This window comes from Gallaecimonas xiamenensis 3-C-1 (assembly GCF_000299915.1).
Taxonomy (GTDB): Bacteria; Pseudomonadota; Gammaproteobacteria; order Enterobacterales; family Gallaecimonadaceae; genus Gallaecimonas; species Gallaecimonas xiamenensis.
In genome coordinates this window covers 53,262-141,628 of sequence record NZ_AMRI01000011.1, presented here as the reverse complement: position 1 = coordinate 141,628, position 88,367 = coordinate 53,262, and the positions used below count along the sequence as shown (strand labels likewise).

Sequence of the window (88,367 nt, the reverse complement as noted above, 5' to 3'; positions counted from 1 at the left end):
GCCGCGGGCGCCTGCCAATGGCGGCTAAAGGAAGCCACGTAGGCCACCATCAGCCCCACCAGCACCCCCCCGGCCGCCCCGGTATCCACAGGGCCGCCGGCAAAGGCGTCCAGTCCCGCGTTGGTGATGAGATAGGCCAGCACCGCCGCCAAGGCGGCGCTGCCGTCGTTGCGGCTAAGGCCGGTGGCCACCCCCACCGCAAACAGCAAGCCCAGGTGGGCAAAGACGGCGTCGCCGGTCTGGTAAAGCCAGGCCGACAAGGCCGGCGACCACCAGTGGGGGCTGGCTGCCCCCAACCCCAGCACCAACCCTGCCGCCGGCAGTATGGCTACCGGCAGCATCAGGGCTTGGCCCAAGCGTTGGGCCCTGGCGAAGAGGACCTTGCTCACTTAAAGGGCGGCGCTCCAGTTGTCGAGCCAGGGCAAGGCGTCCCCTTCCGGGTCCAGGGTTTCGCAGGCATCCACTTTCAGCGGCGCGCTAACGGCATGGCCGCCCAGCTCGTCCAGCAGGGTGTCGAACTGCTCACCGGCGCCGCAGTAGGTGTCGCCGTAGCTCGAATCGCCCAGGGTAACGACCCCGTAAGGCAGGCCATTGAGCATGGGGAAGGCGTCTTTCAGGGCCACGAAAAAGGGCACCAGGTTGTCGGGGATGTCCCCCTGGCCGGTGGTGGAGGTCACCACCAGCAGGGCGTCGGGCCTGTCCTGGATAACCCCGGCCAGATCCGGATTGTCAAACAGCACCGCCTGGTGCCCCTTGCCGGTCAGGGTTTGGGTGAGGGTCTGGGCCAGCTGCTCGGCGGCGCCGTACACAGAGCCGAATACCACATGTATCCGTGCCATCAATACTCCTTGTCATGCCAGCTGTCGGCGTCGGCCATCAGGGCCTGGCCATTCCAGCCAAATTGGGTGAACAGTGCTTGCCAGCTATCAGGCAGCGGCGCCCGGATATCCAGAGCCTGGCCGGTGACTGGGTGGGTAAAACTCAGGCGCCAGGCCCGCAAACCCAGTTCGTTAAAGGCCATCTGTTCGCGAAAAAACTTATTATGCTTACCGTCCCCATGGGTGGTGTCGTTGATGATGGGGTGGCGCAGGTGATCAAAATGGCGCCGCAGCTGGTGGCGCCGTCCCGTTTTGGGAGAGCAGGCCATCAGGCTATAGCGGGCCGTATTATAGCGCCCCACCGCAAAAGGCAGCTCCCCATGGGCCAGGGGGGCATAGGCGGTTACCGCGTCCTGAGCACTTTTTTCCAGGCGCGGCTGGCCCATGACGGCGTCATGTTCTTCCACCAGGGGATAATCCAGCAGCCCCCCTTCCTTGACCCAGCCACGGACCAGGCTCAGGTAGCTTTTCTTTACGGCCCTGTCGGTAAACAGAGTGGTCAGCTGCCGGGCCACGTCGCTCGACAGGGCAAACAGCAGCAGCCCCGAGGTGGGCCTGTCCAGGCGGTGCGCCGGGAACACGTGCTGGCCCAGTTGGTCACGGAGCATCTGCATGGCAAAGCGGCGCTCGCCGGAGGCAATTTTGGAGCGGTGCACCAAGAGCCCGGCGGGCTTGTCGATCACCACCAGGTGCTCGTCCTGGTAACAGATGGGTAGCATCATTCGCGCACGCGCTTGCCGCTCAGCAGCTCATCAAGATCGGCGACCAAGTCCAGCAGCGGATTGAGACGCTCACCATGGTGGCGCCAAGACTCTTCTGCCATGGGGCAGACGCAGACATTGCTGGGGGCCTGGCCCAGGGTCAGCATCACCTTCAACTTGGGCAGGTAGATAAACTGCACCCACTGCTCAAAGCTCAGGGTATCGACGGCAAAGGGCTCGACGCTGGCCAGGGCCTGGTCGCTGGGCGCCGTGTCGGCCCAAAGCCGGTGCAGGCGCATTTCCATCTCAATTTGCCCCATCAGCGCCAGGGCACGCTGATTGATATCTGCCATGAAATCTTCCTCGGTCAAACAGGGTGTCTAGGATAGCAAAGCCAGGCTCCCTATAATGACCCTTTTTCCAGACGAGCCCCCTTTCATGGAACTGACCAACCTGGCCGATTTCCTCGACGCCAGCGGCGCCCGTTACCAGATCTTCGACCTGGGCCGCCGCGTCTGTCCTCTGCCCCAGGACAGCTTTACTGCCTGTGCCAGGGGCGAGCGCCCCTACCCTTATCCCCTGCAGCGCCAAGCCTGGCTGGGCATCCTGTTCTGGCAGGAGCAGCCCTACGTGTGGTTTGTGCGCCTGGGGCTGGACGAGCAAGGGCTGATTAACCAGGGCCAGGCTGCCCAGTTCATGGCCCAGGTGCTGGCTGCCATGCAAGAAGGCAAGGATGCCCTGCCGGACAATCCCTACACCTTTGTACCCAGCGAGGAAAAGCGAGCGGCCTTCCACAGCCTGGCCCGACTCTATCTGGGTGAAGGGGCGTCCATCTATTACGAAGAAGCGGCCGCCTATGCCAGAGGCCAGTTGGACGGCTGGCAGCGCCTGGGCCTGCAAGGCCTGGCCGACCTGGTGGCCAGGGACAGGCAAGCCGACTGGTTTGCCCCCTTCCTGGCCAAGGCCCCCTTGGAGGTGCTGGCCCCACTGGCAGTGCAGCTGGAAAGCCATGCCGTTGAGGGCGCCGTTGCCGACAGCCTCTGGCAACGCTTTGACCAGGCTCCCCTGCCCCTGGCCCGGGCCTTGGGACAAAGCCCCTATCGGGACCAGGCAGCCGATAGGCTGCTGGCAACGGGGGATGTTCAGGGGCTGCTGGTGGTGGCCGGCCGACTTTGGGAAAGCCTGGAACAGGAGGCACGCCTGGGCGCCTTTTTGGAAGCAGCCGCTGCTTGCGATCAGGGCCGCCATTTTGGCGCCCTCTTTGCCGACTTGGTGATGCTGCCGACCCTGCGGCAAAAGGTGCTGGCCAAGCTGCGAGACCCCAACCGCTCCGAGGCCCTGGCCACCGCCTTGGGTAAGCTGTTTTGAGCAGTACCTTGCTTATCCTGCTGACCGCCTTGGTCCTTTGGGGCTTTTGGCGGCTGCGCCAGCAGGAGGAATGGGCACGGGTCTGCGCAGCCCGGCTATGCCGCCAGCAGCAAGTGCAACTCTTGGAAGTGGCGCTACAAACCCGGCGTCTGACCCGCCAAGGTTTGTTGCATGTCTATGTGATGGATTTTAGCCTGGCACCCCAGGACAGGTATCAGGCGCAATTTGTGATGCGCGGTCGCCAGTTGCTCAATGTCACCTGGCCGGTGATGCGGGAGCAGGCCCCCTAAAAAGCGGCGCGCCGGTCAAGTCTCCCTGGCCGGCGCGTAACACAATGGTCTGTCCTTGTACCCGGCATCCTGCCCCTTCATCCCGAAGGCTGCGCAGCTTCCTGCCGCCGCTGTCCTTGTCCAACTCGTCCTGAGTGTCGTCCTTTTGGCCCGGGCCTCTTGCCCTGTCCCTGGCGCCGCCTGTCCTTGGCTTGCATCCTTGCGGTGGCCTGGCGTCCTGCCATTATCCCTTTGGCCATCTCCTGGGGCTTCGTTCCTCGAAACCCGCCAACCTTGGCCCTGTCCCTGTGATCGTCCTGACCACGTGATAAAGCTTACCTCAGCCAAGGCCTCACTCAAGGGTGCCACGGGCCCTTTGGCCAGGCTCTGCCTGAACAGAAAAATAAAAAAGCCTTTAAATACAATACGTATCAAATGACATGGCCAGGAAATTGGCGTTGTTCACCTACAGCCTTGTAAGCCATATCGCACACAGCCACTGGCGGGGGGCCCAAAGGGGCTAAGCCCAGGGAAAAGCCGGATAGCCGTAGGCGCTTTAGCGGGCCCCAAAAACAAGAAGCCGGGAAGGGTTTCCCCTTCCCGGCGAGAGCGGCTTGGATGTCGATTCCTTGCGCTATGTGCTCCTTGCATCAATCCTTGATGCTCCCTGTCCTTGGGATTTCCTTGATGCGGCTCCGTGCCGTTGTCCTGTTCGGTGTCCTTACCAGGCCAAGCTTCCTGCTTCGCCACCTCATCCTGAGGGTTACCGCTTCCTGCGGTGTCGTCCTTGCTTTCATCCTTGAGCCAGCGTCCTGCCGACAGGTAAAAGATTAGCCTTTGGGGGCCCATTCTCAATGGCCTTTTGCCGCCCCTTGGGCTGGCCTGTCCTCAGAAATGAACGGCAGTTAAAGGCTAATGTATTGTTTTCATTGATACTGCCTGAATCGGCTACGCCTTGACCACCAGTACAAAGGGGCAAATGCCCAAGGCTATGTAAGAGATCTCGCACAAAGAGGGAGTGCAATCACCTCCCTGGCCAGCTGAGGAAGAAAAACTGGGGGCCCAAAAAAAGAAGAGCCGGGAGGGGTTTCCCCATCCCGGCGAGAGCGGCTCGGTGTCGATTCCTTGCGCTGCATGCTCCTTGCATCGGTCCTTGATGCGCCCCTATCCTTGGGGTGTCCTTTATACGGCGTCCTGCCGTTGTCCTGTTCGGTATCCTTACCTGGCCAAGCGTCCTGCTTCGCCACCTCGTCCTGAGGGTTACCGCATCCTGCGGTGTCGTCCTTGCCTTCATCCTTGTGCCAGCGTCCTGCCGACGTGAATAAGATTACCTCAACGGCAGGCTCGAACAAGGCCATGCAGCCGGTGTCAGCCTTTGCAAGAACACCTAAGGTGAACCAAAAATAAAGCCTAATTCATTGATTTAAATAATATTGATGTGAGTAGCGCAGACTAAGGCCGACGCCAGGAAGCGGCAAAGGCCCACCCCTTTGTGAGAGATCTCTTACACGGCTTTTCCAAATGGGCGACCTCTTATTCTGTCTCAACGTCATCGGGCTTACGCCCTTGAGCCCAATAGCGGCGGCCCGTGGCCATATTGGCTACGCTTTCAGCAGTCCGGGTCAGAGATCTTTTCGCCACAGGGCGACTTCCAACTCGCCCAAGGTCAGGGGGCTCTGGGGGACAAAACCCTGATTCAGGAAAAAGCCCCCCTCCTGCGGCCGGCTCAGCAACAAGGCCAGGCACCCTTGCCCGGCCTGCCGGGCCGCCTTGCTGGCCCCTTCAATCAGCATCTGGCCCAGCCCCTGCTGGCGATAAGCAGGGGAGACGGCCACAAAAGCCAACCAATCAAAACGCGCCAGGCCGATTTCATCCACCAAGCGCTTTTCCAGTGTCAGCCATTGCTGGGTGGTGCCAAGGCCGGCCGTGAGCAGCATCGACAGCCGCCAGCTCCAAAGTTTATGGGTGCCCTGGGGTTCACTGACCAGGCAGGCCAGCCCCAATAGACTGCTCCCTTCAAAGCAGCCCAACAGCCGATGCTGGCCCTGCCATAGGTGTTGCAGCTCGTCGCGGATGGACGAGCGTAGCCGTTTTTCATAATCGGGGTGTTTGGCGTCGAACAGCGCCATAAAGAGGGGATCGTCCCGGTAGCATTGGAACAAAATGCTGCCGGCTTGGCGCAAATCTTCGGCAGTCAGCCAGGTCAGTTGATACGCTTGGTTCAGGGCTTGGGTCACGGCGACGTCTCCAGGGTCGGCACGCTATGACGCTAGCGCCATATCAACGATTTCGCAACAAAGAGGGCCCTCATCATGGAACAACCCGTTCATTCATTGCACGATCTCTTTGCCCAATTGGGGTTACCCAGTACCCACAATGAAATAGAAGGCTTTATCGCCAGCCACCAGGGCCTTAATGCCCGTACCCAATTGGCCGACGCTCCCTTTTGGAGCCGCTCCCAGGCCGCCTTCTTGCGGGAGGGGTTGCGGGATGACTCGGACTGGGCCGAGTGCATTGACGAGTTGAACGTGCGTTTGCGCTGATTTTGTGGATCATAGGGCTCCCCTGCCGAGGAGCCCCCATGTCCAACGAACTGACCGACGTCATCAACGCCCTCAAACAGGAGGGGCGAAAGCCGACCCTGGCCCTGGTCAAGGCCAGGTTGCGCTCCCCCGTTCCCTTGCCGCTTATTATCAAGGCCCTGCAGGGTGAGCAGGTGGACAGCCTGCCCGAGGCCCAGCCCCTGGCCCCCTTCAGCCCGGCACAATTGGCCTGGATACAAGACTATGTGGCCAAGCAGTTGGCTCCTTACCAGGCCGCCCTCAAACGCCACGGCATCGATTTAGAGGAAAACTGATGTACCTCTTGGACGTGACCTTCGATCTCTTTGAAGACAGCCAGGTGCACCTGGTGGAAGGGGCTGTGATGCGCCTTTTTGACGCCTGGCGCCACCAGGGGCAGGTATTGGGCCGGGAACTGCCTACCTGGATCCGCGACGGCAGCCTGAACCTGCGGGTAGTCTGCCCCGAGCAAGACAGCCTCCACCCCCGCTACCTGTCGCCGGCCGGCAAGCATGCCCTGGCCCGGCTGGCCGAAGCCGGCCTGACCCAGCCGCGCATCAAGCTGCTGGGGCGCGACCTGTTCTCCGACACCACAGCCGAAGATCAGGCGCCGTCCTGGCAACTGCTCTACGCCACCTTCGTCCACAATTGCAGCCCGCTACGCAGCGGCGACACCCTGGCTCCCATTCCCCTCTACCGGGTACCGGCCATCGCCAACGGCGACCATAAGCTGCTGCTGCGCTGGCAGGACGACTGGATGGCCTGCGATCAATTGCAGATGAACGGGGTCAGCGCCGAGCAGGCCGCCTTGCAGGAACTGGGGGATCCCAAGAGCCCCCTGGGCCGGCGCGGCTGCGACTTTGCCAAGCGCATCCAGTACCTGACCCAGATCCCCACCTACTACTACCTGTACCGGGTGGGGGGTGAAAGCCTGGAGGCAGAGCAGCACAGGCCCTGCCCCGGCTGCGGCCAACCCTGGCGGCTGGCCGAGACCCTGCACGGCATCATCGATTTCAAATGCGACGACTGCCGGCTGGTGTCCAACCTCAGCTGGGACTTTCAGTAAGGCTGTCGAGAAAGGCGGCCAGTGAGGGGGCCAACACGTCCTGGGCCGGTTGGCCGACCGGCTCCAGCACCACCTCACCGCTCTGGTTGTCGACGCTGAGCATAAAGTTGTCGTCGTCGGTGCAGGCAATAAAGAGGGTGACCGGCTGGTTGAGACGGCGCTTCATCAGCACATGGCCAATCAGGTTTTGCTGCAGCCGCTCAAAATCCTGCTCGTTCCAGGCCCCCAGCAGCTCCACCTCTCCCCTGGCATGGCTGACCTTGAGGTATTCCATAAAATAGTGGCCGAAATAGGCCTTGATGCTGGGATGCAGGGTCAGGCCAAGGGCCGCCTCCAGGCCGGTGAAATCGGCCGGGGTGTCCCGCTTGACCGGGTGCCAGCGGCCATCCCCCTCGCAAGGAGAGGGCCAGTCGGAGTCGGGCTGGTAGCGCCAACAGGGATTGTCCTGACTCAGGCGGGCAAAAAGGCGTTCCAGGGCATTGAGGCTGTCCATAGGGGCGGGCTCTTGGGATACAATGGCAGGCCAGTTTAGCCAAGGCCCAAGCCAATGCCAAAGAACTCCCTTTACCACGGTGCCAAGGAATTGGCCGATCTGCCCCTGGGCAAGACCACGGCCTACCAAGACCAGTACGACCCCGGCCAGCTGCACGCCGTGCCCCGCAGCCTCAACAGGGACAGCCTGGATCTGGGGGACAGCCTGCCCTTCGTCGGTGAGGATATCTGGAACGGCTACGAGCTGTCCTGGCTCAATGCCAAGGGCAAACCCGTGGTGGCCCTGGCCCAGTTCCGTTTTCCCGCCAGCAGCCCCAACCTGGTGGAGTCCAAGTCCTTCAAGCTCTACCTCAACAGCTTCAACCAAAGCCGTTTTGACAGCCTCGAGGCGGTCAAGGCCGCCCTGGAAAAGGACTTGAGCGCCACCGCCGGCGGCCAGGCCCTGGTCAGCCTCTACGGCCCAGGCGATGTTGGCGCCATGCCCCTGGCGGCTCTTGAGGGCCATTGCATTGACGACTTGGATATCGAGGTCAGCGACTATCAGTTCGACCCGGCCCTGCTAGACGGCCTGGGCGGCCAGGAGCAGGTGGAAGAAAAGCTGGTCAGCCACCTGCTTAAATCCAACTGCCTTATCACTTCCCAGCCGGACTGGGGTTCGCTGCAGATCCACTACCGGGGCCCGAAAATCGACCGGGAAAAGCTGCTGCGCTACCTCATCAGTTTTCGCCAGCACAACGAATTCCACGAGCAATGCGTGGAGCGCATCTACTGGGATCTGTGGCAGCGCCTCAAACCCGACTTTTTGATGGTCTATGCCCGCTACACCCGCCGGGGGGGCCTGGATATCAACCCCTGGCGTGCCAGCAGTGACATGGCAGTGGCCAACCCCAGGCTGCCCCGCCAATAAGGCACAAAAAAGCCCGCTGCTGCGGGCTTTTTGCTTACTGTGCCTTGGGCAGGTCAATTCCCAACCAGGCTTTGAAGGCCGCCTTCTGGGCCCGGCTCGGCTTTTTCACCACCTCTACCTGGTAGTCAGCGGGGCGCTCGGCCAGCACCAGCGGCAGCTGTTGCAGCTGGTCGCGGCGGAAGAAGGTCAGCGCCAGGCTTTGGCCGGTCTTGAAGTCCTTGAGGCGGGCCTCGAAGCTGCCGGGTTGCAGCCGAAGGCCGTCCACCGCCACCAGCAGGTCGCCGTCGCTCAAGCCGGCCTGCCAGGCCGGGCTGCCCTTATCCACGCCCAGCACCTTGCCGGTGGGGTCCAGGGTTAGGCCGGTGTAGGGGCTGGGGTCGCCGGCCTTGAGGGCCAGGCCGAACTGGTCCAGCAGGGCGTCGAAGTCCAGGTCCCCCAGGGGCGCCTTGACCCGCTTGGCCCAAAAATCGCCATAGTCTTTGCCGGACAGGTCCTTGAGCTCGGTCAGCAGGGTGTTGTCGTCAAAGGTGGCGGGGATGGCGTGCTTGGCAAAAAGACGCTGGTGCAGGTCACGGTAGCTGACCTTGTTGGCGCTTTGCTTGAGCAGGTCGGCGTCCAGCAGCCAGGACACCAAGGCCCCTTCGGAGTAGATGTTGACGCTGAAGTTGTGGCCGTAGTCGCCGCCTTTTTCAATCCAGCTGTCAAAGGAGGCCTGGGATACCGACTGGCTGAAACGGCCGGGGTTGGCTTTAAAGGCGGTGATGGACTTACCCAGTACCTTGAAGTACTCCTGGGGGGTCATCAGGCCGGAGCGCAGCAGCAGCTGGTTCTGGAAGTAGCTGGTAGAGCCTTCCGCCAGCCACAGCAGGCTGGCGTAGTTTTCCTGCTGGTAGTCATAGGGCACCAGGCCGTCGCCCCGGTAGGCCTTGACGTTCCAAGTGTGCACGAACTCGTGGGCGGCGGTAGCCAAAAAGCGCAGGTAGGATTCGCGGGGGGCGAAGTTGTAACGGCTGGTCTGGATAATGGTGGAGTTGAGGTGCTCGGTGGCGCCCCGCTCACCATTGGTGGCATGCACCATGAATACATAGCGGTCAAAGGGGTAGCCCTGCCAGATGGCCTGGCTGGCGGTCACCATTTTTTCAAGGTCGTCAGCCATCTGCTGGCCGTCGTAGTTACCCTCGCCCCAGATCACCAGTTGGTAGTCCTTGCCGCCGGCCTGGAACTCATAGCTCTTGTGCAGCCCGGTTTCGATGGGGGAGTCGATAAGCACGTCATAATTGGGAGCCTTGAAGCCGTGGCTGCCGATTTTTTCCATGCCCGACACCGAGTTCCAGCCCTGGGGTACGGAAAGGTTGACGGTCAAAGGCTGCTGGCGCTGGTCGGCGCTGTAAAGGAAGGCGCCGCTGGCGTCGATAAAGGCGTGGCTGTCATCGATATGATGCAGGCGGTCACCCAGGCGATTGGCGTAAAGCTGGTAGCTGACCTTGAGGGTACCGGCCTTGGCCGAGTCCACCCGCCAGGTGCTCTTGTCGACCTTCTGCACCGGTACTTCAACGCCGTCGATACTGGCCTTGAGCGCGCGGATGCTGTTGGCCTGGTCGAGTATTTCGTAGCGGCCGGTGCGCCAAACGGGCAACATCAGATCCAGGCTGCCCTGCCCCTTGGTTTGGGTCATCTCGACCTCGGCCAGATGGTGGGCCGGGTCGCTCATGGTCATCTGGTACTGGACCTCGGCCTGCACCGACAGGCTCAAGGCACTGAACAAAAATGGCAAAAGGGGTTTCATGGGGCGTCTCATGGTCATTATGCTTGTTGTATGAGCCGGCTATGGTAGCAATTGTGCCCCGCCATACAACGGCGCCTCGACCGCCAGTACAAGGACAACGATAAAACGGACATGAAAAGAGGCTTGCTTACCCTGCTGCTGTTGGCACTCCCGGTCCAGGCTTTGGACCAGGAATCCCTGTTCAACGCCCGTCTGGATGTGTTTGAACACCCGAATAATGCCCTGCGCCTGGCCGACCAGGTACTGGCCGACGACAGCGCTGGCACGCTGGCCTTCCAGGCCGCGCTGCTAAAAGGCTGGGCCATATTGGCCAACAACAGCGATAAGGGAGTGATGGACGCTGTCCTGGTTGAACTCAAGCGCCTGAGCAGCGACAGCACCGACCCCCTGCAAAAGGCCGACTACGCCTTCTTGCGGGCCAACGTCGCCATGGGCCGTGACCGCTTCAATCAGGCGCTGCCGCTGCTGGAAGAGGCCATGAGTTACTGCCGCCCCTTCAACCAGCTGCACGCCTACCAATATTGCAGCGAGATCACCGCCAACGCCGCCAACGCCTATGCCTTCAACGGCGATCTGGAACGGGCCCGCTCCCTGATCAACGACAGTTACCGCTTTGCCAAGCTGGGCGCCCGCAACAACATCTACCTGGACCTCAAGCTGCTGGAAGCAGCCCTGGCCCGGCGCCAGAATGAACCGGCCAAAGCCCTGACCCTGCTCAAGGAAGCCGAACTGGAAGCCCAGCAACTGGGGGAAAAACGCCACCAGGCCAGGGCCATGAGCCGCCAGGGGGTGATCTACATGAGCCTGGGCCAATACCAGCAAAGCGAACAGCTGCTGATGGACGCCCTGGGCATTTTCGAAAGCATCCAGGCCGACGGCGATATCACCGCCTGTTTTCGCTACCTGGGGGAGTTGATGGTGGCCAGCGGCCGCCCAGAATTGGCCATAGTCCAATTCTATAACGCCCTGGACATCGCCAAGCGCAATAAGGACAAGGTCACCACAGGACGGATGATGCTCGACCTGGGCCAGACCTACCGCATCATCGGCAAGCTCGACAAGAGCGAAACCCTGCTCAAACAGGCCCAAACCTTGTTGGAAGAAGCCCAGGCCGGGCTCTACCTGCCCAAGGTCCATTACCAACTGGCCCAGCTTTACCTGGCCAAAAAGCAACAGGACAAAGCCATCACGGCCTTGCAGCAGGCCCTGGCCGGCATTCACGCCAACCCGACGGTGGAGCGGGATCTGCAGCACCAGACCATCAGCGCCCTTATCGATATCTATGAGCAAAAACAGCAATACCACCAGGCTCTTAGCCTGGCTAAAGAACTGGCAGGGCTAAACCAGCTCCCCCAGTTTCCCGAGCAGGTAACAGTGCAGGTCGTGGCGCCTCCCACTGCCCCGCCCCCCAAGACACAGGGATTGTCCCCTTACTGGCTGGCGTTGGCCGGGGCCTTGGGACTGGGATTGGGCTTGCTGGGCCCGCTCTGGGCCATCAAGCGCCAGCGGCGCAACAAGGGTAAGGGCCGCAACCAGCGCCACCAGCACCCGGCCACCGGTTTTCTCAACATCAACGCTTTTTTCAAAGAAGGGGACAACCTGCTGGCCGAACTGCGCCTGGCCATGGACCTGGGTAACCTCAGCGCCAACCAGGCCCACCAACAGCCCCTGGCGGCGGTGATGTGTTACCTGCCGGGTATGGCCCTGGCCTACGAGACCCTGGGCTTCCAGGCCAGCCGCCAGGCCCTTGGCGACTTTGCCGACAAGTTGACCCAGGCCCTGCCGGAGGCCCGCCTGCTGGTGCAGCCGTCACGGGACTATCTGCTGTTCGTGCTGCCGGGCCCGGGACCGGGCCGGGAAGAAGGCCTGACCCAGCGGCTGCGCCAGGTGATAGCCCAAGCCGCCGAGGGCACCGCCCTTGAGATGGACGACGTCACCTTTGCCGGCACCCTGTTGCCGCTGCTGCCCTACCATCCCCGGGTCGGCACCAGTATGACGGTGCTGGAAACCCTGCTCTTTGCCCTGAGCCTGGCCTGCGTGGAAGGCCCCCATACGGACTTGTGGCTGATCGGCCAAAGCTGCACCCTGCCCTCGGCCCTGGCCGAGCCCATCAGGGCCAGCCTGTCCGAAGCCATCCATAACGGCACCATCAAGGTGGTCGGCCTGTCCTACGGGGAATTAATGCAAAGAATGCAGCGACTTACTGCCCGGCAAGAGGCTTTCGGGGTAAGATTGCCCGAATCTACAGAGGTCCTACCCGTGTCATGAGTGAACCGATCGACATCGACGGCAAACTGCGAGAACGCCTGTCGATGAGCCTGCGCCAGCAGGAGCAGCTGAAAAAAGAAGTACAAAGCCAGCTGACGGTGGTCAGCCAGCTATTGCAGAAAGTCAGCATGCTGGCCTTTGGCCTGGACCCGGAGTTGGACGTGAGCCTGCAGCGCCTATCCAGCCTGACCCTGGCGCCGGACCAGATGAGCCGCAGCCTGACCCAGCTGCAGGTGATCAACGACCAGCTCGGCCTACAGCTGGAACGCCAGGAAAAGCGTCTGGCCGGTTGGCAAACCAGCCTCAGCGACACCCTCAAGCAACTGCACCACATCATCGGCCTGCCAGGGGATCTTCGCCGCCAGCTGAAAAACCTGCTGAGCGACCTGCACCTGCCCCGCCAGGCCCTGTACCGTCTGCTTCCTGTTACCCAGGACGCCCTGGGCCTGCTGCTCAAGGTGGTCAGCCTGCAAAGGCGCAGCCCCGATAACTTCGTACTGCATCCCAAGAGCAGCGACGGCGAGATCCTCGACCAACTGATGACCCTGGTGTCCAGCCTGGACCTGTCCGGCGCCGAGCACGAGCTGCACCAGATCCGCCGCCAGTTGCTGTCCCCCATGCCCCAGGAAGCCCTGCTGGATCTGTGCCTGGACTTTCTAAAGGTGCTGGTCAAAACCCTGGACCTGGAAAGGCGCCTGGCCAAGCAGTTCCTGAGCACCGCCAGCGCCAGCCTGCTGGCCCTGCACAAAAAGACCAGCCTGGCCCTGGAAGAGCACAGGCACCAGACCCAGGAGCAGATGGCCGTCAACGAACAGGTCGGCATAGAACTGGCTAGGCTGCAGCAGGCCCTGGACGTCGAAGATCTGACCGCCATGCAGCTGGGCCTGGCCAGGCTCACCGCCCTGTGGCCGCAAAAGCAGGAACTGGACCAGCAGATCAACGACCAGCACCGTTTGCATCTCGAGGAGATGCAGCAGCGCCTGTCGGAACTGGAAACCCAGGCCCAGCAATACCGGGACCGCCTGGCCCAGCAGCGGGTGGACAGCCTCCACGACAGCCTGACCCAGCTGCCCAACCGCGCCGCCTTTGATGAGCGCCTTTCGGTGGAACACAAGCGCCTGCAGCGCTTCGGCCACCCCCTGTGGCTGGCCATACTGGACGTGGACCACTTCAAGGAAATCAACGACAAGTACGGCCATAGTGCCGGCGACAAGACCTTGCGTTTTATCGCCCACACCTTGCGCCGCAGCCTGAGGGAGACCGACTTTATCGCCCGCTTCGGCGGTGAGGAGTTCGTGATCCTGTTTCCCGAGCTGAGCGGTACCGACATCGAGCGGCCGCTGAACAAACTTCGCGAAGCGGTGCGCACCATCCCCTTTAAATTCAAGGATGAGGACGTGCGCATCAGCATCTCCATCGGCGCCACCGAAGTGTCGCCCCTGGAGCAACCCATGACCGCCTTCGACCGGGCCGACCAGGCCCTGTACCAGGCCAAACACAACGGCCGGGACCAGGTGGTGATCCTGACGCAGGAGCAAGGATGATCATACAACTGAGCCCCATCGGCAGCATGAGTTTGCTGTCGCAATTGGAAGTGGACAGCCTCAAGGCCAGCTCCCGTTCCAACCTCTACCAGCTGTTCCGTAATTGTTGCCTGGCGGTGCTCAACTCCGGCAGCCAGACCGACTCAAGCAAAGAGATCCTGGAAAAATACAAGACCTTCGAGGTCAACGTGCTGCGCCGGGAACGGGGGGTCAAGCTGGAGCTGGTCAACCCGCCGGACGAAGCCTTCGTGGACGGCAAGTTGATTCGCGGTATCCACGAGAACCTGTTCTCGGTACTGCGGGACATCCTCTATGTTTCGTCCCACCTGGAAATGCTGCACGACTTCAACCTGACCCAGGCCAGCCACATCACCAATCTGGTGTTCGCCATACTGCGTAACGCCGGCGCCCTCAAACCCAGCCCGGACCCGAACATGATCGTCTGCTGGGGCGGCCACTCCATCAGCGACGTCGAGTACAACTACTGCCATGAAGTGGGTTACCAGCTGGGGCTGAGGGAGCTCAATATCGTTACCGGCTGTGGCCCCGGCGCCATGGAAGGGCCCATGAAGGGCGCCACCATAGGCCACGCCAAGCAGCGGGTCTGCGGCGCCCGCTATATGGGGCTGACCGAGCCGTCCATCATCGCCGCCGAGCCCCCCAACCCCATCGTCAACGAGCTGATCATCCTGCCGGACATCGAGAAGCGCCTGGAGGCCTTTGTCCGCATGGCCCACGGCATCATCGTCTTCCCCGGCGGCGTTGGCACCGCCGAAGAGATCCTCTACCTGCTGGGGATCCTGATGCACCCGGAAAACCGCAAGCAGACCCTGCCGGTGATCTTCACCGGTCCCAAGGAAAGCGCCAGCTACTTTGCCAAGCTCGACGAGTTTATCCGCGCCACCCTGGGCCCGGAGGCGGCCAACCATTACCAGATCATCATCGACGATGCCGACCTGGTGGCACGCCACCTCAAGGGGGCCATGCCGGAAGTGCTGGCCTACCGCCGCGCCGAAGGAGACGCCTTCTACTTCAACTGGTCCCTCAAGATCGAGCCGGAACTGCAGCTGCCCTTTGAGCCCAGCCACGAGAACATCAGCGAGCTACACCTGCACGGCAACCAGAGCAAGGTGGCCCTGGCCGCCAACCTGCGCCGGGTCTTCTCCGGCATAGTGGCAGGTAACGTCAAGGAACAAGGGATCCGCGCCGTGGAAAAACACGGGCCCTTTATCATCGACGGTGACGCCCAGATCATGGCCGACATGGACAGGCTGCTCAAAGACTTCGTGGCCCAGGGCCGTATGAAACTGCCCGGTGCGGCCTACCATCCCTGCTACAAGATTGCCCGCAGCTGATGGCCCGTCTGGTCCTTATCGACGCCTTGAACCTGATCCGCCGCCTCCATGCCGCCAACCCGGCCCAGGTGGTCAAGGCCTGCGACAGCGCTTGGCAGCGGATCGCTGCCGAGCTGTCTCCCACCCATGCCCTGGCGGTGTTCGACGGCGCCGCCCCGTCCTGGCGTTACCAGGTCTTCCCCCAGTACAAGGCCGGGCGCAGTCCCATGCCGGCCGACTTGGCCCCCAGGCTTGGGGATATCGCCAATGCCTGGCAGAACCTTGGCTTGAAGAGCTGGTTTCCCGAGGCCGAGGAAGCGGACGATCTGATCGCTTCCATCGCCCTGGCGGCACGCAGTCACCAGGTGGCAGTGGCAGTGGTGTCCACCGACAAGGGCTATGCCCAGCTGCTGGACGCCGGGGTGGTGCAATACGACGCCTTTGCCCGCCAGTTTTTGGGCGGCGAGCACTGGCAGCAAAAATTCGGCATCAGGCCGTCGCAGCTTTGTGATTTCCTGGCCATGACCGGTGACAGCACCAACGGCGTACCCGGGGTGCCCGGGGTCGGCGCCAAGACTGCCGGCAGCCTGCTTCAGCAACATCGTCATCTTGCTGACATACTGGCAGCTGAGGCTGATGAAAAAGCCGTGCAGAAGGTACAGGCAAACCGGGAGGCGGCCCTGCTGGCCAAGCGCCTGGTCAGCCTCAAGGGCGATCTGAGCCTGCCTTTTGCCTTGTCGGACTTGCGAAGGGGAGACGCACAACCATGAATATCCTGATAACAGGTGCCGGTCGTGGCATAGGTCTGGAACTGGCCGCCTTTTACGCCAAACGCCATCAGGTGATAGCCACCGTCAGAAATCCACGCCACGGCGAAGCCCTCGGTGCCTTGAGAGTCCAGGTACAGCATCTGGAGCTGACCCAACACCAGTCGATACTGGATCTGGCCAAGACACTGGGGGACACCCCCCTTGACCTGATTATCCACAACGCCGGCGTGCTCCATGCCGAGAGCGACTTGGACGAGGTCGATGCTTTCAACTTCGCCCACAGCATCCAGGTCAACAGTCTGGGGCCGCTGCTGCTGACCCAGGCCCTGCTGCCCAACCTGCTGGCCACCCCCACCCGCAAACTGGTGTTTATCAGCTCCATGATGGGCTCCATGGGGGATAACGGCTCAGGAGGCTATTACAGCTACCGGGCCAGCAAGGCCGCCCTCAATGCCGTGGCCAAGAGCCTGGCGGTGGACTTGGCCGGTGACGGGATCAAAGTTGGCCTCTACCATCCCGGCTGGGTACAGACCGACATGGGCGGACCCCGAGCCCTTATCGACACCCAAAGTTGTGTGGCCGGCTTGACCGCCCGTATCCAGGAGCTGGATGCCGCCCATTCCGGGCGCTTTTTGAATTACGACGGCAAGCCCCTGCCCTGGTAACAAAAAAGCGCCCCGAGGGGCGCTTTTTGCTTAGCGGGCCAGAATGTCTTTGGCCCTAGGCTGGCCGGTCATGGGTTTGGCCTTTAATGGCGCCACCGGCTGCTCCTTGAGGACTTTGGCCAGGTAGTCCAGGGCCGCTTTGAGCTGGGCGTCCTCGCCTTTAAAGGTGGCGTGGGGCAGGTTGCTTACCTCCATGTCCGGCTCCACCCCGTACCCTTCCACCACCCAGTGGCCATCCAGGGCGAACTGGGGATATTCGGCGACCCGGGCCATGCCGCCGTCGGCCAGGGCATTGCGGCCGCTGAGCCAGACCCCGGCCCCGGCGGTGCGCTTACCGATCAGAGGGGCTATGCCCAGGGCCTTGATACCGGCGCTGAAGGTTTCCCCGTCCGAGTAGGTAAGCTGGTCGGTCAACACCGCCAGGTGGCCCCTGAAACTTTGCTGCATGTTGCTGTTGGCGTCGCCATGGGTGGGCTGCCAGAACATCCAGGCACGGCGCAGCAGCTTCTCGATGACCCAGGAGTCGATATTGCCCCCCCTGTTGCGGCGCACATCGATGATGAGGCCGTCCTTGCGGTAGTTGGCATAGAACTCCCGGGCAAAGCTCTCGATATCGCCGGTGCCCATGGCATAGAGGTGCAAATAACCGATGTTACCGCCCGAGGCCTTGGTTACCGCCTGGCGGTTTTGCTCCACCCAGTCGAGGTAGCGCAGTTTGGCCTGGGCGGCCAGGTCCACCGGGTAGACGATTTGCTCAAGGGCGGCGTTGCCCCGTTTCAGCCCCAGCAACACCTGCTTGCCCGCCTGGTTACGAAGGGCCAGGGTGGCCTCGGCCAGGGTGCTCACCGAACGGCCGTTGATGGCCACCAGTAAGTCCCCCTGGCGCACGTCGACCCCGGGTTTGGCCAAGGGGCCGGCCTGGTCGGGCAGTTCCGGATCGGTTTCGAAAATATGGCCGATACGCACCCCGTCCTTGCTCTGGGTCAGGCGCGCCCCCAGGGCGGCGGCCTTGGCCGCTTCCGGGTTGGCCGGCAGGTCACCGCCCCTGACCTGGGAGTGCAGGGCGTCCAGCTCGCCAATCATCTGCCCCAGCAGGTCGGACAGCTCGTAGCGGTCCCCTACCCTGGCTACCAGGGGCTGGTATTTAGCCTTGACCGCTTGCCAGTCCAGGCCGTGCATGGCCGGGTCATAGAAAGAATCTCGGTGCATCAGCCAGGCGTCTTCAAACATCTGCTGCCATTCGTCCGCCGGCGCCAGGGCCAACTGCCATTGGCCTGCCTGCACCTTGGCCTGGCTGAGATCCTTGGGCAGGCTGGCTGCCGCCGGTACCACCAGCATCTCTTCGGGCTTGCTTTGCTTGCGCACCAACAGCTGTTTTTGGTCAGCCGACAAGCCGTAGTCGGCTATGTCGTCGGTCACCTTATCCAGCTTGGGGGCGCGCCGGTCGATGCCGAGGCTGATCAGGGCCTGCTTGCCCCTGGCGTCGCTGTCGAGCATATAGAGCCGCTCCGGGGTGACGCTGAGCTTGTTGTAATTACCGGCAGCGACCGGTACCTGCCAGAGGCGGCCGGCAATGCCGCCCCATTCCAGTTGGGCCTTGCCCTTGGCCGGCGGCTCCTGGGTCAGCTCGCTGGGGGCCTGGAAGGGGAAGGCGGCCTTGGGGTCCAGGGCCAGGGCGAACACCAGGGTACGCTTGTCGAACATGGGGCCCATGTTGCGGTCCCCCCAGGGGGAGCCTGGGGTGGCGTTAAAGGCGCGGTTGGACAGGAAATACAGCCACTTTCGGTCGGGGCTGAAGGCCGGGGAGAAGGACTCGTACTTGTCGCTGGTCAACAGTTGTTGCTGGTCCTTTTCCAGGTCCAGCAGCATGACCCGGCTGCGCTCGTTGCCAAGGAAAGTGCCTGCCACCGCCAGGTAGCGGCTGTCGCCGGACCAGCTGATATCGCCAATGGGGCCAAGGCCAGCCCCTTGGCTGAGCAGCTTGCGGTTACTGCCCTTGGCAAGGTCCAGCAGCCAGAGGTTGCCGTCGTTGTCGTCATGGGCCAACAGGCGGCCGTTGGGGGACAACACCAGGCTGTGGCGCAGGGTCTGGCCGTCCTTGGTCAGCTGTTCGGCCTTGGCGCTGCCATCGGCGGCATAGCGCCAGATCTCCTGCTCGCCACTGGCGTCACTGATACCGTACACCCACTTGCCGTCGGCGTCGGCCACGGCACTGCGCAGCCGGCTATGGGGGGCCTGGGCCAGCTCCACCAGGCGGCTGCCGTCGATGCCGGCCAGGGCCACATGGCTGCGGGCGGTGATCACCACCTTGTCGCCCTTGGGGGCCAGCTTGGCAGATGTGGCGTACTTGAGGGGATCTTTGAGCCAGCGGGGCTGGCGATAGGGCTGGTCGCCTACCAGGTTGATGGCCAAAGCCTGGTCTTGGCCACTGGCCAGGTCATAGAGGTGCAGATCGGCACCCAGTTGGTAGACGATGCGCTGCCCGTCCAGGTAGGGGTCTTTGACCTGCCAGTCCTTGTGGTGAGTCAGTTGGCGGTTGTCGGAGCCGTCCAAGGCCATGGACCAGAGGTTGGGGTTGCCGTCGGCGTCGGACAGGTAATAGAGGCGGTCGCCCTTGACCATGGGGTTGCGGTCGGAGCCGGCATCTTGGGCACTGAGTTGCACCGCTTCCTGGTCGCTGCCGAGCTTGTAGCGCCACAACACGCCCTTGGCACCGCCCTTGTAAACCTTGGCGTTATCGCCGGTGACCTGCAGGCCAAAACGGGTGAAGTAGAGATACTGGCCCTTGGCATCCAGGCTGCCTTCCACGGCGTCGGCCAGGGGCAGATCGGTGGTTTCCAAGCTGCTTGGGTCCACCAGGCGCAGCACCCAGCTATTGGCCGGGCCAAAGCTGTTGTCGGTGGCGTACAGTAGCTTGCCGTCCGCCGTCCAGCCCTGGAGCCGCACCCGGCTTTGCTCGAAGGTGACCCGCTTGGGCAGGCCACCGGTAAGGGGCATCAGGTACAGCTCGTCGGCGCCCTCGTAGTTGGCCACGTAGGCCAGGGTCTTGCCGTCTTTGGACAGGGCCGCGTCTTTTTCCTCGGCGGCCTGGGTGGTGAGACGCTGAGCCTTTTCAGCGCCCAGGGATTGGGTCCAAAGATCGCCCTCGGCGGTGAAGACCAGGGTGTCACCACTCAGGGCGGGAGCACGGTAGTAACCGGGGGCCGCCTGGGCGCTGAGGCCAAGGGCCAACAGGCAACAGCCGACGCTGTACTTGAGCTTCATGGGAGTCTCTCTTGTTATGGTCGTTTCCTTTGCCGACTACGCTACCCCTAAGGGCCGGCACAGGGAATCCCCAGGGGGGCGAGCCGCCGAAAAAGCCAGCCCTGCGTCAAAGGCAGCAACAGGGGTTAACAAAATGTTGACGAAAGGCATATCAGGCATCAGTGTAGAAATAAGATGAGCAACGCCTACCAGGTCAGTAATGCCTTACCCTCAACAAGCCAAACTGAGCCGTCGCTTGATGCTGTCGACCTTGGGATTAAGCTTCGCCATGATGCTGCTGCTGATCCCCATTCAATACCTGATGGACAAGAGCGTCGCCTCCGAACAGGTATCACAGGCTGCCCAACAGGTAGAACAGGGCTATCTGCCCGCCCTTAATGCCGCTATCTGGAACTTTGACGAGGAGAGGGCCCGTCTCAACCTGGAAAACCTCATCCAGCAACCGTTCGCCGCTTATGCCGCTATCCAGGGGGATCTCAGCCTGGCGGTGGGCACGCCGCCCAAATCGCCTTTGGCTTACCGCTACGATCTGGTAGGCCAGGACAACAGGCGTCTTGGCCAGTTGGACGTGGCCTTCGACCAGGATGCCGTCAGCCAATACGCCTGGGACAGGGTCAGGGACGCCTTCTGGACCCTTAGCCTCTACACCCTGATCCTCTCAGGCCTGATGCTGTGGTTGGTGCAATATACGGTGACCCGGCGCCTGCTGCGGCTGTCACGCTTTGCCCAGGGGCTGCGCCTGGACAACCTGGAAGAGGCCCCTACCCTCTATTTCAAACAGAGCCAGGACGAACTGGACCACCTGACCAAGCACCTGCTGGACATGCGCGCGCAACTGGTCACCGATCGCAACGAACTCAAACGCTTCGAAAATGAACTGGCCCGCCGCGCCAACGAAGACCAGCTGACCGGCCTGCCCAACCGTTTCAGCTTCCTCGAAACCCTCTACCGCCACCTGGATCTGAAGCGCGAATTTGCGGTGATGTTTTTGGATCTGGACGGCTTCAAGCGGGTCAATGACGGCCTGGGCCACAGTGTCGGGGATGAACTACTGAAAGAGACCGCCCAGCGCCTCAAGGAGCTGGTGGGGGACTGTGCCCTGCTGGCCCGCTACGGCGGCGACGAATTCGTGCTGCTGGTGGATCAGAGCTGCACCGACCATAACACCCACATCGCCGACCGCCTGACCCGGGGCTTTGCCCGGCCCTTCCATGTGGCCGGCAATGTACTTTACCTGTCGGTGAGCGTCGGTATTGCCCGTTATCCCCAGGACGCAGGCAACGGCGAAGAGCTCATCCAGCGTGCCGACGTGGCCATGTACCAGGCCAAGAACCTTGGCCGTTCCCGCTATCTGTTCTTTGACCAATGCCTCTATGAAAACATGCTGGGTAAGCTGGAGCTGGAAGAAAAGCTGCGTCACAGCCTGGAGCACGGGGAATTCAGCCTGGTCTACCAGCCCATTTACCAAGCCAATGGCCAGCGTATGGTGTCGGCCGAGGCCCTGCTGCGCTGGCCCCACGCCACCCCGGATGTGTTTATCCCTCTGGCCGAAGAGACCGGCCTTATCCTGCCCCTTGGCCTTTGGGTGCTGGAACAGGCCCTGGCTCAGGCCAAGGCCTGGCGCGACCAGGGCCATGACATAGTGGTATCGGTAAACGTGTCCCACAGCCAGCTGCACCAGCAGCAGTTTGCCGACAAGGTCAGGGAGCTGATCCAGGCCTCAGAGCTGCCCTCCTCTTCCTTGCAGCTGGAGATAACCGAAACGGCGCTGCTGGAGGATTGGCAAGGCAGTATCGCCAATATCCAGTTGCTGCGAGACATGGGGGTGCGTATCGCCCTTGACGATTTCGGTACCGGCTATTCGTCCCTGTCGCACCTGCAACAGATGCCCCTGGACTGCCTGAAGATAGACAAGAGTTTTATGGCCAGGGTCCATGAATCAGAACGTGACAAAGCCCTGGTGGAGGCCCTGGTCAGTCTGGCACGGGCATTGTCATTGAAGGTGGTAGCAGAAGGAGTGGAAGTGGAAGAGCAGGTAAGGATCGCCAAGGCCCTTGGGATCCATTACCTGCAGGGGTTCTATCTGGCCAGGCCCAAGAAGGCCGAAGAACTCAGCTTCAACCCGCCTTCTGAGCCAGGTCCCGGCGCATCCGCATCAGCTCCAGACGTGCGTAGCGGTACTCAATAAAGTCCTGCACATTGGTGGTCAGGGCCAGCTTGAAGAAGTTGATGGCCTCGCCGGTATCCCCTTGGGCCTGGTGCAACTTACCCAGGTAGAAGTAGGCCTCACAAAGGCGCTCAGCCAGAGTGCGATTGGAGTCCACCCCTTCTTTGAGGGAATCGATGAAGGCCCCTTCGCTCAGCTTGCCCTGATACAGCGCCACCAGTTGGTTGGCCCAAACGTCACCGTGCAGCTTGGTGGCGTTGTAGCCGAGCCTGGCCTTGGCTTCGACCGGAGTCTTTTCCTTTTCCACCAGGTACAGCCAGAGGATCCGGTAGGGGTCGCTCGGTTGCAGGGCCAGGAAGGTCTCCAGATCCCGCACCGCCAACTCCGGCCTGTCACCGTAGTAAAGGGCTATGCCCCTGTTGAGGTAGGCGTACTCGTGCTTGGGGTCCAGCTCAATGGCCGCATCCAGGGCCTCGTAGGCCTGCTCGTATTCTTCGGCGGAAATGGCCTGGATCCCCAGGAAGTTGTAGGCGTCGGCCATGTCCGGCTTGAGTTGGACGGCGCGGTTGAAATCCCGGCGCGCCAGGGCCTTGAGGCCCACAGAATCGAACACCACCCCACGGCGGTAGAGGATCTGAGCCCGCTGTTCGTCATTGAGATCGGCCCGGTTCAAAATCTCTTCCAGGCGGGCCAGTTCCACTTCGGCCTGAAAGGGGATGGGCAGGGGTTCGGCCAGCAGCAGGCGGCTGCTTGAGGCCCCTTGGGAAGGAAGCGTGGAGGCGCAGCCTGCCAACAACATCAGTGGGATCAGGATGGCCAGTGTCTTTCGCATAATCCATTTCTCTTCGCGTGCATGGGATACATCCTGCCAGAAGCCTAAACAAAAGGGGAGCCGAAGCTCCCCTTTTTAGGTCTCAAAGCCTTATTCGGCCTTGGACTCTTCGCTGTTGCCTTCGCTGCTTTCTACAGCGTCAACAACGGCGGCTTCTTCGGCAGGGGCCGGCTCGGCAGCCACTTCCGCCTTAGGCATGGCTTCCTTGATGGACAGGCGTACGCGGCCTTGACGGTCCACTTCCAGGCACTTGACCTTCACTTCCTGGCCTACCTGCAGGTAGTCGGCGACGTTTTCGATGCGCTGTTCGGCGATCTGGCTGATGTGCACCAGGCCTTCTTTACCAGGCAGGATGGCAACGAAAGCACCGAAATCAACGATCTTGGTCACTTTACCGTCGTAGATGCGACCCACTTCCACTTCGGCGGTCAGATCTTCGATGCGGCGGATAGCGGCCTGAGCCTGCTCACCGCTGACGGCGGCGATTTTCACGGTGCCGTCGTCTTCGATCTCGATGGTGGTGCCGGTTTCTTCGGTCAGGGCGCGAATGACGCTGCCGCCTTTACCGATCACATCACGGATCTTCTCGGGGTTGATCTTCATGGTGTGGATACGGGGCGCGTAGGCAGAGATGTCTTCACGGGGGCCGTTGATGGCCTGGTCCATTACACCCAGGATGTGGATACGGGCATCGTGGGCCTGTTTCAGGGCCACTTGCATGATTTCCTTGGTGATGCCTTCGATTTTGATGTCCATCTGCAGGGCGGTAACGCCCTCGCGGGAACCGGCCACCTTGAAGTCCATGTCGCCCAGGTGATCTTCGTCACCCAGGATGTCGGACAGTACCACGAAGTTCTCTTCTTCTTTGACCAGGCCCATGGCGATACCGGCCACGGAGGACTTGATCGGTACACCGGCGTCCATAAGGGCGAGAGAGGAACCACAGACGGAGGCCATGGAGGAGGAACCGTTGGACTCGGTGATCTCGGACACCACACGTACGGTGTAGGGGAACTGCTCGGCAGAAGGCATCACCGCCAGTACACCGCGCTTGGCCAGGCGGCCGTGGCCGATTTCACGGCGCTTGGGGCTACCCATCATGCCGGTCTCACCTACGCAGTAAGGAGGGAAGTTGTAGTGGAACAGGAAGTTGTCGGTGCGCTCACCGGTCAACTCGTCGAGGATCTGGGCGTCGCGGGTAGTACCCAGGGTAGCAACCACCAGGGCCTGGGTTTCGCCACGGGTAAAGATGGCGGAGCCGTGGGTACGGGGCAGTACGCCGGTGGCCACATCCAGGGCACGGATCATCTGCGGGTCACGACCGTCGATACGGGGTTCACCGGCCAGTACCCGGCCACGGACCAGGGTCTTCTCGACTTTGGAGAAGAGATCGCCGGCTTCCTTGGTGTTCAGTTCGGCGTCGTCGGCCAGCAGGCTTTCCATCAGCTCAGACTTGATGGCACCGATGGCAGCGTAACGCTCCATTTTGTCCTGGATGCGGTAGGCGTCGCCCAACTTGTCCCAGACAATGGCTTTGATCTTGTCTTTAAGCTCGGTGTTTTCGGCAGGGGCAGTCCAGTCCCATTTGGGGGTGTTGACTTCAGCAGCCAGCTCATTGATGGCCGCGATCACGGTCTGCATCTGCTGGTGGCCGAACATCACGGCGTCCAGCATCACTTCTTCGGCCAGCAGTTCGGCTTCGGATTCCACCATCAGCACGGCGCCTTCGGTACCGGCAACCACCAGGTCCAGCTTGGAGGACTTGAGCTCTTCGGTGGTGGGGTTCAGTACCAGGTTGTCGTTGATGTAACCAACGCGGGCGGCACCGATGGGGCCGGCAAAGGGGATGCCGGAGATGGCCAGGGCGGCGGAGGTGCCGATCATGGCGACGATATCAGGGCTGACCTGGGGGTTTACGGACACCACTGTGGCCACGACTTGCACTTCGTTCTTGAAGCCGTTGGGGAACAGGGGGCGGATAGGACGGTCGATGAGGCGGGCAGTCAGGGTTTCGCCTTCGCTGGGACGGCCTTCACGCTTGAAGAAACCACCGGGGATCTTACCGGCAGCGTAGGTACGCTCCTGGTAGTTCACGGTCAGGGGGAAGAAATCTTTGGATTGGTCGGCTTCTTTCTTGCCGACTACGCTCACCAGAACCACGGTGTCGTCCACGCTGGCGATCACGGCGGCGGTGGCTTGACGCGCGACGGCGCCAGTTTCCAGGGTGACGGTATGCTGACCGTACTGGAAGGTCTTGATAATTGGTTTCACAGATTGTCCTTAGGGATCAGCCGATCCTTGATTTTTTTGGTCGCTCACTTTGCGCGCCAAGTATATAGCAGCTCATCGGCAAGAGGTAGCCACCCCGGCTTTGAACGCAAAAAAGGGAGCCGAAGCCCCCTTTTCTTTGCAAGGTCAAAGTCGAATTAACGACGCAGACCCAGCTTGCCGATCAGATCGGCATAGCGCTGAACGTCTTTCTTCTTCAGGTAGTCCAGCAGTTTGCGGCGCTGGGAAACCATGCGCAGCAGACCACGACGGCTGTGGTGGTCTTTCTTGTGCTGGGAGAAGTGACCTTGCAGATGGTTGATCTGGGCAGTCAGCAGGGCAACTTGAACTTCCGGGGAACCGGTGTCGTTCTGGCCACGGCCGTGTTCAGCAACGATTTGAGCTTTCGCTTCAACGCTTAGTGACATGATGTACTCCTAGTTGATAAACGCATGGCCGATCACTAATTCAGCCATGCAAGAGGCGCGCATTCTACCCTATGGGGCCTGGGCTGCCAAGGGTCAGTGGCTGACCACCATGCGTTTGGGGGCTAGCTTGCCTTCGCCGTCCAATTCGCCGACACCGATAAAGGTGCCCTCTTCCACGATCCGCACCAGGCCGGTGCTGGACGCCAGCCCCACCTGCACGGCCTGGCCCTGCTTGAGGTAAAAGGCGGTGGCGGCCTGTACGTCCACGGCGGGCAGGTCCTGCACGGCGCTGTCCATGGGCAACAGGAAGCCGTCCAGGTACTGGCCTGGAGGCACCTCGTCGGTGCGGGCCTGCTCCAGCAGCGCTTCGAGGCGCTCCAGGGTCACCATCCGCTCTACCGGGTAGCCCGACACCTTGGTGCGGCGCAACAAGGTAACGTGGGCACCGCAGCCCAGCACTTCACCCAGGTCGTCCACTATGGTGCGGATATAGGTGCCCTTTGAGCACTCCACGTCCATTTCCACCTCGTCCCCTTCAAAACGCACCAGGGTTAGCTTGTAGACGGTGATGGGCCGGGCCTCCCGGGGTACCTCTATGCCTTCGCGGGCATACTTGTACAGAGGCTTGCCCTGGTACTTGAGGGCCGAGTACATGCTGGGCACCTGCATGATGGGGCCACGAAACTGGTCCAGGGCTTCGAGCAGATCACCCGGGGTCACCGTCACCGGGCGGGTGGCGACCACTTCACCGTCGGCGTCGGAGGTGTCGGTACGCACCCCCAGCTTGGCGATCACCCGATACCCCTTGTCCGAGTCCAGCAGGTACTGGGAAAACTTGGTGGCTTCCCCAAAACAGATAGGCAGCATGCCGGTGGCCAGCGGGTCCAGGGCGCCGGTGTGGCCGGCCTTCTGGGCAAAGAAGATACGCTTGACCTTTTGCAGGGCGTCGTTGGACGACAGGCCCTGGGGCTTATCCAACAGCAGGATACCGTCCAGAGGACGGCCCTTGGACCGGCGCTTGCTCATTCCTTGTCCTCGTCCTCACGGCCGCTGGCGGCCTTCTTGGCCTCGTCGGCGGCGACCGCCTGGCTGACGGCATTGGAGATGCGCATACCTTCAATCAGGGAGGTGTCGTGGACGAATTTAAGCTCCGGCACGATGCGCAGGCGCAGGCGGCCACCCACCAGGCTGCGGATATAGGGCTTGGCTTCTTGCAGGCCCTTGAGGGTTTCCTTGACCTTGGCTTCATCCTGGTCGAACAGGGTGATGAAGACCTTGGCGTGGGACAGGTCGCGGCTCACTTCGACGCCGGACACTGTGACCATGCCGATGCGCGGGTCTTTGACCTCACGCTGCAATATCATCGCGATTTCCCGTTGCAGCTCCTGGCCGACACGGCGGGTACGACTGACTTCTTTTGCCATAATTTATGCCTTTATAAAGACAAGGACGGGGGCGCTTGGCCCCCGTCCTTAAAGTGTTGTTTCCTTAGAGGGTCCGAGCAACCTCAATGACCTCGAAGACCTCGATCTGGTCACCGGCGCGAACATCATTGTAGTTCTTAACGCCGATACCACACTCGTAGCCATTCTTGACTTCGGCAACGTCGTCTTTGAAGCGGCGCAGGGATTCCAGCTCGCCTTCGTAGATAACCACGTTTTCACGCAGCACACGGATAGGCGCAGAGCGCTTGACCACACCCTCGGTAACCATACAGCCGGCAACAGCACCGAACTTGGGCGACTTGAACACGTCGCGCACTTCGGCCAGGCCGATGATCTGCTGCTTGAATTCCGGTGCCAGCATGCCGGTCATGGCTTGCTTCACTTCTTCGAGCAGTTCGTAGATCACGCTGTAGTAGCGCAGGTCCAGGTTCTCGTTTTCCACCACTTTACGGGCAGAAGCGTCGGCACGGACGTTAAAGCCGATGAGGATGGCGTTGGAGGCGGCAGCCAGTACGGCGTCGGTCTCGGTGATACCACCAACACCGGAGCCCACCACTTTGACCTTCACTTCGTCGGTGCTGAGTTTCAGCAGGGAGTCGGTGATGGCTTCCACAGAACCCTGTACGTCGGCTTTGAGTACCAGGTTGAGCTCGGCCACTTCGCCTTCGGCCATGTTGGCAAACATGTTTTCCAGCTTGGCTTTCTGCTGGCGGGCCAGTTTGACGTCACGGAACTTGCCTTGACGATAGAGCGCCACTTCACGGGCTTTCTTCTCGTCACGGACAACGGTGGCTTCGTCACCGGCAGCCGGTACGCCGCTAAGACCGAGGATCTCGACCGGAATGGAAGGACCGGCTTCCTTGATCTCGCCGCCGCGCTCGTCACGCATGGCACGGACACGGCCGTATTCCAGGCCGCACAGCACGATATCGCCCTGCTTGAGGGTACCGGACTGCACCAGCACGGTGGCCACGGGGCCGCGGCCTTTGTCGAGGCGGGATTCCACCACCACGCCGGAGGCCATACCGTCTTTGACGGCGGTCAGTTCCAGTACTTCGGACTGCAGCAAGATGGCGTCCAGCAGGTCATCAACACCGGTACCGGCTTTGGCGGACACGGGTACGAACTGCACTTCACCGCCCCAGTCTTCGGTCAGAACGTCGTTCTGAGCCAGTTCGCTCTTAACGCGATCCGGGTCGGCTTCGGGTTTGTCCATCTTGTTGACGGCAACGATCAAGGGAACACCGGCCGCCTTGGCGTGCTGGATGGCTTCCTTGGTCTGGGGCATAACACCGTCGTCGGCAGCCACCACCAGTACCACGATGTCGGTGGCCTTGGCACCACGGGCACGCATGGCGGTAAAGGCGGCGTGGCCAGGGGTGTCGAGGAAGGTGATCATGCCTTTCTCGTGCTCGACGTGGTAAGCACCGATGTGCTGGGTAATACCACCGGCCTCGCCTGCAGCGATCTTGGCCTTGCGGATGTAGTCCAGCAGTGAGGTTTTACCGTGGTCGACGTGACCCATGATGGTCACCACAGGAGCGCGGGGCAGAACCTGGGCTTCGGTGTCACGGTCCAGCAGTACCGCTTCTTCCAGCTCGTTCTCTTTGCGCAGCACCACCTTGTGACCCATTTCCTCGGCCACCAGCTGGGCGGTTTCCTGATCGATCACCTGGTTGATGGTGGCCATGGCGCCCATCTTCATCATCGCTTTGATGACTTCGGTGGCCTTGACCGCCATCTTGTTGGCCAGTTCGCCAACGGTGATGGTTTCACCGATCTGTACGTCACGGGTTACCGGTTGGGCAGGCTTGTTAAAGCCATGCTGCATGGAAGCCGGGGTACGGCCCTTACCCTTCTTGGGCAGGCGGGAGCTGCGGCGGTCAGCATCACGCTCACGCTTGTCGCTGTTGCGTTTGCTTTGGGGCTTGGCGCTCTTGCCACCACGGCGGCGGCCTTCGGACTCGCGCTCGGCTTCCACTTCCGCTTCCTTGACGTAGGTAGACTTGTCGTCTTCATCTTCGGCAGGCTTGTTCTTGGCTTCCTCAGCCAGGCGCTTTTCGCTTTCCTCGGCCAGGCGGCGGGCTTCTTCTTCCAGGCGCACGGCTTCGGCTTCGGCCTTTTTCAGGGCCTCTTCTTCCTGCTTACGCTTCAGAGCCTCGGCTTCGGCCTTCAGGCGCTGGGCCTCGGCGTCGTCCTTCTTGGCCGGGGCGGCGGTAGAAGACTGGGCAGCGGCTTCGCGCTTGGCAGCGGCCTTCTCGGCAGCAGCCTTTTCTTCGGCTTCGCGCTTGGCCTTGGCTTCAGCGGCGGCCTTCTCTTCGGCTTCACGCTTGGCCTTGGCTTCCGCTTCCAGGCGGGCCTGTTCTGCCGCTTCGGCTTCCAGGCGGGCCTGTTCTTCAGCCGGGTCGCGCTTGACGAAGGTGCGCTTCTTACGCACTTCTACCTGCACTTCCTTGGTACGGCCACCGGTACCACCCACAGAGAGGGTGCTTTTGGTTTTGCGAGTCAGGGTCAGTTTGTTGGGTGCACCAGCGCTACCACCATGTTGTTCTTTCAGGTGGCTAAGCAGAGCCTGCTTTTCATCTTCGCTGACCGCGTCGGAGGCGGACTTATTCAGTCCAACCTCGGCAAACTGTTGGATCAGGCGATCAACCGGCGTACCTACATCACTGGCAAGTTTTTCAACTGTAACTTCTGCCATTTAAATCTTTCCTCCGTTGATCCCGTTTAGGCCTCGGCGTTGTCACCAAACCAGCAGATGTTGCGGGCAGCCATGATCAGCTCGCCTGCCTTGGTTTCATCTAGCTCGTCGATGTCAGCCAAATCGTCAACGCCTTGTTCGGCCAGGTCTTCAAGGGTACGGACGCCTTTGGCAGCCAGCCTAAAGGCCAGGTGGCGCTCCATCCCTTCCAGATTCAGCAAGTCTTCGGCGGGCTCGGCGCCCTCGAGACTTTCTTCAGTGGCCAGGGCAGCGGTCGTCAGGGCTGCCTTGGCGCGGTTACGCAGTTCATCCACCAGATCTTCGTCCAGGCCATCGATCTCCAGGAATTCGGAGGTCGGCACATAGGCGATTTCTTCGAGGGTGGAAAAGCCTTCCTCAACCAGCAGGGAGGCAAAATCTTCGTCGATTTCCAGCTTGGCCATAAAGGTGTTGAGCACCTTGTCGCTCTCAGCCTGATGCTTGGCCTTGAGGTCAGCGACGGTCATCACGTTCAGTTCCCAACCGGTCAGCTGACTGGCCAGACGCACGTTCTGGCCGCCACGGCCGATGGCCTGAGCCAGGTTGCTCTCTTCGACGGCGATATCCATGGCGTGGGTGTCTTCGTCCACTATGATGGAGGCCACGTCGGCAGGGGCCATGGCGTTGATCACGAACTGGGCCGGGTTGTCGTCCCACAGCACGATGTCGACACGCTCGCCGTCCAGCTCACCAGAAACGGCCTGCACACGGGCACCACGCATACCGACACAGGCGCCGATGGGGTCGATGCGACGGTCGTTGGTCTTAACGGCGATCTTGGCACGGCTGCCGGGGTCACGGGCGGCGCCCTTGACTTCGATCAGCTCTTCGCCAATTTCCGGCACTTCGATGCGGAACAGTTCGATGAGCATCTGCGGCTTGGCGCGGCTCAAAAACAGCTGGGCACCACGAGCCTCGGGCCTGACCGCAAACAGCAGGGCGCGAGCCCGGTCGCCGGGGCGGAAGGTTTCGCGGGGCAGCATTTCGTCGCGGTACAGTACGGCTTCGGCATTGTTGCCCAGATCCAGGATAACCATGTCCCGGGTGGCCTTTTTGACAGTACCTGTCACCAGCTCACCGACGTTGTCGGCAAACTGTTCCACTACCTGGGCACGCTCGGCCTCACGGACCTTTTGCAGGATAACCTGCTTGGCGGTTTGGGTAGTGATACGGTCAAAGGTGATGGAGTCGATCTGTTCTTCAACAAAGTCGCCCACCTGCAAAGACTCGTCTTCTTCCATGGCGCGGGCAGCGGCCAGGGACACTTCCTTGAGCGGGTGCTCCAGGACGTCGTTGCTGTCTTCAACGATCAGCCAACGGCGGTAAGTGTCGAAGTCGCCGGTTTTGCGGTCAATGGCGACACGGACTTCGATTTCCTTGTCGTGCTTTTTCTTGGTGGCGGTCGCCAGGGCTGCTTCCAGCGCTTGGAAAATCTTCTCGCGCGGTACGGCCTTTTCGTTAGAGACAGCGTCGACAACCAGCAGGATCTCTTTATTCATCAGGATGCCTCGTTACACCTTTGCCGTTATTCAAAACTGAGGAACCAGGTTGGCTTTATCAATATTGCTGAAAGCGAAGCGGTCTTCCTTGCCTTCATATGCCAACAGGATCATGTCGCCTTCAATGGCAACCAGCTTGCCTTTGAAGCGGCGTCGACCCGCTACCGGCACAACCAGTTTGATTTCGATGTCGGACCCCACCACTTTTTCGAAATGGGCGGGTACGAACAGGGGCCGATCAAGGCCGGGAGAGGACACTTCCAGCAAGTATTCGCTCTGGATGGGATCCTCGACGTCCAGCACAGCACTGACCTGGTGACTCACTTCGGCGCAGTTATCCACCGTCACCCCGTTGGGACTGTCGATGTAAATACGCACCGTCGCAGAACGGCCAGCGCGGGCCATTTCCACGCCCAGCAGTTCAAAGCCCAGCGCCTGTACCGCCGGGGTCAACATATCAGTTAATTGCTGTTCCAGTCTTGCCAAGGGCAACCCCCTCTCCACAAACAAAAAAAGGGCGAAGCGCCCAGTATCACAGCCCGACTACGCGCAAAAGCATAGTCGATACCCTTACAAAAGCGCGGTGCGCCTTCGTAGACGACAGATAGCAAAAAGCCCCGAACATGCGGGGCTTTGCTCAACCTTACGTTGATTTGACCCCGCATGGGGCCCGCCGTAAACCGACATCATCTGTCGACCTACGAGCTGTTTGGTTGCGGGGGCCGGATTTGAACCGACGACCTTCGGGTTATGAGCCCGACGAGCTACCAGGCTGCTCCACCCCGCGTCAAACAGGTCGGCATCTTACTGGACTTGAAGGTTTTTATCAAGCCAAAGAGCCATATCTTGGTGCCGAGAGCGGGACTTGAACCCGCACGCCAATTAAGGCACTACCCCCTCAAGATAGCGTGTCTACCAATTCCACCATCTCGGCAAATTCTTCTTTTACATCAGTTGGTCGGAACGTCCGATTTCTCTGATGAAGGTTGCTGAACTTCTTCAGCTACCGGCTTTTCCAGGTTTTGCCATTGATCATCTGGCTTGGCCTGTTTGGCTGTCATGTTACCCAGCACCAGGCTAAGGGCAAAGAACAGCGTTCCCGCTATCGCGGTTGCACGGGTCAGGAAATTACCTGAGCCACCAGCACCGAAAACGGTATTCGAGGCACCTGCTCCGAAAGACGCACCCATATCGGCACCTTTACCTTGCTGGATCATTACCAGACCGATAAGGGCCAGCGCCACGAGCAGGTACACTACTAACAGAACTTCGTACATATCAGCAGCTTCCTGTCTCTGGCAGGGAGTGGTCCCCGCCGCGCCGTGATTGTCGCAGATTGACAATCACTGTCAAGCGGCTCCGAGCTTCTTGGCCTTTTGGGCCTTCACCTCGAAAGCGGGGCAGATAGTAGCGAAGCCTTCCGCCCCCCGCAAGATGATTTTTAAAAATCCCAATCAAGTGCCGAATTATTGGGCAGCAGTGGTTACAACCTCGGCGATCTCTTTGGCCAAGCTATCTACCAGGCCTCTGTCGGCCCCCTCAACCATTACCCGCACTACCGGCTCGGTACCGGATTTTCTCAGCAATACCCGGCCCTTGCCGGCCAGTTTGGCCTCGGCATCATTGACGGCGGCAGTGACCTGGGGAGCACTGACCGGGTCCTGGCCTTTTTGGTAACGGACATTGATAAGCTTCATGGGGTACTTGGGCATTTCCCCGGCCAACTCACCCAGGCTGCGGCCACTGGCGATCAGCACCTGCAATACTTGCAACGCTGCGACCACACCGTCCCCTGTGGTGGTGTGCTTGAGGCTGATGATGTGGCCAGAAGACTCGCCCCCCAACATCCAGCCGTTGGCCCGCAGGCTTTCCAGCACGTAGCGGTCACCTACCTTGGCCCGCTCAAAGGGGATCCCCAATTCCTTAAGGGCCACTTCCATGCCGAAGTTGGACATCAGGGTGCCCACCACGCCACCGTCCAGCTGGCCTTGCTGGTGCCAGTATTTGGCGATGATGAAGATCAGCTGGTCGCCGTCCACCAATTGGCCCTTGCCGTCCACCATCATCAGGCGGTCACCGTCACCGTCGAAGGCGATACCGAAGTCGGCCCGCATTTCCACTACCTTGGCTGACAGAGCCTTGGTGTCGGTGGCGCCGAAGCCGGCATTGATGTTGAAGCCGTCGGGGTTGCAACCGATGGTGATCACCTCGGCCCCCAGTTCACGGAACACCGCCGGGGCTATGTGATAAGTGGCGCCGTGGGCGCAGTCCACCACCATGCGCAAGCCCTTGAGGGACTGGTTGCTGGGGAAGTTGGACTTACAAAACTCGATGTAGCGGCCGGCGGCGTCGTCCAGGCGACGAGCCTTGCCCAGGTGCTCTGAGCTGATGCCGGTCATGGGCTTGTCCAGCTCGGCTTCGATGGCCAGTTCCACGGCGTCGGGCAGCTTGCTGCCGTCGGTGGAGAAGAACTTGATGCCGTTATCGTGGTAGGGATTGTGGGAAGCGGAGATAACGATACCGGCTTCGGCCCTGAAGGTACGAGTCAGGTAAGCCACCGCCGGGGTGGGCATGGGGCCCATCAGTTCGATATTGATGCCGGCGGCAGACAGGCCGGCTTCCAAAGCCGATTCGAGCATATAGCCGGAAATGCGGGTGTCTTTGCCGATCAAAATCTTGTTGGTGCCCTGGCGGGACAGGACCTTGCCAGCGGCATAGCCCAATTTCAGGGCAAATTCAGGGGTGATAGGGTCTTCACCCACCAGGCCCCGAACCCCGTCGGTGCCAAAATATTTACGTTCGCTCACGCCTTACACTCCGTGACAGTGGCATGCCAAACCCGAATAGCATCCCGGGTTTGCTGGACATCATGGACGCGGATAATACCAGCCCCTTGCTGAACCGCAATCAAGGCGCAGGCCAGAGAGCCGGCCAGGCGCTCTTGCACCTCCCGTCCCAGCAGTTGACCCACCATGGATTTGCGGGACATGCCCACCAGCAGCGGCAGGCCCAGTTGCTTGAATTCCTTGAGCCGGTTCAGCATGACGTAGTTATCCTCGAGGGACTTACCAAAGCCAAAACCAGGGTCAAGCCAGATACGGCCCCGGCTGATGCCGACCGCTTCACAAGCCTTAACCCTTTCAACCAAGAACTGGCTCACTTCCCCCATCAAATCCTGATAGCGCGGAGCCGCCTGCATGGTGCGGGGCTGGCCCTGCATGTGCATCAGGCATACCTGGGCTTTGGACGCGGCCAGCGCCGCCAGGGCGCCCGGCTCCAGCAAGGCGCGAATGTCGTTGATCATGTCGGCGCCCAAGCGCAGGCTCTCGGTCATCACCTTGGCTTTGGAGGTGTCGATGGACACCTTGATGTCAAAGCGACCCTTGATGGCCTCTACTACAGGGGCCACCCTGTCCACTTCGTCCTGCTCGCTGACCTCGGCGGCACCGGGGCGGGTGGACTCGCCACCGATATCTATCCAAGCGGCGCCCTCCCCGATCAGACGCTCGGCGTGGCGTAGGGCGTCGTCTAGGCGGTTGTGCTGGCCACCGTCGGAGAAGGAGTCCGGGGTGACGTTGAGGATGCCCATGACGTCTGGCATTTTCATCGCTGTCTTTTCCTCAAAAGAAAACCCCGAGCAAGCTCGGGGTTTTTGGCTTAGTTGGCGGGGGCCTCACCACCGGTGGGATGCATCGGCTTGTCAGCCTGTCCCGATGCCGGGGTGTTGTCATCGGACTTGGGCGGCTGCCAATCGGCAGGGGCCCTGACTTCGCGCCGGTTCATCAGATCGTCGATCTGTTTGGCGTCGATGGTCTCGTACTTCATCAGCGCGTCCTTCATGGTGTGAAGGATGTCCATGTTCTCTTCCAAGATCTTCTTGGAACGCTGGTAGTTACGGTCGATGACGTGCTTGATTTCCTCGTCGATGGCACGGGCGGTGTCATCGGACATGTGCTTGCTCTTGGCGGCGCTGCGGCCCAGGAAGACTTCACCTTCATCCTCGGCGTACAGCAGCGGCCCCATCTTCTCGCTAAGGCCCCACTGGGTGACCATCTTGCGGGCGATGTCGGTGGCACGCTCGATGTCGTTCGAAGCGCCAGTGGTCACCATTTCGGGACCGTAGATCACTTCCTCGGCCAGGCGGCCACCGAACAGGCTGGAGATCATGCTCTCAAGCTGCTGTTTGGAGTGGCTGACCCGGTCACGCTCGGGCAGGTACATGGTCACGCCCAGGGCACGGCCACGGGGAATGATGGACACCTTGTAGACAGGGTCGTGCTCCGGCACCAGGCGACCGACGATGGCATGGCCCGCCTCGTGATAGGCAGTCATTTCCTTCTCTTTCTCGGTCATCACCATGGAGCGGCGCTCGGCGCCCATCATGATCTTGTCTTTGGCTTTTTCGAACTCTTCCATGCCCACCAGGCGCTTGCTGGTGCGGGCGGCGAAAAGCGCAGCTTCGTTGACCAGGTTGGCCAGATCCGCACCGCTAAAGCCGGGGGTGCCACGGGCAATCACCGCAGGCTCGACGTCGTCGGCCACCGGTACTTTGCGCATATGGACCTTGAGGATCTGCTCGCGGCCACGGACATCGGGCAGGCCTACCACTACCTGGCGGTCAAAACGGCCGGGACGCAGCAGGGCCGGGTCCAGCACGTCGGGGCGGTTGGTGGCGGCGATGACGATGATGCCTTCGTTGCCTTCGAAACCGTCCATCTCAACCAGCATCTGGTTGAGGGTCTGCTCGCGTTCGTCATGGCCACCGCCAAGGCCAGCGCCACGTTGGCGGCCCACGGCATCAATTTCATCGATAAAGATGATGCAGGGCGCGGCCTTCTTGGCTTGGTCGAACATGTCACGGACACGGGACGCACCCACACCCACGAACATTTCCACGAAGTCGGAGCCTGAGATGGTAAAGAAGGGTACCTTGGCTTCCCCGGCAATGGCCTTGGCCAGCAGGGTTTTACCGGTACCGGGAGGACCTACCATCAGCACCCCTTTGGGGATCTTGCCGCCCAGCTTTTGGAACTTGGACGGGTCTTTGAGGTAGTCCACCAGTTCGGAGACTTCTTCCTTGGCTTCGTCCACACCGGCCACGTCGGCAAAGGTGGTCTTGACCTGGTCTTCAGAAAGCAGCCTGGCCTTGGATTTACCGAAGGACATGGCGCCTTTACCGCCGCCGCCCTGCATCTGGCGCATGAAGAAGATCCACACACCGATAAGCAGCAGCATGGGGAACCAGGAAATAAGAATGCTGGTCAGCAGGCCCTGGGATTCGGGCTTGACGCCGTAAGCTTCCACCTTGTGGTTGCGGGCGTCGTTGATCAGATCTTTGTCGTAACCGCCGGGGATCACGGTTTCAAACCGCTGGCCGTCGGTCAGCAGGCCAGTCACGACCCCGGTCTTGTTGTCGACTTGGATCTGCTTGACCTTACCAGCCTCGGTCCATTCGATGTACTGGGTGTAGCTCACACCGGAACGGTTGGCATCCGTTCCGTTGAAGCTCTGGAATACGGCCATCAGCACTACGGCGATAACCAACCAAAGGATGAGATTTTTAGCCATGTCGCTCAACTTAAGCACCTCTTTAAGGCTGTGGGGCGCGCTTTGGGGCAGGGTACTATAACTTATACCCCGTCGCCACAATGTATACTTCCGATGACCTTGATCGGGATGAGTCAGGTTTGCGGCTCTTGACGGTGGTGAAAGCCGCCCTCACCGCTTTGATGTAGTCTTCGAAGCCTTCGCCCATAAAGACTTTGACCGCAAAACTGCCGCCTGGTGCCAGCACCTGATGGCACATGTCCAGGGCCAACTCCACCAGATACATGGCGCGGGGTTGGTCAACACCCTTGGTACCGCTCATGTTGGGGGCCATGTCTGACAGCACCACGTCTACCTGGCGACCACCGATCCGCTCTAAAAGCGCATTAAGTACCGCCTCTTCACGAAAATCTCCTTGCAAGAAGGCCACCCCGGGCAGTGGGTCCATGGGCAGAATGTCACAGGCGATCACCTCGCCTTGCTCCCCCACCAATTCACTGGCCAGTTGCGACCAGCCACCCGGCGCCGCTCCCAGGTCCACCACCGTCATGCCGGCGCGGATGAGTTTGTCCTTCTGCTGGATTTCTTCGAGCTTGAACACGGCCCGGGAACGCAGGCCGCGCTTCTGGGCCTCCAGTACATAAGGGTCGTCAAAGTGCTCTTTTAGCCACCGCGAGGAACTGGCGGAACGCTTCTTCTTAGGCATGAATGTCTCTTGACGTTTATCTTCAACTATAAATGGCGATAAAATTGCGGTTTTCAACCCACAAGGGTCTTCTACATGGAACTCACGCCGAAACAACGGCAACACCTCAAAGCTCTGGCCCACCCGCTCAAGCCGGTCGTCCTGCTGGGCGCCAACGGCCTGACCGAGGGCGTCCTGGCCGAAATCGAACTGGCCCTGGAGCATCACGAACTGATCAAGGTGAAAGCCCCGACCAAGGACCGTGAACTTAAAGACGCCATCTTCGAGACCATAGCGCAGCAAACCAATGCCACCAAGGTTCAGAAGATAGGCCATATGCTGGTGCTATACCGCCCGGCCAAAGAGCCGGTGATCCGCCTGCCGCGATAAGGTGGGAAAGAGGATAAACAAGGCCGCCGATGCGGCCTTGTTTGTTTTCAGCGGTACTGAACGTCGGTTATTTCGTATTCCTTGACGCCGGACGGAGTCTGCACCGCTACCACGTCATCCAATTGCTTGCCCACCAGGGCACGGGCAATGGGGGAACTGACCGAAATCAGGTTCTGTTTGATGTCGGCCTCGTCGTCACCGACGATGCGGTAGGTCACCTCATCTTCGGTATCCAGGTTCAGTAGGGTCACTGTGGCCCCGAAGATCACCTTGCCGTTGTTGGTCATCTTGGTGACGTCGATGATCTGGGCATTGCCCAGCTTGCCTTCAATTTCCTGAATACGGCCTTCACAGAAGCTCTGTTGCTCCCTGGCCGCGTGGTACTCGGCATTCTCCTTGAGATCGCCCAGTTCCCTGGCAGTGGCGATGGCATCGATGATCTGGGGCCGACGCACTGTTTTAAGGTACTTGAGTTCTTCTCGCAGCTTGTCAGCACCTGCTTGGGTCATCGGGAACAGGTTCATGGTGTCTCCGTCTCAAAAATTGCCGAAATCAGACAATAGCAAGCCGGCAAAACCCGCAGGTTATGCCGGATGCGTCATACTTTTCCCGCATTCTAACGAAAATTCGTCCCTGAGTACCAGACTGGCCGAAACTGCCGTCTACACTCTTTAGGTCACGCTAATGGAGCCCACACCATGACACCGACCTCATCCGAGCGCCGCTACCAGGTGCGGGATCTTCGGCAAAACTTCGAGGTACTGGACGAACTACAGCTCGATGCCGTCTACGCCCTGATGAAAGTGGGGGCCAGGCTGCTCTTTGTCAGGGACGTACAGTATATGCCCCTGGCGATCTTGGAGCATGGTGGGCACTACATCACGGTGGACTTGGACGGCCGCATCGATCTGCACCCGGCCCTTAGCATTCGCAGTCACTGAATTAAGCCTGAACCGCCGCTCTGTCGCCTGTTCTGTCAGGAAACCCCTTTGGTAAGATTCTGAAAAAACTCGGAGACTTCCGCATGTTCCAGAACAAGCATCTCGGTATTATCGCCCTGGCCGGCACCCTGGCCCTGACCGGTTGTACGACAGTAGACTCTCAAACCGGCGAGCAACGCACCAACAAGACCGCCACAGGTGCCACCATTGGCGCCATTGCCGGCGCCGTGTTGGGCAAGGCTACCGGCAGCCACCACCGTGACCGCGCCATCGTCGGCGCTGCCGTGGGTGCCATTGCTGGCGCCGCCGTCGGCAACTACATGGACAAGCAGGAAGAAGAACTGCGCCAGCAGACCGCCGGCACCGGCATCGACGTGCAGCGTAACGGTGACAACCTGCTGCTGACCCTGCCTAACGGCGTCACCTTTGACGTCAACCGCGCCGACGTGAAGCCCGAGTTCCAGTCGGTGCTGAGCGATCTGGCCACCACCTTGAACCGCTACCCCAAGACCCTGGTGGAGATCTCCGGCCACACCGACAGCACCGGCGCCGCTTCCTACAACCAGACCCTGTCTGAGAACCGCGCCAGCTCCGTTAAGAGCTTCCTGGTACGTCGTGGCGTGATGCCAGAGCGCCTCACCACAGTCGGTTACGGCCAGACCAAGCCGGTGGCCAGCAATGCCACCGTCGAAGGCCGTGCCAAAAACCGCCGGGTAGAGATTGAACTGATCCCCATCGTCGAGGGGTAATAAGAAAAAACGCCCGAAAGGGCGTTTTTCATATCCGGACCTTCACATAACGGCCGGGGGCGGGTTCCAAACCGGGTTCCGGCTCCCTGGCCGGCACCAAGGCCGGGTCCTGGGCGTCAAGCCAGCGGTACCAGTCGGGCCACCAGGACCCTTGCTGGCTCCCCTCTTCCCCTTCCACCTTGAAGCCGTACTTTTGCTTGATGGGCGGGTTGACCACACCAGCCACGTGGCCAGCACCGGCTGTCACCAGGCGCTTCTTGTTGCCCCCCAACAGCTGGGCTGAGGCAAAAGCACTCTGGGGCGGCACTATGTGGTCCTTCTCGGCGGCCAGCACATAAGTGGGTACCTTGACCCGGCGCAGATCCATCTTGTAACCGTCCAGCTTCCAACTGCCCGGATTAGCCAACTTATTGTCCAGGTAGGTGTTTTGCAGGTACTCCCGATAGAAACGGGCCGGCAGATGGGTTACGTCGGAGTTCCACACCAGGATGTCAAAGCTCGGCGGCTTCTGCCCCATCAGGTAGCGGTTGATAAAGGCCGGCCAGTACAGATCCTGCTCGCGCAGCAGGGAAAAGCCGGTGGCCATCAAACGTCCATCCATATAGCCCTGCTGGTCGGTGATGTTCATCAGGCTTTCCAGCAAGGACGGCACCAGCAGCAGGCCGGGTTCCCCCGGTTCACTGAAATCCAGCAGGGTGGTCATCAAGGTCAGGCTGGCAATGCGTTTGGCACCTCGGGCGGCCAGCCAGGCCGATGCCAGGGCCAGCAGGGTGCCGCCAACACAGTAACCTACCCCATGGACCTGCGGCTCTTCGGTAATGTCCTTCACCCAGTTGCTGGCCTGCACCACCGCCTGCATGTACTCGGCCATACCCTGGTCCCTATCCTGCGCCGTGGGGTTGACCCAGGACAGCAGGAAGACGGTATGGCCCTGGTCCACCAGGTGGCGGATAAAGGAGTTTTCAGGCTTGAGGTCCAGCACGTAGTACTTGTTGATGCAGGGGGGCACGATCAGCACCGGGGTCTTGTGAACCTCAGTGGTGGTCGGGGCATACTGGATAAGCTGGCCCAAAGGCCCTTCGCGCACCACGGCGCCGGCACTGGTGGCCAGGTCTCGGCCCAGTTCGTAAAGCTTGGTGTTACCCAGAGGGATATTGAGGCCAAAGGGGCTGTTGTCCATGTCCTCGATAAGGGACTCAAGACCCCTTACCAGGTTGTCCCCTCCTTCAGCCAGGGTTTTGGCCAACACCTTGGGATTGGTCAACAGATAATGAGCAGGATCGTTGAGCTGCATGGACTGGCGGGTCCAGAACGCCAGCTGTTTGCGCTCCTTTTCCGACAGGGATTCGAGATTGCCGATGCTTTCCTGCCAGTAGTCATTCAGCAGCTTGTGGCTCTGCTGGAAATACTGCCAGCACTCATCGGTTTTCCCCCCTTCGATGATCCGCTCGACACTTTTTTGCCACAGGTCGGTCTGCGACTGCCACCAGTTGGCCCCGGCGGCCCAAAAGGCCTGGGGTTGACTGGCAGCGGCCGACGCCAGTTGGTCTCCCATGGCCAACATGGGAGGCCAGCAGGCCTCCCAGGGATTGTCATGGGGCATATCAGGCCTTGACCTCTTCCTTTTCCTTGGCGATGTCGGCAAAGACCTGGTTGAAATCCTTGCGGAAGGCTTCAGACAGCTCCAGCAGGGTCTTGCAGTCCTGCATGAAGCGCTTGTTCAAGTCAGCCATTTGGCTCATCTGCACCTGGCCAGCGAGGGCACTGTCCCCTTTGGCATTGGCGTCATTGAGCTTCTTGGCGTACTCAATCTGGCTTTGGGTATAGGTACCCACGGTTTCCAGCTGGTACTGGCTGAGCTTGGCCATGTTGTCCAGCAGCACGGAATTGATTTGCGCCAGGGGCTTGAGCAGGTCCTGTTGCTGGGAATTGGCTTGGCGGATCCAGTCTTGAAACATAGCAATCTCCTTGTCAGTGCATGTGTTGTCCGCCATTGGCGGAAAGGTTGGAACCTGTAATGAATCCGGCGTCGGGGGAAGCCAGGAAGGTGACGATGCGGGCTATCTCGCTGGGCTCACCCAAGCGGCCCACCGGGATCTGGTTGATGATCGACTGGCGGATCTCCTCCGGCACCGCCATCACCATGTCGGTGGCGATATAGCCGGGGGAAATGGTGTTGACGGTAATGCCCTTGCTGGCCACTTCCTGGGCCAGAGACATGGTCAAACCATGCAAGCCGGCTTTGGCAGCCGCATAGTTGGTCTGGCCCATCTGGCCTTTCTCGCCGTTGATGGAACTGATGTTGACAATGCGGCCATACTGGCGTTCCAACATCAAAGGCACCACGGCGCGGCACAGGTGATAGGCGCCGGTCAGGTTGGTCTGGATAACTTCCAGCCAATCATCTTCCTGCATGCGCTTGAGGGTTTTGTCGCGGGTGATACCGGCATTGTTGACCACCAGATTGATGGCCCCCAATTCGGCTTCCACAACGGATACGGCACTGAAAATGCCGTCCTGGTCCTTGATGTCGGCAATCACCAGGTGGGGGTTGTACCCCTGTGCCTTTTCCTGTTCCAACCAGGGCTCGGCACGACTGGGACAGCGGCAAAGTGCCGCCACTTGATAGCCTTCCTTCGCCAGGGCACGACAGATGGCCGTTCCGATACCACCGTTGGCCCCTGTTACCAATGCAACATTCCCTTTTCCCATTAAAAAGCTCTTTATTGGATTGACGCTTTTTTAACCGTAGAACAGGTCTAGAGCCCTAGCTCTAAATTTTTATGAAGTTTTTTTGCAAGTTTGGTTAATGCTTGATCAGGATCAAACTCACAGGCCTTTCCCCAGCAAAATGTAAGTGACCACTAACAAAAAGTGCTTTGCCATCACTGGCGTGCTCCAAAACGACCATAAAAAAAGCCCGCCGGAAGGCGGGCTTTTCAATCACTGCAGACTTAGCACTGTTGGTGCATCTCCTGCACCGAAATCACCGACTCACGGTCAGACACGGTCTGGCCCATGCAGGTGGCGAAACCGGCATTCAGGGTGGTGGTGTAGCTCACCTTGTTCATCAGGGCGCCACGGCGCATCACCTTGGAATCCTCGATGGCCTGGCGGCCTTCGGTGGTGTTGATGATGTAGCTGTACTCACCGTTTTTGATGCGGTCGAGGATATGCGGGCGGCCTTCGTGCACCTTGTTGACCAGGCGCGGGTTGATACCGGCTTCACCCAGCACCACGGCGGTGCCGTGGGTGGCGTCCAGCTCAAAGCCCAGTTCCAACAGGCGGTGGGCAAGATCCACGGCGCGGGCCTTGTCGGTATCCCGCACCGACAGCAGCGCCCTGCCCCCTTTGGGGGTCACGCTGTTGGCGCCCAGCTGGGACTTGGCGTAAGCCTCGGCGAAGGTCTTGCCGACCCCCATCACCTCACCGGTGGAGCGCATTTCTGGGCCCAGTATGGGGTCCACACCCGGGAACTTGGCGAAAGGCAGCACCGCTTCTTTCACGCAGTAGTAGGGGGGGATGACTTCGCTGGTCACACCCTGCTCGGCCAGGGACTGGCCGGCCATGACCCGGGCGGCAATCTTGGCCAGGGACAGGCCGGTGGCCTTGGACACGAAGGGCACGGTACGGGACGCACGGGGGTTGACCTCGATGAGGTAAATCTCGTTGTCCTTGACCGCGAACTGGATGTTCATCAGGCCGATGACGTTCAGTTCGAAGGCCAGCTTACGCACCTGTTCGCGCATCCGGTCCTGGACGTCCTTGGACAGGGTGTAGGGGGGCAGGGAACAGCCGGAGTCGCCGGAGTGTACGCCGGCCTGCTCGATGTGCTCCATGATGCCGCCAATCAGCACGTCCTTGCCGTCGCAGATGGCGTCGATGTCCACTTCCACGGCGTCGTCCAGGAAGCGGTCCAGCAGCACAGGGCTGTCGTTGGACACCTTGACCGCGTCGTTCATGTAACGGCGCAGGTCCACTTCGTCGTAGACGATTTCCATGGCGCGGCCGCCCAACACGTAGGAGGGGCGCACCACCAGCGGGTAGCCGATGTCCCGGGCCAGCACTATGGCTTGCTCCAGGTTGGTGACGGTGGCGTTCTCGGGCTGCTTGAGGCCCAGGCGCTCAACCGCTTGCTGGAAGCGCTCGCGGTCCTCGGAACGGTCGATGGCGTCCGGGCTGGTGCCGATGATGGGCACGCCGGCCGCTTCCAGGGCGCGGGCCAGTTTCAGCGGGGTTTGGCCGCCGTACTGGACGATAACGCCCTTGGGTTTTTCCAGGCGCACGATTTCCAGCACGTCCTCGAAGGTCACCGGCTCGAAGTAGAGGCGGTCAGAGGTGTCGTAGTCGGTGGACACCGTCTCGGGGTTACAGTTGACCATGATGGTCTCGTAACCGTCTTCGCGCATGGCAAGGGCGGCGTGAACGCAGCAGTAGTCGAACTCGATGCCCTGGCCGATACGGTTGGGGCCGCCACCCAGTACCATGATCTTGTCGCGGTCGCTGGGGTTGGCTTCGCACTCTTCGTCGTAACTGGAGTACATGTAGGCGGTGGAGGTGGCGAATTCGGCCGCGCAGGTATCCACCCGTTTGTAGACGGGGAAGATGCCGTTGTTGTGGCGGATTTTGCGCACTTCACTCTCGGCTACGCCGAGGATGGCCGCCAGGCGGGCATCGCCGAAGCCTTTGCGTTTGAGCTGGCGCAGGTAACCGGCGTCAAGGCCGGCCAGGCCTTTCTCGGCCACCTTCTGCTCTTCCTTGACCAGATCTTCAATCTGCACCAGGAACCAGGGGTCGATATTGGTAAGCTTGAAGACGCCGTCGACACTCATGCCGGCCCGGAAGGCGTCGGCGATGTACCAGATACGGTCGCTGCCCGCTTCCTTGAGCTCGCGGCGCAAAATGGCCAGGGCCTCAGGGTCGTCGAGATCCAGGATGGGGTCGAAACCACTCACGCCCACTTCCAGGCCGCGCAGGGCCTTTTGCAGGGATTCCTGCTGGTTACGGCCAATGGCCATCACCTCACCCACAGACTTCATCTGGGTGGTCAGGCGGTCGTTGGCACCGGCAAACTTCTCGAAGTTAAAGCGCGGTATCTTGGTAACCACATAGTCGATAGACGGCTCGAAGGACGCCGGAGTCTTGCCACCGGTGATGTCGTTCATCAGTTCGTCCAGGGTGTAACCTACCGCCAGCTTGGCCGCCACCTTGGCGATGGGGAAGCCGGTCGCCTTGGAGGCCAGGGCGGAGGAGCGGGACACCCGGGGGTTCATCTCGATAACCACCATGCGGCCGTCTTTGGGGTTCACCCCGAACTGCACGTTGGAACCGCCAGTTTCCACACCGATTTCACGCAGTACCGCCAAGGAGGCGTTACGCATGATCTGGTATTCCTTGTCGGTCAGGGTCTGGGCCGGGGCCACGGTGATGGAGTCGCCGGTGTGGATCCCCATGGGGTCGAAGTTTTCGATGGAGCAGACGATGATGGCGTTGTCGTTGCGGTCACGGACCACTTCCATCTCGTACTCTTTCCAGCCGATCAGGCTCTCGTCGATCAAGAGCTCGTTGGTGGGGCTCAAATCGAGGCCGCGGCGGCAGATCTCTTCGTACTCTTCCTTGTTGTAAGCGATACCGCCGCCGGTGCCGCCCATGGTAAAGCTGGGGCGGATAATGCAGGGCAGGCCGATGTCATCGATGATGTCTTCGCAGTCTTCCCAGCTGTGGGCGATACGGGCGCGGGGCACATCCAGGTTGATGTTGGCCATGGCCTCCACGAAGCGCTCGCGGTCTTCGGCCTTGTCGATGGCGTCGGCGGTGGCGCCAATCATCTGCACACCGAATTTTTCCAGCACGCCGTGCTTGTCCAGATCCAGGGCGCAGTTGAGCGCGGTCTGGCCACCCATGGTGGGCAGAACGGCGTCGGGGCGCTCTTTTTCGATGATCTTGGCCACCACTTCCCAGTGCACAGGCTCGATGTAGGTGGCATCGGCCATGCCCGGGTCGGTCATGATGGTGGCGGGGTTGGAGTTCACCAGAATGACCCGGTAACCCTCTTCTTTCAGGGCCTTACAAGCCTGGGTACCGGAGTAGTCGAACTCACAGGCCTGGCCGATAACGATGGGGCCGGCGCCGAGGATCAGGATGCTTTGGATGTCTGTACGTTTTGGCATGTCTTACCCCCTGGCCGCCATCAGCTCGATAAAGTGGTCGAAAAGCGGTGCCGCATCGTGCGGACCCGGGCTCGCTTCAGGGTGACCCTGGAAGGAAAACGCCGCCTTATCGGTACGGTGAATGCCCTGCAGGGTGCCGTCGAACAAGGACTTGTGGGTGGCGCGCAGGTTGGCCGGCAGGCTGGCCTCGTCTACCGCAAAGCCGTGGTTCTGGGCGGTGATCATCACCACATCACGGTCCAGGTCTTTGACCGGGTGGTTACCGCCGTGATGGCCGTGGCCCATCTTGACGGTCTTGGCGCCACTGGCCAGGGCCAGCAGCTGGTGGCCAAGGCAGATACCGAACACAGGAGTGTCGGTTTCCAGGAAGGCCTTGATGGCGTCGATGGCGTAGGTGCAAGGCTCCGGGTCGCCGGGGCCGTTGGAGAGGAAGATGCCATCGGGGTTCAGGGCCAGCACCTCTGCGGCAGAAGTCTGGGCCGGAACGACGGTCAGCTTGCAGCCCCTGTCAGCCAGCATGCGCAGGATGTTCTGCTTGACGCCGAAGTCGTAGGCCACCACATGGTATTTGAAGTGGTCGTCACCAAACTGTTTGAAGCCCTCGCCCAGGGTCCAGCTGCCCTCGGTCCAGCCATAGCTTTCCTTGGTACAGACCACCTTGGCGAGATCCATGCCCTTAAGGCCAGGGAAGGCTTTGGCGGCGGCCAGTGCCTCGGCTTCGTCGACCAAACCCGCGATAATGCAGCCATTCTGTGCGCCTTTTTCGCGCAGGATACGGGTCAGCTTACGGGTGTCGATATCGGCGATGGCAACGATGTTGCGGGCCTTGAGGTAATCGGAGAGGGAAGCTTGATTACGGAAGTTGGAAGCGACCAGGGGAAGATCGCGGATCACCAGGCCAGTAGCCCAAATGGTGGAGGATTCTTCGTCTTCGGCATTAGTGCCGGTATTACCGATATGGGGGTAGGTCAGAGTGACAATTTGTTGGGAATAAGAAGGATCAGTAAGAATTTCCTGGTAACCCGTCATTGAAGTATTAAAAACTACTTCGCCGACCGCTTTTCCAGTGGCCCCAATGGCCGTGCCCCGGAAGACGGTCCCGTCTTCAAGGACCAAGAGCGCTGGCTGACTCAAGACAACCTCCATAGAGTTAGTAACTGAGGAAAATCAGTAACTTACCATCGGAGCTGAGCATCAAAACGATGCGTTTTACCGAGCTTTTGGCAAATTGGCGGTATGATATAGATGTCTGACCTCTCTGTCCACAAACTTTTTAGCAAACGTTTTTGTGGTGAGTTTTGCACCAAAGCATCATTTTTGCACTTTTCGCTCTGTCATAACCGCCCGGGACTGACCGCATAAAGCGCGCGGATTTTCACATAAAAATTCATTTAATGGCAATAAAAAACCGGCATAAAAGCCGGTTTCAATAGCTTAGTCTGGCAACGGCGGGTGTTATTGCACTTTCAGCTCATAGGCGGCAGCGCCGAAGGGCGCCAGCTGATAGTGCCACTGCCCTGCCCCCTGGCTTACTACCAGGGTGCCCTTGTTGCTGCCCAGCAGATCCCCAAGGGGATACTGGCCGTCTGTCAATTTCCACTTTTCAATCAGCGCCTTGGGCACCGCAACCTGGCCTTCTTTGGGGCCGGCGGCAAAGTTGGCCGCCACCAGCACAGGCTGGCTACCCTGCCAGCGGGCAAAGGTGAAGACCTTCTCATCTCCCTGTACCAAAGCCTGGCCGGCACCGCCGAAGGCGGCCTGGCTGCGGCTCAGGGTCAGCAGTTTCTGGTAGGCGCCACGCAGGGTCTTCTCGTCGGCAGACAGCTGGCCGCCGTCAAAGGCGCCGCCGTTCATCCAGCGCTGGACGCTGGGCACGGCCCAGTAGTCGAAGATGGTGGTGCGGCTGGCTTTGCCAAAACCGGCGTCGCTGGCTCCCGCCTCCCCCAGCACCTGGCCGAAATAGATCATGGTGGCGCCATCGTCCATCAGCGCCGACACCGCCATGGCCGGCAGGGCCTTGAGCGGATCGCCGGCAAATTCAGGGCTGGCAATGCGCTGCTCGTCGTGGTTTTCCAAAAAGTGCAGCTGGTGGGCGGCAATGTCCTGGTTACGGGCCATGATATCGGCCAGCACCGTCGCCGTTTGCTTGCCTTGGATAATGGCCTTGAGGCTGTCGTAGGTTTCTACTTTGTCGTAGAGGTAGTCCATCTTGCCCAGGCGGATATAGTCCCGGTACAGGGCCGGGTTATAGACTTCGGCCATCAGCAGGGTGTCGGCCTTGTGCATCTTGATGGCGCTGTTGAGGTAGCTCCAAAAGGCCACCGGCACCATCTCCGCCACGTCATAACGAAAGCCGTCCACCCCCTTGTCCAGCCAATAAAGGGCGATGTCCTTCATCTTCTGCCAGCTGTCCGGCACCGATTTGTCTGCCCAGAAGGCGGCGTGGGCCCGGTAGTCCTTATCGTCAAAACCGGCTGGCAGATCTGGGAAGTCGTGACTGCCGTCCGGGCGCACCCCGTAGTTCAGCTTGACCGTTTCATACCAGTCGTCCTGGGACGGCTGGGGGCTGCGGGCGCCGTTGCCGGTCCACTTGGCGGGGTTCTCGGCAAACTGGCCATCGGCCAGGGGGTGAGACAGGCCACCCAGGGGCTTGTCACCTTCTGGCACCGCAAAGGCCTGGCCCGGCACGTAATAGAAGTTATTGTCGCGCTGGTAGACAGCGCTGGTGTCGTCCTTGAGGCCAAAATCCCGCTCCGGATAGACGCTGGAGTGGTAACGGCGGGCCACATGGTTGGGCACTATATCGATGATGACCTTCATGCCATGGCTGTGAGTGCGGGCAACCAGGGCTTCGAACTCTGCCATGCGCTTGGCCGGATCGGTGGCCAAGTCCGGGTCCACGTCGTAGTAATCCTTCACCGCATAGGGGGAACCGGCCCGGCCCTTGACCACGTCCGGGTCGTTGGCGGCGATACCATAGGCGCTGTAGTCGGTGGCTTGGGCATGTTCAGGAATACCGGTAAACCACAGGTAGTTGACCCCCAGGCCCTTGATGGAGGCCAGGGCGGCGTCGTTGATGTCGGCAAATTTGCCGACGCCGTTTTGCTCTATGGTGCCCCAAGGCACCTGGCTGTCCACCTTGTTGCCAAAGAGGCGGGTAAACATCTGGTAGATAACCGGCTTGCCGGACCCCTGGGGGGCCGCCTGGGCCGCTACTGCGGCCTGGCTGTCATTGGCCGCGCCATGGCCGGCCGGGGCATCGGAGCAGGCGGCGAGCATCACGCATAGGGCCAGGGAAGAGAGCTTGTTCATGATGTCATCCTTACTGCAGGTCGAGGGTGCGCGGCGCGCCGTCCCAGTCAAAGGTCAGGGTCAGGGTGTCGGCGTCCCGCGCAAAATGCTGAGGCTTGCCGTCCAGCAAGGCCGCCTTGACCGCCCCCGGGTGGTGAATCACCAGGGTCAGGCGGCGGCTTTGGGGCATGCCGGGGTAGCGGCCTTGGCTGGCCAACTGGATGCTAAGGCCAGCTTGTTGCTGGGCGCTGAACAGCAGCTTTTGGTATTGGCCCTTGGCGTAGGCGTCCGGGGTATGGCCGTCATCTTCGTACATCTGGCCCTGGGCCTGGGTCACCGACGGGTCGGCCCAGTAATGGAGGGTCAGTTCCTTGCTGGAGTAGCTGTCGGTGCTTTGGGACGGGGCCACCCTGGGCACAAAGCTGCCGGCTTTGACCAGCACCGGCAGGGTGTCGACGCTGGTGGCGCGGCTGTAGCTGCGGCCCCCCTCGATGCGCTCGCCTGTCCAAAAATCAAACCAGGTGCCCTCGGGCAATTGGGTGGTAACGGTTTTGGCCCCCGGCTCGGTGACCGGGGTCACCAGGAAGGCGTCGCCCCAGAAGTAGCTGTGGTGGTTGTCAAAATCCTTCACATCATCGCTTTGCATCAGCATGGAGCGCATCAGCGGCTTGCCGGTAAGGCTGTTCTCGAAGGCCAGGCTGTAGTTGTAAGGCAACAGGCTGTAGCGCAGCTTGATGTAGTCCCCTACCTGCTTTTGGATGGCGGCGTCGTGGTAGACCGGCTCCGGGGCTATGTCTTCCTGGGCATGGGGGCGGAACACCGGCTGGAACACGCCGTATTGCAGCCAGCGCAGGTAGAGCTCGGGGTCGAACTTATCGCCACCGGCAAAGCCGCCCAGATCCGAGTGGATGTAACCCAGGCCCTGGGCTCCCATCTGCAGGGCCAGTTCCACTTGCGGCTTAAGGCCGCCCCAGCTGCGGGACACATCACCGGTCCAGGGCATCATGCCAAAACGCTGGGAGCCGGCATAACCGCTTCGCATCAGGATAAAGGGCCGCATATCCGGGCGATGCTGGCCGATGCCGTCATAGACCAGTTGCGCCCAGCGGTGGCCGTAGGCGTTGTGCAGCTCGTCGCTGCTGCCCTCGCCATGGACCAGGTTTGAAGGGTGCACCTCGGGCTCGCCCAAATCGCCCCAGAAACCGGCCACCCCTTGGTCCAGCAGCCCTTGGTACTTGTCCCAGAACCAGTCGCGGCCCTTGGGGGAAAACACATCCACCAGGCCGGTGTTACCAAAGAAAAAGTCATAGGTGGCCGGTTCGCCGCTGGCGTCCAGGGCGATGGCGCCGGCCTTGACCGCCTCATCCCAGCGGCTGGAGGTGGTCAGAATAAAGGGCTCGGTAATAAGCACCGTCTTGACCCCGTCCTTTTTAAAATCGCTGATCATCTGCTCGGGATTGGGGAAGGCGGCCTTGTCCCAGGCCAGGTTACCCATATGGCCTTTGACGTCTTTGCCGAACCAGTACAGGTCCAGCACTATGGCGTCCAGGGGAATGCCGGCGTCCTTGAAGCGTTTGACCACGTCCCTGGCCTCGGCCTCGGAATGGTAACCAAAGCGAGAGGCAAAGTTGCCCAGGGCCCAGCGCGGCGGCAGGGGCTGGTGGCCGGTCAATTGGGTGTATTCCTCGGTCAGGCCGGCGAAGTGATCACTTGCCACCACCACATAGGCCCGGCGCCCACCGACGGCGCTGAAGGTCATCTGGTCGCCCTGGCTGGCCCCCAGATCCATCTCGCCGCTGGCGGTGTTGTCAAACAGCAGCAGGTACTTCTGGCTGGAAATCACCAGGGGCAGGCTGTAGTACATCTGGGCCGCTTCGGTGGTGTAGCCGTAGCTGGCCTTGTTGTACAACGGCAGCTTGTGGCCGCGCCTGTCCATGCCCAGCACCCGCTCGCCGCCCCCCATCAGCTTTTCCCCCTGTTGCAGGGTAAAGCCGAGGTTGACCCCCTCCTGGCCCAAAAAGCCGCTGCTTTCGGCCAGCAGCAGCTGCTCGCCCCTGTAGTAACTGACCGCCAGGCTGGTTTTGTCTATCTCGGCGCGCATCCCCGGCAGGCTGTAGACAAGGGTGTTGCCGCGCTCGGTCAGCTCTGCCTTGACCGCCTGCTGGGGGACCAGGGCCCGGGACGCCGGCTGCACGGCGCCGGCTTTCAAGAATTCGGCCTGGATGGCGTCCTCGTCCAGGGGGGTGAGCACCAGTTGGCCGCCGTTTTTATCTAGCACCAGGCGGTTGCCGTCCAGGTGGTAAGCCGGGCCGCTGGCGCAACTGGCCAGCAGCACGGACAGGGAAAGGGACAGGTAGCGCAGTTTCATCATTTCAGCTCCAACACCCAAGCGGTCTTGGCAGGCACGTTAAGGGTGCCCGCCAGGGAAAACTCCTGGCCGCTCAGGACTTCAGTGGCCTTGCCGTGACCTTGCAGTTCGGCAAAGCGGTGCAGACTCAGGGGCATGGCCCTGTCGTTTTTATTCATCACCACCATCACCTGCTGGGCGGGGCTCAGCCGGAAATAGCAATAGAGGCCGTCTTCTGGCACATAGTGCACCAGGCTCCCCTGGCCGACGGCCGGGGACGACTTGCGCCAGTTAATAAGCTTTTGCATAAAGCCCAGGGCCTGGCGCTGGTCGCCGTCCAGCCCCTGGCCGGTAAAGGCGTTGCCCTTGTCCCCCGGCCAGCCGCCGGGAAAATCGGCCCGCAGCACCCCGTGGTCGCTGCTTTTCGGGTCCATGGCCAGTTCGGTGCCGTAAAAAAGCTGGGGAATGCCACGGGTGGTCAGCACATAGGTCATGGCCATCCGCCAAAGGGCCTTATCGCCATGCAGCTGGGTCATCACCCTGGCCATATCGTGGTTGTCGGCAAAGACCACCAGGTCGCTGGGGTTGGGGTAGAGAAAGTCATTGGCCAAGGCCTGGTAGAGCACGCCGATGCCGCTGTTCCAGCTCTCAGGGTCGGTGAGCCCCTTGATCAGGGCCTCTTGTAGGGGAAAGTCCATCAAGGACGGCAAGTTGCTGACGTAGCCGTCCTTGGGCTGGCCGCCCCGCTGCCAGTAGCCAACGATGGCCGGGTTGGTGCTCCACTCTTCCCCCACCATGTTGAAATTGGGGTACTCATGCATCAGGGCCGCGCTCCAGCGGGCCAGGAAATCCCGGTCCGAATAGGACCAGGTATCGATGCGCAGGCCGCTCAGGCCGGCGTACTCGGTCCACCAGATGCTGTTTTGGATAAGGTAGGTGGCAAGGAAGGGGTTGCGCTGGTTCAGATCCGGCATGGTCGGTACAAACCAGCCGTCGTTGAACTTGGCCTGGTCGGCCTTGGCCAGGTGCGGGTCGTGCAGGGTTTCCCGGCGGTGGTTGGTGGCATGGAAGCTGGCGCCGTTGACCCAGTCGGGAAATGGCAGGTCCTGCATCCAGGGGTGGTTGCTGCCGATGTGGTTCAGCACCACATCCATGATAAGGCCCATGCCCTTGGCCTTGGCCTGGTGGGCCAGGGCCTGGTATTGGCTGTTGCTGCCAAAGCGCGGGTCAATGCGGTAAAAATCGGTGGCCGAATAGCCGTGGTAGCTGTAGCTGGCCATGGCGTTTTCCACCACGGGGTTCAGCCACAGCTGGGTCACCCCCAGTTTTTGCAGGTAGTCGAGGTGGTCCATCACCCCCTTGATGTCGCCGCCGTGGCGGCCGCCGGGCTGGCTGCGGTTTGCCTTGTCGCCATAGCCCGCCACATCGTCATTGCCGCTGTCGCCATTGGCAAAGCGGTCCGGAGTAATAAGGTAAATCACGTCCTTTTGGGAAAAGCCCTGGCGCCCGGCAGAGCCCGGCGCCCTTGGCAGTAAGCTGTAGGCTTGGACCCATTGCTCGCTCTTGTCAGCAAAACGCAAGCTAAGAGACCCGGCCTTGGCCTTGGGGTCCAACTCCAGGGTGATAAAGAGGTAATTGGCGCTGGCGGCCGGGTCGGTGCGCACCAGGCGCACCCCGGGGTATGGGTCCAGGCTGACCTTGGCCTTGGCAATGTCCTTGCCATAAACCATCAGCTGCAGGCTGGGGTTGGCCATGCCCACCCACCAGTTGGCCGGCTCTATCTTGTCGAGGGTGGCGGCGCTGGCAGGAGCCAGGGCTAACCAGAAGGCGATGGCGAGGGCGCGCATCCGAAAACTCCTTGCTGCGACAGCCTGTTGGCTGCTCTTGATGTTCTGGCTGCCAAGGCGGACAGCTTTACGCTTACGCTAACGGCCAGGGCAGATGGCAACAAGGCATTGCAAACGTATTCAATGCCTTGTCTACAGGCATCAGACCAGTCCCCGTTCCTTGGCCAGGGCCTGCACCCGGGCCAAAAAATCCCCGTGGCTGGGTAGCTTCTGGCAGGTTTGGCTGATGGTGGTGCGAGTGTCGGCCAGCAGCTTTTGCAGCTGGCCCTGCTCCAGGCCGTCGGCCATGGGGCCGTAGTCCGCCGGCGCCAGGTTCTGGCCCAGCATCACCTGGTACCAGGCAGGCTCGGTAAAGAGTTCGTGCTGCTCCCAAAACACCCGCCCGGTCGCGGCGAATAGCGCCATACGCCGGGCCAGGCTGGCCGGCACCGGCATCTGGCGCCGGGCCTGCCAGAAGGGTTCGGGGCGCTGGTTCAGGTGGTAGTGCAGGATGATGAAGTCGCGAATGGCCTCAAATTCCTGGGCCGACTGGCGGTTGTACTCGTCCACCAGGGCCGGGTTTATCTGCAGCCGGGGAAACAGCTTGATAAGGCGGGTTATGCCACTTTGCACCAAATGCAAACTGGTGGACTCCAGGGGTTCGAGAAAGCCGCTGGCAAGGCCCAGGCTGACGCAGTTTTTTCGCCATTGCGCCTTGCGCCGGCCGGTTTGAAAACGAATAAGGCGCGGCTCTGCCAGGGGCTCCCCTTCGAGGTTGGCCAGCAGCTTGGCCGCCGCCTCGTCGTCGCTAAGGTACTCGCTGGCATAGACATGGCCATTGCCGGTGCGGTGGCGCAAGGGGATCTGCCATTGCCAGCCCGCCTCATGGGCTATGGCGCGGGTATAGGGCCTGGGCTGGCCGGAGTTGCTGCTGGGCACTGCCAGGGCCCGGTCGCAGGGCAGCCAATGGCGCCAGTCCTCAAAGCCGGTCTTGAGCGCCCCTTCTATCAGCAGGGCGCGAAAGCCGGAGCAGTCGATGTAGAGATCGGCCTCCAGGCGCCGGCCAGAGGCCAGCTGCACGGCGGCAATGGCGCCGCTGTCATCCAGGGGCACGGCGGTGATCTCCCCTTCGATGCGTGTTACCCCGGCCCCTTCGGCGTGCTGGCGCAGCAGCTTGGCATAGAGGCCGGCGTCAAAATGGTAGGCATGAACCAGCCCCTTGAGGGGGCTGCCTGGAATGCGCTCCAGGGGGATAAAACGCCCGGCCTTGGCGGCCTGGTAGTTCAGGGAATAGTCCCACAGCCCCTGGCCGTGGCCCTCTGCTTTGGCCCTTAGCCACAGGTGCACAAAGGGGGTGAGCCCCAGATCCCGGCCCAGATCCCCAAAGGCGTGCATGTAACGCTGGCCCTGCTTCCCCCAGTTTTCAAACTCGATACCCAGCTTGATGGTGCCCTGGGTCTTGGCCAGGAATTCGGCTTCGTCCAGGCCCAGCACCTTATTGAACAGCTGGATGGGAGGTATGGTGGCCTCCCCTACCCCGACGGTGGCGATGGCGTCGGACTCCACTAGGCTGATGGCCACCTGTTTGTCCAGCAGCCTGGCCAGCATGGCCGCCGCCATCCAGCCGGCACTGCCGCCGCCGACGATAAGGACCTTGCGTACCCCTTGGTTCATGGCAATTCCTTAAAAAAATGCCCCTGCAGACCAGAGTCTGTCAGGGGCAATGTCATCGCAAAAACACTTAGAACTTATAGCTCAGGCCCAACAGATAGTTACGGCCATACAGCTGGTAGTCACGGACCTGGCGGTCGTCACCGGGCTCGGTGGTGGTAAAGGGCTCGTCGGTCAGGTTCTGGCCTTGGAGCATGATGGTCAGGCCGTCCAGGTAGTCGATGCCGGACTCGGAGAAGTCGTAGCTGATCTGGGCGTCCCAGATCTCTTCACCCTTGACGTTGACCGGGGTACGGCTGAAGGACAGGCCGGATACTTCACCATTGAAGTCACTGCGCTTACGCATGCTGGTGCGGATCTGGAAGCCGTTCTTCTCATAGAAGAAGGTGGCGTTGTAGATCTGGCGGGACAGGCCCGGCACCTGGATATTGGTGCTGTCGTAAGTGACATTGTCGTTGGCGTCGATGCCGGATGGATAGGCAAAAGACACGGCGCTGGTGTTGTAGGTGGCGCTCAAGATGGCACCGAAGCCTTCCAGGTAGTCGCTCAGCAGTTCACCGGGCAGGGACAGGGTGAACTCGGCGCCTTTGATGTAACCGCCTTCGGTGTTCTCCCAACGGGTCACCACACCTTTGTACTGGTAGACATCGCCCGTGGTCAGGGGCGGTACATCGGAGAAGTCTTCGATGCTGGACACGTTGAACTGCCAGTTCTTCAGATCCTTATAGAAGATGGCGGCGCTGAAGTAACCCTGGCCGGCGAAGTAGTTTTCGTAGCTCAGATCATACTGGTTGGCGATATAGGGCTTGAGCTCCGGGTTGCCGCCACCGCCGCTCCAGGGGGAGTTGCTGATGGGGGCGTTAGCCACGTTCAGGGCCGGGTTGAAGCTGTAGCCGTAGCTGGCGTTCATGCGGTCCATGCGTGAGCGAGTCAGGGTACGGGCGGCACCGAAACGCACGAACTGCTGGTCGGCCACTTCAAAGCTCAGGTTCAGGCTGGGCAGGAACTCGTTGTAGCTGGTGCCGCGATCGATCTTGTCGATCTGGGTGGCGCCATCCACCACCGTCACCTGGTTGCCCAGGGAACGCTGGTTGGTGTGCACGTACTGGGCACCGACGTTACCTTTGACCGGCAGGCCCAGCAGGGTGCTGTCGATATTGGCCATCACAAAACCGGTGGTGACCTTCTCTTCCACTTCCCAGGAGTTACGGGCACGATCGGGCTCAGTAGCCCCCTGATCGAAGCCGTTATAGAAGCCGTCGTCATAGAGGCGCTTGGAGTCATAGCTCAGCATGTTGCCCATGCCGATAAAGTCCAGGCTGGTGGGTGCCAGCAGGTACTCGGCCGGCACCGGCAGCATGGCCGGGTAGGCTTTGAGGGTCAGGTAGGTGCCGTGATCTTCGCGGGTCTTGGTGCGTTCGGAATAATGGACGCCGAATTTGACGCTGCTGACGATGTCGTTGTCGGTAAAGCGCACGGCACTGAACTTGGCAGCCTTGATCTCGTCGTCTATTTCGGGGCGGTTGATAAAACCGTCTTGGCCGTCGCTGGGTACGGCGATACCGTTACCCCAGCTCAGGGGGCCGCCCAGCATGATAAGGCTGGGATCGCTGTAATCCAGGGTGGGGTCAAAGTGGGCACCCTCGGCGCCGCCGTTGAGGGTAAAGCCGATGTCGTCGGCCACACCGTTGTCGTTGCCACGGCCGGTACCGGAGTAGGACTCGAGGCTGAAGATGTCACGCTCTACCTTGGAATAGCTCAGGTCGCCGGCCAGTTGCCAGTTGTCACCCAGGTTGTATTCCAGGTTCAGGCCCAGGGAGTCCAGGTCGGCGTTGCGCTCGTCGTAGTCGTTGCGGATAACTACCCGCTGATCGTGGATGATGCCCTGGGTAACGAAGCCGTCTACCACTTGCAGGTTTTCGATGGTGCCCTGGCCATAGAAGGCAGGGATCTCGATGCCACGCAGCCGCTTCTCGTCTTTGAAGTCGATGTGCATGGCATCCAAAGTGGCGTGGAAGCGGTCGTTGGGGGCAAATTCCAGCACGCCCATGACGGTGTCACGCTTGAGTTCGCTGGAACGGACGTAGGGTTTGGCGCCCCCCAGTACCAGATTGCCGTCGTCGTCGTTGGCAAAGCCCCAGGAGTTCCAGCGGCGCTCGTTGTTGGGGGAGTCCATATGGGCGTAGGCCAGGGCCACACCTATGGTGTCGTCGGCAAACTGGTCGATGTAGGACACACTGGAGCGCCAGCCCTTGTCCTTGCCGTCCGGGTTGAGCTTGCCGATGTCGTTCTTTTCGCCGGTCAGGTTGGCAGAGAAACTGCGCTTGTCCTGCTTGAGGGGGCGAACGCTTTGCAGGTCGATGGTGCCGGCAATGCCCTGGCTGGTGAGGCTGGCATCGGGGGTCTTGTAGACCACCACCGCATTCATGATCTCGGACGGATAGAGATCCATCTCCACACCACGGCCGTCACCTATGGACACCTGCTCGCGGCCGTTAAAGGTCACGGTGCTGAAATCTTCGCTCAGGCCGCGTACCGAGATACCGCTGGCACGGCCATCAAGGCGCTGGGCGGCAAGGCCGGGGAGACGGGCAATGGACTCGGCGATACTGGAGTCGGGCAGCTTGCCGATGTCTTCGGCGGAGATCGCCTCGACGATAGAGGTATTGGTCTGCTTGATCGCCTGGGAACGCTGCAGACTGGCGCGAAAGCCTGTGACTTCAATCACTTCGACATCGTCGTTTTTGGCTTTGTCTGCGTCGGTCTGGTCGGCCGCCTTGGCCGCTTCCTGCGCCGCCAACACCTGCATCGGCAGGGCGGACATGGTCAGCCCTGCGGCCGCCAGCGCTACAGCTAGTACGTTCGGCTTGAATGTCGCCATCGTTTCCCCCATTGCCCCTCGGGCTTATCGTTAGTGTCTGCGCGGCCTTGATTTTTCGATTTACCTTAACGTCAACAGGCAGCCGCTACCCGAGCTGAATGCTACGCAATAGGTTGATCGCAGGACAACGCATTGCATACGTATTCAAAAGCCTTTGGTAATAATCTTTTAACCGGCGCACAGGCCAAAAATGACCTCAAAAGGAAGGTAACTGCCGGTTAAGCGCCTGATTTAATTAACGAGAAAGCAACAAAGTTGCCGCGCACGGCAAGCAAGGCCCCAAAGACGAAAAAACCGCCCCTTGGGGCGGTTTGGACAGTGACCTTAAGCTGCTCAGGCCTTGAGACCCAGCACGTCTTGCATGTCGTACAGGCCTGGGGCCCGGCCGTTCAGCCAGAGGGCGGCGCGCACGGCGCCGGTGGCGAAAGTCTCGCGGTTGTGGGCCTTGTGGGTCAGCTCGATACGCTCGCCGTCACCGGCAAAGAGCACTGTATGTTCGCCGATGATGTCGCCGGCCCGCACTGTGGCAAAGCCGATGGTCTGGCGGTCGCGCTCACCTGTGATGCCTTCGCGGCCGTACACGGCGCATTGGGCCAGATCCCGGCCCAGGGCTTGGGCGGCCGCTTCCCCCAGGGCCAGTGCGGTGCCGGAAGGAGCATCTTTCTTGTGGCGGTGATGGGCTTCGAGCACTTCGATATCGACGCTGTCTCCCAGCACCTTGCTGGCCAGGGACACCAGCCCCAGCAGCAGGTTGACCCCCACGCTCATATTGGGGGCAAAGACCACCGGCACCGACTTGGCCGCCTCGGCCAGGGCCGCCTTGTGCTGGGCGTCCAGGCCAGTGGTGCCCACCACTAGCGCCTGGCCGCGCTCGGCGCAGGCCTTGGCCACCAGGGCGGTGTTGTCCGGGGCGGTAAAGTCGATAACCACCTGGGTGTCGGGGTCCAGCTCTGGGCCCAGGGCCAGGCCCAGGGGGTCTATACCGGCCAGGGTGCCGGCGTCGATGCCGACAAAAGCGTTACCGGGACGGACCTGGGCCGTCACCAGCCGGGCCTTGTCTTGCTGGGCCACGGCGCGGATCAGGGCCTTGCCCATGCGGCCATTGGCGCCCAGTATGGCGATGCGTGTCATGCTTGGTCCTCGTCCAGTTCAGAGGGCAACACTCTAACCGCTTTTCCTTCCCGTTTCAGCGCTTCGTTAAGCTCCCGGGTGACATGCTCGGGAGACAGGGTGCGCCTTGCCAGCCAGGCGTACATCACCGGGGTGACCAGCAGGGTAAAGAAGGTGGCTACCACTATGCCAAAGAGCACCACCACCCCTATCACATAGCGAGTTTCGGCGCCGGCGCCATTGGCCAGCACCAGGGGCACGGCGCCGGCGGCGGTGGTGATACCTGTCATCAAGATCGGCCGCAAGCGCTGGGCCGAGGCGTTGAGCAGGGCCTCGATAAATTCCTGTCCCTCGTCCCTCAGCTGGTTGGCGAACTCGACGATAAGGATGCCATTCTTGGCCGCAAGGCCAATGAGCATGATGATGCCGATTTGGCTGTAGATATTGAGGGTCTGACCGGTGAGGTAGAGCCCCACCAGGGCCCCCACCATGGCCAGGGGCACCGCCAGCATGATCACGAAGGGGTGCACGTAGCTTTCAAACTGGGCCGCCAGCACCAGGAATACCACCCCCAGGGCCAGGGCGAAGATGAAGTACACCGAGCTGCCGGAGTTCTTGTAGTCCAGCGACGGGCCCTTGTAGCTGACGGTGGCCTCGGCCGGCAACAGCCGCGCCGCCAGGTCATCCAGGTAGTTGAGGGCTTCACCCAGGCTGTAGCCGTCGGCCAGGTTCGCCTCCAGGGTGATGGCCCTCATCCTGTTGTAGCGGTTGAGGCCGGAGGCGTCCGCCACCTCCTGTACCTTGAGCACCGACGACAAAGGCACCAGATCGCCGCTCTTGTCAGAGCGCACATAGATGCCGCCAATGGCCTGGGGCGAGCGCTGCTTGTCCCTTTCCCCTTCGAGGATAACGTCGTACTCCTCACCGGCCTTGACGTAAGTGGTCACCACCTTGGAACCCAGCATGGTTTCAAGGGTGCGGCCTATGGCGCTCATGGTGATACCAAGGTCGTTGGCCCGGCCGGTGTCGACGGTGATCTTCAACTGCGGCTTGGTTTCCTTGTAGTCGTCGTCGACGCCGGTCAGCCCCGGGTTCTTGGCCACTTCGGCCTTGAGGATGTCACGCCATTCTCGCAGGCTGTCGTAGTCGGGGCCCCCCAGCACGAACTGCACCGGCTTGGATGTACCCCGGCCGAAGGCACTGCGCACTATGGTAAAGGCCCGCACCCCGGCCAAATCGCCGATACGGCCGCGCACGTCGTCCATGATCTCGAAGATGGAGCGGCGCTGTGACCAGTCCTTGAGGGAGAGGATCATCATGCCGCTGTTGTAGGCACGGACCCCGCCCCAGCCACGGGGGGCCAGGGTGATCATGCGGTTGATCTCACCCCCATCCCCGGTCATGGGCATCAGGCGTTTTTCTATCTCGTCCATGTACTTTTCCATGTAGGAGTAGGACGCCCCTTCTGGGCCGTTGATCATGATGAAAAACGAGCCCCTGTCCTCGGTGGGGGTAAATTCCCCCGGCACCTTTTCAAAGAGCCAACCGGCCCCGAACAGGCTGGCCACCACCAGCGCCACCACCCACACCGGGTGCTTGATAAGGCGGGCCAGCAAACGCCGGTAGCTGGCCGCCAGCCGCCCCAGCAGCCTATCCACCAGGGCCGACAAGCCCGTATGGCCTTCATGGTGCTTGAGCAGCTTGGAGCACATCATGGGGGACAGGGTCAGGGCCACCAGGGCCGAGAACACCACAGCCGAGGCCATGGCCACCGAGAACTCGGTAAAAAGCTTGCCAAGGTCGCCGTCCAGGAAGGTGATGGGCAGGAACACCGCCACCAGCACCGCCGTGGTGGCGATGACCGCAAAGGACACCTGGCGGGCGCCAAGGAAAGAGGCCACCAGGGGCGACTCGCCCTCTTCGATACGCCTGTGGACGTTCTCCAGCATGACGATGGCGTCATCCACCACCATGCCGATAGCCAGGATAAGTGCCAGCAGGGTCAACAGGTTGATGGTGTAACCCAGGGCATAGAGCACTATGGTGGCCCCCATCAGGGACACAGGCAGCGCCAGGGCCGGAATCAGCATGGCCCGCACCGACCCCAGGAACAGGTAGATCACCACCACCACCAGCACCATGGCGATAAAGAGGGTCTCGTACACTTCCTGGACCGAGCGTTCGATGAAAATGGACGAGTCATAGCCCACCAGCAGGTCCATGCCGGCCGGCAGAGTATGAGCCAACTCCGCCACCAGCTGGTGGGAGGCCCTGGCCACTTCCAGGGTATTGGCGGTGGAGGTCTTGGCGATGCCCAGGCCCACCATGTTCTCGCCGTTGCCCCGGAACATCTTGCGGGTCTCGTCGGTGCTTTCTTCCACCCGGGCCACGTCCGCCAGCTTGACCAGGTAGCCGTCGCCGCCCCGGCCTATGACCAGGTTGGCAAAGTCTTCCTGCTTTTCGTATTGCCGTTGCAGCCGCACCGTGAACTGGCGGTCCAGGGCTTCCAGATCGCCGGCCGGCAGCTCGACGTTTTGGGAGCGCAGGGCGTCTTCCACGTCGGTGACGGTCAGGCCACGGGCGGCCAGGGCCTGGCGGTCCAGCCAGATGCGCATGGCGGTGCGCTGTTCGCCGCCTATGCGGACCCTGGCCACCCCGTTCAGTACCGAGAACTTGTCCACCAGGTAGCGGTCAGCGTAGTCGGACAGCTCCCGTACCGTCATGCGGTCCGACACCAGGTTCAGCCACATGATGGTTTCGTCGTCGGAGCCGGCCTTGGACACCTCCGGCGGATCGGCCTCTTCCGGCAGGTTGTTGAGGGCGCCGGAGATCTTGTCGCGCACGTCGTTGGTGGCGGCATCGATGTTGCGGCTGATGTCGAATTCTATGGTGATGCTGGAGCTGCCGTCCTGGCTGCTGGAGGTGATGTTGCGAATACCCTCGATGCCCGACACCCGGTCTTCGAGGATCTGGGTGATACGGGACTCCACCACCGCCGCCGAGGCGCCCCGGTAGCTGGTTTGAATGTTGACCAAGGGCGGATCGATGCTGGGGTATTCGCGCAGCGGCAGTTTGCCGAAGGCCACCAGGCCGAAGATGATGATAAGGAGCGACAGCACCGACGCCACCACCGGGCGCCGCACCGACATGTCGGTGAGGATCATGCCTTGCCCCCCGGAATGTCTTCTTCCTTGACCTCGACTGTGGCGCCGTCACGGACCTTGAGCAAGCCACGGGTAATGACCTGCTCCCCGGCCGCCAGCCCATCCACCACTTCCACTATGCCCGGCAGCCGCAGCCCCAGGGTAATGGGACGCTGCTCCACCTTGAGATCGCTGCCCACCACAAACACATAGTGCTGGCTTTTAACCTGGAACACCGAGGCAGCGGCGACTGCCAGGGCCTCGCGAGCTTCTTTGACCAGCCGCACCCTCAGCAGCATTCCGGGGCGCAGCAGCCCTTCCTTATTTTCCAGCTCGGCCCGCACCGTGGCGCTGCGGGACACCGGGTCGATGCGGGTGTCGATACTGGCTACATTGCCCTGGAAACGCTTGGACGGCACCGCCTCCGAGGTGGCGTAGATGTCCTTGCCCGGCACCAGTATCGGCAGGAACCGCTCCGGTACCGTGAAGTCGAGCTTGATGGGGCTGACATCATCGAGGGTGGTGATGGGGGTGCCCGGGCTTACCAAAGCGCCGGTACTGACCTGGCGAAAACCCAGCACACCGTCGAAGGGTGCGCGGATAAAACGGTCGTTGAGCTGGGCCTGAGCCTTGGCCACATTGGCCTTGGCGATATCGATGGCGCTTTGCAGCCGGTCCAGCTCTGAGGCGGCTATGGTCTTGGATTTGACCAAGTCGGCAATACGGCGGTATTCCCGCTCCTGCTCTTTGAGATCCACCCCGGCAGCGTCCAAGGCGGCCTGCTCTTCCTGGTGCTGCAAGGTCACCAGCAGCTCCCCTGCCCTGACCTGCTGGTTATCACGAAAATGCACCCGGGCTATGGTGTCGCTGACGCTGGCGGTCACGATCACCGACTCGAAGGCTTCAGTAGTGCCCAAAGCTTCGATTTCATCGGAGATCCGCTGCATTTTGGCTGGACTGGTGGTAACCCGCACCACAGTCGCCTGTGCCTGGCTCTGGACGCGCCCCTGGCTTTGCTGCCACCAATAGGTGCCAGCCGCTCCAATGGCCACCAGGGCCGCCAATATGGCCAGTTTTTTCATGGTTTCATTTCCTGATATCGCTATAAGGCTAATAATCGCATCAACTGTGAACGCCTTGTTACGGGATCGGACATGCCGATAAAGAGCTGCGATAAGTCGAAGGCCGCTGCCGGGCCCCGGCTTTTATCCATGCCCACGTCTGGACGTCTAGACGTTGACAGCGCCCTGAAGCTGGCGTAAATTTGCGCGCCCTTGGCCCTCCGGGCCCCTCGGTGTCGATACAACAGGTGCTTGCATGACCAAACCCCATCCCTCTCCCTGGCCGCTGTTGCCGCTGCTCACTTTCCTGGCACTGTTCCTGGGAGTAGGCACCTACCTGAGCCTGACCGGCGTCGACTACGCCTTCTATAAGCTCAAGGCCCCGGTGGCAGTGCTGCCGGCACTGATCGTCGCCGTGCTGATCGCCAAAGACAGCCTCAACAGAACGGTAGAACAGTTCCTACAAGGCTGTGGCCATTCCAATATCATGGCCATGTGCATCATCTACCTGCTGGCTGGCGCCTTCGGGGTGGTAGCCAAAGCCACCGGCGGCGTTGATGCCACCGTCGCCCTCGGCCTGGACCTGGTGCCCAGTTCCCTGCTGCTGCCGGGCCTGTTCGTCATCGCTGCCTTTATCGCCACCGCCATGGGCACCTCCATGGGCACCATAGCGGCCCTGGGGCCTGTGGCCCTTGGCCTGGCCCAGCAGGGGGAGCTGTCCCTTGGCCTGACCGCCGGCGCCCTGTTGTCCGGTGCCATCTTCGGCGACAACCTGTCTATCATCTCCGACACCACCATCGCCGCCACCCGCACCCAGGGTTGCGACATGAAAGACAAGTTCCGCGCCAACTTCCGCCTGGCCCTGCCCGCCGCCCTGCTGACCCTGCTGTGGCTGGCCCTGGCCAGCAACGGTAATGCCCCGGTACAGGGCGACGATTACAACCTGCTGGCGGTAGTGCCCTATGTGGCCATACTGGTGCTGGCCATCATGGGCCTGAACGTCTTTGCGGTATTGATCCTCGGCATAGTGCTAGCCGGCCTGGTGGGCTTCTACCAGGGGAACTACCCCCTGGACAAATACGCCAACGACATTTACAACGGTTTCACCGGCATGCAGGAAATCTTTATCCTGTCCCTGCTGATGGGAGGCCTGGCCTACCTGATGGAAAAACAAGGTGGCCTGGCCTGGCTGGCCCAGAAGCTGGGCCGGGGCGGCAGCCGCCGCAGCGGCGAGCTGGCCATCGCCAGCCTGGTGTTCAGTACCAACTTCTGTACTGCCAACAACACCATCTCCATCATCGTCAACGGCCAGTTGGCCAAAGACATCGCCGAACAGAGCGGCATCAGCCCGGTGCGCAGCGCCAGCCTCTTGGACATCTTCGCCTGCATCAACCAAGCCCTGATTCCCTGGGGCGCCCAGGCGCTGCTGCTGGGCGCCACCTTCAGCCTGTCCCCCATAGAGGTGGTCAGCCATTCCGGCTACGTGCTGCTGCTGGCCGCCATCACCCTGGCCACCCTCTTTGTGGCACCGGTGCGAAAGTGGCTGGTTAAGCACTAAATGCAGCCATAAAAAAGCCCCTCGCCAGAGGGGCTTTTTTATAACGGCAGTCTATTTACCAGGCTCGCCACACTGCGACAGCCTCATTGACCGATAGAGGCATGGTTTACCGTAAACCTTGGAGGCGTTTTCATAAAAAGCAGATGAAGTTCCTGGCCTGAATCGGTGGTGACCTCTTGTTGGGCACTGTATTGGAAGGGAAAACTGTCTGCCTGTACTGTCGACTGCAAGTACCCTTCCAACGCGTCCTTGGACCCAAAGTTGATGCTGGCCAGGCAGAACTGGCCATTGCAGGCGGCATCGGCAAAGTAAATACCGCCATGCTGGCCCAAGGCATCGTTAAAGCGTTGGTAAAGGTCCTGCTCCAGTGCCATGGCGTCTTCACTCTTCTGAGTATTGTCTCTGAGCGCCTGCACTTTGTCGTTAAAGGTATCGCTCCCCACCAGTGCCGATACCCGTTCCATATCGACGGTGTCGCCTTTGTAAATGGCCTTCTCATCGCCCCAAGCATCTTCTGCCTCAGCCAAGCCAGCCCCTGTCTTGTCGGCATCGGCCTCGGGCGCACTGCCTCTATCTTTGTCCCCCCATGCTGCATCATCTGTCGTTGGCACCGAGGGGGATGGCCCTGCCGATGTTGTCTCTTCCCGTGACCTATCACTGCCTTTGCTTGGATCAGCAGAAAAGCCCCCTGAAAATATCATCACGGCACCTATCACCAACGCCAAGATCAGAACCAGCACACCAGATTTCATCCTTGCCTCTCCTTCCCTGGGCTGCTTTACCGCCCTGATTTAAAAACCGGTAGATGCACAGAGCCATCAGCACCACTTTGCTGCGACATTGCATCATGACAGGAAATCGACAGATGAATATCCTATTGTTTTAAAAGCCTAATTACTGCATTCCCTGTCAAAGATCAAACTACTGGCCGCGCCCGGTAACGTCAATTGATTGCTGAGGCTGTCTTTACAGCAAGCAGGCATTTCAAAGGCCGGGGAAAAGCAAGCCATGCTTCAAAGTTGACTGGATCTAAGGCGGAAATAAAGCCCTTTATCCATAAAACTTCCTAAAGAATGAGGGGATTAACCTTCTGAATAAATTTAGTTTTTTTGGTAATCATCGAAAAGTTTCATATCTAAAACGCCCGGCCCTGGGGTTTTCCTACACTCCCTGTCGCTATACCAAAGAGCAATCGTAGAGCAAAGGTTGCCAAGCCAACTGAGAGTGAGGACAACACCATGCCAAGAACCATAACGATCTTTGCCCTGGCCGGCTGCAGCCTGGCCATGGCGCAGGCCCACGGCGCCCTGGAGGGTTATGCCAGCCTCAACGGCGGCACCACAGGCGGCCAGGGTGGCCAGGTGGTCTATGCCAGCACCGGCACCGAAATTAACCAGGCCATGTGCAGCCGCCCGGCCGACGACACCCCCCTGATCATTTACGTGACCGGTACCATCAACCACGGCAATACCAGCAAGGTGTCCGGCAGCTGCGACACCACCGACAGCGAGATTCAATTCAAGAGGGTCAGCAACCTGTCGCTGATCGGCACCGGCCAGGGCGCCCTCTTTGATCAAATTGGCATCCACCTGCGGGAAGCCTCCAATATCATCATCCGCAACATCCATGTGCGTAACGTCAAAAAATCCGGCTCCCCCCTGTCCAACGGCGGCGACGCCATCGGTATGGAAAGCGACGTGTCCAATGTCTGGATAGACCACAACGAGCTGGAGGCCTCGGGGGGCGAGAGTGACGGCTACGACGCCCTTATCGACATGAAGGCCACCACCCGCTATGTGACGGTATCCTACAATTACCTGCACCATTCCGGCCGAGGCGGCCTGATCGGCTCCAGCGACTCCGATACCGACAACGGCTTCGTCACCTTCCACCACAACCGCTATGAAGACATCGACTCGCGGCTGCCGCTGCTGCGCCACGGTACAGTCCATGCCTACAACAACTACTACAACGGCATCAGCAAGTCGGGCATGAACCCCCGTATCGGCGGCCAGATAAAAGCCGAGAACAACGTCTTTGAAAACGCCCAGAATCCCATCGGCACCTTCTACACCGACGACATGGGCTTTTGGGATCTGAGCGGCAACATCTTCACCAACGTCACCTGGCTGGACAACGACACCAATCACCCGGCCGGCCCCAGCCTGGTATCCACCGCCAGCATCGATATCCCTTATAGCTACCAGCTGGACGACAGTGACTGCGTCAAGGACCTGGTGCTGGCCACAGCCGGGGTCAACACCGGCCTTGGCGAATCGGACGGTGCCTGCGGCAGCCAACCGGGGGACGGCGACAATGGCGGCGATCCGGGTGACGGGGGCGATAACGGCGGCGACGATGGCAGCGGTGGCGATCCGGGCAGCAACCTGTCCCTGGGGGCCGGCTCGGACGGCTCCAGCAAGGGCAGCGGCAGCTATGGGGACGTGCGCGACGGCGATCTGGCCAGCTACTGGTCCCCTTCCGGTACCAGCGGCCGCATTTCCATCAAATGGAGCAGCGCCACCAGTGTCGGCAAGGTGATCATCAAAGAGGCCGCCGGTTTCGAAGGGCGCATCCAAGGCTGGACCCTGGTCAACAACGATACCGGCGCCGTGCTGGCCAGCGGCAACGGGGCCGGCAGCATCAGCTTTGCCCCGGTCAGCCTGCAAAAAATCAACTTCAATATCCAAAGCGCCAGCGCCACTCCGGCCGTGGCCGAGTTTGAAACCTACGCTCACTGACCCTTGGCTCCCCTGCCCGGCGGGGGAGCTATTTCTTCCCCAGCGGCTTGGGGGGCGCTATGTTGTAGTGGTCAAAAACCACACAAGGATGCCCCATGAAAGCCCTGCTTCCCCTGTTGCTGCTGGTGGGCCTGGCCCTGCCGGCCCAGGCCAAGGTCACCGAAAAAACCATCGAGTTGCCCAATCACCTGGGCACAGCCCTGCTCTACCAGGACGACAGCCAAAGCGCCAAGGGCCCGGGGGTGATCGTGGTCCACGAATGGTGGGGCCTTAACGATTACGCCAAACACAGGGCGCAGATGCTGGCCGAAGCCGGCTATCCGGCGGTGGCGGTGGACATGTACGGCACCGGCCAGGTAGCCGAGCACCCGGACAACGCCAAGGCCTTTATGCAGGCCGCCCTCAAGGAACCCGATAAACTCAATGCCCGTTTCGAGGCGGCCTGGGACATACTGCGGGGCCTGTCCTTGGTGGATAAGGACAGGGTGTACGCCATCGGCTATTGCTTTGGCGGCGCCGTGGTGTTGAACCAGGCCAGGCTGGGCAAACCCCTGGCCGGGGTGGCCAGCTTCCACGGCAGCCTGGGCAGCAGCATCAAGGCCGAGCCAGGCACTCTCAAGGCCAGACTGTTGGTGGCCACTGGGGGCAGTGACCCCTTCGTGCCGGCCGAACAGGCCACGGCCTTTGTCAGCGAAATGCTGGCCGCCGGTGCCGATTTGGACTTTCGGGTCTACCCCGGAGCCGTGCACAGCTTCACGGTGCCGGACGCCGATGGCAAAGGTGAGAAATTCAAGATGCCCTTCGCCTACGACGAGCGCGCCGACAAAGACAGCTGGGCGGCTTTGCTTAGGATGCTAAAGGGGCAGTAAAAAACCACCTTCTTAGATGGTGACTTTGAGAGAAGGCCCCCTAGAAGGGGGCTTTCGTGCCAGCAAGATCTCCTCACTGACTAAGCTCCCCTTGTTTAACGATTTTTCTCACCTCACGTGCTAACTCTCTCGCTGAACAGCATCAGCCAATGCAAAAAAGCATCACGGCAATCACCTGCTTAGCACTCGAATACCAGCATCTTTTGATAATGGGCTCTCTACGGGCATAGCCCCTACTTGACGATCACCATCGCCAGAGGAGGTGGTTTAACGCTGAAAATAAAAAAGCGCCCTTAGGGGCGCCTTTTTTAGGCCTTACAGTTGGGATGAACGGCCGCCTTTTGATAAAGGGGCATCACCGCCGGCACCTGGTTGGACAGGTCCTTGATACGGGAACCGGGGCTGGGGTGGGTAGAGAGCAGTTCAGGGGGGGTCTCCCCGGCTTTTTGCTCCATGTTCTGCCACAACACCACCGCCTGGTTGGGATCGAAGCCGGCTTCGGCCATCAGCTTCAAGCCTATGGCGTCGGCTTCTGACTCGTGTTTACGGGAATAGGGCAGCAGCACCCCCACGGTGGCACCGACGCCAAGGGCCGCCATGTAAAGGCCCTTGTTATCCACATCCGACATGCCAAGGGCTACCGCCGCCAACACCGAAACACCGGAATAGATCTGGTTCTGGCTGAGACGTTCGTTGGAATGGTGGGCCAGCACGTGCCCCACTTCGTGGCCGATAACGGCGGCCAACTGGTCCGGGCTGGTAGCAACCTTGAGCAGCCCGGTGTATACGCCAATCTTCTTGCCGGGCAAGGCAAAGGCGTTGACCTGTTCGGAGTCGAAGACCACCACTTCCCAGTCACCTTGCTGTTCGCTGGGCAACACCCGGGTAATGGCCCCGGCCACACATTGCACGTACTTGTTGGTACGGGGGTCTTTATCTATCTTCTCTTGTTCCTTGAGCTCTTCGAAAGATTGGGCACCCATCTGCGCCACCTGGCCTTCGTTATTGAGCAGCAGCTGGCTGCGGCCGGTGGGGCTCTGGGTGCAGGCGCTTAGGCCGGCCAGCAGGGCCAGGCCGAGCAATGTCTTCTTCACGGGCAGTCCTCCTCGACTTTTCCCTATTGTTTCCTTTGCCCGCCGGCGGTTCAAGGGGGCTTGTCAGTCCGCATACCCCAGCTGCTGGCGATAACGGGCCAGATGACTCCGGTCATTGGCCTCCAGATCCCGGGCCAGCTTGCCCACCAAGGCGGCGTAATTGCGTTGCCCGCCGGCCAGATCCTTCCTATCGAGCAGGCTTTTTCGCAACAGGTAAAGATGATCGGCAGCGCTGTAGGCGTGGGCCTTGTCCCTGGGTTCGGGGTCGGCTCCCAGTTCGAAAAGGCGAATGAGGTTTTCCAGTTTCCCCCATTCTGCGGCCACCATCAGCGCCGTGCGGCCATCTTGGTCTTGCGTGTTGAGCTTGGCGCCGCGCTCGACCATGGCCTTTATCAGGTACTGGTTGTCGTCAAAGGCGGCCACGGCATGGAGGGGCGTTACCCCGGCATTATCTTGGGCATTGATATCGGCCCCTTTGGCCAGCAACCGATCCAGCAGCTCCAGGTCGTCGTGGGCCAATTTAAAGAGTGGGGTCTCGCCGTCGGCGTTGCGCAAGTCCACCGGTGCCCCCCTGTCCAGCAGAGCCAGCAACCAGGGCTGGCGCTTGGGCAGAAAGACCGCCTGGTGCAGCAGGGTCTGGTTTTTTTCAGGCCCCACAGGGGTGGCGATATCGGCGCCCTGGTCCACCAGGGCCAGACCCTTCTGCAGGTTGTTAAGGGCAAAGGCCAGCACCAGTTGCTTGCCCAGCTCCGCCGAGCGCTCGGCGCTGACCTCTTCCTTGCTGAGCACCACAGGGGTATGGGCCAACGCCTGACCACACAGCAATATCAACAGGGCGAATAACGGGGCATGCATGGCCGCCTCCTTGGCAAGAATGTTGCGCAAATTATGGCGTAAATTACCGCCACAAGCTGCTGAAAGTACCTGGCATTTTGGCCCTGTGCTAAGCTGGCTCCCCCGTCTTTAGTGGAGTACCCCATGTCCCAGGCTGCCCCTTTTACCCTGCGCCCCATGAAAGCCAGCGACAATGCCGCCGTGGCCGAAGTGATCCGGGCGGTGTCCGCCGAGTATGGTCTTACCGCCGACAAGGGCTACGGGGTCTCAGACCCGCACCTGGACAACCTCTTTGACTACTACCTGGACCTGGGCGGGCGCTACTGGGTGGTAGAGGTGGCAGGCCAGGTGTTGGGTGGTGGCGGTATGGCACCGCTCAGTGGTGCCTCTGACACCGTCTGCGAGCTGCAAAAAATGTACTTCCTCCCTGCCCTGCGTGGCCTTGGCGCCGGCCGGGCCTTGGCGGAGCTGGCCATGGAGGAGGCCAGAAACAGCGGCTATAAGCTGTGCTACCTGGAAACCACTGCCGCCCTTGAAGGCGCCCTGGCCCTGTACCTGAAGCTGGGGTTCAAACAGCTCACCCAGCCCCTGGGGGACACCGGCCACGGCGATTGCGAGATCTGCATGGCCAAGACGCTTTAAATAAAAAAGCCGCCCATTGGGCGGCTTTTTTGATAGCAATACAGCTTAGCTGGACAGGTCGTCAAAGAAGCGTTTAACGCCGTCAAAGAAGCCTTCGGCCTTGGGCTTGTGGCGCTTGGCTGAGTCGCCGGTCAGGCTCTTTTCCAGCTGCTCGAGCAGCTCGCGCTGTTCGCTGGTGAGGTTGACCGGGGTTTCCACCACCGCCTTGACCATCAGGTCGCCCTGCACGCCGCTGCGTACCGACTTAACCCCTTTGCCCCGCAGGCGGAACATGCGGCCAGTCTGGGTGCCTTCCGCCACCTTGAGCTTGACCCGGCCGTCCAGGGTCGGCACTTCAATCTCACCGCCAAGGGCCGCCACCGAGAAGCTGATGGGCACTTCGCAGTACAGGTTGTTGCCGTCACGCACGAAGATGGGGTGGTCCTTGACGTGCACTTGCACGTAGAGATCCCCCGCCGGCGCGCCAAACTGACCCGCTTCCCCTTCGCCGGACAGGCGAATGCGGTCGCCGGTGTCGACCCCGGCCGGGATCTTCACTGACAGGGTCTTGGTCTTTTGCACCCGGCCCTGGCCATGGCAGCTGTCGCAAGGATCGCTAATGACCTTGCCGGAACCGCTACAGGTAGGACAGGTCTGCTGCACGGCGAAAAAGCCCTGGCGCATCTGCACTTGGCCCATACCTTGGCAGGTATGGCAGGTCTTGGCGCTGGTACCGGGCTTGGCGCCGGAGCCGTCGCACTTCTCGCACGGGGCGTAGGTGGGCACCTTGATCTCTTTGGAGACCCCCTTGACCGCTTCTTCGAGGCTCAGCTCCATGTTGTAACGGAGATCGGCGCCACGGGTCTGGCGGGCACCGCCGCCACGACGGCCGCCGCCAAAGATGTCGCCGAACACGTCACCGAAGATATCGGCAAAGTCGGCACCACCGGCGCCACCGCCAAAGCCGCCGCCACCCATATTGGGGTCGACCCCGGCATGGCCGTAACGGTCGTAGGCGGCGCGCTTGTCGCTGTCGGTCAGGATCTCGTAGGCTTCTTTAACCTCTTTGAAATTGGCCTCGGCTTCGGCGTCACCTGGGTTGCGGTCCGGGTGGTATTTCATGGCGAGCTTTTTATAGGCTCGCTTGATGTCTTTCTCTTCGGCGCTGCGCTCGACGCCCAGCACTTCGTAGTAATCACGCTTCGACATAGTTTCTGGTCCGCGTTAAACGACTGACGGGCGCCGAGGCGCCCGTACCGGTAAGGCCTGGCCTTACTTGTCGTCTTTGACTTCCTCGAACTCGGCGTCGACCACGTCGTCACCGCCCTTGTTGCCGCTGGCTTGGCCGCCTTGGGCCTGCTCCTGCTGCATCTTTTGCTGCAGGATTTCCATCAGCTTGCCGGACGCTTCGATAAGGGCCTGTTGCTTGGCCTCGATCTCGGCTTTGTCGGTGCCTTTGATGGCGGTTTCCAGCTCAGCCAGGGCAGACTCGATCTTGGCCTTGTCTTCTTCACCCACTTGGTCGCCGGCTTCTTCCAGCTGCTTGCGGGTGCCGTGTACCAAGGCGTCGGCCTGGTTACGGGTGGAGACCAGCTCTTCGAACTTCTTGTCGTCCTCGGCGTGGGCTTCGGCGTCACGCACCATTTTTTCCACTTCGTCGTCAGACAGACCGGAAGAGGCCTTGATGGTGATCTTCTGCTCTTTGCCTGTGGTCTTGTCCTTGGCGGACACGTGCAGGATACCGTCGGCGTCGATATCGAAGGTCACTTCGATCTGCGGCATGCCGCGCGGGGCAGCCTGGATGCCGTCCAGGTTGAACTGGCCCAGGGACTTGTTGTCGTTGGAGCGCTTGCGCTCACCTTGGAGCACATGGATGGTCACCGCAGACTGGTTGTCTTCGGCGGTTGAGAACACCTGGCTGTGCTTGGTGGGGATGGTGGTGTTCTTCTCGATGAGCTTGGTCATCACACCGCCCATGGTCTCGATACCCAGAGACAGGGGGGTCACGTCCAGCAGCAGTACGTCTTTGACGTCACCGGCCAGCACGCCGCCCTGAACAGCGGCACCGGCGGCCACCGCTTCGTCAGGGTTAACGTCTTTACGGGGCTCTTTGCCGAAGAACTCGGTTACCGCCTGCTGCACTTTGGGCATGCGGGTCTGGCCGCCGACCAGGATAACCTCGTCGATGTCGGATACGGACAGGTCAGCGTCGCTCAGGGCCACTTTCAGGGGCTCGAGGGTGCGGTTGATGAAGTCTTCCACCAAAGATTCCAGCTTGGTGCGGGTCACTTTGATGTTCATGTGCTTGGGACCGGTGGCGTCTGCAGTGATGTACGGCAGGTTGACGTCGGTCTGCTGGGCGGAAGACAGCTCAATCTTGGCTTTCTCGGCCGCTTCTTTCAGGCGTTGCAGGGCCAGTTGGTCCTTGGTCAGGTCAACCCCTTGCTCTTTCTTGAATTCTTCAACCAGGTAGTTGATCAGACGGTTGTCGAAGTCTTCGCCGCCCAGGTGGGTGTCACCGTTGGTGGCCAGTACTTCGAAGGTGTGCTCGCCGTCCAGCTCGTCGATCTCGATGATGGAGATATCGAAGGTACCGCCGCCCAGGTCGTATACGGCGATGCGCTGGTTGCCTTTTTTCTTGTCAAGGCCGTAAGCCAAGGCCGCCGCAGTGGGCTCGTTGATGATGCGCTTGACTTCCAGGCCGGCGATTTTACCGGCGTCCTTGGTGGCCTGGCGCTGGGAATCGTTGAAGTAGGCCGGAACGGTGATAACCGCTTCGGTGACCGGCTCGCCGAGGTAGTCTTCGGCGGCTTTCTTCATTTTTTTCAGGACTTCGGCAGAGATCTGCGGCGGGGCCATCTTTTGGCCTTTAACCTCGACCCAGGCGTCGCCGTTGTCGGCCTTGACGATGCCAAAAGGCATGATTTTCACGTCACGCTGCACTTCTTCGTCGGTGAAGCGGCGGCCAATCAGACGCTTGATGGCGAACAGGGTGTTGGTGGGGTTGGTCACCGCCTGACGCTTGGCGGATTGGCCTACCAGGGTCTCGCCATCGTCGGTGTAGGCGATAACAGAAGGGGTAGTACGGGCACCTTCGGCGTTCTCAATGACGCGTGCCTTGTCGCCATCCATGATGGCCACACAGGAGTTGGTGGTGCCGAGGTCAATACCGATAATTTTGCCCATATCAGTCTCCACTAAACTGCTTGAATGTTGATGGTTGATAACGTGGGGGCCTTGCGCTTGATTTCAAGTCCGTTATCAACAAATTGCCTTTGACCCTTATGTGGGGAGGGACAAATCCCTTTTCAAGGGCCAAACATGAAAAAACCCGGCATTGGCCGGGTTTTTCAGCAAAAGCCGATTAACCGGCGGTGCTGACCACCACCATGGCCGGGCGCAGCAGGCGGCCGTTCAGGCTGTAGCCCTTCTGCACCACCACCAGCACGGTGTTGGCGGGGTGTTCTGCCGAAGGCTGCATGGCCATGGCCTGGTGCAGTTCGGGGTTGAACGGCTGACCAGCCGGGTCCACCACTTCCAGGCCGTACTTGTTGGTGGCGGAATGGAAAGACTTGAGGGTCAGCTCTATGCCTTCAAGCATGGGTTTGAGGGCTTCATTGTCGACGTCACCCAGTTCCAGGGCCCGCTCCAGGGAGTCGGCCACCGGCAGCAGATCGCCGGCGAATTTTTCCAGGGCGAACTTGTGGGCCTTTTCCACGTCCTGGGCGGCGCGGCGGCGGATGTTGTCCACTTCCGCCTTGGCCCGCAGCACGGCTTCACGCTGTTCAGTCAGCTCGGCTTCCAGGCGGGCCACTTCACTGTGCAGCTCCACCTCGGGCAGATGTTCTTCAGCCTGGGCCTCGGCCGCTTGGGGCTGGCCCTCTTCCAATGGCTTGTCCGTTTCTTGGGTCATTGCCTGTCTCCTCAATACAACGTGCGGCTTATTATGGGGGCGATAACGCGGGTTTCAAGAGACAGCGCCTCGGTTATACTGCCCAAGACAGCCAACGGGGCGATTTGATGACGCAAGCATTTAAAACCATTGCACTTATCGGCAAGCCTAACCATAACGGCGCCAACCAGACGGTGATGGCCCTTTACGACTGGCTGGCGGCGCAAGGCTACAAGTTGCTGGTGGAAGAGCGCACCGCCCAAGGCCTGGCGCTGCCGCAAGAATGCCTTCGTGACCTGGCATCCTTGGGGGAAGAGGCGGAGCTGGCCATTGTGGTAGGGGGCGACGGCAATATGCTCGGCGCCGCCCGGGTGCTGGCCCGCTTCGATGTGGCGGTGATTGGCGTCAACCGGGGCAACCTGGGCTTTTTGACCGATCTGAGTCCAGAAGGCTTCGAAGGCCCCCTGTCGGAGGTGCTGGCCGGGCGTTTCCAAACCGAGTACCGCTTTTTGCTCGACGCCCAGATTTATCGCCACAAGCGGCTGGTGGCCTCCAATACCGCCGTCAACGAGATGGTGCTGCACCCGGACAAGATCGCCCACATGATCGAGTTCTCGGTGAGCATCGACGAGCAGTTCGTCTATACCCAACGCTCCGACGGCCTGATTGTGTCCACCCCAACCGGCTCCACCGCCTATTCCCTGTCCGGGGGCGGCCCCATCCTCCATCCCAAGATGGATGCCATAGTGCTGCTGCCCATGTTCCCCCACACCCTGTCCAGCAGGCCGATAGTGGTGGAAGGCAACAGCCTCATCACCCTGATGGTCACCTCCAACACCGACGATCTGCAGATCACCTGCGACAGCCAGGTGGTATTGGGGCTCAAACCCGGGGATGAAATCCGTATCCAGAAAAGCGCCTATCCCCTGCGCCTGGTGCACCCACCCAGCTATGACTACTACCAGGTACTGCGCAGCAAACTGGGTTGGAGTTCAAAACTTTATTAGTCGCCTCTTTACTGTATGAAAATCCAGCTTATACTGGATGCAATTACAGTAAGGAGGCATCATGCTGGTCCAGCTCACCGTCAGCAACTTTGCGATAGTTCGATTCCTGGAACTGGAATTCGCCCAGGGCCTGACCGCCATTACCGGCGAAACCGGCGCCGGCAAGTCCATCGCCATTGACGCCCTAGGGCTTTGCCTGGGTGAGCGCAGCGATGCCAGCATGGTCCGACCCGGTGCCGACAAGTGCGAAGTGGCTGCCCGTTTCAGCCTAGCCGCCTTGCCCAAAGCCCAGGCCTGGCTCAAAGACAATGAGCTGGAAGACGAAGGCCAATGCATACTGCGCCGCACCCTTTCCAGTGAAGGCCGCTCCCGTGGCTATATCAACGGCCAGCCGGTGCCCCTGTCCCAGCTCAAGCAGCTGGGGGAACTGCTGGTCAATGTCCATGGCCAACATGCCCACCATGCCCTGCTCAAAAGCGAACACCAGTTGACCCTGCTGGACCACTACGCCGGCCACAAAGGCCTGTTGGATGCGGTGCGGGACAGCTGGCGTAGCCATAAGGCCCTTCGCCAGGAATTGACCGAGCTGCAAGGCAGTGAAGCTCAGCGCGACGCCCGCCGCCAACTGCTGGAATACCAGGTTCAGGAGCTGGACCAATTCGCCCTGGAAGAGGGGGAATTTGCGCGTATCGAGGCCGAACACCATCGCCAGGCCAATGCCGCCAACCTGATCAGCGAGTCCGGCCAATGCCTGGCGCTATTGAGCGAAGACGAACAGCTGAATATCAGTGACATGCTGCGCCAGGTCACCGATCGCCTCAGCCGGCTGCAAGGGGATGATCCGGCCCTTGAACCCATAGTTGCCACCTTGTTTGACGCCGCCGCCCTGCTGGACGATGCCGGCCATGAACTGGGCCGTTACCAGCAGCGCCTGGAAATAGACCCCGAAGCCTTTGCCGAACTGGAAGAGCGCCTAAGCAGCGCCATCAACCTGGCCCGCAAACATAAAGTGGCCCCGGCCGAACTGCCGGCCCTGCACCAGCAACTGGCCGACGAACTAAATGGCCTGACCGACAGCGACGACCGTCTGGCCGCCCTGGAGCAGGAACTGGTCAAAGCCCAGCAGCACTACCTGGAGGCCGCCCGCCGCCTTAGCCAAAGTCGGGAGCGCCACGGCAAGGCCCTGGCCCAGGCCATGCAGAAGGTGATCCGCGAGCTGGCCCTGCCCCATGCCCGCTTCGATATAGAGGTAGCCTTCGACGAAGCCGCCCAGGGCGGCTCTGGCGGCCTGGATAAGGTGCAAATGCTGGTGTCCACCAACCCCGGCCAGCCCCTGGCGCCTATTGCCAAGGTGGCCTCAGGGGGCGAGCTGTCCCGTATCGGCTTGGCGCTGCAGGTACTGACCAGCGGTGAAAGTCAGATCCCCACCCTGATCTTCGACGAAGTGGACGTGGGCATCTCCGGCCCCACCGCCGCCGTGGTGGGCAAGCTGTTGCGCAGCCTGGGGGATCGTACCCAGGTCCTGTGCGTCACCCACCTGCCCCAGGTGGCAGGCCAGGGCCACCAGCAGATGCAGGTAGTGAAAAAGACCGCCAAGGACAGCACCGAGACCCAGATGCGGCCCCTGAACGCCGTTGAGCGTATAGACGAGTTGGCCAGGTTGCTGGGGGGCGATGTGATCACTGAAGCAACCCGGGCCAATGCCAGGGAACTTTTGGCCGGTTAAAGGCTCTGTTGCTGCATGTTGCCGGGCGAGGCTATCATGCCCCCGGAAGTTCAGAGATGGAAAACAGAATGAAAAAAGCCTTGCTGGCCCTGACCCTGGGCCTGAGTTTGAGTGGTTGTGGCCTGATTTACCGTATCGATGTGCCCCAGGGGAACTACCTGGAGCAGGATCAAATCGACAAGCTCCAGCCGGGCATGAGCCAGGAGCAGGTTGCCTATGTATTGGGTACGCCGCTGCTCAAAGACAGCTTCAATGACGGTACCTGGTACTACAAGTACGCCTATCGCCCCGGCAAGGGCACGCTTGTTGAGAAAGATTTGACCCTGACCTTCGACGGCCAAGGCAAGCTCAAGGCAGTGAAAGCCGACGACTTCGATCTGCCCGCAAGCCTGGGTGGCAAGAAGGCCCAGAAAGCCGATTAAGGCTCCTGGGAACGCAGGGGGTTGGGGCGGCCCCCTGTGGTTTTGTCTGCGCGCCCCGCTTCCTTGGCCTTTTCGGCCCGGCGCCGGCGGATATCCTTGGGATCGGCAGTCAAAGCGCGGTAGATCTCCACCCTGTCCCCTTCCCGCACCTTGTCGCTGCGCTTGCAGCTGCGGGACCAGATCCCCACGTCATACTGGCCAAGATCCAAGTCGGCAAAGCGCCCTTGGATACCGCTACGTTCAATCACGTCCTGCACCGTCGCCCCTTCCACCACCTTCAAGGCGATAAGGGCTTGGCGCTCGGGCAGCGCAAAAGCCACTTCCACACTCAGCAGTCGCTCCGTCACTGGTAAATCTCCCGGGCACGTTGGCAAAAGGCATTGACCATGGCGTGGGTCAGTTGTTGGAAGATACCGCCAAAGGCGATACCCACCAGGGTGGAGGAGAATTCGAACTCCATCTCCAGGCGCACCATACAACCCTGATCGCCGTGGGGCAGGAAAAGCCAGTCGCCACGAAGGAACTTGAATGGGCCGTTGACCAGCTCCATGCTGATCCTGTCTGGGGCAAATAGGCTGTTGCGGGTGGTAAAGGACTTACGCACCGGGCCTTTGGCCACATCCAGGGTGGCTGTCATGCTGGCCGGCCCCTGGCTCAGCACCCGGGAGGCCACACAGCCGGGCAGGAAGGCAGGGTAACTGGGAACGTCGTTGACCAGATCGAACATCGCCTGGGGCGAATAAGGCACATGGGCTTGGCGCTCTATACGCGGCATTGAAGTTCTGTTTTCAGTGGCTTTGCGGCGAATGATACCACTTGTTATCTGCCTGGGCATCCAGGCAAAATGCCATGCAATGTCCTTACCTTTCCGTATAATGCGCCCATGACCAAGAAAAAAGCGCTCAAGGGCGGTGACACCGATATCGCCCAGAATAAAAAGGCCCGCCACGACTACTTCATCGAAGAAACCTTCGAAGCCGGCCTGGCCCTGCAGGGCTGGGAAGTGAAGAGCCTGCGGGCAGGCAAAGCCAACATCAGCGAAGCCTACATCGTTCTCAAAGAGAGCGAGGCCTACCTCTTTGGCGCCACCATACAGCCGCTCAATACCGCCTCCACCCACGTGGTGGTGGACCCGACCCGTACCCGTAAGCTGCTGCTCAACCAGCGGGAGCTGGACGTGCTCTACGGCCAGGTGCACCAGAAAGGCAAGACGGTGGTACCGCTGAAGATGTACTGGAGCCGCGCCTGGGCCAAGATCGCCATCGGCATAGCCCGGGGTAAGAAAGAGCACGACAAACGTGACGATGTGAAAGACCGCGACTGGCAACGGGAAAAGGCCCGGGTCATGAAACGGGGATAAAAAAGGCGCCTAGCAAGGCGCCTTTTTCGTGGCTAAGGGTCAGCTCAACATGGCGCTGAGGACGCAGAAGCCCAGTATGATGGCGGTGACGACCACCGGATAGAGGATGTAGCTGTCCCGGTCACGCCTGGCCCTTTTCAAGGCCAGGCGGCACAACAACAGGTTATATCCCACCAGCAGCAGCGGCACCATTATGGCCGCCATGGCCCCCAGGCGCTTGGCCAGCAGGGCGTAACAGAGCACCATCACAACGTTGCAGAGGATCAGGTAGAGCACCAGCTTCTGGACGCCGCTGACCTGCCTTCCCGGTGCAGGCTTTGCCATTTATTTTCCCATTCATCTCAGTGCATACCCTTAAAAGGCGACCAGATGGCGGTTTTTTGTTAATGGCATTGGCATCTTGCGAATCAAACAAAATGCCTAGCGGGTAACCGGCTGGTTAGCCTCGGCAGCCTTACCTGCCTCGGCCACGGCATTGTCTGGCTGGGCCCTGTCGAAGATCCGCAGCAGATCGGCCTTGGCTTGACGGGTCAACAGCAACAGCTCGATACGGCGGTTGGCACTGGCGTCAGGATGCTCTCGGTCCACCGGGGTGCGGTCGGACATGGCGGTAACCTGCAACACCCGGCTCTTGGGCATGCCCCCCACTTCCAACACCCTTCTGGCCAGCAGGGCCCGGTCACCGGACAGTTCCCAGTTGCTGTAACGGCTGCCCTGGTAAGGGATAGCGTCGGTATGGCCGGACAGCACCATGCTGTTTTTCACCTTTTCAAAGACCGGTGCCAAAGCCAGCAGCAAGTCTTCGAAGAAGGGATTCATGTCGACACTGCCACGGGCAAACATCTGCTTGTCGTTGTCGTCCTGGATGGTGATCCTCAGCCCCTGGGGCACCACTTCCACATCCAGGTTGTCGGTGGCGGTCAGCTGGCGGGCCATGGCCTTGATGACAGCGGCTAGCAGCGCCATGGACTCGGGAGTATCGAATTCCCCTTCCAGGATGGAATCCAGCTCAGGCCCTGTGCCCTTGCCCGGCTCTTTCTCCCCTTCCGGCACCTGGCTGTACATGGAGATACCTGACTTGAGGTCGCCGCTGGTCAACAACTGGGCGGCGATGTTCTCAACGATGGCCGGGTTCCCTTCCAGGTCGATGGGAAAGGGACTGTTGGACAGATCGAAGGGGTTGCTGGACTCGTCCATTATGGAGTAGTTGCGCAGGCTGGTAGCCATGATCTTGCGCTCGTGCTCTTCGGTGACGGCCAGCAGCCACAACACCAGGAACAGCGCCATCATGGCCAGGGTGAAGTCGGCAAACGCCACCTTCCAGGCACCGCCGCCGGAAGGCTCGTGGCCACCGCGACGCGCCTTGCGCTTGATAATGATGGGGTCTTGCGAGGAACGCATCATACCGCCTCACTGGCCAGCCATTTCTCGACTGTGGCAAAGCTGGGTTTGATATCCATTTCCAGCACCCGGCGACCGGCATCCACGGCCAGCAGCGGCGATTTGCCTGCCACATGGGCGGTGAGTATGGCGCGCACGCAATCGAGGGTGGAAACCTTGCGGTGCACCAGCTCGGCCATGGCAGACCCGGCCGGCTCGAACAGGCAGTAACAGCCGAAGATACCGATAAAGGTACCGACCAACGCCGCCGCCACATGCAGGCCTATCTCCCCCAGGGGGCCGTCCAGGTGCTGCATGGTGATGATGATGCCGCCTACCGCCGCCAGGATACCGAAGCCAGGCATGGCTTCGCCGGTACGGTGCAGGGCCTTGGAGGCCTTGAGCAGGTCGTCTTCGATGGCAAGGATCTCCTGCTCCAGCAGGGCCTCGAATTCATGGGCAGACACCTTGCCCATGGCCAGCATGCGCAGGTTGTCGGCGATGAAGTTGACCAGAATGGGCTCCTTCATCACTTCTGGGAAGCGGGCAAACCAGGGGCTCTGGTAAGGGGCCTCGATGTGCTCATCCAGGACCTTGAGGCCCTTCTGGCGAATTTCGTCCAGCAGGAAGTGCATCAACATCAGCAGCTCGCGGGCCAGGTTGGTCTTGCCCTTGCGGCTGGCCATCAGGCCACGGAGCTGGCGCAGACATTCCTTGAGCACCACGGTGGAGTTGCCTATCACCATGGAGCCCAGGGCGGCCCCCAGGATGATCACCAGCTCCGCTGGCTGCCACAGGGCGATGAGCTTGCCGTCAGCCATCATGTAGCCACCGAAAACGCACAGGGAGACCAGGGCTATTCCGAGCAGTTTTTGCATAAAGATCAATGCTCCTTGAGCAGCTGGTTGAGGTTGGCCAGGCATTCCTTGTGCAACTGGCAAACGCGGGATTCGGTCAGGCCAAGGACCTGGGCAATCTCTTTCATGTTCAATTCGTGGTGGTAGTAGAGGGTCAACAGCAGCTGTTCACGCTCTTTGAGGCGGCCCAGGGTCTTGGCCAGGGTGCGCTGCAGCTCGTAGCCGCCCATGCCGCCGCCGCTGGGTTCCATGCCCTTGGCCAGCCAGTCTTCCAGGCACTGCATCTCTTCGGCCTGGTTGGCGTAAACCAACTCGCGGATCTGGGCCAGTTCCAGGCCCATTTCCTCGGCCAGCTCCTGGTCGCTGGGGGTACGGCCCAGGCGGTTATAGAGCTTGCGGTGATAATGGTTCAGGTCGTGGGCCGCCTGGCGCACCTGGCGGGGACGCCAGTCCTGGCGGCGCAGTTCGTCGAGGATGGCACCCCGAACCCGTTTGAAGGCAAAGCTTTCGAAAGCCTCGTCCGGCTCGCCGTAACGGCGGATAGCTTCCAGCAAGCCCATCAAGCCCACCTGTTCGAAGTCTTCCTGGCAGAAGGCGGCGCTGACCTGGCTGCGCAGATGGCCGCAGGCCCTCTTAACCAGGTGCGCATAACGGCGCAGCAGCAGGGCTTCGTTAGTGGCAGCAGGCCTGGCCTGGGGTTCGATACGATAGGGTTCCATCATTCGCCTCTTACTGAATAACCACTTTGGTGAGCAGGACTTCGTCCACGGACAGCTCGTAGCCGTAGCTGTCTACCGTTTCCATCAGTTGCTTCTTGAGCGCCGCTTGCAGGCTAGCCATGTCGCGGATCTCTGTGCGCACCTGCTCGTACTTGCGGGTGGAGAAGTACTTGAGCAGGGCGTTGCGGATAACAGGGGACAATTCGGTGCTTTGGCGGGGCATGCGCGGGTCTTTGGAGACCAGGGCCAGTTCCAGCATCATGTAGTGCTGCACGTCGTCACCGCCCAGGCTGACCACGAACTTGTCCAGGGGGTGGAACAGGGGCTGGGTGCTCATGACCACGGGTGGGGCAGGCGGTTCTTGGAACAACTGCTCTACATCCAGCTTGTCGGTGGCCATCAGGTAAGTGGCACCACAGGCAAGGGCCAGCAACAGCGTGCCGCCGACCAGCCAGGGCAGGCGGCTTTTGCTCTTCTCTTGAGGGGTTGCGATAGGCACGTCTGACACTCCTTTTATGCCAAGGCACTGACCCACCCCTCGCTAGAGGCGGTGTCAGTTTCTTCTTCATGAACGGGGTTGCTGGAGAGGCCGGCCAGGATCGGGTCCTGGGCCGCGAAGGCTTGTTGCTGTTGCTGGCCGCTGCTTTGCTGGCCTACGGAAACGTCGACCTGGGCACCGTGGCTCTGGCTCAGATCAAGGCGCAGCCTGTCCACCTGAGCCTGCAAGGCGTCACGGACCTGGGGATGATTGGCCTGCAGCTGGACGCTGAGCTTGTCGCCATCCAGGCGTACCGTCATTTCCACCCGGCCCAGTTCGGGCGGGTCCAGCCTGACCCTGGCTTCCTTGACCTGTTGGTTGACCTGCAGCTGCAAGCGGTCCCCCAAGGCAGCCATCAGATCCTGCTGCCAGGGACTCTGGCTGCCGCTGGCGCTGCTGGCGGTGTTGACCTTGACCGGGGCCCACTCAGGCATGGCTGCCAGGCGCGGCGCGCCAGTCAGGGCGTCCAGGCGGGACTCGTTACGCCCCTCGAGGGCCGGGCCCAGATCCTTGATAAAGCTTTCCCCGGCCGCCAATTGCAGCTTGGCCGGCTCGGTGGTCTTGGCTTGAGCCTCGATGGGCCTTTGGCCCGCCGCCAGGGCCTGTACCTTCAGGGCGCTGTCGGCCGCCAGTTTGCCGGCCGGCTCCGCCTTGTGCTGCACCGTCAGGTTCAGGGGCTGGGGCAGGCCCGGCAGGTCCAGGGCCACGACCTGGTCCTGATCCTCGCTGCCCTGCTCTGCCTCCTGCTGCTGTTTCGGTTCACCTTGCTGCTGGCCAAAGCCGCGCACCACCAGGTCCTGGGCAGCGGTTTCCTGGGCGTCCTGGCCCAGCACCATGGCGGCGTCCTGGTCCAGTTCCCTGTCCTGGCTGTCATGGTCCTGGTCGACCGTCGAGGGCGCCTGCTCGGCCAGCTCGGCGCTCATGCGAAAGCTGGCAAGAGCCGGCTGCTGCTGTTCCAGGGCCTGGAACTCGGCGGCAAAGCCGCTGCCCTGGCTCAGGGGCCCCTGGCGGAAATTGCCTTGGGCTTGGGTGGGGAAACTGCTGGCGATCCCTTTCATGCGATCTCTTCCATCTGGCGGTAGGCCCGCAGGCCTTCCTGGTTGTCTCGCACATGGTTGATTTGACCCGACAGACGCTGTTTTTCCGCCTCGGCCAGGGCCATGGCTTCCTGGTGGGCGCGCTTGAGGTTGGCCAGGGCAGCGGTCAGTTCCGCCGGTACCGGCTTGAGGCTGTCGAGCAACTTGGCCGTGGTCTGGTCGTGGCGGGCAAGGGCCAGCCACTCACGGGCCTTGGCACTGGCCAGCAGGGTGCGGGCCAGGGCGTCGATCTGCACTTTCAGCGGCGGGGTCAAGGTTCAAATCATCCAGTTGGCGTTAGGTTTGGCTTTCATTCAGCAAACCCCAAGCCAACTTTTTAAACCTTTAAAATCATTGAGTTACAAAAATAGAGACAAAAAAGAGGAAGGGGAACTTCCGCCTGCGGAAGCAAAGGGAAGGGAGCAGGGAAGAGAAGGAAGCTAAAAAAAACGGCCGCTTAAGCGGCCGTCATGGATTCCCATCCTTCCTTCAAGTCCCCTAGCACCTTGTAGACGATGCTAAGACCTGCCACCTCGTTGCTGACGCTGACGTCGAACAACTGGCGGCCGCAGAAGTCGTAAAGCCGATGCAGATCTTCGGCCAAAGCCCCGCCGTTTTCCCTGTCCAGGGCCGTATCCAGACCGGACAGTATGTCCAGGCATTTGGTGATGGACGTGGCCTTACGGTCAAACTGCTTGGCCTGGATGTGGCCTTCCACCCTGGCCAGCTCGTCCAGTAAGCCCTCGATCAACATCAGCACCAGTTTATGGGGCTCAGCGGCCGCAGCCCTGGCTTCAATCTGGGTGTGTCGGTAGGCGTCGAGGCCGGACTCGTCAAACATGGGGGCTCCTGTGGATTAGCCGAACAGACTGGAGGTCTGTTGCATTTGGGAAACGATGGTTTGCATCTGAGTGAACTGGGCAACGTAGCGGTTGTACTGCTGTTCCATGCGCAGGTCAAACTGATCCATGCGATCGGTGAGGCGGTCCAGGTTGGCCTGGGTACTGGCCACGCTGGTTTTGAGCACCGAGCTGTTACCTTTGACGTAGCCGTCGAGCATGGTGTCGAGCTTGTTCATGATGCCGTCTTTGCCACCCAGAACGCTGTTGAGGCCGTTGGGGTTGGCTTCCAGGAAGTCACCCAGCTTGTCCTCGTCCAGGCTGTACTTGCCGAACTTGTCGGTCTTCAGGCCCAGTTGGCTGAGGTTGACGCTGTTGAACAGGCCGCGCATCTGGCTTTGCAGGGTACGGGCTGTGGCGTCACCGGACAGCACAGGGGACGCGCCGTCTTCCGCCGTGGTGTACTTCTTGAGCTGATCGATAAGGGCGTTGTAGCCATCGATAAAGCTCTTGAGATCTTCCTTGGTGGCGTCCATGTCGCGGCCGACGGTAAAGCTCAGGGTGTCAGCCGGGTCGGTATGGGCCTTGGTCAGCTCGATGGTCAGGCCGTCGATGACGTTGTCCAGGGTGTTGGACTCGGAGCTGATGGCCAGGCTCTGGTTGTCACCCAGGTAGACCAGGGCGTCCTGGGCGGTGCTCAGCTGGGTTTTACCGGCGATGGCAGTATCGAGGCTGGCCAGGGCCGGGTCACCGTTGGTGCTGATGGACAGGGTATTGGCAGCGCCGGTCTTTTCGCTGGTCAGCATCAGCTTGACGCTGCCGCCGGTGCGTACCAGTGAGGCGCGGACGCCGGGGTTGTCGCTGGCGCTGTTGATGGCGTTACGCAGATCGCTGATCGTAGCGCCGGCCGGCAGGCTGCTCATGTCGATATCAAAGCTGTCGCTACCAAGGCCCAGGGTCAGGGTGCCGCTGTTGCCCACCGGATCGGTCTCGGAGGCAAAGTCCAGGGTGTACTGGTCGGCGCTGGCCAACTGGGATACGTGCAGTTGGTACTGGCCGGCAACGGCACTGCTGCCGGCAGTGATCTTGGCGTAGGTTTCGTCACCCTGGGTCACCCCAAAGCTTTGGAAGGCATTGGTGCCGCTCAGCTTGCCCAGGGCTTCCTGGAAGGTGCTGATCTGGCTGGAAATGGCGTTGTACGCCTTGAGCCTGCTTTGGTAATAGGTCTGCTGGCTCGAGAAATACGCGTCCATCTTGCTACGGTCGGCGGCGACGTACTGGGAAGCCAGGGTCTGAACGTCAAAACTGCTGCTGATTGCCATATTTACATCCTATTCCAAAACGGAAAAAAGCCCCCGCCAAGCGGGGGCCCGAATTCTGCTTAGCGCAGCAGAGAACCAACCAGGCTGGTGACGGAGTTGGCGCTGGTCAGAGCGCTTACGCCGGTTTGCATCAGCAGCTGTTGCTTGGTCATGTTGGAAGTTTCAGAAGCGAAGTCGGCATCCATGATGCGGCCTTTGGCAGCTTCGGTGTTCTGGCTGATGGAAGCCAGGTTGTTGATGGTGTGGTCCAGACGGTTGATGTTGGCACCGAACTTGGCACGGGCAGCACCGATGGACTCTTGCAGGGTGTCAAGAGCGCCCATTTCGGTGGTGGCGTTGGCTTGTACAGTGATATCGGCCAGAGCGGTAGGATCGATGGCGGCGATTTCGGTAGAAGCGTCAAAAGCCAGGGTTTCAGTGGCAGAAGAACCGATTTGGAAAGTCACGGGAGCAGCCAGCTTGCCGGTGAACAGGTTCTGGCCGGAACCGTAAGTGGTTTCGGTCATGATACGAGTCAGTTCGGAAGTCAGCTCTTGGTACTCGGAGTCCAGAGCGGCGCGGTCGGAAGTACCGTTGGTACCGTTAGCAGCCTGGGTGGCCAGGTCTTTCATACGGAAAACGATGGTGGAGGCTTCGTCCAGGGCGCTGTCAGCGGTTTGCAGCATGCTGATGGCGTCTTGGGAGTTACGCTGGGCAACAGCCATACCACGGGTTTGAGAAGTCAGACGGTTGGCGATCTGCAGACCGGCAGCGTCGTCAGCAGCGCTGTTTACGCGCAGGCCGGTGCCCAGGCGCTCCAGAGCGGTGGACAGCATGTTGTTGCTTTTGTTCAGCGAGTTCTGGGAAACCAGGGACGCAAAGTTAGTATGGATAGACAGAGACATAGGTCTTTCTCCTGAGGGTTTAAACGCCGCCCTTGCGGCCATTGTCGTTCACCATGAAATAGGCGGCACCGCCCTCAGGAAAATAAAATGACAAAACAAAAAACTTCGATCGAAAGGGAAACTAAAGGCGAAATAACGAACTCAACCCGCCAGCAGGGCCACCACTGACTGGCGCGAGAGATTTGCCTGTGCCATCAGGGTGTTAAGTTGCAGGGTAAAGTCCCCTTCGCGCATCAAGGTCTTGACGCTCTCGCCCAACTGCTCAGGGCTTTGGCCGGCGGCCAAGGCCTGGGAGCGCAGGGACTCCATTTTCTGCATCAGTTGCTGGCGCTGCTGAGCCAGGGCCTTGCGGTGCTGCTCTAGGGCAGCCAGCAGGGCGCGCAACCGGGCCTTTTCGTAATCCACATTGCCGGCAGCCAGGCCTTGAGCCATTTGGTCCAGTACCTGGGGTTGAACGTCCAGGGTGATGGGCACGGGATTGCCGGCCGGCACCCTGATCCCTTGGCCCTGGAACTGCCAGGGACTGGCAAAGAGCTTTTCCGGGCCGGACAGCAGCAATTGCCCTTGGCTGTTGCTGCTGACCGAGATCCCCTGGCGCGCCAATTGGGCGCCGAGGTCGGCCAGCACCCGGCCCTGGCTGGCCTGGGCCCCCAGGCGCAGGGAAAGGGAGGCGCCGTTGGGCAGGCCGATTTTAACGGTCTCGGCCTGGCTGCGTTGGCTGAGCAGGTCAACCCGGGTCAGCAGGAAGCTCGCTTCCCCTTTTTGACGCCTCGGTGCCAGGGCGCCGTCCAGCAGCCCTTCACCATCGACCTGATGCGCCAAGGCCCTGGCTTGATTGGCCAGGGCCTGTGACTGTGATTGGTTCTGTTCCAGCTGCCTGGCCAACCCCACCAACTGCCGGTAGGTGTTGACCACGGCCTGCTCCATCGACTGTAAGGTCGAGAGCCGGAACTGGGCCTGGCTCATCAAGGCCCACTGCCCATGCCGCTGGGCCTTGACGCTGATATCCCCGCTGCTGCGGGGCTTGGCCGCCAACTCCTGGGGCTTGTCCTGGCTGGCGCCGGGCACTATGCCCGCCGCCTGGTGCCGGTTGTCCTTACTGACGAGGGGGGATATCTGCATGGCCATTAGAGGTAATCAAAGAGGCTCAGCTGGCTGAGCTGGCTGTAGGTTTTCTGGGTGGCGGTCAGGGCCAGTTGGATCTGGTTGGCACGGTCGGCCGCCGCCACGTAATCCAGGCTCTCTATCTCACCGATGATCTTGTCGTTGGCCAGGCTCACGTCCTGTTGGGCGGTGTCCAGGCTACGCAGGCTGCTGACGCGGCCGCCGATGTCGGTCAAGGCCCGGTTGAGGCTGGCCAGGGTGGTTTCCATGCGGTCGACCATGACGGTGCCGGATGGGGTCATGTCGGTGCCGGGGGTGTCCAGGTCGGTGATAAAGGCGTCCAGGTCCTGGAAGAAACCGCCAGCGGCATCGAAGTAGATGTCGTTTACGGTGATGTTGGCACCCATGGTCACACCCCGGGCTACCTGCACCTGACGCACCAGGCTGTCACCCTGGTAAA

The 88,367-nt window shown here is 60.8% G+C and carries 78 protein-coding genes and 2 tRNA genes (1 of these 80 only partly in view); 23 read left to right on the top strand and 57 right to left on the bottom strand.

Features of this window, described 5'->3' with window-relative positions; all coding sequences use genetic code 11:
* The 4 genes from B3C1_RS09585 to B3C1_RS09570 all read right to left on the bottom strand — a co-directional run.
* A partial coding sequence (locus B3C1_RS09585) for a PTS transporter subunit EIIC (protein WP_008484493.1) occupies window positions 1-389 on the bottom strand: 389 nt, incomplete at its 3' end.
* Window positions 390-839 (bottom strand): flavodoxin, encoded by a 450-nt coding sequence (locus B3C1_RS09580; protein WP_008484492.1) that lies wholly within the window; start codon window positions 837-839, stop codon window positions 390-392.
* Complete coding sequence (truC, locus tag B3C1_RS09575) at window positions 839-1,597, bottom strand: tRNA pseudouridine(65) synthase TruC (RefSeq protein WP_035481682.1); 759 nt, start codon at window positions 1,595-1,597, stop codon at window positions 839-841. Before truC ends, B3C1_RS09580 begins: the two co-directional genes overlap by 1 nt.
* Window positions 1,597-1,932: a YqcC family protein gene (locus B3C1_RS09570; RefSeq protein WP_008484488.1), complete on the bottom strand. Its 336-nt coding sequence runs from the start codon at window positions 1,930-1,932 to the stop codon at window positions 1,597-1,599. The genes truC and B3C1_RS09570 overlap by 1 nt, the downstream gene beginning before the upstream one ends.
* 55 nt (window positions 1,933-1,987) lie before the next feature.
* Here B3C1_RS09570 and B3C1_RS09565 point away from each other — a divergent pair, with 55 nt between their 5' ends.
* Window positions 1,988-2,947: a DUF3549 family protein gene (locus tag B3C1_RS09565; RefSeq protein ID WP_008484487.1), complete on the top strand. Its 960-nt coding sequence runs from the start codon at window positions 1,988-1,990 to the stop codon at window positions 2,945-2,947.
* A complete protein-coding gene (locus B3C1_RS09560) occupies window positions 2,944-3,237 on the top strand; it encodes a DUF3301 domain-containing protein (protein WP_008484486.1) in 294 nt (97 codons plus the stop codon). The genes B3C1_RS09565 and B3C1_RS09560 overlap by 4 nt, the downstream gene beginning before the upstream one ends.
* A gap of 1,601 nt (window positions 3,238-4,838) precedes the next feature.
* On the opposite strand, the gene B3C1_RS09555 is transcribed toward B3C1_RS09560, so the two are convergent.
* On the bottom strand, window positions 4,839-5,453 hold the full coding sequence (locus B3C1_RS09555) for a GNAT family N-acetyltransferase (protein WP_008484485.1): 615 nt from the start codon (window positions 5,451-5,453) through the stop codon (window positions 4,839-4,841).
* Window positions 5,454-5,528: 75 nt separating this feature from the next.
* Here B3C1_RS09555 and B3C1_RS09550 point away from each other — a divergent pair, with 75 nt between their 5' ends.
* Genes B3C1_RS09550 through B3C1_RS09540 form a run of 3 tightly spaced genes read left to right on the top strand, consistent with a single transcriptional unit; the run spans window position 5,529 to window position 6,843 of the window.
* Window positions 5,529-5,759 carry a DUF2789 domain-containing protein gene (locus B3C1_RS09550; RefSeq protein ID WP_008484484.1) on the top strand — a complete coding sequence of 77 codons (231 nt, stop codon included), beginning with the start codon at window positions 5,529-5,531 and terminating at the stop codon, window positions 5,757-5,759.
* Between the two features lie 38 nt (window positions 5,760-5,797).
* Complete coding sequence (locus B3C1_RS09545; RefSeq protein WP_008484483.1) at window positions 5,798-6,073, top strand: hypothetical protein; 276 nt, start codon at window positions 5,798-5,800, stop codon at window positions 6,071-6,073.
* A complete protein-coding gene (locus tag B3C1_RS09540) occupies window positions 6,073-6,843 on the top strand; it encodes a Zn-ribbon-containing protein (RefSeq protein WP_008484482.1) in 771 nt (256 codons plus the stop codon). Before B3C1_RS09545 ends, B3C1_RS09540 begins: the two co-directional genes overlap by 1 nt.
* Here the strand turns inward: B3C1_RS09540 and syd are convergent.
* On the bottom strand, window positions 6,824-7,336 hold the full coding sequence (gene syd / locus B3C1_RS09535; protein ID WP_008484480.1) for a SecY-interacting protein: 513 nt from the start codon (window positions 7,334-7,336) through the stop codon (window positions 6,824-6,826). The genes B3C1_RS09540 and syd overlap by 20 nt on opposite strands.
* 54 nt (window positions 7,337-7,390) lie before the next feature.
* On the opposite strand from syd, the gene queF reads away from it, so the two are divergent.
* Window positions 7,391-8,242, top strand: a complete 852-nt coding sequence (gene queF / locus B3C1_RS09530) for an NADPH-dependent 7-cyano-7-deazaguanine reductase QueF (protein WP_008484479.1) — start codon at window positions 7,391-7,393, stop codon at window positions 8,240-8,242.
* Window positions 8,243-8,276: 34 nt separating this feature from the next.
* On the opposite strand, the gene B3C1_RS09525 is transcribed toward queF, so the two are convergent.
* Window positions 8,277-10,028 (bottom strand): M61 family metallopeptidase, encoded by a 1,752-nt coding sequence (locus tag B3C1_RS09525; RefSeq protein ID WP_008484478.1) that lies wholly within the window; start codon window positions 10,026-10,028, stop codon window positions 8,277-8,279.
* A 111-nt stretch (window positions 10,029-10,139) separates the two neighbouring features.
* Here B3C1_RS09525 and B3C1_RS09520 point away from each other — a divergent pair, with 111 nt between their 5' ends.
* Genes B3C1_RS09520 through B3C1_RS09500 form a run of 5 tightly spaced genes read left to right on the top strand, consistent with a single transcriptional unit; the run spans window position 10,140 to window position 16,609 of the window.
* The gene (locus B3C1_RS09520) at window positions 10,140-12,296 is read left to right on the top strand and encodes a tetratricopeptide repeat protein (RefSeq protein WP_008484477.1); all 2,157 of its coding nucleotides are present in this window, start codon (window positions 10,140-10,142) and stop codon (window positions 12,294-12,296) included.
* Window positions 12,293-13,840 carry a GGDEF domain-containing protein gene (locus B3C1_RS09515; protein WP_008484476.1) on the top strand — a complete coding sequence of 516 codons (1,548 nt, stop codon included), beginning with the start codon at window positions 12,293-12,295 and terminating at the stop codon, window positions 13,838-13,840. Before B3C1_RS09520 ends, B3C1_RS09515 begins: the two co-directional genes overlap by 4 nt.
* Window positions 13,837-15,195, top strand: a complete 1,359-nt coding sequence (gene ppnN, locus B3C1_RS09510; protein ID WP_008484475.1) for a nucleotide 5'-monophosphate nucleosidase PpnN — start codon at window positions 13,837-13,839, stop codon at window positions 15,193-15,195. The genes B3C1_RS09515 and ppnN overlap by 4 nt, the downstream gene beginning before the upstream one ends.
* Complete coding sequence (xni, locus tag B3C1_RS09505) at window positions 15,195-15,944, top strand: flap endonuclease Xni (RefSeq protein ID WP_008484474.1); 750 nt, start codon at window positions 15,195-15,197, stop codon at window positions 15,942-15,944. Before ppnN ends, xni begins: the two co-directional genes overlap by 1 nt.
* A complete protein-coding gene (locus tag B3C1_RS09500) occupies window positions 15,941-16,609 on the top strand; it encodes an SDR family oxidoreductase (protein ID WP_008484473.1) in 669 nt (222 codons plus the stop codon). Before xni ends, B3C1_RS09500 begins: the two co-directional genes overlap by 4 nt.
* Window positions 16,610-16,639: 30 nt before the next feature.
* Here the strand turns inward: B3C1_RS09500 and B3C1_RS09495 are convergent, their stop codons facing one another.
* Window positions 16,640-19,873: a S41 family peptidase gene (locus B3C1_RS09495; RefSeq protein WP_008484472.1), complete on the bottom strand. Its 3,234-nt coding sequence runs from the start codon at window positions 19,871-19,873 to the stop codon at window positions 16,640-16,642.
* 238 nt (window positions 19,874-20,111) lie between these two features.
* Here B3C1_RS09495 and B3C1_RS19370 point away from each other — a divergent pair, with 238 nt between their 5' ends.
* On the top strand, window positions 20,112-22,061 hold the full coding sequence (locus B3C1_RS19370) for a bifunctional diguanylate cyclase/phosphodiesterase (RefSeq protein WP_192813363.1): 1,950 nt from the start codon (window positions 20,112-20,114) through the stop codon (window positions 22,059-22,061).
* On the opposite strand, the gene nlpI is transcribed toward B3C1_RS19370, so the two are convergent.
* From nlpI to rlmE, 15 genes are all read right to left on the bottom strand, one after another.
* Window positions 21,991-22,872 carry a lipoprotein NlpI gene (gene nlpI, locus B3C1_RS09485; RefSeq protein ID WP_008484469.1) on the bottom strand — a complete coding sequence of 294 codons (882 nt, stop codon included), beginning with the start codon at window positions 22,870-22,872 and terminating at the stop codon, window positions 21,991-21,993. The genes B3C1_RS19370 and nlpI overlap by 71 nt on opposite strands.
* A 90-nt stretch (window positions 22,873-22,962) precedes the next feature.
* Window positions 22,963-25,143: a polyribonucleotide nucleotidyltransferase gene (gene pnp / locus B3C1_RS09480; RefSeq protein WP_008484468.1), complete on the bottom strand. Its 2,181-nt coding sequence runs from the start codon at window positions 25,141-25,143 to the stop codon at window positions 22,963-22,965.
* Window positions 25,144-25,298: 155 nt separating this feature from the next.
* A complete protein-coding gene (gene rpsO / locus B3C1_RS09475) occupies window positions 25,299-25,568 on the bottom strand; it encodes a 30S ribosomal protein S15 (RefSeq protein WP_008484467.1) in 270 nt (89 codons plus the stop codon).
* A gap of 93 nt (window positions 25,569-25,661) precedes the next feature.
* Complete coding sequence (gene truB / locus B3C1_RS09470) at window positions 25,662-26,594, bottom strand: tRNA pseudouridine(55) synthase TruB (RefSeq protein ID WP_008484466.1); 933 nt, start codon at window positions 26,592-26,594, stop codon at window positions 25,662-25,664.
* Complete coding sequence (gene rbfA, locus B3C1_RS09465) at window positions 26,591-26,992, bottom strand: 30S ribosome-binding factor RbfA (protein WP_008484465.1); 402 nt, start codon at window positions 26,990-26,992, stop codon at window positions 26,591-26,593. Before rbfA ends, truB begins: the two co-directional genes overlap by 4 nt.
* A 64-nt stretch (window positions 26,993-27,056) precedes the next feature.
* Window positions 27,057-29,714 (bottom strand): translation initiation factor IF-2, encoded by a 2,658-nt coding sequence (gene infB / locus B3C1_RS09460; protein ID WP_008484463.1) that lies wholly within the window; start codon window positions 29,712-29,714, stop codon window positions 27,057-27,059.
* A 26-nt stretch (window positions 29,715-29,740) separates the two neighbouring features.
* Window positions 29,741-31,252, bottom strand: coding sequence for a transcription termination factor NusA (gene nusA / locus B3C1_RS09455; protein WP_008484461.1), 1,512 nt, complete (start codon window positions 31,250-31,252; stop codon window positions 29,741-29,743).
* Between the two features lie 30 nt (window positions 31,253-31,282).
* Entirely contained in the window at window positions 31,283-31,738 is a 456-nt protein-coding gene (gene rimP, locus B3C1_RS09450) for a ribosome maturation factor RimP (protein ID WP_008484460.1), read from the bottom strand.
* Between the two features lie 224 nt (window positions 31,739-31,962).
* Window positions 31,963-32,039 (bottom strand) — tRNA-Met (locus tag B3C1_RS09445).
* A gap of 60 nt (window positions 32,040-32,099) precedes the next feature.
* Window positions 32,100-32,186 (bottom strand) — tRNA-Leu (locus tag B3C1_RS09440).
* 16 nt (window positions 32,187-32,202) lie between these two features.
* The gene (gene secG, locus B3C1_RS09435) at window positions 32,203-32,529 is read right to left on the bottom strand and encodes a preprotein translocase subunit SecG (protein ID WP_008484459.1); all 327 of its coding nucleotides are present in this window, start codon (window positions 32,527-32,529) and stop codon (window positions 32,203-32,205) included.
* Between the two features lie 189 nt (window positions 32,530-32,718).
* On the bottom strand, window positions 32,719-34,059 hold the full coding sequence (glmM, locus tag B3C1_RS09430) for a phosphoglucosamine mutase (RefSeq protein WP_008484458.1): 1,341 nt from the start codon (window positions 34,057-34,059) through the stop codon (window positions 32,719-32,721).
* The gene (gene folP, locus B3C1_RS09425; protein WP_008484457.1) at window positions 34,056-34,859 is read right to left on the bottom strand and encodes a dihydropteroate synthase; all 804 of its coding nucleotides are present in this window, start codon (window positions 34,857-34,859) and stop codon (window positions 34,056-34,058) included. Before folP ends, glmM begins: the two co-directional genes overlap by 4 nt.
* A gap of 50 nt (window positions 34,860-34,909) precedes the next feature.
* Window positions 34,910-36,829, bottom strand: a complete 1,920-nt coding sequence (gene ftsH / locus B3C1_RS09420; RefSeq protein WP_008484456.1) for an ATP-dependent zinc metalloprotease FtsH — start codon at window positions 36,827-36,829, stop codon at window positions 34,910-34,912.
* A gap of 46 nt (window positions 36,830-36,875) precedes the next feature.
* Window positions 36,876-37,505 carry a 23S rRNA (uridine(2552)-2'-O)-methyltransferase RlmE gene (gene rlmE / locus B3C1_RS09415; RefSeq protein ID WP_008484455.1) on the bottom strand — a complete coding sequence of 210 codons (630 nt, stop codon included), beginning with the start codon at window positions 37,503-37,505 and terminating at the stop codon, window positions 36,876-36,878.
* Between the two features lie 75 nt (window positions 37,506-37,580).
* Here rlmE and yhbY point away from each other — a divergent pair, with 75 nt between their 5' ends.
* Window positions 37,581-37,874: a ribosome assembly RNA-binding protein YhbY gene (gene yhbY / locus B3C1_RS09410; protein ID WP_008484454.1), complete on the top strand. Its 294-nt coding sequence runs from the start codon at window positions 37,581-37,583 to the stop codon at window positions 37,872-37,874.
* Window positions 37,875-37,921: 47 nt separating this feature from the next.
* Here yhbY and greA read toward each other — a convergent pair whose 3' ends face one another.
* Window positions 37,922-38,398, bottom strand: a complete 477-nt coding sequence (gene greA / locus B3C1_RS09405) for a transcription elongation factor GreA (protein WP_008484452.1) — start codon at window positions 38,396-38,398, stop codon at window positions 37,922-37,924.
* 174 nt (window positions 38,399-38,572) lie between these two features.
* On the opposite strand from greA, the gene B3C1_RS09400 reads away from it, so the two are divergent.
* A complete protein-coding gene (locus B3C1_RS09400) occupies window positions 38,573-38,815 on the top strand; it encodes a hypothetical protein (RefSeq protein WP_008484450.1) in 243 nt (80 codons plus the stop codon).
* Between the two features lie 83 nt (window positions 38,816-38,898).
* On the top strand, window positions 38,899-39,564 hold the full coding sequence (locus B3C1_RS09395; protein WP_008484447.1) for a YiaD family glycine zipper/OmpA-like lipoprotein: 666 nt from the start codon (window positions 38,899-38,901) through the stop codon (window positions 39,562-39,564).
* 28 nt (window positions 39,565-39,592) lie between these two features.
* Here the strand turns inward: B3C1_RS09395 and B3C1_RS09390 are convergent, their stop codons facing one another.
* From B3C1_RS09390 to B3C1_RS09330, 13 genes are all read right to left on the bottom strand, one after another.
* The gene (locus B3C1_RS09390; protein WP_008484446.1) at window positions 39,593-41,167 is read right to left on the bottom strand and encodes a PHA/PHB synthase family protein; all 1,575 of its coding nucleotides are present in this window, start codon (window positions 41,165-41,167) and stop codon (window positions 39,593-39,595) included.
* A 1-nt stretch (window position 41,168) separates the two neighbouring features.
* Window positions 41,169-41,522: a phasin family protein gene (locus B3C1_RS09385; RefSeq protein ID WP_008484445.1), complete on the bottom strand. Its 354-nt coding sequence runs from the start codon at window positions 41,520-41,522 to the stop codon at window positions 41,169-41,171.
* A 13-nt stretch (window positions 41,523-41,535) separates the two neighbouring features.
* Window positions 41,536-42,276, bottom strand: a complete 741-nt coding sequence (phbB, locus tag B3C1_RS09380; RefSeq protein WP_035481637.1) for an acetoacetyl-CoA reductase — start codon at window positions 42,274-42,276, stop codon at window positions 41,536-41,538.
* A gap of 242 nt (window positions 42,277-42,518) precedes the next feature.
* On the bottom strand, window positions 42,519-45,734 hold the full coding sequence (gene carB / locus B3C1_RS09375) for a carbamoyl-phosphate synthase large subunit (protein WP_008484443.1): 3,216 nt from the start codon (window positions 45,732-45,734) through the stop codon (window positions 42,519-42,521).
* Window positions 45,735-45,737: 3 nt separating this feature from the next.
* Window positions 45,738-46,868 (bottom strand): glutamine-hydrolyzing carbamoyl-phosphate synthase small subunit, encoded by a 1,131-nt coding sequence (gene carA / locus B3C1_RS09370; RefSeq protein WP_008484442.1) that lies wholly within the window; start codon window positions 46,866-46,868, stop codon window positions 45,738-45,740.
* 321 nt (window positions 46,869-47,189) lie between these two features.
* Window positions 47,190-49,046, bottom strand: a complete 1,857-nt coding sequence (locus tag B3C1_RS09365; protein ID WP_008484440.1) for an alpha-amylase family protein — start codon at window positions 49,044-49,046, stop codon at window positions 47,190-47,192.
* A 10-nt stretch (window positions 49,047-49,056) separates the two neighbouring features.
* Entirely contained in the window at window positions 49,057-51,396 is a 2,340-nt protein-coding gene (locus B3C1_RS09360) for a glycoside hydrolase family 31 protein (RefSeq protein WP_156804516.1), read from the bottom strand.
* The gene (locus B3C1_RS09355) at window positions 51,393-53,219 is read right to left on the bottom strand and encodes a glycoside hydrolase family 13 protein (RefSeq protein WP_008484438.1); all 1,827 of its coding nucleotides are present in this window, start codon (window positions 53,217-53,219) and stop codon (window positions 51,393-51,395) included. The genes B3C1_RS09360 and B3C1_RS09355 overlap by 4 nt, the downstream gene beginning before the upstream one ends.
* A 141-nt stretch (window positions 53,220-53,360) precedes the next feature.
* Window positions 53,361-54,872 (bottom strand): tryptophan halogenase family protein, encoded by a 1,512-nt coding sequence (locus tag B3C1_RS09350; protein ID WP_008484437.1) that lies wholly within the window; start codon window positions 54,870-54,872, stop codon window positions 53,361-53,363.
* 67 nt (window positions 54,873-54,939) lie between these two features.
* Window positions 54,940-57,693, bottom strand: coding sequence for a TonB-dependent receptor (locus B3C1_RS09345; RefSeq protein WP_008484436.1), 2,754 nt, complete (start codon window positions 57,691-57,693; stop codon window positions 54,940-54,942).
* A gap of 390 nt (window positions 57,694-58,083) precedes the next feature.
* A complete protein-coding gene (gene dapB, locus B3C1_RS09340) occupies window positions 58,084-58,881 on the bottom strand; it encodes a 4-hydroxy-tetrahydrodipicolinate reductase (RefSeq protein WP_008484435.1) in 798 nt (265 codons plus the stop codon).
* On the bottom strand, window positions 58,878-62,024 hold the full coding sequence (locus B3C1_RS09335) for an efflux RND transporter permease subunit (RefSeq protein WP_008484433.1): 3,147 nt from the start codon (window positions 62,022-62,024) through the stop codon (window positions 58,878-58,880). The genes dapB and B3C1_RS09335 overlap by 4 nt, the downstream gene beginning before the upstream one ends.
* Complete coding sequence (locus B3C1_RS09330; protein ID WP_008484431.1) at window positions 62,021-63,085, bottom strand: efflux RND transporter periplasmic adaptor subunit; 1,065 nt, start codon at window positions 63,083-63,085, stop codon at window positions 62,021-62,023. The genes B3C1_RS09335 and B3C1_RS09330 overlap by 4 nt, the downstream gene beginning before the upstream one ends.
* A gap of 235 nt (window positions 63,086-63,320) precedes the next feature.
* On the opposite strand from B3C1_RS09330, the gene B3C1_RS09325 reads away from it, so the two are divergent.
* Entirely contained in the window at window positions 63,321-64,622 is a 1,302-nt protein-coding gene (locus B3C1_RS09325; protein WP_008484429.1) for a Na+/H+ antiporter NhaC family protein, read from the top strand.
* A gap of 83 nt (window positions 64,623-64,705) precedes the next feature.
* On the opposite strand, the gene B3C1_RS09320 is transcribed toward B3C1_RS09325, so the two are convergent.
* On the bottom strand, window positions 64,706-65,374 hold the full coding sequence (locus tag B3C1_RS09320; RefSeq protein WP_008484427.1) for a hypothetical protein: 669 nt from the start codon (window positions 65,372-65,374) through the stop codon (window positions 64,706-64,708).
* Window positions 65,375-65,860: 486 nt separating this feature from the next.
* Here B3C1_RS09320 and B3C1_RS09315 point away from each other — a divergent pair, with 486 nt between their 5' ends.
* Together B3C1_RS09315 and B3C1_RS09310 are read left to right on the top strand one after the other, a co-directional pair.
* The gene (locus B3C1_RS09315) at window positions 65,861-67,363 is read left to right on the top strand and encodes a pectate lyase family protein (protein WP_008484426.1); all 1,503 of its coding nucleotides are present in this window, start codon (window positions 65,861-65,863) and stop codon (window positions 67,361-67,363) included.
* Between the two features lie 95 nt (window positions 67,364-67,458).
* Complete coding sequence (locus B3C1_RS09310) at window positions 67,459-68,232, top strand: dienelactone hydrolase family protein (RefSeq protein ID WP_008484425.1); 774 nt, start codon at window positions 67,459-67,461, stop codon at window positions 68,230-68,232.
* A gap of 308 nt (window positions 68,233-68,540) precedes the next feature.
* On the opposite strand, the gene B3C1_RS09305 is transcribed toward B3C1_RS09310, so the two are convergent.
* Window positions 68,541-69,326, bottom strand: a complete 786-nt coding sequence (locus B3C1_RS09305; RefSeq protein ID WP_008484424.1) for a M48 family metallopeptidase — start codon at window positions 69,324-69,326, stop codon at window positions 68,541-68,543.
* A gap of 63 nt (window positions 69,327-69,389) precedes the next feature.
* On the bottom strand, window positions 69,390-70,181 hold the full coding sequence (locus B3C1_RS09300) for an ankyrin repeat domain-containing protein (RefSeq protein WP_008484423.1): 792 nt from the start codon (window positions 70,179-70,181) through the stop codon (window positions 69,390-69,392).
* A gap of 123 nt (window positions 70,182-70,304) precedes the next feature.
* On the opposite strand from B3C1_RS09300, the gene B3C1_RS09295 reads away from it, so the two are divergent.
* Window positions 70,305-70,802, top strand: coding sequence for a GNAT family N-acetyltransferase (locus B3C1_RS09295; protein WP_008484421.1), 498 nt, complete (start codon window positions 70,305-70,307; stop codon window positions 70,800-70,802).
* A gap of 45 nt (window positions 70,803-70,847) precedes the next feature.
* Here B3C1_RS09295 and dnaJ read toward each other — a convergent pair whose 3' ends face one another.
* From dnaJ to grpE, 3 genes are all read right to left on the bottom strand, one after another.
* Entirely contained in the window at window positions 70,848-71,990 is a 1,143-nt protein-coding gene (gene dnaJ, locus B3C1_RS09290; protein WP_008484419.1) for a molecular chaperone DnaJ, read from the bottom strand.
* A 63-nt stretch (window positions 71,991-72,053) separates the two neighbouring features.
* Window positions 72,054-73,967, bottom strand: a complete 1,914-nt coding sequence (gene dnaK / locus B3C1_RS09285; RefSeq protein WP_008484418.1) for a molecular chaperone DnaK — start codon at window positions 73,965-73,967, stop codon at window positions 72,054-72,056.
* Window positions 73,968-74,145: 178 nt separating this feature from the next.
* On the bottom strand, window positions 74,146-74,694 hold the full coding sequence (grpE, locus tag B3C1_RS09280; RefSeq protein WP_008484416.1) for a nucleotide exchange factor GrpE: 549 nt from the start codon (window positions 74,692-74,694) through the stop codon (window positions 74,146-74,148).
* A 107-nt stretch (window positions 74,695-74,801) separates the two neighbouring features.
* Between grpE and nadK the strand changes: the two genes are divergently transcribed.
* The 3 genes from nadK to B3C1_RS09265 all read left to right on the top strand — a co-directional run bounded on the left by nadK (window position 74,802) and on the right by B3C1_RS09265 (window position 77,828).
* Window positions 74,802-75,680, top strand: coding sequence for an NAD(+) kinase (gene nadK, locus B3C1_RS09275; protein ID WP_008484414.1), 879 nt, complete (start codon window positions 74,802-74,804; stop codon window positions 75,678-75,680).
* Between the two features lie 61 nt (window positions 75,681-75,741).
* Window positions 75,742-77,406: a DNA repair protein RecN gene (recN, locus tag B3C1_RS09270; RefSeq protein ID WP_008484412.1), complete on the top strand. Its 1,665-nt coding sequence runs from the start codon at window positions 75,742-75,744 to the stop codon at window positions 77,404-77,406.
* A gap of 68 nt (window positions 77,407-77,474) precedes the next feature.
* A complete protein-coding gene (locus B3C1_RS09265; RefSeq protein WP_008484411.1) occupies window positions 77,475-77,828 on the top strand; it encodes an outer membrane protein assembly factor BamE in 354 nt (117 codons plus the stop codon).
* Here B3C1_RS09265 and B3C1_RS09260 read toward each other — a convergent pair.
* Window positions 77,825-78,175 (bottom strand): RnfH family protein, encoded by a 351-nt coding sequence (locus tag B3C1_RS09260; protein ID WP_008484410.1) that lies wholly within the window; start codon window positions 78,173-78,175, stop codon window positions 77,825-77,827. The genes B3C1_RS09265 and B3C1_RS09260 overlap by 4 nt on opposite strands.
* A complete protein-coding gene (locus B3C1_RS09255; RefSeq protein WP_008484409.1) occupies window positions 78,172-78,603 on the bottom strand; it encodes a type II toxin-antitoxin system RatA family toxin in 432 nt (143 codons plus the stop codon). The genes B3C1_RS09260 and B3C1_RS09255 overlap by 4 nt, the downstream gene beginning before the upstream one ends.
* A gap of 108 nt (window positions 78,604-78,711) precedes the next feature.
* Between B3C1_RS09255 and smpB the strand changes: the two genes are divergently transcribed.
* On the top strand, window positions 78,712-79,188 hold the full coding sequence (smpB, locus tag B3C1_RS09250; protein WP_008484408.1) for an SsrA-binding protein SmpB: 477 nt from the start codon (window positions 78,712-78,714) through the stop codon (window positions 79,186-79,188).
* A gap of 39 nt (window positions 79,189-79,227) precedes the next feature.
* On the opposite strand, the gene B3C1_RS09245 is transcribed toward smpB, so the two are convergent.
* The 12 genes from B3C1_RS09245 to flgL form a co-directional block, all read right to left on the bottom strand.
* Window positions 79,228-79,512, bottom strand: coding sequence for a hypothetical protein (locus B3C1_RS09245; RefSeq protein WP_008484406.1), 285 nt, complete (start codon window positions 79,510-79,512; stop codon window positions 79,228-79,230).
* A gap of 96 nt (window positions 79,513-79,608) precedes the next feature.
* Window positions 79,609-80,589, bottom strand: coding sequence for a flagellar motor protein MotB (locus tag B3C1_RS09240; RefSeq protein ID WP_008484404.1), 981 nt, complete (start codon window positions 80,587-80,589; stop codon window positions 79,609-79,611).
* Window positions 80,589-81,446, bottom strand: a complete 858-nt coding sequence (gene motA, locus B3C1_RS09235) for a flagellar motor stator protein MotA (protein ID WP_035481664.1) — start codon at window positions 81,444-81,446, stop codon at window positions 80,589-80,591. The genes B3C1_RS09240 and motA overlap by 1 nt, the downstream gene beginning before the upstream one ends.
* Window positions 81,447-81,451: 5 nt before the next feature.
* On the bottom strand, window positions 81,452-82,147 hold the full coding sequence (locus B3C1_RS09230) for a FliA/WhiG family RNA polymerase sigma factor (RefSeq protein WP_035481628.1): 696 nt from the start codon (window positions 82,145-82,147) through the stop codon (window positions 81,452-81,454).
* A gap of 7 nt (window positions 82,148-82,154) precedes the next feature.
* Window positions 82,155-82,643 carry a flagellar basal body-associated FliL family protein gene (locus tag B3C1_RS09225; protein ID WP_008484401.1) on the bottom strand — a complete coding sequence of 163 codons (489 nt, stop codon included), beginning with the start codon at window positions 82,641-82,643 and terminating at the stop codon, window positions 82,155-82,157.
* A gap of 14 nt (window positions 82,644-82,657) precedes the next feature.
* Complete coding sequence (locus tag B3C1_RS19365; RefSeq protein WP_008484400.1) at window positions 82,658-83,740, bottom strand: flagellar hook-length control protein FliK; 1,083 nt, start codon at window positions 83,738-83,740, stop codon at window positions 82,658-82,660.
* Window positions 83,737-84,033: a flagellar protein FliT gene (fliT, locus tag B3C1_RS09215; RefSeq protein ID WP_008484399.1), complete on the bottom strand. Its 297-nt coding sequence runs from the start codon at window positions 84,031-84,033 to the stop codon at window positions 83,737-83,739. The genes B3C1_RS19365 and fliT overlap by 4 nt, the downstream gene beginning before the upstream one ends.
* A gap of 182 nt (window positions 84,034-84,215) precedes the next feature.
* Window positions 84,216-84,599, bottom strand: a complete 384-nt coding sequence (gene fliS, locus B3C1_RS09210; RefSeq protein ID WP_008484398.1) for a flagellar export chaperone FliS — start codon at window positions 84,597-84,599, stop codon at window positions 84,216-84,218.
* Window positions 84,600-84,614: 15 nt separating this feature from the next.
* Window positions 84,615-85,919 carry a flagellar filament capping protein FliD gene (gene fliD, locus B3C1_RS09205; RefSeq protein ID WP_008484396.1) on the bottom strand — a complete coding sequence of 435 codons (1,305 nt, stop codon included), beginning with the start codon at window positions 85,917-85,919 and terminating at the stop codon, window positions 84,615-84,617.
* Window positions 85,920-85,978: 59 nt separating this feature from the next.
* Entirely contained in the window at window positions 85,979-86,803 is an 825-nt protein-coding gene (gene lafA / locus B3C1_RS09200) for a lateral flagellin LafA (RefSeq protein WP_008484394.1), read from the bottom strand.
* Between the two features lie 141 nt (window positions 86,804-86,944).
* Complete coding sequence (locus B3C1_RS09195; protein WP_156804515.1) at window positions 86,945-87,925, bottom strand: hypothetical protein; 981 nt, start codon at window positions 87,923-87,925, stop codon at window positions 86,945-86,947.
* A gap of 5 nt (window positions 87,926-87,930) precedes the next feature.
* Window positions 87,931-88,367, bottom strand: partial view of a flagellar hook-associated protein FlgL gene (gene flgL, locus B3C1_RS09190; protein WP_008484391.1) — the final stretch only. 463 nt of this gene lie beyond the right edge of the window; the window shows 437 of its 900 coding nt (coding positions 464-900); its start codon lies off the right edge, out of view — the gene reads right to left on this strand; its stop codon occupies window positions 87,931-87,933.

Bases quoted from the DNA above. Each gene is read 5' to 3' on its own strand.
- dapB (WP_008484435.1), bottom strand. From the start codon at position 58,881: ATGACACGCATCGCCATACTGGGCGCCAATGGCCGCATGGGCAAGGCC.
- recN (WP_008484412.1), top strand. From the start codon at position 75,742: ATGCTGGTCCAGCTCACCGTCAGCAACTTTGCGATAGTTCGATTCCTG.
- syd (WP_008484480.1), bottom strand. From the start codon at position 7,336: ATGGACAGCCTCAATGCCCTGGAACGCCTTTTTGCCCGCCTGAGTCAG.
- B3C1_RS09335 (WP_008484433.1), bottom strand. From the start codon at position 62,024: ATGATCCTCACCGACATGTCGGTGCGGCGCCCGGTGGTGGCGTCGGTG.
- xni (WP_008484474.1), top strand. From the start codon at position 15,195: ATGGCCCGTCTGGTCCTTATCGACGCCTTGAACCTGATCCGCCGCCTC.
- B3C1_RS09310 (WP_008484425.1), top strand. From the start codon at position 67,459: ATGAAAGCCCTGCTTCCCCTGTTGCTGCTGGTGGGCCTGGCCCTGCCG.
- ppnN (WP_008484475.1), top strand. From the start codon at position 13,837: ATGATCATACAACTGAGCCCCATCGGCAGCATGAGTTTGCTGTCGCAA.
- greA (WP_008484452.1), bottom strand. From the start codon at position 38,398: ATGAACCTGTTCCCGATGACCCAAGCAGGTGCTGACAAGCTGCGAGAA.
- secG (WP_008484459.1), bottom strand. From the start codon at position 32,529: ATGTACGAAGTTCTGTTAGTAGTGTACCTGCTCGTGGCGCTGGCCCTT.
- B3C1_RS09345 (WP_008484436.1), bottom strand. From the start codon at position 57,693: ATGTCCGCCCTGCCGATGCAGGTGTTGGCGGCGCAGGAAGCGGCCAAG.
- nlpI (WP_008484469.1), bottom strand. From the start codon at position 22,872: ATGCGAAAGACACTGGCCATCCTGATCCCACTGATGTTGTTGGCAGGC.
- dnaJ (WP_008484419.1), bottom strand. From the start codon at position 71,990: ATGTCGAAGCGTGATTACTACGAAGTGCTGGGCGTCGAGCGCAGCGCC.
- truB (WP_008484466.1), bottom strand. From the start codon at position 26,594: ATGAGCAAGCGCCGGTCCAAGGGCCGTCCTCTGGACGGTATCCTGCTG.
- B3C1_RS09385 (WP_008484445.1), bottom strand. From the start codon at position 41,522: ATGTTTCAAGACTGGATCCGCCAAGCCAATTCCCAGCAACAGGACCTG.
- B3C1_RS09350 (WP_008484437.1), bottom strand. From the start codon at position 54,872: ATGAACCAAGGGGTACGCAAGGTCCTTATCGTCGGCGGCGGCAGTGCC.
- B3C1_RS09195 (WP_156804515.1), bottom strand. From the start codon at position 87,925: ATGCAGATATCCCCCCTCGTCAGTAAGGACAACCGGCACCAGGCGGCG.
- B3C1_RS09500 (WP_008484473.1), top strand. From the start codon at position 15,941: ATGAATATCCTGATAACAGGTGCCGGTCGTGGCATAGGTCTGGAACTG.
- B3C1_RS09320 (WP_008484427.1), bottom strand. From the start codon at position 65,374: ATGAAATCTGGTGTGCTGGTTCTGATCTTGGCGTTGGTGATAGGTGCC.
- B3C1_RS09330 (WP_008484431.1), bottom strand. From the start codon at position 63,085: ATGAAAAAACTGGCCATATTGGCGGCCCTGGTGGCCATTGGAGCGGCT.
- phbB (WP_035481637.1), bottom strand. From the start codon at position 42,276: ATGGGAAAAGGGAATGTTGCATTGGTAACAGGGGCCAACGGTGGTATC.
- B3C1_RS09580 (WP_008484492.1), bottom strand. From the start codon at position 839: ATGGCACGGATACATGTGGTATTCGGCTCTGTGTACGGCGCCGCCGAG.
- B3C1_RS09265 (WP_008484411.1), top strand. From the start codon at position 77,475: ATGAAAAAAGCCTTGCTGGCCCTGACCCTGGGCCTGAGTTTGAGTGGT.
- truC (WP_035481682.1), bottom strand. From the start codon at position 1,597: ATGCTACCCATCTGTTACCAGGACGAGCACCTGGTGGTGATCGACAAG.
- B3C1_RS09395 (WP_008484447.1), top strand. From the start codon at position 38,899: ATGTTCCAGAACAAGCATCTCGGTATTATCGCCCTGGCCGGCACCCTG.
- nusA (WP_008484461.1), bottom strand. From the start codon at position 31,252: ATGAATAAAGAGATCCTGCTGGTTGTCGACGCTGTCTCTAACGAAAAG.
- B3C1_RS09240 (WP_008484404.1), bottom strand. From the start codon at position 80,589: ATGCGTTCCTCGCAAGACCCCATCATTATCAAGCGCAAGGCGCGTCGC.
- nadK (WP_008484414.1), top strand. From the start codon at position 74,802: ATGACGCAAGCATTTAAAACCATTGCACTTATCGGCAAGCCTAACCAT.
- dnaK (WP_008484418.1), bottom strand. From the start codon at position 73,967: ATGGGCAAAATTATCGGTATTGACCTCGGCACCACCAACTCCTGTGTG.
- B3C1_RS09545 (WP_008484483.1), top strand. From the start codon at position 5,798: ATGTCCAACGAACTGACCGACGTCATCAACGCCCTCAAACAGGAGGGG.
- B3C1_RS09515 (WP_008484476.1), top strand. From the start codon at position 12,293: ATGAGTGAACCGATCGACATCGACGGCAAACTGCGAGAACGCCTGTCG.
- carB (WP_008484443.1), bottom strand. From the start codon at position 45,734: ATGCCAAAACGTACAGACATCCAAAGCATCCTGATCCTCGGCGCCGGC.
- B3C1_RS09255 (WP_008484409.1), bottom strand. From the start codon at position 78,603: ATGCCGCGTATAGAGCGCCAAGCCCATGTGCCTTATTCGCCCCAGGCG.
- B3C1_RS09230 (WP_035481628.1), bottom strand. From the start codon at position 82,147: ATGATGGAACCCTATCGTATCGAACCCCAGGCCAGGCCTGCTGCCACT.
- B3C1_RS09355 (WP_008484438.1), bottom strand. From the start codon at position 53,219: ATGCGCGCCCTCGCCATCGCCTTCTGGTTAGCCCTGGCTCCTGCCAGC.
- infB (WP_008484463.1), bottom strand. From the start codon at position 29,714: ATGGCAGAAGTTACAGTTGAAAAACTTGCCAGTGATGTAGGTACGCCG.
- B3C1_RS09360 (WP_156804516.1), bottom strand. From the start codon at position 51,396: ATGATGAAACTGCGCTACCTGTCCCTTTCCCTGTCCGTGCTGCTGGCC.
- smpB (WP_008484408.1), top strand. From the start codon at position 78,712: ATGACCAAGAAAAAAGCGCTCAAGGGCGGTGACACCGATATCGCCCAG.
- rbfA (WP_008484465.1), bottom strand. From the start codon at position 26,992: ATGGCAAAAGAAGTCAGTCGTACCCGCCGTGTCGGCCAGGAGCTGCAA.
- B3C1_RS09365 (WP_008484440.1), bottom strand. From the start codon at position 49,046: ATGAACAAGCTCTCTTCCCTGGCCCTATGCGTGATGCTCGCCGCCTGC.
- B3C1_RS09550 (WP_008484484.1), top strand. From the start codon at position 5,529: ATGGAACAACCCGTTCATTCATTGCACGATCTCTTTGCCCAATTGGGG.
- B3C1_RS09525 (WP_008484478.1), bottom strand. From the start codon at position 10,028: ATGAAACCCCTTTTGCCATTTTTGTTCAGTGCCTTGAGCCTGTCGGTG.
- yhbY (WP_008484454.1), top strand. From the start codon at position 37,581: ATGGAACTCACGCCGAAACAACGGCAACACCTCAAAGCTCTGGCCCAC.
- motA (WP_035481664.1), bottom strand. From the start codon at position 81,446: ATGCAAAAACTGCTCGGAATAGCCCTGGTCTCCCTGTGCGTTTTCGGT.
- queF (WP_008484479.1), top strand. From the start codon at position 7,391: ATGCCAAAGAACTCCCTTTACCACGGTGCCAAGGAATTGGCCGATCTG.
- lafA (WP_008484394.1), bottom strand. From the start codon at position 86,803: ATGTCTCTGTCTATCCATACTAACTTTGCGTCCCTGGTTTCCCAGAAC.
- B3C1_RS09570 (WP_008484488.1), bottom strand. From the start codon at position 1,932: ATGGCAGATATCAATCAGCGTGCCCTGGCGCTGATGGGGCAAATTGAG.
- B3C1_RS09495 (WP_008484472.1), bottom strand. From the start codon at position 19,873: ATGAAGCTCAAGTACAGCGTCGGCTGTTGCCTGTTGGCCCTTGGCCTC.
- B3C1_RS19365 (WP_008484400.1), bottom strand. From the start codon at position 83,740: ATGAAAGGGATCGCCAGCAGTTTCCCCACCCAAGCCCAAGGCAATTTC.
- fliD (WP_008484396.1), bottom strand. From the start codon at position 85,919: ATGGCAATCAGCAGCAGTTTTGACGTTCAGACCCTGGCTTCCCAGTAC.
- B3C1_RS09565 (WP_008484487.1), top strand. From the start codon at position 1,988: ATGACCCTTTTTCCAGACGAGCCCCCTTTCATGGAACTGACCAACCTG.
- B3C1_RS09520 (WP_008484477.1), top strand. From the start codon at position 10,140: ATGAAAAGAGGCTTGCTTACCCTGCTGCTGTTGGCACTCCCGGTCCAG.
- B3C1_RS09300 (WP_008484423.1), bottom strand. From the start codon at position 70,181: ATGCATGCCCCGTTATTCGCCCTGTTGATATTGCTGTGTGGTCAGGCG.
- rlmE (WP_008484455.1), bottom strand. From the start codon at position 37,505: ATGCCTAAGAAGAAGCGTTCCGCCAGTTCCTCGCGGTGGCTAAAAGAG.
- grpE (WP_008484416.1), bottom strand. From the start codon at position 74,694: ATGACCCAAGAAACGGACAAGCCATTGGAAGAGGGCCAGCCCCAAGCG.
- B3C1_RS09390 (WP_008484446.1), bottom strand. From the start codon at position 41,167: ATGCCCCATGACAATCCCTGGGAGGCCTGCTGGCCTCCCATGTTGGCC.
- B3C1_RS09295 (WP_008484421.1), top strand. From the start codon at position 70,305: ATGTCCCAGGCTGCCCCTTTTACCCTGCGCCCCATGAAAGCCAGCGAC.
- fliS (WP_008484398.1), bottom strand. From the start codon at position 84,599: ATGTTTGACGAGTCCGGCCTCGACGCCTACCGACACACCCAGATTGAA.
- B3C1_RS09245 (WP_008484406.1), bottom strand. From the start codon at position 79,512: ATGGCAAAGCCTGCACCGGGAAGGCAGGTCAGCGGCGTCCAGAAGCTG.
- folP (WP_008484457.1), bottom strand. From the start codon at position 34,859: ATGAAAATGCCAGACGTCATGGGCATCCTCAACGTCACCCCGGACTCC.
- B3C1_RS09400 (WP_008484450.1), top strand. From the start codon at position 38,573: ATGACACCGACCTCATCCGAGCGCCGCTACCAGGTGCGGGATCTTCGG.
- B3C1_RS09315 (WP_008484426.1), top strand. From the start codon at position 65,861: ATGCCAAGAACCATAACGATCTTTGCCCTGGCCGGCTGCAGCCTGGCC.
- B3C1_RS09325 (WP_008484429.1), top strand. From the start codon at position 63,321: ATGACCAAACCCCATCCCTCTCCCTGGCCGCTGTTGCCGCTGCTCACT.
- rpsO (WP_008484467.1), bottom strand. From the start codon at position 25,568: ATGTCACTAAGCGTTGAAGCGAAAGCTCAAATCGTTGCTGAACACGGC.
- B3C1_RS19370 (WP_192813363.1), top strand. From the start codon at position 20,112: ATGCTGTCGACCTTGGGATTAAGCTTCGCCATGATGCTGCTGCTGATC.
- B3C1_RS09540 (WP_008484482.1), top strand. From the start codon at position 6,073: ATGTACCTCTTGGACGTGACCTTCGATCTCTTTGAAGACAGCCAGGTG.